We start from the raw sequence: 111,199 nt of genomic DNA on the forward strand, positions 1-111,199 counted from the left end.
GCTGAAATCGCCGCGCTCAAGCTCTTCGTTGAGGATCTTGCGGCCGGTGGGGTTGATCCGCTCTCCGATGACGCAGAAGGGCTCATCAAAGCCGATGATCGCGGTCTTGGTTCTGGATTCGATAACGGTGCGGGTCATGTGGGACTCTCTTCAGACGTGTGACGCAGGAACGGCAGAGGCTCCGCCGTGTTCGATGGCCCAATTGGCGTTGGCCGTGATGCCGCCAAGGGGGAAGAAGTGGACGCGTTCGATGTTGCTGTCCGGGGTCGCGGCCTTGTGGGCGGCCAGCTCGGTCAGCACCTCGGTCGGCTCGAACGGAAGCAACAGCTTGGTCACATCCCGCGCGCGCTTTTGCAACACCTTGAGGGACGGACCCACGCCGCAGGCGACGGCGAACTTGATCATGGTCTGCAACTTGGCGGGCCCCGCGATGCCGATGTGGATCGGCAGGGTGATGCCCGCAGCCTTGAGGCTGTCGGCCCATTCGATGAGGGGGCGGGCTTCGAAGGCGAATTGGGTGGCCAGCGCCATCTGCGCATCCGTGGTTTCGGAGAATTTCTGCTTCCAGCGCAGGGCCGCATCGACGTTGAGCGTCCCGCCCGAGGGGTCGATGTCGCGGTTGCCTTCGGGGTGACCAGCGACGTGCAACCGGGTGAAGCCCGCGCGGTCAAAGGCACCGGTCTCAAGCAGGGCGATGGAGCTGTCGAAATCGCCGTGGGGCTGGGCGACGCCGCCGGCCAGCAGCAGCGCCTGATCGACGCCCGCCTCGCCCTGATACATGGCGATCCAGTTCTCGAGCGTGGCTTGGTCCTTGATGATGCGGGCGGGGAAATGCGGCATCACCGGATAGCCGTCGCGGGCCAGATGGGCGGCGGTGGCGACCATGTCCTCGATCGGGGTGCCTTCGATATGGGCGATATAGACGCGGGTGCCGGTGGGCAGCAGGTCTTTGAAATCGGGAACCTTTTCCGCCGTCCGGGGCATCACCTCGATCGAGTAGCCCTGCAGGAAGGCTTCAAGATAGGGGTTCACCCCGGCGGGCTGGACGGTGTCCTTCTTGCGGAAATTCAAAAGGGCCATGGCGGCCTCCCTCAGGTTGGACAGACCGCTCACGCACGGCCGTGGTTGTTGATCAGGGCAATCAGGCGATCCTTGTCGTAGTCCGCTTCGATCCGGGCGGCTTCGGCTTCTGCGGCTTCGGTATCGCTGCCCTCGACCGTATAGGCGGGGGCCTTGCGCCACTCAGCGAGGTATTCGTCGGTCTGGGCGGCACCGGATTTCATCGCGGCGCGGTCGATGGCCTGCTCGAAGCGTTCCGAAAGCGGGCGTTTCACCCCCCGGCGGCCCTTGCCGACGATGACCTGTGCGGGGATGTCCCGCCAATATACCACAACAACCTCAGCCATAGCGTTCTGCGCCTCCCATTGCGTTCCTCGACACCTAAACCGGTGCAGCCATTCAACGAGGCCCATTTTCGACCTTGGGGACGCCTTTGGCGACCCGTAAAGCCCCGCGAGGACCCCCAAAGTCTTCACGTTGTTCATGAAGTTCACCACAAGACTTGCGCGACGCCGCCTGCCCGCTTACGTTCAGGACAACACGAAAATTGGAGGGCGTGACCATGGCGCCCAAGCGTCCCACAGGTGCGGGCGCGTTCCCGATACCGGTTGAGCACACCGTGCCGAAACCGCCCGATCCTGCTGAGCTTTATGCCGCGCTGGATCTGGGCACCAACAGTTGCCGCATGCTGATTGCCCAACCCAAGGGCAGCCAGTTTCATGTGGTCGACAGCTTCTCCAAATCCGTCCAGCTTGGGCAGGGTCTGGAGCAGACTGGAAAGTTGTCCCGCGCCTCGATGGCGCGGACCGTTAATGCTATGCGCGTGTGCCGGCAAAAGCTGCAACGCCACAAGGTGCGCAACATGCGACTGGTGGCGACCGAGGCCTGCCGCCGCGCGCGCAATTCGGAATATTTCATCAATCAGGTCAAGCGCGAGACCGGGCTGCAACTCGAGATTATCCAGCCCGAGGAAGAGGCGCGCCTTGCGGTGATTTCCTGTGCGCCGCTGGTCAGCACCAAGACCGAGCAGTTGCTGGTGGTGGACATCGGCGGCGGCTCGACCGAGTTGGTCTGGATCGACCTGCGCAACGTGCCCATGCGCGAACGCCCCCGGGCGATCATGCGGCTGCACGCGGGCTTCCGGCAGGACGCGGGCCCCTTTGCCGCCGCCAAGGTGGTGGACTGGATCTCGGTCCCGCTGGGCGTGGCGACCCTGCGCGATCAATTCGCGGACGTAGAGGATGACAGCGCGCGCTTTGCGCTGATGTCGTGGTTTTTCGAAGAGAACCTCGAGAAATTCGCCCCCTCGACCGAGGTTCAGGCGCGGGAGAATTTCCAGATCGTCGGCACCTCGGGCACGGTCACCACGGTTGCGGCCAGCCATCTGGGCCTGCGGCGGTACGACCGGACCAAAGTGGACGGCTTGCGCATGACCACCGACCAGATCGACGCGGTAATTCAGGATTACCTGCGCCTTGGCGAAGCCGGACGGCGCTCAGATCCGCGGATCGGCAAGGACCGGCAGGCGCTGATCATGTCCGGCGCGGCAATCCTGCAGGCGCTGATGCGGCTCTGGCCCACGGACCGGCTGTCGGTGGCGGACCGGGGTCTGCGCGAAGGCTTGCTCTATCAGCAGATGTCGGCGCAGGGCGTGCTTGAGGATACGCCCTTTTAGGGCGCGTCGTTTTTCGGGGCCTGCGCGGCCAACGCGCGGAAGGCCCGCGCGATCAGAATCGAGTCGCCACCCAGCCCCAGAAACGTCACCCCCTGCGCCACTTGCGGGGCGAAGGCGGCTTCATCGAACATGATCGTGCCGATGATCTTGCCCGCCGCCTTGGTGCGCGCATAGACGTGGGCGATCGCCTCTTGAACCGGGGCCGCGTCCGGGGCGCCGACGAAGCCCATGTCGGCGCTCAGGTCTGCGGGGCCGACGAAGATGCCGTCCACCCCCGGAGTCGCGGCGATGGCGTCGATCTGGCGCACGGCCTCGGCGCTTTCGACCTGCACGAACAGGCAGATTTCGTCGTTGGCGCTGCTGACGTAGTCGACGATCTCGCCATAGCGCGTTGCGCGCGACAGCACCGCCCCCATGCCGCGCACCCCTTGGCCCGGATAGCGCACCGCCGCGGCGACCTGTGCGGCCTGCTCGGCAGTGTTGACCATGGGCACGACGACAGTCTGCACCCCGAGGTCAAGCACCTGTTTGAGGACCCAATCCTCACCCACCGGGACGCGCACGACGGGCTGCGCGGGGGTGCCCGCCAGCGCCTGCAGCTGCGCACGGATGGTGGTGAGCGTGTTGGGCCCGTGTTCGGCGTCGATCAGGCACCAGTCAAAGCCCGACTGTCCGGCGATTTCCGCGACCGTGGCGCTGGCCTGCGCGAGCCAGAGGCCCGATTGCACCTCACCGCGCAACAGGGCGGCTTTCAGCTGGTTTGTCGGGGCGGGCATGGGCGGGCCTTTCAGTTGGAGCGCGGCAGACGGGCGAGCACCGCGCGGGCGGCGCGCAGACCGGGGGCATCGCCCCCCTGCCCCAGCCGGGTCATGGTCAGATCAAGCGCGTCGAGTTGCCGTTGCGGGTGGGCGGCGACCTCGGCCAGCGCGGGGCCGATGGCCTCGGGGCGGCAGGCGTCGCCGATGAATTCGGGCACCACGCGGGTCTCGCTCACGAGGTTGACGAGGGTGACGGTGTCGGTGCGCAGCATGCGGCTGATGATCTGCCGCGACATCCAGTTCATGTCGTAGGCCACGACCATGGGCGTGCGCGCGGCGGCGAGTTCGAGCGAGACCGTGCCCGAGGCGGCAAGCGCCACATCGGCCCGCGCCATGGCCACGAAACGCGCCCGCGCGGCGCTGGCGGCATCAGGGCTGTCCAGCCCGATCAGCGTGGGCGAGACGGCGGCGAAAAGCGAGGCGACCCGCTCGGCCAGATGCGGCAGCGTCGGGATCACCACCCGGTGCGGCAGGGCCGAGGCGCGGATCGCGGCGACGAAGGTCTGCGACAGACGCTCGACCTCGGACCGGCGCGACCCGGGCAGGACGACCAGCACCGGACCGGACAGCCCCAGCGCGTCAAGCTCGGCTTGGGTGGCCGGGGGTTCGGTGGCGATCGGGTGGCCCACGAAATCGCAATCCATGCCGGCGGCTTCCATATAGGGTGGCTCGAACGGGAACAGCGCCAGCACGTGGTCGATGTGGCGCGCCATTTTCGCAGCCCGCCCCGGACGCCACGCCCAGACCGTGGGGGCCACGTAATGCACCGTGCGCACGGTGCTGGCCGCCTTGACCAGCCGCGCCACGCGCAGGCAGAAGTCGGGGCTGTCGATGGTAATCAAAACATCCGGCTGCGCGGCGATCACCGCCTGCGCGGTCTGCCGGATGCGACGTTTCAGGTGGCGGTATTTCGGCAGGATCTCGGCGATCCCCATGAGCGAGAGTTCGTCCATGGCAAACAGGCTGTCGATCCCCTGCGCCTGCATCAGCGGCCCGCCGACGCCGGCGAAGGTGATGCCCGGCACCTCGTGGCGCAGACCGGCCATCAGCGCGGCGCCCAGCTTGTCGCCCGAAGGCTCGCCCGCAATCAGGAAGACCTTCATGGCGCGGGCCTTTCACGCACCCAGAGGAACAGGCCCCGCGCGGCCATTTCGCGCTCGACCTCGGCGCGGTGCAAGACCATGACGCCCTCTGCTTCGATGACGATGCCGCAAAGCCCCGCCGCGTCCGCGCCCAGCACCGTGCGGGGGCCGATCACCGGCAGATCGGCGCGGCGGTCCTGATCGGGCTTCGGCCCCTTGAACAGAAAGCCGCCCCGGGCGGTCCCGGGGGTCAGACCCTCAAGCAAAGCGTCGGTTCCGGCGTCTTGCTCGCGAGCAAGAACCGCACCGCCGCGGATCACGCAGGCCTGCCCTAGATCGGCCTGTCCCATGGCGCGCAGGGCGGTGTCGCCCAGCCGCACGTCGGCGCGGACGGCCTCGGGGACATGGCCCACGGAGACGCCGGCGGGGGGCAGAAGGTCCGGCGCGATCTTGTGGGCCGGACGCACGGCGAAGCCCGCGCCCTCGAAAATCGAGATCACCGCCCGCAAGGCCCCGTCGTCGCCCGCGCGCAGGGCAGAAAGGATCGTCGGCACAAGAGGCGCGGTCTGCGCGTCGATGGCGGCGGGGTCGATGGCCGGACGGCGCACGGCCCCGGCCATGCAGACGGTGCGGACGCCGCGATCTTTGAGCGTGGCAAGCAGGCTGCCCAGATGTTCCAGCCGGAACCGCAGATCGGGCGTCACGGCAGGCTCGAACCCCTCCAGCGCGCAGACAAGGGGGCGCGCGTCCAGCGCCTCTATCAAGGCGGGGGGCAGATCCCCGGTGCCTGCGATCAGGGCGAGCGTCATCGCGGCGTCAGGAAATTGCGGTCGGTGTCGCCCAGAATGAAGGCCATCATCTCGGCGACCTGTTCGCTGTCGGTCTCGTCGCTCATCCGGCGGGCGCGGTCCATGAAGGACCCCTCTCCGTCTTTCAGGGTCTGGAAGGCCACGCGCAGGGCGGTGATGTCGCTGCGGGCCACGCCGCGTCGCTTCAGCCCGACAAGGTTGAGGCCGTCCAGCTCACCCCTTGGGCCCTGCACCAGCCCGTAGGGGATCACGTCATTGGTGACCATGGACAGCGCCCCGATGATCGCGCCGCGGCCGATGCGGACGAACTGGTGGATGCCACAAAGCCCGCCGATGATGACGTCATCCTCGATCACGCAGTGGCCCGCCACGGCGGATTGGTTCACGATGATCACACGGTCGCCCACGGTGGCGTCATGGGCCACGTGGCACCCGGCCAGAAAAAAGCCGTCGTCGCCCACGCGGGTGATGCCGCCGCCGCCGGCGGTGCCGGGGTTCATGGTGACATGTTCGCGGATGCGGTTGCGCTCTCCGATGACAAGCTTCGCTGCCTCGCCCTTGAACTTCACGTCCTGGGGAATCTCGCCGATACAACAGAAAGGAAAGACGCAGGTGTCCGCGCCGATCGTCGTGTCGCCGGTGACGACCACGTGGGACTTCAGCTCAACCCGGTCGCCCAGCACGACCTTGGGGCCGACGATGCAGAACGGCCCGACACTGACATCGGCGCCAAGGCGCGCGCCGTCCTCGATGATCGCGGTGGGGTGGATCGCCATGGGCTAGGCCTGCAGGTCCATCATCGCGGTGAACTCGGCCTCGGCGGCGAGCTCTCCATCCACGGTGGCCACGCCCTTGAACTTCCAGACCTTGCCGCCGGGCTTGCCGCGTGTGGTTTCGACCTTCATTTCAAGCACGTCACCGGGCACCACCTTGCGGCGGAACTTGCAGCCGTCGATGCCCATGAAATAGATCAGCATGTCCTTGTCCATCAGGCCCATCGTCGCCCCCACCATCACCGCAGAGGTCTGCGCCATGGCTTCGATGATCGTGACGCCGGGCATGATCGGGGTGCCGGGGAAATGGCCCTGAAAGTGCGGCTCGTTCATGGTGACGTTCTTGATGCCGGTGGCCGAGCTGGTCCCGTCGATGTCGATCACCTTGTCCACCAGCAAGAAGGGATAGCGGTGCGGAATGATCCGCTGGATCAACTGGATGTCGGCGGTGGTGATCGGGTCGGACATGCGGGGTCTCCGGGGTTTGGGGCGCACCTGAGGTGTCGTTGATTGCGGCTTAACAAGCCTGATCGACCGCGAAAAGGCAAGATCGCGCAGTGCTAATTCTGGCCCTCGGGCGTGCTGCCGTCGCCGATCGCCGCATCGATCAGGGCGATGGCATCGTCGGTCACGTCGATGCGTTCCAGTGACAACAGGACCGAACGGCGGTCGAGAATGGCCGCAGCGTCGCGGTCCGCCATGAGTTGGACGAGAATCGGGCGCGACACCTCAAGGAACTGGGCGCGCCCCTCATCGAGCGTGTCCTCAAGCGCGGCTTCCTTGGCGTCCTGCGCCCGGCGGATGCTTTGCGCCTTCTCGTCAAAGGCGGCGGCTTCGGCCTGAAACACCGCAGGGTCCATCTGCGGGCGCTGCTCGGCCAGCGCGAGCTCTTCCTGGCGCAGAGCCTCGGCGATGCGCCGGTTCTCCGCAGCAAGCGCCGTGCGGCCCTCGGTATAGGTGCGCGCGATCCTCTCGCCAAAGCGGGACTGACCGAACAGTCGGTCGATGTCGACGGTCAGAAGCGTTGCCGCCCCCTGCGGCGCGGCGGCTGCGGAGGGCGTGCGTTCGGGCTGTTGCGCCAGCGCGCCGCCGGCCCCGATCGCCAGACAAAGGCCGACCAGCAGCGCGCGCATCAGAATTCGGTCGAGATCGTCACGTCGAACTGCTTGGTTTCGTCATTCGGCTGCACGTCCAGCGGTTCGGTGAAGTTGAAGCGCAACGGCCCGATGGGGGTTTTCCAGAAAACCGAGACACCGGCAATCGTGCGGGGCGTGAAATCGTTGTAGTCCACGTTGCCGCCGGTGGCGCGACCGATGTCCCAGACCGAGCCGTAATCGAGGAACACACCGCCCGAGATGCCGTATTCCTCCGGCAGGCCGACGGGGAACTCGGCCTCGAACCGGGCCACGGCATAGGCGTTGCCGCCCAAGGCGTCGCCGGTGTTGGAATCGCGTGGGCCGATGCCGCCGGGCTCAAACCCGCGCATGGTGCGGCTGTTGAGGAAATACCGGTCGGTGATGCGCGACTGCCCCTCCCCATAGGAGAGATACCCGCCTTCGAGCGTGGCGCGCAGGGTCACCTCTTCGTTGAGGATCAGCTTTTGCGCGGTCAGCTCGGCGGTGGTTTCGATATATTCGCTGTCATTGTCGCCAAAGCCGAATTCCTGCCCGAACCGGACCAGAACGCCCGCCGTCGGGTCCAGCCCGGTGCGGCGCGTGTCGAAGCTGTAGCTGTAGCCAAGCGCTTGCGTGGCGACCGCGCCCTCGGCCTCATCCGCGACGATGAAGGGCGAGGTGGTCGTCACATCGGTGATGTCGGTGTAATTGTAGGCGTAGTAGAGCGACACGCGGCCATTCTCGCTGACCGGGAAGCCGATGCGCGGGCTGAACCGACCCGAGGTCGTGTCGTACAGCGCGTTCTGGTTGTCGGTGGTGTTGTAGCTGGTGCTGATCCCGAACGAGAGGTCACGGCCCAACAGACGCGGCTCGGTGAAGGAGAAGCTGAACTGGCGGTTGTCCTCGCCCCCTTGCAAGCTGAAGCTGAGCGCTTGGCCCCGGCCGAGGAAGTTGCGCTGGTTGAACTTCGCCATCAGGCCGAAGCCGTTGTCGGTGGAGAAGTTGCCGCCGAAGGAGAGCGAGCCTGTGGGCCCCTCTTCCACGTCGACATCAATCACCACCTGATCGGGGCTTGAGCCTTCACGGGCGTTCACATCGGCATTGGCGAAATAGCCCATGGCGCGGATGCGTTCGGCGCTTTCGCGAATCTCGCGCGGGTTGAAGGGATCGCCCTCAACCACGTTAAAGCGCGAGCGGATCACCCGGTCGAGCGTGGTGTTGTTGCCTTCGATGTCGATGCGTTCGACGAAGATGCGCGGGCCGTTGACCAGCGCGAAATCCACGTCCAGCGTCAGGGTGCGGTCGTTGCGGGTGATGCGCGGCTCGACCCGGACGAAGTTGAGACCCTGGCGCAGGGCCAGACGTTCAAGCCGGGAGATGTCACGCTCGATCACGTCGGGCGAATAGGTGGCACCGGTGCGCACCTTCAGCGCGTCCTGAAAGACCGCGGGATCGGCGCCGGCCACCTCGGAAGAGACAGTGATGTTGCCGAAGTCGAACTTCTGCCCTTCCTGCACGTTGAACGTGATGTAATAGGCATCGCGTTCGCGCGTCAGGCCGACGTCGACGTTCTGCACCTGAAAATCCACGTAGCCACGGGACTGGTAGAAATCGGTGAGCACCTGACGGTCAAAGGCGACCCGGTCGCTGATGTAGGTGTCGCGACTGATGATCGCGCGCAGCAGCCCTGCCTGTTTGGTTTCAAGCACCCGGCGCAGACGGCCTTCGCCGAAGCTGCGGTTGCCGACGAAGCTGATGCGCTCAACCTCGGTCAACCCGCCTTCGAAAATCTCGAACACCAGATCGACGCGGTTGTCCGCGCGCCGGATGATGCGGGGCGAGACGGTCGCGTTGATGCGGCCCTGATCGGCGTAAACTTGTGTGATCGCGGCGGTGTCGGCCTCAGCCTGGGCGGGGCTGTAAACGCGGCGCGGCTCTGAGCGGACGGCGGCGGCGAGCTCGGCATCGCGCACCCGGCTGTTCCCCTCAAAGGTGATCTGGTTGACCGTCGGGAATTCCGTCACCCGGATCACCAGCGTGCCCCCTTGCGGGACGACATCGACGGTTTCGAACAGGCCGGTGGCGCGGATCCTTTGGGCCGCATCGTTGAGGGCCGCAGCGCTTACTGCTTCCCCCCGCGCGAAGCCGAGATAGGTCAGGATCGTCGGAGTCTCGATCCGCTGGTTCCCTTCAACCGTAACGGTCGAGAAGCTGTAGGTCTGCGCCAGCGCCGGTGATGCCACGGCGGTCAGCCCCAGAAGCAGCAGCGCGGCCGCATGGCCCTTTGGGTTCAGTGGTGCCGAACGGCGGGCATTGGCCTGTGTCGCTTTTTTCATTTTGCTGCTCTTTTAGACGTCCCAAGTAGGTCTGGTCTAACGGGCCGTTTGCGCCTTGTCAAAACGAACAAACGCGCCCGAAGGGGCGCGCAGGTTCATGCCATCGAAGGCGGTGAGAGGTCCAGGCTCTACTGGTGCGATCCGACCCATGCGCCAAGGCCCAGGGCCGCGGCAATCGTGCCCAGATACAGCAGGCGATCCCAGTTCAGGTTCACCAGCAGGCTAACGCCCTGATATCCAGCGGTAATAGTTTGCATGATCGGCCCTCCGACTCGGTTCCACTCAGCCGTAGTGTCGCAAAGGATTGTGGCAAGATCGGGGCAGCATCGGGGCGGCGCGGGGGCGTTTGGGGGACGGTCAGGGGCAGAACAACAAGTCGTTGCCGATGGCAAAAAGCATCAGCGTGCCGATCAGCGCCAGACCGATGGCCATGAAAATCCGCAAGGCACCTTCGCTGGGCATCTTTCCGGTCACCGCCTCATAGGCGTGAAACACCAGATGACCGCCGTCCAGCACCGGGATCGGGAACAGGTTCAACAACCCCACCGCAGTCGAGAGCACGGCGATCAGGGTGATAAAGCTCATGGCGCCTTGACTGGCCATGGAGCCTGCGGTCTCGGCGATGCCCACGGGGCCGCTGAGGTTGCAGGTGTTGATGTTGCCGATGATCATCTGTTTGAGGCCGTTGAGCGATTGCACGATGATGAACCAGACCTGCTGCGCGGCCAGCGTCACCGAATCCCACAGGCCCACGGTCCGCGTGGCGGGCGCAAAGAACAGACCGCCATTGCCGATGCCGAGCTTGGGTTCGTCCTTGAGCGAGCCGTCGGGCTGGGGGATCGCGGCAAGGCGCGGGGTCAGCGTGCTGGTGAAAAGCTCACCGTTGCGCCAAACCTCAAGCGCGATGGGGGCCGCGCCGGTGACGGTCACCACGTCGACCATATCGCCGAACTGATAAACCGGGGTGCCGTTCATGCTGACGATCACGTCGCCGATCTTCAGGCCCGCATCATCGGCGGCCGAACGGGGCGTGACCGATTGCACCAGCGCGGGCTGTGGCTGCGGGCCGCGCACGGTCATCCGCTCTCCGTCGCGGCGGATGTCATAAGCGAGCGATGGCTGCGACGGCAGATCGGCCACGGCGGCGCTGAACCCTTCGGGATAGTCGAGCGCCCTGCCCTCAACGGCGAGCACCTGATCGCCGGGCAAAAGCTCTTGCGTGATGGCGGGCGGGAAGCTGGGAACGGTCGACACGGTAAGCGGGGTGATCGGCTGGCCCTGAAACAGCATCAGGCCCGCGAAGACGAAAAACGACAGGATGAAATTGAAGATCGGACCGGCAGCGACCGTGGCCGCCCGCGCCCAAAGCGGCGCGCCCAGCATGGTGTTGCGGCTGTCCAGCGCGCTGACGTAGGCCTGCGCATGGGGCGCGCGTTCGGCGGTCTCCGCCAGATATTCGCTGAACCGCGTGGGCTCGGCCCCGTCGCCCGTGGCTGCGTCACCGCCGACCGAGGCCGCGTTGGCGTCGCCCAAAAACTTGACGTAGCCGCCAAAGGGCAAGGCGGCGATCTGCCAGACCGTGCCGCGCTTGTCCGTCCGGCTCCAAAGCACCTTGCCAAAGCCGATCGAGAACACCTCTGCATGGATGCCCGACCAGCGGCCGACGATGTAATGGCCGTATTCGTGGATGAAGACGATGATCGACAGGGCCACCACGAAAGACACGAGCGTCCATCCCAGGTTGCCGAACGACGCCAGAAGGTTAGTGAGAATATCCAAGGTTCAGCCCTTTGTGTTGGCGCGATCTTCGCAGGTGCGGGCGCGGGCCTCGGCATCGACGTCGCGCACATTGTCCAAGGTGATCGTGGCATTTTGCAGCCGGTGACGGGTCAACATCACGTCAACGGTCCTGTCAACCATCCGCGCCATGTCGGTGAAACGGCACTGCCCCGCGATGAACAGATCCAGCGCCTGTTCCTTGGCGGCATTGAACACAGCACCCGTGAGCCCGCCTTCGTGCATGACACGCGACGCAAGGCCAAGGGCGGGGTAGCGGGCCGGATCGGGGGCGCGGAAGTTCAACTGTCCGATTTTCGCCAGATCCAGCCGCTCGACCGGCAGCGTGCGCCGCTCGGGCCAGTTCAGCGCGAAGCCGATGGCGTGGCGCATGTCCGGCGGGCCCACATGGGCCATAAGCGCGCCGTCGTTGAAGCCCACCAGCGCATGGATCAGGCTTTCGGGATGCACGATGGTTTCGATCCGGTCCGGGCCAACCTCGAAGAACTCTTTCGTTTCAATAAGTTCCATCGCCTTGTTGAACATGGTCGCGCTGTCGATGGTGATCCGCTGGCCCATGTTCCAGTTGGGATGTTGCGAGGCTTCGGCCACCGAGACGTGATCGAGGTCCGACAGGGGCCGATCGCGGAAGGCCCCGCCGCTGGCGGTGATGATGATACGCTCCACGGCGCGGATATCCTCACCGATCAAAGCCTGAAACACGGCGGAATGCTCGGAATCCACGGGCAGGATCGTGGCCCCGTGCTCGCGCGCCGTCTGCATGAGAAGCGGCCCCGCCGTGACCAGCGATTCCTTGTTGGCGAGCGCCAGCGTCGTGCCGTGGCGCAGGGCTTCCAACCCCGGCGCGAGGCCCGCGACGCCGACGATGGCCGACATGACCCAATCCGCAGGCCGGGCGGCGGCCTCGATCAGCGCGGCGTCACCGGCGGCGGCGGCGATGCCCGTGCCCGCCAGCCCGTCGCGCAGCTCGGCCAGCCGCGATGGATCGGACGTCACGGCAACTTCGGCCCGCACGGCTTTGGCGTCTTGGATCAATTGCGCGATGTTGCGCGCGCCGGTCAGGGCTACCACGTGGAAGTCGTCGGGCCGGCGGCGCACCAGATCAAGCGTGCTTTGCCCGATGGAACCGGTGGCCCCGAAAATGCTGATCCGTCGCCGCATCCCGGTCATCAGAAGGCAACGCCGGGCACGTTGAAGGTCTGCGCCACGAAAAGCATGAACAAGGCCGCACCCAGCAGCGCGTCGAAGCGGTCAAACAGCCCGCCGTGGCCGGGGATCAGGGTCGAGCTGTCCTTGACCCCCTGCCGCCGTTTCAGCGCGCTTTCGGCGATGTCGCCCATCTGGCCCGCGAAACTGATGACCACGGAAATCACGATGATCGTCCAGTTGGCATTGGTGAAGGACATGAAAATAGCGCCGACAAGGGCTGCGCCGACCCAGCCGCCAATGGTCCCGCTCCAGGTCTTTTTCGGGCTGACCGCAGGCCAGAATTTCGGCCCGCCAATGGATTTGCCTGCGAAATAACCGGCAATGTCGGTCACCACCACGATGGAGACCAGCCAGATCAGCCAGGTGAAGCCGTAGTCGATGCGGAAATGCACCAGCCCGTAGCCGGCGATCTGCACCGCCAGCGCGAAGATGAAAAAGGTCACCCGTTCCCGTTTGAGCACCAGCGCGCCGATGATCGGCACCACAAGGAACAGCAGCACGAATTCCGTATCCAGCGCCGCGCCGAAGACCTGCGCCGACAGGATCGAAGCCACCGCCGCCGCCAGCAGCATCCCCGACGTCGGAGAGGCCCCGCGGATCATGATCCAGCATTCCCAGACCATCACGGCGGTCACGAATACGGCGAGCATCTGGAACCAGACGCCGCCCAGAATGATCGCGCCCACGCCCACGGCGGCCATCGCCGCGCCCGAGGCCAGACGGACCTTCAAATCGTCCCAGTTGCCGCGTGTCTCAAGGGCCATGCTAGACCGTCACCGCGCCGAACCGGCGATCCCGCGCCTTGAACCCCGCCAGCACACGGCCGAAGACCTCGGCGGTGAAATCGGGCCAGAGCGTGTCGATGAATTCATATTCCGCATAGGCCGATTGCCAGAGCAGGAAGTTCGAAATCCGCGCCTCGCCGCTGGTGCGGATCACCAGATCGGGGTCGGGCAGCAGGCAGGTGTCGAGGTATTTTGGCAAGGTCTCTTCGTTGATGTCCTTGGGCGCCAGCCGCCCCTGCGCCACGTCATAGGCCAGCCGCTTGGTGGCGCGGGCGATTTCGTCCTGACCGCCGTAGTTGAGCGCAATGGTCAGGTGCACCTTGTCGTTGCCAGCGGTCAGAAGCTCAAGCTCGTCCATCAGGTTGACCAGCTTGCCGTCAAGCCGCACGCGGTCGCCGATGAAGCGCACGCGCACGCCGCGCGCCAGCAGGTCGCGGGCCTCGCGCTGGATGTAGCGGCGGAACAGCTTCATCAACCCGGCGACCTCGGTCTGGGTGCGTTTCCAGTTCTCGGTCGAAAAGGCGAAGATTGTCAGATACTTGACGCCCACGTCCGGGCAGGCTTCGACGATCTCGCGCACCCGTTTGGCGCCCGCATGATGCCCGAAAAGCCGTGGCCGCCCGCGCATCTGTGCCCAGCGGCCGTTGCCATCCATGATGATCGCCACGTGTTCCGGCCCTGTTGTCGGCTCTGTGACCTTAGATGTCTTTGTCTTGTCTCTGGCCATACTCCGGCCCCCGCTTCACTCGTTTCAACCGCGCCCCGCCCGACGCGGAGCTTGCGCCCTTTGACCCGCCGAAAAGGTCCACTGGACCTTTTCCAAGTTGGCGGGTTCATCCGGGGCTTCGCCCTTTGACCCGCCGAAAAGGTCCACTGGACCTTTTCAAAGATGGCGGGTTCATCCGGGGCTTCGCCCTTTGACCCGCCGAAAAGGTCCACTGGACCTTTTCAAAGATGGCGGGTCAAACCTGCATGATCTCGGCTTGTTTGGTTTCGAGCTGGTCGTCCACCCGCTTGATGAAAGTATCGGTCAGGTCCTGCACCTCGGTTTCCCAGAACTTCTGGTCGTCCTCGGACATGCCGTCGGCCTTGGCCTTCTTGATCTGGTCCATCCCGTCACGGCGCACGTTGCGGATACTGACGCGGGCGTTCTCGGCATAGGTGCCGGCCACCTTCGTCAGCTCACGCCGCCGCTCTTCGTTGAGCTCGGGAATCGGCAGCATGATGATCGTGCCGTTGAGCTGCGGGTTGATGCCCAGCCCGCTTTCGCGGATGGCTTTTTCGACCTTGCCCACAAGGCTCTTGTCCCAGACGTTGATCGTGACCATGCGCGGCTCGGGGACGTTGACCGTGCCAACCTGGTTGATCGGGGTGAGCGAGCCGTAGGCGTCGACCATCACCGGCTCAAGCATGGAGGCCGAGGCCCGCCCGGTCCGCAAGGAGGCGAACTCGGTCCGCAGGTTGGCGATCGCACCCTCCATACGGCGCTGCAAATCGTCGGTATCTAGAATGAAATCATCTGACATAGTGCTGCTCTTCTTGACTGGTTTGGCCCCATATACCTGCAACGCACCGCGTTTGTATAGAAGCCGTGGCAAATTGTGCCCCGCAGGCTGTCCCGCAGGGCGCACCCACGGGGCGAAGTCGCTGTGTGACGGGCAGCCGGTGCGGCCTAGTCGCGCACCGTGGTCGAGGTGCCCGAGCCGTCGAGGATGCCCTTGAACCCGCCTTCGTCATCAAGGCTGAACACCACGATCGGCAGGGAGTTTTCCCGCGCAAGGGCGATGGCGCTGGCGTCCATCACGCCAAGGTGCTGGGCCAGAACCTCATCATAGGTGATCGTCTCGTAGCGCACGGCGTCGGGGAACTTCGCGGGATCCTTGTCATAGACGCCATCGACCTTGGTGCCCTTGAAGATCGCCTCACACGACATCTCGGAGGCGCGCAGCGTGGCGGCAGTGTCGGTGGTGAAATAGGGGTTGCCGGTGCCCGCAGCGAAGATGCAGATCCGCTTCTTCTCAAGGTGGCGCACGGCGCGGCGGCGGATGTAGGGTTCGGCCACCTCGTTCATGGTGATCGCGGAAATCACCCGCGTGTGGATGTCGAGCCCTTCGAGCGCCGACTGCATCGCCAGCGCGTTCATCACCGTGGCAAGCATGCCCATGTAATCGGCGGTTGTCCGCTCCATCCCCTGCGCCGAGCCCTGTAGCCCGCGAAAGATGTTGCCGCCGCCGATCACCATGCAGATCTCGACGCCCAGCTTGTGCACGCTCTGCACCTCGCGGGCGATGCGTTCGACCGTCGGTGGATGCAGCCCGAACCCCTGATCGCCCATCAAAGCCTCACCCGAAATTTTCAGCATGACCCTTTTATAGGCGACGGATTCGGTCTCTGACATTGTGGGCCCCTAAGCTGCTTTGCGTTCGCCGCAAAATGTCGCAAAAGGGGCCAAGGTGCAATGGGACATGTGATGCTTGACCTCAGGACAATCGACCCCGGCAAACCGGTGCTGATCTTCGGGCCGACCGCCTCGGGCAAGTCGGCGCTGGCGCTGCGGATCGCTGTGGCGCAGGGACGCGCGGTGGTGAACGCCGACGCGCTGCAGGTCTATCGCGGCTGGCCGATCCTGACCGCGCAACCGCCCGAGGAGGACCGCGCGCAGGTGCCGCATCACCTCTATGGGCACCTGCCCGTGGATGCGCCCTATTCCGTGGGCGACTGGCTGCGCGACGTGGCCCCGTTTCTGGGCGCGGGCAATCCGGTGATCGTCGGCGGCACGGGGCTTTATTTCACCGCGCTGACCGAGGGGCTGGCCGAGATCCCGGCGACCCCGCCCGAGGTGCGCACAAGGGCGGATGCGATGCCCCTGCCCGATCTGGTTGCCGCCCTTGACGGCACCACCCGCGGGGCCATTGACCTCAACAACCGCGCCCGGGTGCAGCGCGCGTGGGAGGTGCAGGCCAGCACCGGGCGCAGCATCACCGATTGGCAGGCCGCGACCCCGCCGCCGCTGCTTCCGCTGGAGCGCTGCACCCCGCTGGCGCTGTCGCCGCAGGTGGACTGGCTGAATGCGCGGATCGCGGCGCGGTTCGACCTGATGCTCGCCGCCGGAGCACAGGCCGAGGCCCGTGCGATGGAGCCGACATGGGACCCGGCCGCCCCTGCCTCCAAGGCCATCGGCGCGCGCGAGATGATCGATCTGGTGCGCGGAGAGGCCACGCTCGATTCGGTCCGAGAGGCCGTGATCGTCGCTTCGCGGCAATACGCCAAGCGGCAGCGGACGTGGCTGCGGTCCCGTATGAAGCGGTGGCGGATCGTGCCGCTACCAGATGTGGACGCTGACACATAAACGATTTATTTTCGTTGATTTGCAGCCTCTTGCCCGCAAAACTTGTCCCAATCGAACCTGAACGGGACACGCGCCATGACCTTGGATTCACCCCACCGGCTGACCCTGACACCCATCGCCCAGACCCGAACCCAGAGCCGTTGGCGGTTCGAGGCGATGCGCGCCCACAGCGCCCCGCGGCTGATCTTCATCGCCCGTGGGCAAGGCCGCATCACCGTGGCGGGGCTGACGGCCGGCTATGGCGCCAACAACCTGATTTACGTGCCCGCCCGGGTGATGCACGGCCTTGAGGTCGGCCCGACGGTCTTTGGCCAGATGCTGACCATTCCCGCGGCGATGGCCAGCGACTGGCCGGATGCGCCGGTGCATCTGCGCCTGCGGGACGTGCCCGTGCAAAAGCAGTTGGCCGGGCATCTGGATGCGCTCGAGCGTGAGCTTTCCTCGGACCTGCCGGGCCACGACCGCGCGGCGCTTTATCAACTGGGCTTGCTTTCGATCTTCTTCGACCGCCAGATGCAGGCCCGCCCGGCCGAAGCGGTCGATCGGCGCGCGGACACGGCTGCGGCGCGCCTCGTGGCTGCTTATACGGACCTGATCGAACGGGATTTTCGCAGCGCGCAGGGCGTGGCGGCGTATGCAGCGCAGCTAGGCGTGACACCCACACACCTCACACGCTGTTGCAAGGCGACCTGCGGGAAATCGGCCCTGCGTCTGCTCAATGACCGCGTGCTCCATGAAGCGCGCGTGATGTTGCGCGACAGCAAGACGCCAGTGAACCGCATCGCCGCCGGGCTTGGCTTCGGCTCGGCCGCCTATTTCACCCGTGCCTTCCAGTCGCGCACCGGGCTGACCCCGAGCGCCTTTCGCAGCCGCGAGGGAGGCGCACCCGGTTTTGAGGCCCGAAGTCTCACAAACCCGTAAAGGCGCGGCTTTCCGGTTGCCGCCTGCCAGCGGCCATGCCAACCTTTGCCGCAACGCGCGACTTCGATCTCGCGGCCATTGACGGTTTGCACGACGGGCTACATCCGCTCCACCGGAGGGCCGTCTTTTGGGGGAACAGGAATGAGCATCACAGCGCCCGGCACAGGGCCCTTGCACCCGGCCATCGCCACCTGTCTTGCGGATGCGACCGCGGGCAAGATCTCACGGCGCGAGTTTCTTACCCGGGCGACGGCTTTGGGCGCGAGCAGTCTGGCCGCCTACGGGTTGCTCGGCCTGCCCCGGCCCGCCGCAGCCGCGACCCCGCTTCGGGGCGGCACCCTGCGGATGCAGATGGAGGTGCGCGCCCTGAAAGACCCCCGCGCCTTCGACTGGACGCAGATGGCCTATATCACCGCCGGATGGCTGGAATATCTGGTGGAATACAACTCCGACGGCACCTTTGAGCCGATGCTGCTTTCGGGATGGGAGGTTAACGACAACGCCACCGAATACACGTTGAACGTGCGACAGGGCGTGACCTGGAACAGCGGCGATCCGTTCACCGCCGAGGATGTGGCGCGGGTGCTGAGCGACTGGTGCGACACCCACGCGCCGGGCAATTCCATGGCGGGGCGCTTCGCCGCGCTGATCGACCCCGAAAGCGGCCGCGCCCGCGCCGGTGCCATCGAGGTTGCCGACCGTCACACGGTCATGCTGCACCTGCCCGCCCCCGACATTACGCTGATTGCGGGCATGTCCGACTATCCGGCGGCGATCTATCACAGCTCTATCGACCGCGACGATCCGGCCAGCACCCCCGTCGGCACCGGCCCCTACCTGCCCGAGGCGGTCGAACCGGGCCAGCGTGCGGTGCTGGTGCGCAACGAGGATCACGACTGGTGGGGCTACGACGCTGGCAAGGGCGCCTACCTCGACCGGATCGAATACCTCGATTACGGCACCGATCCGTCCTCATGGATCGCCGCAGCGGCCGCTGACGAGGTCGACATGCTTTATGAGACCGTGGGCGAATTCGTCGAGGTGGCCGAGAGCATCGGGCTGGAAGGCTCGGAAGTGGCCTCGGGGGCGACCATCGTGATCCGCCCCAACCAGACCGCCGAGGTGGATGGAATCCGCCCCTATGCGGACGTGCGCGTGCGCCGGGCCATCGCCATGGCGGTCAGCAATGAGGTCTGCCTTGAGCTGGGCTACGCCGACCGGGGCCGCGTCGCGCGCAACCAGCACGTGGGGCCGATGCATCCCGAATATGCCGATGTGCCGAAGATCGACCATGACCCGGCGGCGGCGCTGGCCCTGCTGGAAGAGGCCGGGATGGCGAGCTTCGAGATGGAGATCACCTCGATCGATGACGACTGGCGCCGGAACACCACCGATGCCGTCGCCGCACAACTGCGCGACGCGGGATTCACCGTCAAACGCACCATCGTTCCCAGTGCGACCTACCGCGCCAACTGGAAGGACTATGCGTTTTCCTCGACCAACTGGAACCACCGCCCGCTGGGCACCCAGATCCTGAGCCTGGCCTATCGCAGCGGCGCGCCCTGGAACGAGTTCGGCTACAGCAACCCCGAGTTCGACGCCCTGCTGGATGAGGCGAACGCCATCGCGGACGCAGACAAGCGGCGCGAGGTCATGGCGAAAATCCAGACAATCCTGACCGAGGACGCAGTCACGCTGCAGCCCTATTGGCGGCTGCTCTACCGGCATGCGAAACCGGGCTTTACCGGCTGGGATATGCACATCGCCTACCTTCCGCAAATCTACAAGATCGGCCGAACGACGCCCCAGGACGCAGGCCGCGACGAATAAGCGGCGCACAGCACCCCCGGCCCCCAATCACCCTTTCCGCCAAAGGCCCGCTGCTGTAACAGGGATCAAATCAAACGCAGGAATCGACAGGAGACGCCACAATGGCAGGTTCACTCAACAAGGTCATGATCATCGGGAACCTGGGGCGCGACCCGGAAGTGCGCAGCTTCCAGAACGGCGGCAAGGTCTGCAACCTGCGGATCGCCACCTCGGAAAGCTGGAAAGACAAGAACACTGGTGAGCGGCGCGAAAAAACCGAATGGCATTCCGTCGCGATTTTTTCCGAGCCCTTGGTGCGCGTAGCCGAGAATTATCTGCGCAAGGGCTCCAAGGTCTATATCGAAGGTCAGCTTGAGACTCGTAAATGGCAAGATCAATCCGGTCAGGACCGCTACTCCACCGAGGTCGTGCTGCGCCCCTTCCGGAGCGAGTTGACCATGCTCGACGGTCGTGACGGCGGCGGTGGCGGCGGCGGCCAGCCCGGCGGCTACGGCGATCAGGGCGGCTACGGTGGTGGCAGCGGCGGCGGCTACGGCGGTGGCGATCAGGGCGGCGGCTACGGCGGCGGGCAAGGTGGCGGCGGTGGCATGGACGACGAAATCCCGTTCTAAGCCACCCATCGACCAACAGTCCAACGGGGTCAGGTCCAGCCTGGCCCCGTTTCCATATCCGCCCACAAGGCACCGAACCACGCCAGCAAGCCTGCCCCGCCCCCCGCTTCTCTGGTTCCCAAATACCTGAAAGCGCGCCGCAGGCGCGCTTGTCGGATGGGCAAGGCCCATCCGATCCGCACCACCCGACCTCAGGCCCCGCGCAAGGCGTCGCGCAGAACCTGCAACACTTGGTCTTGCGGCACATCCGAGGCCACGAACGCCGCGCCAATCCCCCGTGCGAGGATGAACCGGAGCTGCCCATCCACCACCTTCTTGTCCTGCGCCATAAGCGCCAGCAGCGCCTCGGCGTCCGGCAGCTCTCCGGCGATGTCCGTGGGGTCGGTCTTCATCCCCATGGCCGTCAGATGCGCCCGCACGCGGCTCGGCTCTTCCTGACTGCACAGCCCCAGACGCGCGGACAGCTCGAAGGCCAGCGCACAGCCGATGGCGACGCCCTCTCCGTGCAACAGGCGGTCGGAATAGCCGGTCGCGGCCTCGAGCGCGTGACAGAAAGTATGGCCGAGGTTCAGCAGCGCGCGGTCGCCCTGTTCGGTCTCGTCCCGCGCGACGATGTCGGCCTTCATCTGCACCGAACGGCGCACCGCTTCAATGCGCAGATCAACGTCGCCCGCCGCAAGCTGCGGCCCGCGCGCCTCAAGCCATTCGAAGAAATCCGCGTCCCCCAGAAGCCCGTATTTCACCACCTCGCCATAGCCCGACAGAAAATCCCGCGCGGTGAGCGTGCCGAGCAGCGCCACATCGGCCAGCACCAGCGTGGGCTGGTGGAACGCGCCGATCAGGTTCTTGCCCGCCGGAGAGTTGATCCCCGTCTTGCCGCCCACGGAACTGTCCACTTGTGCCAGAAGCGAGGTCGGGATTTGCACGAAACGCACGCCGCGCCGCACGGTGGCGGCGGCGAATCCCACCAGATCGCCGATCACGCCGCCGCCGAAGGCCACGACGACATCGCCGCGTTCAACCTTCTGCGCCAGAAGCCATTCGACGGTCTGTTCCAGATAGCGCCAGCTTTTCGTGGCCTCTCCGGGCGGCAGGACCAGCGCCTCCGAGGCGATGCCCGCCGTCGTCAACCCGGCCTGCAAAGCCTCCAGGTGCAGGCCCGCGACGGTCGCCTCGGTGACGATCACCACCCGCTGGCGGGACAAGAAAGGCGCGATCCGTGCGCCCGCGTCGGCCAGCAACCCGTGGCCGATCTGCACCTCATAGGCGCGGCCGGGCAGGTCCACGGCGACGGTCACGGCGCGGGGCGCCGCGATTCGGGTTTCGGTTCGGCTCATGTCTCAGGCTCCAGCACATCGGGGCGGGTGGCAAGCACCTCAAGCACCGCATCGGTCATCTCGTCAATGGAATAGGCGGGGTCGGCCAGCACGCGCAGCTCGGCCTTGGCATAGATCGGCGCGCGGGCCGTGAAAATCTCGGCCAGCGTTGCGCGCGGGTTGGCCGTGCGCAGCAGCGGGCGGGTGTCCTTGTGGCGCACCCGTTCCCAGAGCAGATCAAGGTCCGCATCCAGCAACACGGCAACGCCGCGCGCGGAAATGACCGCGCGGTTGCGCTCGGCCAGATAGGCCCCGCCGCCAGTGGACAGCACGCAAGGCTCGGATTTGAGCAGACGGGCGATCACCTCGGCCTCGCGGTCGCGAAAGAAAGGCTCACCGTCGCGGGCGAAGATTTCGCCGATGGTGGCATTGGCGGCGGCCTCGATCTCGGCGTCGGAATCGATGTAGGCCACACCAAGCCGCTGCGCCAAACAGCGCCCGATGGCGGTCTTGCCCGATCCCATCATCCCCACCAGCACGACCGTGCGGTGCAGCACATAGCCCGCCGCCCCCTGTTGCCCCTCTGTCCGCTCGGCCATTGCCGCCCCCGTTCCGCCCGTTCTGTCCCGTTTCGCCCCGATTCATCGCGCGGCACCGCTGTGGTATCGGCCACACCCCGCCGAGTGGAAAATTTTCCGCAAGCGGTGGCGTGATCTTGCCTAAAGGGACATATATAACCGATGGACAAGCGGCAATAAGGCCGCGCATCCGTGGCGCGATAAATACAGGCGAAGGTGGGGCAGACGATATGTGGCGGTTGATGAAGTTTCTTTTTGTGGTGGCGGTGCTTGCGGTCATCGGGTTCATCGCGTTCGCCTATGTTGGGCCGATTTTCATGCCCGAGGATTTCGCAGCCCCCGTGCAAGAGGTCGTCAAGCCGGTCACGCTGGGGACAGACTGATGATCCGGTCCGGCGCTGTCGCGTCCTTTCTGATCCTGTGCACTGCTCCGGCTTTCGCCCAGACGGAGGAGGAGCGCCCCCTGTCGGCCATCGACTGGCTGTCGGAAAGCGTTGAGCAGCCCGAGGTTCTGGTCATCAGCCCGCGCGGCGCGACCCAGCCGAACCGCGTCCCCGACGCGGATGAGGCGCCGGTCACCGAGGATGCAACATCGCCCGATGTGGATGTGCGCCCCTTGGGTGGCCCCGCGCCACGGGCGATCGGGTTGCTGGGGTCGGCCACCACCGGCCTGCCCGACGCGCTTTGGGAAAACAGCGAGCCTGAGGTGCTCGCCAATCTGCTTTTGGCACAGGACATCGACACCCTGCCCGCCCTGCAAGAGTTGATCGCCACGCTCGCGCTGGCGCGCGCCAACCCGCCGCGGCTGGCGCCCGAAGCGCAGACTTTCCTGCAGGCGCGGATCGACAAACTGCTGGACCTCGGCGCGCTGGAAGCGGCGCAGGCCCTGCTTGAGGCCGCAGGCCCCGACAGCCCCGAGATGTTCCGCCGCTGGTTCGATGTCTCGCTGCTGACCGGGACCGAGAACGCGGCGTGCCGTGCGCTGTCAGACACGCCCCACATCGCCCCGACCCCTGCGGCGCAGATCTTCTGCCTTGCACGGCGGGGGGATTGGCCGGCGGCGGCGCTGACGCTCAACACCGGTCTGGCGCTGGGCGACATCGACACGGCGACCGGCGATCTGCTGACCCGCTTTCTTGATCCGGACCTGTTCGATGCCGAGGATGCGCTGGTGCAACCGGACCCGATGACGCCGCTGACCTTCCGCATGTTCGAAGCCATCGGAGAGCCCTTGCCGACGCAGGGTTTGCATCGTGCTTTTGCCCATGCGGACCTGCGCCCGAACGTGGGCTGGAAGGCCCAGCTTGAGGCGGCCGAACGGCTCGCCCGCGCCGGGGCCATCGCGCCCAACACGCTTGTGGGGCTTTACACCAAGCGCCAGCCTGCCGCCTCGGGCGGGGTCTGGGAACGCACCCGTGCGGTGGCCGCGCTTGACGGCGCGCTCACCGCCAACCGCGATCCGGCTGATGCCGTCGCCACCCTGTGGGAGGAAGCGACCGACGTGGGCGTGATCGTTCCGCTTGCGCAATACTACGGGCCGCGCGTGCTCGCCGCCGACCCTGCCCCCGATGTGGATGTGTTCCGGCTGCTGCTTCTGTCCGAGAAATACGAGGATGCCGCCCTCGTCGAAGGGTTTGCCGCGCTTGATCCGTTTCTGGCCGGCGTCGCGCGGGGTGATCCCGCGGACGCGCGGGCGACCCGTGCGGGCTATGCGCTGGTGCAGTCGGCCTTCGCCGCCGAGCCGCTGCCCGACATGCTGGACATCGCTCGTGACGGCCGCAGCGGAGAGGCGATCCTGAGGACGCTGGCCACGCTGCAACAGGGGATCGACGGCGACGAACAGGCGTTCCGCGCGGGCTTTGCCACCCTGCGCGCGCTGGGGCTTGAGGATTACGCCCGCCGCATCGCCTTGCAATATCTTCTGCTGACATGAGCGCCGCCGACCAGCCCAACAGCCATTGGATACAGGCCTTTCTTGAGGCGCAGGCCGCCGAGCTGGACGCGGCCACCAACACGCAACTGGCCTATGCCCGTGATCTGGCGGCGTTTTCCGACTGGCTGCACGGGCATTTCAAGGATGTGACCCGGTCGCAGGTGGAACGCTTCCTGATCTATTGCGACGCGCAGGGGCTGGCAAAATCCACCCGCGCGCGGCGGCTCTCGGCGATCAAGCAATTGTTCCGCTTCGCCTTTGAGGAAGGCTGGCGCGAGGACAATCCGGCAATCCAGATTTCCGGCCCTGGACGCGACAAACGCCTGCCCAAGACGCTGAGTCACGAGGAGGTGGACGCCTTACTTGCCGCCGCGCGCAACGCGCCGAAAGAGCCGCTGCGGGCGACCTGCCTGATGGAGCTGCTCTATGCCACCGGCATGCGGGTGAGCGAGCTTGTCTCGCTTCCGGTCTCAGCGGCGCGGGGCGATCCGCGCATGTTGCTGGTGCGCGGCAAGGGCGGCAAGGAACGCATGGTGCCGCTGTCGCCCCCTGCCCGCGCGGCAGTGGCCGACTGGCTGGCGGAACGTGACACCCGAGAAGACGCGGCCGTACAAGCCGGCAAGGCGCGGTCGCTGTTCCTTTTCCCGTCCCGCGGCAAGCTGGGCCATCTGACGCGGCAAGCGTTCTTCAATCTGATCAAGGACCTTGCCGTCGCCGCCGGAGTGCCGCCCGCCAAGGTCACGCCGCACACCCTGCGCCACGCTTTCGCGACCCACCTTCTGGCCGGTGGCGCGGACCTGCGCTCGATCCAGACGCTTCTGGGCCATGCGGATGTGGCGACGACGGAAATCTATACCCATGTGCTGGACGCGCGGCTCAAGGACCTCGTGCTTGAGCATCACCCCCTGGCGCAAAGCGGACCCCGTGACGACTGACCAAGGCTTGATCGCCAGCCAAACCCCCTACATAACCGTGCAATGTTTGTGAACGGCCAATGACCAAAGTGACCCCTGATGCTTGATGCTGTGTTCTGGACCACCGCCGGTGCGATCCTGTTTCTTCTTGTGCTTTCGGGCTTCTTTTCCGGCTCGGAAACCGCGCTGACCGCCGCGTCCCGCGGCAAGCTGCGGGCCAATGCGGACAAGGGCGACAAAGGCGCGCAGCGGGCGGTGGATGTGACCGAGGATCAGGAACGGCTGATCGGATCGGTGCTGCTGGGCAACAACCTTGTCAACATTCTGGCCACATCGCTGGCGACGACGCTGTTCCTGCGCCTGTTCGGAGAAAACGGCGTCGCGCTGGCGACGATCATCATGACCACGCTGGTTCTGATCTTCGCCGAGGTGCTGCCCAAGACCTATGCCATCACCAACCCCGAACGGGCGGCCAGCTTCGCCGCGCGGCCCATTTCGATCATCGTGACGATTTTCGCCCCCGTGGTGTCCTTCGTGCGGGTTCTGGTGCGCGGTGTCTTGCGGCTTGTGGGGGTGCAGACCGACCCTGACAGCAACATTCTTGCCGTGCGCGAAGAGATCGCCGGCGCGTTGCAACTGGGCCATTCCGAGGGCGTGGTCGAGAAAGAGGATCGCGACCGCATCCTTGGCGCCCTTGATCTGGCGGAGCGCACTGTGGAAGAGGTGATGCTGCACCGCACCGAGATCGAGATGATCGACGCCGCCCTGCCCGCGGGCGAAATCCTGCGTCTGTGCCTTGAAAGCAGCCACACGCGCCTGCCGCTCTACCGTGACGAGCCCGAAAACATCGTCGGCGTGCTGCATGCCAAGGACCTGTTGCGGGCCATGCACCGGATGCTGGCCGACGGGCGGATCGAGCCCGAGGAGATGGCGGATTTCGACATCCTCACCGTGACGATGAAACCCTATTTCGTGCCCGAGACCACGACCCTTGACGACCAGATGCGCCGCTTTCTGGCGCGCAACACGCACTTTGCGCTGGTGGTGGATGAATACGGCATCCTGCAGGGTCTGATCACGCTTGAGGACATTCTTGAAGAGATCGTGGGCGAGATCACCGACGAGCACGACACCGACGACGACAACGGGCTCGAGATGGAGGAGGACGGCGGCTACCGCGTCGAAGGCTCGATGACGATCCGCGACCTCAACCGCGCCGCCGATTGGGCCCTGCCCGATGACGAGGCGAACACCGTTGCGGGGCTGGTGATCCACGAAGCGCAGATGATCCCGATGGTCGGTCAGGTGTTCAGCTTCCACGGCTTCCGGTTCGAAGTGCTTGCCAAGGAAGAAAACCGCGTGTCCGAACTGAAGATCACGCCCCTGTCCTAAGGGGCTTTCGGGCCGGTCAGGCAACGCAGCGTTGCCCAAGCCAGCACGATAAGCGCCATTGGCCCCACCAGCAGGACATGGATCGCCGCGGATTCGAGCCGCAGATCCCACATGGACAAAAGATGATAGGTGCCGATTGCCGCCACGGGGATCGCGAACGAGGCAGCGTAGCCCGCGGGCGGCACCCGCACCGCCGAGGCGCGCGCCACCATCGGCGCGCCGCGCGTGCCCTGCCCGTCCCGCCGCATCAGCCAAAGCGCCAGTGCCACCAGGACCGGCAACAGCAGGGACATCGGGAAGACCGGCACGAGGATGCCGACCCCATAGGCCAAGGCCGTGAGCGTGGCGAAGACCCAAAACTCGCCCCGCGCGGGGCGAACGGGATACCGCGCCGCCTGATCCAGCAGCAAGTGCCCGCCCGCGAACATCACCCAGCCCGCGAGCATCTGCCGCGCGACCTCGCCCGTGGGCGTCCAGACCCAAGGGCCACCGCCCTCGCCCAGCGACCACATCTCGACGGCGAAACCGCCCAGATAGGCCCCGAGCGCGGCGCAGGCCAGAAGTCCGGTGCCAAAGCTGCGGGTCGCGGTAATCCAGCGGAACGCCCACAGGCCAAGGGCGACCGAGATCACCGCGTGCCAGCCGATGGAGGTCCAGAAAATCGTGAAGGGCACCGCTTCATAAAGCACCGTTACCGGCACGCCTTCGATCAGGAAGCCGAACAGACAGGCCGCCCAGACCCCGCCCGCCCATGTGGCGATGCCGCAGCGGGCCGCGGCGAGCCATGCGGTATAGGCCAGCGGTCCGTAGAACAGAACCAGCGCCAGACTGTGGCCGGTCAGGGTGACCGGATAGAACCACAGTTCGGACAGCGCCGCGAGCACCGCGCCCAAGCCGCCGATGCGCAGCAACGCGGCCAGAAGCGGCGCCGCGCTCACCGCCCCCGGAACAACCCGCCAAGAATGCCGCGCACGATGCGGCGACCGGTGGTGCCCTTGAGCTCTTTGGTGACGGCCGAGGCCAGCGCGCCGCCCCAGCTCTCCGTGGTCGAGCGGCGGCTGGTGGAGCGGGACACCTTGCGGCCGCTATAGCGCCGGGCTTTGCGGAACTCGCGTTCCTCCTGCTCCAGCCGCTCTTCCTCGGCCTCTGCCTCCGCCGCCGCCTTCGCCGCCTCATCAGCACGTTTCGCCAGCATTTCGGCGGCGGATTCGCGGTCAAGGCGGGCGTCATATTTCCCGGCCATGGGCGAGGCCGCCATGATTGCCGCGCGTTCGTCGACGGTGATCGGACCCAGTTGCGACGACGGCGGGCGGATCAGCGTGCGCTCAACGATCCCCGGCACGCCCTTGTCCAAAAGCATCGACGTCACCGCCTCGCCTGTGCCCACCTCGCGGATGGCCTCTGCCGTGTCGAAGTCGGGGTTGGGCCGGTAGGTCTGCGCCGCCTGTTTCAGGGCCTTCTGATCGTTGGCGGTGAAGGCCCGCAGCGCGTGCTGCACACGGTTGCCCAGCTGGCCCAGCACATCCTCGGGCACGTCTGCCGGATGCTGGGTGATGAAATAGACCCCGACGCCCTTGGAGCGGATCAAACGGGCCACCTGTTCGACCTTGTCCACGAGCGCTTTCGGCGCGTCATCGAACAGCAGGTGCGCCTCATCAAAAAAGAACACTAGCTTGGGCTTATCCGGGTTGCCGACCTCGGGCAGTTCCTCGAACAGCTCCGACAAGAGCCACAACAGGAAGGTCGCATAAAGCTTGGGCGACGCCATGAGCCGGTCGGAAGCGAGGATGTTGATCCGCCCGCGCCCGTCAGCCCCGGTGTGGATCATGTCGTGCAGGTCCAGCGCCGGTTCGCCGAACAGCCCGGCGCCGCCCTGATTTTCCAGCACCAGCAATTGCCGCTGGATCGCGCCCACCGAAGACGTGGCCACGTTGCCGTAGCGCAGAGACAGATCGCGGGCGTTCTGGCCGACCCAGACCAGCAGCGCCTGCAGATCCTCAAGATCCAGCAGCGGCAAACCCTCTTCATCGGCGACCCGGAAGGCCACGTTCAACACCCCCTCTTGCGCCTCGGACAGGCCAAGAAGCGAGGACAGCAGCAGCGGCCCCATCTCGGCCACCGTGGTGCGGATCGGGTGGCCCTGTTCGCCCAGAAGGTCCCAGAAGGTGACCGGAAAACTGTCATAGGTCAGATCGAGCCCGATGGTGTTGGCCCGTTTGGTGAAGGCCTCATGCAGCTTGAAGGTCTCCGAGCCCGCCTTGGCCAGCCCGGACAGGTCCCCCTTCACGTCCGACAGGAACACCGGAACGCCCGCCGCGGAGAACCCTTCGGCGAGGATTTGCAGCGTGACGGTCTTGCCGGTGCCCGTCGCCCCGGCGATCAGCCCGTGCCGGTTGGCATATTGGTATTGCAGGGTTTGCGGGTCCGAATAGCCCGGCCCGCCGCCCCCGATGAAAATCCCGTCGCCCATGTGCTTGCCCCGTCGTGAAATTTTTTCTGCGTTCAAAATACATCCTTAACCCTTTCGGGCCAGTATATTCGTATCGGACCGTGGAATGTCCTCCGGCCGGTTCGATATTTCCTCCCTGTCAGACTTGCCGCGCCCCAGATTCGCTCTGCGGCGCGGTTTTTTTGTCGCCGCGTGGGTAAATTTTTCCTTAATTGTCAATGGGAATGCATTGTTTCCGGTCGCAGGTGCTGCGCCCTGTTGACGCATGGCCGTGCGTTTCGTAGCTTCCCCTTAATAAGTCGGACAAGTCCGATAGGGAGAAGTGGAAGAAGGGCCTTTGCGGGCCCTTTTTCTATGGTGCGCCGGGGATGTGACCACGGGTTTACGCCCGCTGCTGGCCGCGGGCGATCGGCAAGCCGTCGCCGAAGTGCGCTTTCACCCTGACAGACCTGCTCCTCCGTGCTACATCAGCGCCAAAGCGCATTCGCGCATGGCAACCGATTGAAATGGAACACCTTATGACGTCACCGAGCACCCCGTTCACCCTTACCCTGTCGGCGCTGGCCCTGTCCGGCCTGCTGATCACCCCCGCCGTCGCGCAAGAGGCAGGCGAAACCGCCCCCGCCACGGAAGAGACGGCCCCGGCAGCCGAGACAGCCGAGGTCGAAGCCCCGGCGGCTGAAGAGACTGAGACGGACGGCGCAACGACCGACGGAACGGAAGCCGCCGAGACCGACGCCGCCGAACCGGCCGAGGCTGCGGATGAAGCGCCCGCCGAACCCCAGCCCGGTCAGCAATACCTCAAGGCCGTGCACAGCGACTGGGCCGAGCGGTGCCTGAAGGTCGAAGAAGGCGAAGACCCCTGCCAGATGTATCAGCTTCTCAATGATGCCGAGGGCAACTCGGTCGCGGAAATCGCCATCGTGGCCCTGCCCGACGCCGGTCAGGCCGTGGCCGGTGCGACCATCGTGGTGCCGCTGGAAACCCTGTTGACCGAGCAGCTTTCCCTGCGCGTGGACAGCGGTCAGGTGCGTAAGTTCCCGTTCAACTTCTGCAACCCCGGCGGCTGCGTGACCCGTCTGGGCCTGACGCAACAGGACGTGAACCAGTTCCGTCGCGGCAATCAGGCGACGCTGACCATGGTGCCCGCCGCAGCCCCGGACCAGTCGGTGACGGTGACCATGTCACTGTCCGGCTTCACCGCCGCCTATGATGCAATTTCCGAATAATCCTTCGGACGGGATAACCTGACGACGCAAGCGCCGCCCCTTTTCGGGGCGGCGTTTTGCGTTCAGGCGGCGGTGAGTGCGATCACCGCGTTGAGGCCGCCAAAGGCGAAGGCGTTGGACAGGGTGGCCGTGACCGTCGCTTCTCGCGCGGTGTTCGGCACCACGTCCAGCGCACATTCCGGGTCCGGTTCCTCATATCCGATGGTGGGGGCCACGATCCCGTCGCGCAGCGCCATGATGCAGGCCAGAAGCTCGACCGCGCCGGTGCCGCCGATCAGATGCCCGTGCATGGACTTCGTGCTCGACATCATCAGCCGGTCCGCATGGGCACCGAAGACATCGGCCACCGCCGCGCATTCGGTCTTGTCATTGGCCGCCGTGCCCGTGCCATGGGCGTTGATATAGCCCACGTCCGAGGGGGCAAGCCGCGCATCCTTGAGCGCACCCGCGATCGCCCGTGCGGCCCCCTGCTTGCTGGGCATGACGATGTCGCTGGCGTCCGATGACATGGCAAAGCCCGCCACTTCGGCCAAAATCTCCGCGCCGCGTTTGAGCGCATGGTCGCGTTCTTCAAACACGAAGACGCCCGCGCCTTCGCCCTGAACCATGCCATTGCGGGTGGCGGAAAACGGGCGGCAAGCGTCCTTGGACATCACGCGCAGCCCTTCCCAGGCCTTCACGCCGCCGAAACAAAGCATCGATTCCGATCCGCCGGTGACCATCACGTCGGCCATGCCGCTGCGGATCAGGGCAAACGCCTGCCCCATGGCGTGATTGGATGAGGCACAGGCCGTGGCGACGGTGAACGTGGGGCCGCGCAGGTTGTATTGCATCGACACATGCGACGCCGCCGCGTTGTTCATCAGCTTGGGCACGATGAAGGGGTGCACGCGGTTCTTCCCCTCTTCATAGACCGCGCGATAATTCTCGTCCTGCGTGTTCAGCCCCCCGCCCGAGGTGCCCAGCACCACGCCGGAGCGGTCGGCCAGATCGCCGGAAAAGCTCAGCCCCGCCGCGTCGATGGCCTGTTTCGCGGCCAGAAGCGTGAACTGGGTGAAACGGTCGTACAGGCTGATCTGCTGGCGATTGAAATGCGCGGCCTCGTCATATCCTGTAACCTGTCCGCCGATCTTGACCGAGAGCCGGTCGACGTCGCGGATGTCCAGCGGACCGATGCCGCAGACACCGTCCTGCATCGCTTGCAGCGTCGTGGGCACGTTATGGCCCAAAGCATTGATCGTGCCCGCGCCGGTGATGACGACCCGTTTCACTTCTGCTCTTTCACAAGCTGTTCGACGGCATCGACGATGCTGCCGACGGTAGAAATGTCGAATTCGCTGGCCTCAGGCTCGTTCGCGTTGAACGGCACCGAGATATCGAACGCCTCTTCGATGGCGAAAATACTCTCCACCAGCCCCAGACTGTCGACGCCAAGCTCGGCCAGCGTGGCGTCACGGGTCACGTCCGACGGGGCGAGCAAGGCCTGTTCGGCAATGATCTCAATAACCTGACGTTCGATGCTCATCTTTTCGGGTTGTCCTGTTGCCTGTCTTTGGGTCCGATGTAATGCGCCGCGCCGTCTTTTGGAACCGCTATTGTCGGGTCAAGCGACGCAACGCCTTCTGCGCGGCGCGGTGTTCGTGGGTCGGCAAGGCCGGATGGCCCGAGACGAAAATCCCGTCCGGCACGTCGGCAAGGATCACCGCCCCGCCGCCTGCGACCACGTCGCGCCCCAGAGTCAGGTTGTCGCCCACGCCGGCCTTGCCGCCAAGGATCACCCGGGCCCCCAGCACCGAAGAGCCGGCCACCGCCGCCTGCGCGCACAGCAGGCAGTCCGGCCCCAGCACGACGTTGTGGCCCACCTGCACAAGGTTGTCGATCTTCACGCCGTTGCTTACGCGCGTGGCGCGGATGGTGCCTGCGTCGATGGTGGAATTGGCGCCAACCTCAACATCGTCGCCGATCTCGACCCCGCCGAGGGAGTGAATGCGGTGCCAGGTTCCGACCGTAGGCTCAAGCGGCGCGCCCCGGCGCTGCCGTATGGCCCGCTCCACGTTACTCGGCCCTTCGGTTGTGAAAGAGAACCCGTCGCCGCCTATCACCACCCCGGGCTGGGCGATGAAACGGTCGCCGATCCGCACGCGGGGGCCGATTTTCACGCCCGCATGCAGGGTCGCATCGTCGCCGATCACCACCTCCGCGCAGATGCTGACATGGGGGGCGACGCGCGCGCCTGCGCCGATCCGCGTGCCCGCGCCGATCACCACGAACGGCCCGATCTGCGCGCCGAGGCCGATGGTGGCGCTGGGATCGATTACCGCGCTGGGGTGGATGCCGGTTGCATGGGCGAAGGCGGGATCGTCGTCCATGGCGCGGGTCAGCCCGGCCATGGCCAAGCGGCCCCGCGGCGCCACGATGGCCCCCTCAAGCCCCAAGTCTGCCAGATCGGCCCCGGCCCAAACCACCGCCGCCCGCGCGCGCGACGCTTTGAGCTGTTCGGCGAACTTCGGGGCCACGGCCAGTGCAAGGTCATCCGCGCCCGCTTCCAGCGGTTCGGCCAGACGCTGCACCTCAAGCGACGCGTCGCCAAGGGTCTCGGCCCCCAGCGACGCAGCAAGTTCTTTCAGGATATACGGCATAAACCCTCCGCCTTTGGCGTAGATTTACCCCTCGACGGCGCGGATCTCCACCCCTTCACCGGCCAGCGCGTTCCAGATCCGCGCGTCGCGGCCGTAAATGTCACGGCGGAAGTTCAGCTCACCGGTCGTGTTTGTGAAAGCCGTGCGGTAAACCAGATGCACGGGCACATGCTCCTCCAGATTGACGCGGGTTTCATTGCCGGAGCGCAGAATCGATTGAAAGTAGCCCTCGGGATCGCTTTCCTGCTTGGCCAGCAGCGCATAGGCGAAATCGAACGGGTCATTGAGACGCACGCAGCCATGGCTGAAAGCACGCACGTTGCGGCCGAACAGCGACTTGGCGGGCGTGTCGTGCAGATAGATGTTGTAGCGGTTCGGGAACATGAACTTGACCAGCCCCAGCGCGTTGCGGCTGCTGGGGGGCTGTCGCATGGAGAACGGGAAGGTGCGGGCGTTGTATTGACGGAAGTTCACCGCGCCACGGTTCACCGGACGGCCCCGGCTGTCGGTCACAAGGATATGGCTCACCGCGTTGCGGTTGCGTTGCAGCGCCGGCAGATATTCGTTCACGATGATCGAACGGGGGACATACCAGCTCGGGTTGATGACCATATGCTCCATCTCGTCCGAGAACTCGGGCGTTTGCCGGTCACTGCTGGTGGCCCCGATCACCGAACGGGTCTGGAAGGTGACAATGTCGTTGTCGATGATCGCGGCGGAATAATCGGTCATGTTGACCCAGATGTGCCGCTCACCGCGCGGCTGGTTCAGCCAGCGTTCGCGCTCCATGGCGACGATCACATGTTGCAAGCGTGTCGTGACGGGAACGTTGAGCTCGTCCAATGTGCTTTCGCCGGCGATGCCGTCCACTTCGAGGCCGTGCGCCTCTTGAAACGCCTGCACCGCCATCGTGATCGCGCCGTCGTAGGTCTGTGTCGCGCTGCGCTCAAGATAGCCCATGGCCACCAGCCGGTCGCGCAAGGCGACCACGGCAGCGCCGGTGTCGCCCGGCTCGAGCTTGCCGCCGGGCACGGTTGGCCCCCAGCCGCCGACGCTCACCAGCCGCTCAAGCCGCAGCTTTTCGCGCAGAAGGCGGGCATATTCCGGCGCGGTGGGCGCAAGGCTGGCCAGATAGGCGGACGGGTTTCCGGATTCGATCCCCTCAAGGTAGCTCAGCGACGAGCGCAGGGGCACTTCGCGCTTGATAGCAGGAATGACGCGACCGGGGGTCAGGATACCGGTCTGCAAAGCGCGGGCGTAGGACAGATAGAGCTCGGAGATTTCCACATCCATCGCGCCCTTGTCCGCCGCCGTCTGCGCAGACTGGATCCGCGCCACGAGCGCATCGGGGTCATAGGTCGCCTCGGGCAGCGCATGGTTTCCGGCGTTGGCGAAGGCGGTCAGCAGGGCATTGCGGCGCAGGCGGGCCTCGTCGCTGGTGCCGGTCCACAGGCCCGCAAAGTTCCGCGCACGGTAGAAGCTGGCCAGATCCTCATCCCGGGCGACCGATTCGGCGACGGCCTGTTTGAAGGCGGTCGTCTGCGCCTGAACGGGCTGGGGCGCGGCAAAAAGGCCGGATACGAGCAGCGCCAGCGCCATGGCACGGGCGAACGGGTAGTGAATCGGCGTCATGAAATCCCCTCTCGGCAACAAATCGCACGCTTTTCAAAGCGTTATTCTTATATGTGGACAGCACTGCCCCACAGTCTAGTCACAAACGCGCCAAGTGGCGATTTGGTTCAGCCCGCGCGATCACAGGCGCGCCACCCCTGACAAATATGCAACATTAACCGAAATCACATAAATTTGCGCAAACTTTCGCCGATTTTGCGGGTCTAATGGAACCAAAACGGAAACCCCCTTGGTGGCCCAAAAATAATATGGCATAGAACCTACACATCTGGGGATGAGATGGCAGAAATCGTCTGTGTTATCACAGACTTACAGGCAAGCGACGGGACAGCGCTACTATGACGACGACATCAGCTTCGAGCATTTCTCGACGCGGCTTGCTGGGCGCTTTTGCAGCGACCGCACTGACAGCCGCACCCACATACTCAAACGCAGCAGGCTTCCTGCGCGGCGGTGGCGACATTCGCCGGCTGCGCATGTATTCGGGCCGCACCGGTGAAAGCATCGACACGATCTACTGGATCGAAGGCCAGTATATCGGTGAGGCGATCAACGAGATCAATCGCTTCTGCCGGGACTGGCGCAATGGTCAGGTGCTGCAGATCGACACACGCACGATCGACATCGTCGCGGCGACGCAGAACCTTCTGGAAACTGACCAGCCCTACACGCTGATTTCCGGCTACCGGTCGCCGCAGACCAACGCGATGCTGCGGGCGAACTCGTCCGGCGTGGCGCGCAATTCGCTGCACCTGCAGGGGAAAGCCGTCGACCTGCGCATGCAGGGCCGCTCGGTCAACCAGATGGCGCGGGCGGCGGCAGCCTGTCGCGCCGGTGGTGTGGGCCGCTATTCCGGTTCCAACTTCGTGCACATGGATTGCGGTCCCGTCCGCGCCTGGGGCAGCTAAGACCCCACGCTGGCGGTTTAACGACGCATTGATGAAAAGGAAGGCCCGGACGATCGCGTCCGGGCCTTTTTTGTCTCATGCGTTGCGGGTCTGGTCAGGGCGCGCGCACGCCCTGCTCCACCCGTTCGCCCAGCGTCTCATCCACGTTGCGCCAATAGGTGAAGGCCCGTTCCAGAACCTTTTCCGACACACCATCGCGCAAATGTCCGACGATGTTGCTCACCAACCGGTCGCGGGCGGCGTCGTCCATGACATCGCGCACCAGCGTGCGGGCCTGCCCCCAATCGTCATCGTCCGGCCGCAGCGTATAGGCCTGCCGCACCATGTCGCCGTCCGCATACCACTGGCCGGCCGTATCGGTGAGCGACGGGTCCGCCGCGGGTCCGCCATAGGAGTTCGGCGCATAGACCGGATCGGACACATTCTCGACCCGCATCGCGCCATCCTTGCTGTAGCTGTGGACCGGAGACTTGGGCCGGTTCACCGGGATCTGCTTGTAGTTCGCCCCCAGCCGCGCGCGGTGCGCGTCGGAATAGGAGAAACCGCGCCCCAGCAACATCTTGTCCGGGCTCAACCCGATGCCACGCACCACGTTGCTGGGCTCGAACGCCGCCTGTTCGATCTCGGTGTGGAAATCCGTGGGGTTGCGGTCGAGCACCAGCTTGCCCACCTCGATCAGCGGATAATCCCCGTGGGGCCAGACCTTGGTGAGGTCGAAGGGATTGAACCGGTAGGTCTTGGCCTCCTCGAAAGGCATGATCTGCATGTGCAGGGTCCAGCTGGGATAATCGCCGTCGCGGATCGCGTTGAACAGGTCCCGGCGGTGGTAATCGGCGTCGGCCCCGGCGAGGCGGTCGGCCTCGTCCTGCGTCAGGAAATCGTTCCCCTGATCGGTCTTGAAATGGTATTTGACCCAGAACTTCTCGCCCGCGGCATTCACCCACATATAGGTGTGGCTGGAGAATCCGTCCATGTGCCGCCATGTCTTGGGAATGCCGCGATCCCCCATGAGCCATGTGACCTGATGGGCGGATTCGGGCGAGAGCGTCCAGAAATCCCACTGCATGTCGTGATCGCGCAAGCCGCTGTCCGCGCGGCGTTTCTGCGAGCGGATGAAATGCTGGAACTTCATCGGGTCGCGCAAAAAGAAGATCGGCGTGTTGTTGCCCACCATGTCGTAATTGCCTTCGCTGGTGTAGAACTTCAGCGAAAAGCCACGGGGGTCGCGCCATGTGTCAGGGCTGCCTTGCTCACCGGCGACCGTGGAGAACCGGCTCAGCACATCGGTTTTCACACCCGGCTGGAACAGGGCAGCGCTGGTGTATTGGCTGACGTCCTGCGTCACCTGAAAATGGCCGAAGGCGCCGGCGCCCTTGGCGTGGGGCTGGCGCTCGGGAATCCGCTCACGGTTGAATTGCGCCATCTGTTCAATGAGATAGTGATCGTTCAGCACGATGGGCCCGTCCGGCCCCACGGTCAACGAGTGCTCATCACTCGCCACTGGCCGCCCCGCATCCGTGGTGGTCGGCTTCTTGGCGTCGTCGGTCATATTGGGTCCTCCCTTTGCCGTCCGGGATCCTTGTGCCCTGCCCGTCGCGGGTCGGGGCCGGTCCGTGGTTCTGGCACGGTCAAGCTTGGCGCATTCGATCGCTTCTGCCAAGTAGGCGCGGCAGCGGCGGCCTAGGGGATCGCCCCCTCGATCCGCATCACCCCGTCGCGCAACGCGCCGTGAATTCGGAACACGTCACGCATGTTGTCTCGGCTGAGCACCTGCGCGGGCGGGCCGCTGGCGACGGCCTCCCCCTCGCGCATCAGGGTCACCGTTTCGCAGTAGCGCGCCGCAAGGGTCAGGTCGTGAAAGGTGGCGATCACGGTTTTGCCGCGCCGCTTGATCTCATCCAACAGCATGATCTGATAGCATAAATCCAGATGGTTCGCCGGTTCGTCCAGAATATAGAGCTCCGGATCCCGGGCAAGGATCTGGGCGATGTGGGTCTTTTGCCGCTCCCCGCCCGAGACCAGCGCAACCTCGGAATCCGCCAGATCGGTCAGACCGGCAAGGCCAAGGGCCGCGTCGATCCGCGCGGCCTTTTGCGCAGGGCTCAGGGGCAGATCCATCAGGCCGATCTCCACCACGTCGCGGATGCTCAGGCCCTGCAGGTTGCCCCCCTCTTGCACCAGCGCGCCCACGGTGCGGGTCCAGTCGGCCCGCCGCCAGTCCTGCAAGGATCGCCCGCCGATGGCGATGGTCCCGGCGTCGAACCCGCGCGCGCGGTAGAGCGTGCGCAAAACGGTGGTCTTGCCCGCGCCGTTCGGCCCCAGCAGCCCGTGAAACCGGCCGCGCGGCACGGTGAGCGAGAAATCCTTGACGCGGGACCGGCCGCCAAGCGTCACCGAGAGGTTTGCAATCTCGATCATCGGGTCAATAGGCATGGCGCACCCGCCGCAGGATCAGGATGAAGGGCGGTGCTGCGAAGATCGCGAGCAGCACTCCCAGCGGCAACTCCTCCGGCGCGAGGATCACACGGCAGAGAAGGTCGACGATCACCAACACCAGCGCCCCCAGAACAAGGCTCAGCGGGATCAGCGCCCGATGCCGCCCGCCCACCAGAAGCCGCGCCATATGCGGCACGATGAGCCCGATGAAGCCGACGATCCCCACGGTGGCGACAGACAGCCCCGCCAGCAAGGCGACAGCGGCAAAAACGAACAGGCGCAGACGGCGGATCGGAAGGCCAAGCGCCATGGCGCGTTCGTCGCCCAGCAGCACCGCATCAAGGCTCTGTGCCCGCGCCAGCGCATAGGCGGTCACAAGACCCAAGGCGATCAGCGGCAACCACAGGTCCGCCCAGCCGATGCCCGCCGCGGTGCCCATGAGCCAGCCCAAGGCCGAGCGCGTGGCCCGCGGGTCGCCGACATACAAAAAGAAGGCGGTGAGCGACTGGAACATCAGCGACACCGCGACCCCGGCCAGAATGACGACCAAAGGCGACATCATCGTGCCCCGTCGGAACGACAGGCCCAGCGTCATCACGAAGGCGCAGACCGCCCCGGCAAAGGCGATAAGCGGGACGCCAAGGGTCGACGCGACCCAGGACGGCAGCCACAAAATGGCCCCTACCGCCGCCGCCGAGGCCCCCGATGACAGCCCCATGAGGTAGGGGTCCGCCAGGGGGTTGTGCAGCACCGTTTGCATCATCACCCCCGCCAGTGCGAGGCTGGCCCCCACCGTCGCGACGGCCAGCACCCGCGGCAAGCGCCAGTCCCACAGGATCAGCGTCAGGCTGCGCGGCGCATCCTCGGCCCCCGTCAGCGCCGCCCACCGCGCCCCCCAAGAGACATCGGCCGTGCCAAAAAACACGCCCGCCAGCAGCGCCAGGATAAGCGCCAGAGCGGCCACGTTGGTCAGGGCAACGGCGCGGGTCATGGCCTAGTCCAGCGCCTCAAGCTGGGTGGCAAGCGCCTGCACCCCATCGACGAACTGCATTCCCAGAACGGTCTGCGAGAACGGGATGGTGACGAAACGCCCTGCGCGCACCGCGTCCAGTTCGGACAGGACGGGATCGGCCTCAAGATAGGCGCGTTTTTCCGCGGCAGACGACCAAGCAGCGTCGATCAGCACGATCAGATCGGGGTTCTCCTGCACCACGCGTTCCCACGCGAGGTTGACCCAGCGCCCTTTCAGATCCGCCGCGATGTTCGTCAGGCCGACGGTTTCCACCAGCACGCCCGGCCCGCCGCAACAGCCCACAGAATAGGGCGTCTTGTCGCCACTGTCGTAGATGAAGGCCCTGCGCCCCTGCCCCGTGTTGGCCTCGGACGCCGAGTCAAGCCGCGCGCGCGTGTCCGCGATGAGGGTGGCGGCGCGCTCTTCAATGCCGAAGATGTCGCCGATCACCTCGATATCGCGCAGGATCGGCGCGGTGCCGGGGGGCGTGTCCTTGGGGTTGGTCCGGTCGCAAGAGGCATCCACCAGGTAGGTGCCGATGCCCAGATCGTGCCAGTCCGCTTCCGCGCCCAAAGCGTCTTCGGAAAAGGCCGAGCCGAAGCCCGCGAACAGAAAATCCGGATCCGCCATCAGGACCACCTCACGCGCGGGGTATTTCTCGGCCAGCACCGGCACGCGGGCATAGGCGTCCTGCCAGCGGGGAAGGATTGCATCGTCAAGATAGGCGGTGCCAACCATCCGGTCCTCAAGCCCCAAAGCAAGCATGACTTCCGTGGCCTGCTGGTTGAGGGTGATCGCCCGCTCGGGCGGAGTTTCAAACACGAAGGTGCCGCCGCAGCTCTCGACGGTGGCCTCTTGCGCCCAGAGGGCGTTCGGCAGGAAAAGTGCAAGGGCCACGGCCTTAGGCAGGTTCATGGAGATCTCCGGTGTTGAAAGTTTCATAGTCGGGAAGCGGCTGGTTGCGCTGCAGCACGGTCTCGGCAAAGCGGCGCACGGCGGTCGCGTCGGGCAGACGGAACCAGCGGCCGGCCGGATAGACGACCACCGTGGGGCCGGCGTTGCAGGGGAACAGGCAGCCGGTCGCGGTCACAAGACAATCGTCGCCGAGCGACAGGCGGTCGAGTTCGGCTTTCAATAGGCCCAGCAGGTCTGGCGCGTCGCGCAGATGGCAGCGTGGGCCGGTGCAGACAAGAATATGGTGCCGGTGCGCGGGCGGGCGGTCCCACCCTTTGCCGTGGCTGCCCTGCACGCGGGGCACGATCGGCTGGCTGGACACCGGCGCGCACGCGATCCGGGCAAGCACCCCGGCGTCACAGGCGACATCATCTGCCAGATGCAGGCGCATCCCCGCAGCCTCGCCGCGCGTCAGCCACTCGCCCGCGGCACCGGGCAGCCACGCCAAAAGGCTTTGCGAAAACGGCAGGCCGACGGGGCGCAGGGTGATCTCGGTCGCCCCGTCCGAGGCAAGCGCGCTTAACGCCTGCCACAGGCCCGCGCCGTCCCGTTCCAGCCGCACCGCACGGCTTGGCCCGTCGGTGGCGGCGCAAAGCCCGTCCATCAAACCGCGCAAGGTCCGGCCGCTCACATAGGATTGCGATATCAGATAAAGCGTTGCCCGCACCCTATGCTCCCGCAGGGCGGGTCGGGCAAACAGGGCATGGTCTGGACGTGGTCCAACATAGCTGTCTCCTCCGGACACCCCGTCCGAATGTGTTAACACCTGATGGCAGGTCTCCTGACTTGCGGGTCCTTGCGTGGCCGACCTTCCCGGGAGCTGTCCCAGTGGTTTTTCGGCTTTGCTAACCGCTCACAGTTGCGGGGGCAGTCACGGTCTTGGCGCCTCTGGGCTCCTCCTCACCGTATTCCCTTTTCATCCCGGCATCACTTGGAATGCCCGGAACCATCGCCGCCATGGTTTGCAGGTTCGCCCGGAAGATGCAAGGCCCCCGGACAGCAGACCGGCAGTGCCGCCTAAAGATGCCGCGCCATGAACCTGCGCACATCCTCGGGGGCCGGTGCCATCCCGGCGAACATCTCCACATAGTGCTGCACCCGCGCCAGTCGCTCGGGGCGGGATTCCTCCACCTGCATGGAGATATAGCCGATCTGCGTGTAGATCACCGTCAGACTGCGCACCTGCGCCTGCTCCGGCGTGAACCCGTGGCGGGCGAACATCCGCGTCAGGGCTGCGATGCGACGGGCGTCGGCATCGTCCAGCCGGGCTTGCAGGGCGCCGTCCACCCGCGCCCAGTTGCGGATCGCGAGATCAAGGCGCGCATCAAAGAGCGACGGGTCCAGCCAGCAGTCCATGACGTTGAACAGCGCCTCGCAAATGGTCGGCGCCGGGCGGTCGCAGCGGGCCACAAGCGTGCCCGTGTTGCGGCTTTCCCAACGGTCGATCAGGGCAAGATGCAGATCGGACAGGTCCGCAAAGAACCAGTAGAACCCGGTCCGCGAGAGGTTCAGCCGCTTGGCAAGCCCCATGACCTTGACCGCCTCGATGCCGTCGGTGACGAGCGTGTTATAGGCCGCGTCAAGCCAGAGTTCGCGCGAGCCGCGCTGCCGGGGATGCGGGGATGTCATGGCGCTATGGTAGAAAACTTGACAGGTGTGTCAATGGCGATGCAGGCTCATATCAGGGTGTATCCAGTCCGGCCCGCGATCCGCCCTGCCCCCTGAATATGCGAGAGATTTCAATGACGAACGATCCCCTCCTCCAGCCGTATCAGCTCAAACACCTGACATTGAAAAACCGGATCATGACCACCAGTCATGAACCCGCATACCCCGAGGACGGGATGCCCAAGGACCGCTACCGGGCGTACCACGAAGAACGCGCGAAGGCGGGCGTGGCGCTGGCGATGACCGCGGGATCGGCCACGGTGTCGAAAGACAGCCCGCCGGTGTTCAACAACATCCTCGCCTACAAGGACGAAGTGGTGCCGTGGATCCGGAACCTGACGGACGGCTGCCACGAACACGGCTGCGCTGTGATGATCCAGCTTACCCATCTGGGGCGGCGGACGACCTGGAACAAGGGCGACTGGCTGCCGTCGGTCTCCTCCTCCCGCCACCGCGAGCCTGCGCATCGCGCCTTCCCGAAGCTGATCGAGGATTGGGACATCGAGCGTATCATCACCGATTTCGCCGACGCGGCCGAACGGATGCAGGCGGGCGGCATGGACGGGATCGAATTGCAGGTTTACGGGCATCTGCTCGATCAGTTCTGGTCGCCCCTGACCAATGATCTGGTCGGTCCCTATGGCGCCGACACGCTCGAGAACCGGATGCGCTTCCCCCTTGATGTGCTGGCTGCGATCCGCAAGCGCGTGGGCGACGACTTCATCGTCGGGTTCCGCTACACCGCAGATGAGGCGCAAAAGGGCGGGATCACCGCCGAGGACGGGCTGAAGATTTCCAAGCGGCTGGCGGAGACCGGACAGCTCGATTTCCTCAACGTCGTGCGGGGGCGAATCCACACCGATCCGGCGATGACCGATCTGATTCCGATTCAGGGGATGAGGAACGCGCCGCATTTGGATTTTGCCGGAGAGGTGCGGAAACTCACCGGGATGCCCACGTTTCACGCAGCCAAAATTCCCGACGTGGCCACCGCGCGGCACGCGGTGGAAGCGGGGCTGCTCGACATGGTGGGCATGACCCGCGCGCATATGGCCGACCCCCATGTGGTGCGCAAGATCATGGAAGGCCGCGAAGAGGATATCCGCCCCTGTGTCGGGGCCACCTATTGCCTTGATCGCATCTATGAAGCCGGGGATGCCCTGTGCATCCACAACGCGGCGACAGGGCGCGAGTTGACCATGCCCCATACGATCCCGCCCGCGCCGCGCCGCCGCAAAGTGGTGATCGTGGGCGCGGGTCCGGCAGGGCTCGAGGCGGCCCGCGTGGCGGCGGAGCGGGGCCATGACGTGACCGTGTTCGAGGCGCAGCCTGACCCCGGCGGCCAGGTGCGCCTGACCGCGCAAAGCCCCCGCCGCCGCGAAATGATCTCGATCATAGCCTGGCGCATGGCGCAATGTGCGGCCCGCGACGTGACCTTCCATTTCAACACCTGGGCCGAGGCCGAAGACGTGACCGCCCTCTCGCCCGACGTGGTCATCATCGCGACTGGCGGCCTGCCCAACACCGAACTGTTCGAAAGCGACAAGGAGGCGGCGCATGTGGTGACCTCGTGGGACATCATCGCCGGAGATGTGAAACCGGCGCAGACGATCCTAATCTACGACGAAGCGGGCGATCACGCGGCGCTGCAAGCGGCCGAAGTCGCTGCGGCTGCGGGATCAACAGTCGAGATCATGACCCCCGACCGCACCTTTGCCCCCGGCGTCATGGCCATGAACCTGGTGCCATACATGCGCAGCCTGCAAGACAAGGATGTGACCTTCACTGTCACCCAGAGGCTGTTGGAGGTCGCACGCCACGGCAATGCGCTCCGCGCGACAATCGGAACGGATTACAGCGACCTGACACGGCAGCAGGACTACGACCAGGTCGTGGTGAACTACGGCACCATGCCGCTGGACGACCTGTATTTCGATCTCAAGCCGCTGAGCATTAATGGCGGGGAAATCGATCATCGGGCGCTGATTGCCGGGGAACCACAGACGGTGACACGCAACGGGGACGGAACCTTCCAGCTTTTCCGCATCGGCGACGCCGTCTCGGCCCGCAACACCCATGCGGCGATCTATGACGCCCTGCGGCTGGTGAAGGACCTGTGATCGCGCCCTGACCCGGCCCCCGGCCTGTCCCCTGCGGGAGCGCGGCGAAGCTCGCAGCTTTATAGACCAAACCTGCGACGAGCCGCACACCTTGGCATCAGGTCATACGCGTGCCCCGTCGTCGGACGGACTGCCACACGCCCCCGCACCGTGGCCACTTAACGCGCGGGTGGATTAGGTATTTGGGAACCAGAGAACGAGGGAGCTGCGCGCGCCTCACCGTCCAGCCCCCGTGCCAGAGGGTCGCCAGGCGCCGTGGCAACGGGGGCCTTCTCCGGTTACGGCCATCGGCTCCTCAGCCTGTTCCGCAGGGCCAGCCTGCAATGACAAGGTTAAGAAGAGGTTACCGCCCCCGCTTCTCTGGTTCTTAAACACCTATTCCGCCGCCGCGGCCGCCGCTTCGAGCTCGGCGGCTTTCGCTTCGACCTGTTCGACGATGTGATCGATCATTTGGTCATTGCCCAGCTTGTGGGACTGTTGACCGGCCAGATAGACCATACCCGCACCGTTGCCGCCGCCCGTGAAGCCCACGTCGGTCATCAAGGCCTCACCGGGGCCGTTGACCACGCAGCCGATGATGCTGAGGCTCATGGGCGTCTTGATGTGCTCCAGACGTTTTTCAAGGATTTCGACCGTCTTGATCACATCGAACCCCTGACGCGCGCAGCTGGGGCAGGAAATGATGTTGACGCCCCGATGCCGCAGCCCGAGGGATTTTAGGATCTCGTAGCCCACGCGCACCTCTTCCACCGGATCGGCGGACAGGCTGACCCGGATCGTATCGCCGATGCCGGCCCAGAGGAGCGAGCCCATGCCGATGGCCGATTTTATCGTGCCGGACATAAGCCCGCCGGCTTCGGTGATGCCAAGGTGGATCGGCGCGTCGGTCACATCGGCCAGCTGTTGATAGGCCGCCGCCGCCATGAAGACATCGGAGGCTTTGCAGCTGATCTTGAATTCGTGGAAGTCGTTGTCCTGCAGGATCTTGATGTGATCCATGCCGGATTCGACCATCGCATCGGGGCACGGCTCGCCGTATTTCTCCAGCAAGTGCCGCTCAAGCGAGCCTGCGTTGACGCCGATGCGGATCGAGCAGTTGTTGTCGCGGGCGGCCTGGATCACCTCGCGCACGCGGGATACAGAGCCGATGTTGCCGGGGTTAATGCGCAGACAGGCCGCGCCCGCCTCGGCGGCTTCGATGCCGCGTTTGTAGTGAAAGTGGATGTCGGCGACGATGGGCACCGGGCTTCCGGCGCAGATCTCTTTCAGCGCGGCTGAGCTGTCCTCGTCCGGGACCGAGACGCGCACAATGTCGGCGCCTGTGTCGGCGGCGGCGCGAATTTGCGCCAACGTAGCTTTCACGTCAGGGGTCAGCGTGTTGGTCATCGTCTGCACGGTGATCGGCGCATCGCCCCCCACCGGCACGTTGCCGACCATGATCTGACGGCTTTTGCGGCGGTGAATGTTGCGCCAGGGTCGGATGTGGTTCAACGACATGGGGATACCTGTAACTGTGCGTTGGCTGCTATCTAGGACCCGCAGGCCGCAGGGGCAACGGGTCAGCCGCGCGGAAAGCGGGAATTGTCCGGGACGGAACCGCCTAGCGCTCGTTCACCACGGGGGCGTTGGTCTGCATCTCGGCCACGCGCACCACCTGCGCCAGATCGCTGTCCGCTTCGATGTCGGCGACCTGATAGCTGCTGGTCAGGTTTTCCGCCGAAAGCGCGAGGTTCGAGGTCACGGCGCCGTTGCGGCCCACGGGGCCGTAGTGTTCGCCGTTCACCGCAAAATAGACCGCGCCGGATTCGCCGATCCGCAGGGTGGCGGGTTCTTCGGTCTGGGGGACGTCGAAGGTGTCGCCAGCGGTCATCACCGCTTCGTAGATCACCGAGCCATCCGGCGCGCGCACCCGCACCCAGGCATCGCGCACGGCGACCAGTTGCACGCCGGGCCGGGGCGGTTCGGTGACTTGCACGGTCGGGGCCGTGTCCGCCGGCGTCTCAGCGGCCTCAACCAGTTGAATGTCGGAGTCGGCCACGGTGTCCATCGCGCCGCCCAAGCGGGGGTCGGCGTTCCGCGGATCACCGCGCCGGGGATCAAGGCTGGCGATGGGCCCGTCGCGGGGCACCAACACGGGCGCGTCAAGGGCTTGCGGCCGGTAGAGACGGTCCAGCGCCTCGGTCGAGGGGGCGCGGAACCCGGCCACCGTCGTCACGCCGGTATCGGCGGCGGGCAAGCCGCCCCCGGCCAGCGGATCAATGTCAGCCACCACGGTTGGGGGATTCTCGACCGGGGCAAGCTGCACCTTCTGCACCTCTTGCAAAACGGTCCAGCCGCCGAAACCGAGCCCGGCGATCAGCACCACAAGCACCATGAGCGAGCCGACTGCACGGGGCTCCACGGCGGCGAACATCGCGTCGTTGGCGGGAATAAAGGGCGTGGCGGGGGCTGCGAAAATATCTTTCTCGGTGCGCACCGGCGCAGGCTTGGGCTTGGCACCCGAAGCCTGTTCGGACATGCCGTGGGCCGTCGCGAAGCCGCTTTCGCGGCAGAAGGTATCGAACGCCCAATCCGGGTCCATGTTCAGATAGCGGGCATAGGAGCGCACGTAGCCGGCAATAAAGCCCGGCGTGTCAAAGGCCGTGGGGTCGGCGTTTTCGATGGCGGCGATATAGGCGGCTTTGATCTTGAGTTCGCGCTGCACGTCCAACAGGCTTTTGCCCATCGTTGCACGTTCCCCGCGCATCAAGTCACCCAGACGAAGTTCGAAAGCGTCGAAGCCGGCCGAATCCTCGACCGGTTCGTCCTTTGCGCGTCTGAACCCGTTTCGGATCATCCGTTAACCTTATTTTCACTGCCCCACCAAGGGCGACCACGATTCGCAATATGGCCGCTTCCTTAGTCTCTTCTTACCATAGCGCAATTCATTTTGCACTCGCAGAGAGATCAGCCGGCCAGGTCGGCACGATTCAGCGCACAATGCGACCACAGTTCATCTAGGGCGCGCACGAGAGAATCCAACTCTTTCGGGCCATGAACCGGTGACGGCGTGAAGCGGAGCCGTTCGGTCCCGCGGGGGACCGTGGGGAAGTTGATCGGCTGGACGTAGATGCCGTGATCCATCAACAGCATGTCCGACAGCTTTTGCGTATGGACCGGATCGCCGACGATCAGCGGAACGATATGGCTGCCATGGTCGATGATCGGCAGCCCGAGCCCGCGCAAGCGGGTCTTGAGGATCGCGGCCTGGGTTTGCTGCGCGTCCCGCCGGGCCTGATCGGTTTTCAGGTGTGCGACACTGGCGGCGGCGCCAGCGGCGACCGCAGGCGGCAGCGAGGTGGTAAAGATAAAGCCGGGCGCATAGGAGCGCACCGCATCGCACATCTTGGCCGAGGCCGCGATATAGCCGCCCATGACGCCAAAGGCCTTGGCCAGCGTGCCGTTGATGATGTCGATCCGGCCCGACAGCCCGTCACGCTCGGCGATGCCGCCGCCGCAGGGGCCATACATGCCCACGGCGTGAACCTCGTCCAGATAGGTCAGCGCGCCGAACTCTTCCGCCAGATCGCAGATCGCCTCAATCGGGCCGAAATCGCCATCCATGGAATAGACCGATTCGAAGGCGATGAGCTTCGGCGCCGCGGGATCGTCCGCTTCGAGCTTGGCGCGCAGATCATCGAGATCGTTGTGCTTGAAAATGCGCTTTTCGCCACCATTGCGCCGGATGCCTTCGATCATGGAGGCGTGATTCAGTGCGTCGGAATAGATGATCAGCCCGGGAAACAGACGCGGCAGGGTCGAAAGCGTCGCATCGTTGGCAATATAGGCGCTGGTGAACAAGAGCGCCTCTTCCTTGCGGTGCAGGTCGGCCAGCTCCGCCTCAAGCCGCTTGTGATAGACCGTGGTGCCCGAGATGTTGCGCGTCCCGCCGGAGCCCGCGCCGGTGGCGTCAAGGGCTTCGTGCATGGCGGCCAGAACCACCGGATGCTGCCCCATGCCCAGATAGTCATTGCCGCACCAGACGGTGATGTCCCGCTTGTCCCCCTCGGGGGTGGTCCAGACGGCGTGGGGATAGTGTCCCTTCTTGCGCTCGATGTCGATGAACGTGCGATAGCGGCCTTCGTCGTGCAGACGGGTCAGGGCTTCGTCGAGTTTCGCGGTGTAGTCCAATGTCTTATCCCTTGTCGTGCAGCAGCAGGGTCATCCGTTCGCGGGATCAGGCCCCAGATACAGGTCGCCCCCCCACCTTGCAAGGGAGCGCCCCGGGCCTGCGTCAAACTGTACCCGATGGGGCCGTTGTTAGACAAGCCAGGGCCCCGCGCCCTTGATCTGGATCAAGGGTTCGGCGGTTGACCCTGCGCGCCCCTGTGACACTGTGGCGGAAAATCACAAACGGAGCTTTTCCCATGACGATTGAACCCGTTCTCAAACAGATCGACCTTGACCTCGACGCCGCGCTCGAGCGGCTGATGGGGCTCTTGAAGATCCAGTCCGTCTCCACCGATCCGGCTTACAAGGACGAGGTGAGCAAGGCCGCCGACTGGCTCGTCGACGATCTGGCCTCGCTCGGCGTGACGGCCACGAAACACGCCACGCCGATGCATCCGATGGTCGTGGGGCACGTGGGCGACGACAGCGACGCTTCGGTGCCGCATCTGCTGTTCTACGGGCATTATGACGTGCAGCCGGTCGATCCGATCGAGCTTTGGGATCACGACCCGTTCAAGCCCTTCATCGAGGACCGCGACGGCAAGAAGGTGATCCGCGGGCGCGGCACCTCGGACGACAAGGGCCAGCTGATGACCTTTATCGAGGCCTGCCGCGCCTGGAAGACCGTGCATGGCACCCTGCCCTGTCGCATCACCTTCCTGTTCGAGGGCGAAGAAGAAACCGGCTCACCTTCGCTGGTGCCTTTCATGGAGAAGCACGCGGACGAGCTGAAAGCCGACATCGCGCTGATCTGCGACACCGGCATGGTCGCCCCCGGCGTGCCCTCCATCGCCAGCCAGTTGCGCGGTATGCTGAAAGACGAGTTCACGCTTTACGGCCCCAAGATGGACCTGCATTCGGGCCATTACGGCGGACCGGCGGTCAATCCGCTCAAGGAAATCAGCCGCATCGTGGCGTCGTTCCATGACGATGATGGTCGCGTGGCGGTTGAGGGGTTCTATGACGATGTGATCGACATCGGCGACAATCTCAAATCCCAGTGGGAGACCTGCGGCTTTGATGAGGCCGAATACATGGAGAACGCCGGGCTGACCGAATCTGCGGGCGAAAAGGACTATTCCATCCTCGAGCAGCAATGGTCGCGCCCGACGCTTGAGGTGAATGGCCTCTGGGGCGGCTATCAGGGCGCCGGCTCGAAAACCGTGATCCCGGCCGAGGCCCATTGCAAAATCACCTGCCGACTGGTGGGCGATATGGACCCTGACGACATCCGCGTGAAACTGCGCAAACACGTTGAGGACCGTTTGCGGTTCGGAACGACCGTGTCCTGGGACAATGATCTCGAAGGCGCGCCGGCGTCGGTCATGAACACAGACCGTGCGGAGTTCGAACAGGCGCGGCAGGCCCTGTCCGACGAATGGGACCGCGAGGCGGTCTTCGTGGGCATGGGCGGGTCGATCCCGATCGCAGGGCTCTTCAAGACCGTGCTCGACATGGACGCCATGCTGATCGGCTTTGCCGCCGAAGACGACCGCATCCACTCCCCGAACGAGAAATACGATGTGGAGTCGTTCCACAAGGGAATCCGCTCCTGGGCGCGCGTGCTGGCCGCGCTGAGCTGACCCCAAGAACCGCCGGACGCAGCCTCGCGTTGCGTTCGGCCAATCAACACAAACGAGCTACAACAGTCCGCAACCGACTGTTTCAACGCGATATATCTGCTTTTGATGGGGGAAAGTGGCGCGGTTGACGGGGCTCGAACCCGCGACCTCCGGCGTGACAGGCCGGCACTCTAACCAGCTGAGCTACAACCGCGCAATGATCTACCCGATCCGGGGCCTGACCCTCAGGCGGGGGCCCGGTCCTCGGGCGGGGGACAGCGGTGGCGCGGTTGACGGGGCTCGAACCCGCGACCTCCGGCGTGACAGGCCGGCACTCTAACCAACTGAGCTACAACCGCCCACTGTCCGTTGACGTGTATCAACGTGAGGTGCTTCTAGGCAGGCCCGCCCCCCCCGTCAAGCAGGAAGCCGCGCGAAATGCAGCTTTTCTTTCCCACTGCGGAATTTCGTGCTGGCGACCCCGCCCTCACCGCTCCGCAAGCCGTCATTTTGCAATACAAACCAACAACACGAAGCCCCCCCGGACCCCGGCCCGGCCACCCGACCCCGGCCTTCTCTGGTTCAAAAATACCTATAACCCCACGCCCGCCCCAAACGCACCGCCCACGGCAGGACAACGCCGCCATACGCGGCCGGACAAGCTGAATTTTTGCCGAGGAAGTTCGCAGGGAAATGGTGGGTCGTGAGAGGCTCGAACTCCCGACATCTTCGGTGTAAACGAAGCGCTCTACCAACTGAGCTAACGACCCGTTGGGGCAGCATTTAGGGCAAGGCTCGGGGCGTTGCAAGCCTTACGTGAGCAATTCCTGCACCCCGTCTTTCAGGTGATACACTCCGCCCTGCCCGCCATTTGGCGAGGGCGAGTCGAGCACCTGATCGCCGATCACTGTCGCGCGGAGCATCCGGCTGGTGATTCCATGGGTCACAATGACCGCGGGCCCCTGCAACTCGGCCAGAAACGCTTCAACGCGGGCGCGCACGGCGGCGGTGCCCTCGCCCCCCGGCGCCATGTCATATTGCGCCAGATAGGGGTCCGGCCCCTCGCCCGGCGGCAGCTCGTGGCGCAAGCGGCCGGCCCAGTCCCCGACGCCGATCTCGCGCAGGCGGACGTCGGTGTGAATCGCCTCGGCCATGGGACAGGCGAGCCCCGCGGTCTGGATCGCGCGCCCGGCGGGGCTGCACCAGAACGCGAATCCCTCAAGGTCGCGCTCGGCCAGAATCGCGCCCTGACGGCGGGCATGCTCCAGCCCTTTGGGGGTCAGCGGCGAATTGAGCCAGCCCTGCATGCGATCTTCGGCATTCCACAGGGTTTCACCGTGGCGCAGGATATAGAGTTCGGGGAAGGTCATAACGCCCAGGTTTATGAAACAGGCTTAAACAGCGCAGCGGAGCGCCCGTCAGTCTCGAGAAGAGCGGGGAAATGGTGGGTGATAAGAGATTTGAATTCTTGTTAAAGTCATACATTTCAATGACTTACACCTACTTTTGTAACCATGTAACCGCCTATAAAATGGACCAAGTGACGTAGCGTCAGGCAAAGCAATCCCGCCGGTTGATCCCCGGCGGGCATCACTAACAAACTATCGACACCCACGCGCCAACTTCACCCGGTCGATCTCGTTAATTCGGCCCCTCGCTACGCCGATAGCGGCTTCTTTGTCATTGCCTGACATGCTGGATACAGGAAGCCCGATCAGGAAGACGCCGATTGCATCGCTGTTCGCAGCAGACCGTTGCTCAGCTTCAACCCCTGCGAGCTGTTGCGTAATTTGAAGACGTTCTGCTGCTAGTTGCGAGCAAGAATAACTTCCGTAGGGGTTTCCAGATACAGGGATTGCCGCAATATTCTCTGGCTGTTTTGCACAGGCAGCAAGGGTCACGAGAACGGCGGAAGAAAGTAAAAAGCGACGCATAATCTGTCCTTGTTGAAGATGTAGAAAGATCAATGAGCCATTTTCCGCCTATAGCTGCAACCTTTAACTGGCGTTCCGCTACAAGTTGACCGCGATGCGGTGCTCCGGGTGCGCAGTTGGCATCAGAAGCCCATAGCGGAAACAAATATGTATGAGAATACCCGCCGGGGTGATCCGGCGGGTTGCTTTGGTCAGGTCGTCGTGGTCAAGGGTGTTGTGCGGCTTCGCTTAGGTCCAGCTCTTCCACGACAAGCTCAAGCTCAAGCTCTTCGGCCTCGCGGTCGGGCGCTTCATCGGGCGCTGCATCATCCTTGATCCCAAGGGCAGTCTGAAACGCCTCACCGAATGCCTCTGGCCCGCTGCTTCTCAACAAATCTTTGAGTGTATCTACAGCGAAGCTGTCCAGAGATTTGAGGCATTCTTCGACATCTTTGATCCGCTTGCGCTTCGCCGCTTGAAGTTTCGCTCGCTCCGCTTCCCTGCGTTCTTCTTGTTTAGCTAGTTGCTCCGGCGTGGGCTGGTTTTCTTCTGCCTTATCTGCGCGTTCCTGTGCTTTCGCCTTCTTCTTCGCTTCTTTCAGGGCATCAAGGTGCGCTTCAATCTCATTACGAGGCGGTTTTTCTGGGTTCGTGATCATCGCAAGGACTTCATCACGTTCAGAAGTTTCCAGTGCCGCGATCTTGTAAATCAATCGCAACGGCAAATGCGACACGCGTGTCGCATTTGAACCTGCGAGGTTTTCAGCCAACAATCGATAACGCTGTGCTGTTCGTGGGGCCAGACTAATCTCGTTCTCAACCCAGTTAAGGTAGTAGGCGTGTGGCAGCTTTTTTTTGAAGGCGTTCAGAATCGTGCCGATCCCGATCAGACTATCCAACGACTTGACCTGGCATTTCCGAATGGCCGCAACGGCTTCATCGCACTTCGATCGAAGCTCTGGTGAAATTGTGGGCGACTCGTTCTGGTTCGCTTGGGGCATTGTGTCTCTCCTTTCATGGACACTTCTCCTTATAACAAGCCGGCGCTGGCTCTGCGTAAGATCGCTGAAAAAAGTCTGGTAGTGTCAGGCGGCGGTCCCTTCCCTCACCCGCTCAGGCCACACGCCGCCGATCTCTCCCAAGGCTTCGATCAGGGCGCTACGTGGGCAAAGCGACGGTGCCGGATGCAAGATGGCCTGTAGCAACGCTTCATAGTCTGCGTTGGGCAGGTAGTGGGCTTTGGGGTTTGGGGTTTGGTCCGGCATGCGTGGCGCTCCATCAGGTTTTTGCTGCCGGTAGAATCTCGCAATAGAGGCGGCGCGGCAAGCCCCAACGATCAGTTAACCCATTGTTTTTAAGTAAGTAAATACTGACTTATCAGGGGTAACACCAGCTTTCGACGCGGCACTTACTAAGCACGAAAGCTGGTGTGGGAGGGGTGATTGCCGGGGATGTGTCAATTTCGACAAAACCACACCCCCGGCGAGAACAACGCTACCCCTAGCGCATGTTGCATAAATAGCACAGGTGGGCATGGGGTGGCAATCTCTTTCTGTGTCTGAAATGCAGCGAAGTTCGGGTTGTCCTCTTACGGCGCAAGGGCGGGATTACGCTTTTTTTCGCGCTTAGCATGAAGTTCTTTTAGACCAGCTTCGATCTGTTCAGGGGTCCAGCCAGCCAATTTCTTGTTCCGCCTGTATTCCCGGTCTGCGCTAGCGTCTTTTGTTTCTTGGCTGGCATTCTTGGCGCGGTGTCTCGCTTGATACTCAGCATTCTTCTTTCGAGCATTTTCAGCTTGAGCTTCGGGGCTGCGCCGATATTCGCGAATTCCTTCTTCACCCCTCTCAATAGCCATCTCAGCCGCATACTTAGCGCGACGATATTCATTCCATAGCTCAGGGTTGTCGCGCCGATACTGCTCAATCTCTTTACGTGTTCGGCCAGCCATTCCATATCTGTAGTCGTCTGGATGCTTTTTCGGCTTTGCTGCCTGATTGGTCTTAAATTCGGCCTTGCCCTTTTCGCGCTTCGCCTTCTTCTCTGCCTCTAGGTTTTGCCGCCAAGCCTGCATGATCGTGACCGAAAGCTTTAATTCTGCGTTCTGCTGCTCTGCCAACAATATCAGCTTATCAAGATCAGCTAGTTCGTCGGGCGTCATAGGTTCGTCGGCCTTGGCTTGCCCCCCGTGGTTATCGACTAAAGGCTTATCTAAATCGAGGTCGTTCAACAAATTAACCAAATCAGGATCTGAAGCGACAGTTTCGCGTGGCAGTTCACGTTCTCGCGTGCTATAAGTGGACATAGTGTGAATAGACTCCTTGAGGGGTTCGGGGTGACGTTGGCGCGTCACCCCTTTTCAGTTTTAGTTGTCGAATTTCGCTGCTTCGGCGTCGAGAAGGTCGGCAAACTCGTGCGCCAAATCGGGCGCCCAAGTCTTTTTGACGCCGCCCAAGGGAATGGTGATCGTGACGCCGCGCCCTTGTCTTGAAATCTCGTAATCGTGATCAAGATTCATGAACACTTTGGACGTGTGCGAACCATCGGCATAGGTGCGCACCACCTCGGCTAGCTCTTTAGCCGCCGACGGTGCAAAGCCGATCGGAATCTGATCGTCGAAGGCTACTGCGATGCCATCTGTGGCGCGGCGCACTTGCACTTGCGGAATGCCGTGGCTGATCATGCCTTGGTTCTGAGCAAATTTGATGAGATGGCCGATGGCGGCTGACAAAGGCGCGTGCTGCGCAGCGGCAAACTCTTCGAGCTGGATCTTCCGCTCTCCCCCGATGTGTATCTTCGTGGAAGTCAGGGCTGACTTCGTGGGCTTCGTAATCATGGTGTTTCCTTGCATGGGACAATGTGAGCCGGAACGGCCCTTGACAGACAAGGTAATACGGAACTAATGGTTTGTCAACAAGTCATTAAAAATCAATCCGTTATGAAAAGAGGTAACAAGATCGCCCCCCCAAGTGTGCGTAAGGGAATCTTGAGTGCGAAAGGGGAAAATATGCGTAAGGGGTTTTCGATCATCTTTACTTAAACTAAAAACCTTAAGCTCTAAACTTTCTCTTTAAGAGAAGAGCGGTTACGAAAACCCCTTACGCATAAAACAGGCATATCCTCATACTCGCCGCTATCGCGGCTCCCTGCGCGGCCTGTCGGCCTTGCTCCCGAGCTAGCGCTCGGGAACCGGAAGAGACACCCATCCCGGAAGAGGTTTAGAGAATGAACCTGTCTCGGCATGCAAGAAACCCTCTCGGTCATGAAGAAACCCTCTCGGCCCACAAGAACCTGTCTCGGCTCGGTTAAGCGCCCCGGCTCTCGCACCCAAGTGTGCCGGTTGCCACCAGACAGGCCCACACAGACTCACAGAGGCACCGTAGGATTCGAAGTCGCTTCATTTCGGCCTGACCCACCCTGAAACCAAGGCGGCTCTCTACGGGCTTCTCAGCGCCTCTTCTGAATCCTGTCAAATGCGACACGTGTGTCGCATTTGAAGCTACGGACGATCAGAAAGAGAAGTCTTGGCGTAGCTTCGCGGTGAAGGTCTGCGGGGTCTTGGTCGTCGATGACCACTCTTTGCAGGTCCACCGCACGGGCGTGGCGAACCCGTAGGGCTGATAGAGGAACGCCTTGTAGCCACCATGCGCCCGGAAGAACGCTTCGAGTTCTTCGCGCTGTGCTGGCGTGATCCCGTTCCACTTGAGCGCCACCACCTCTCGGATATGGTTCAGGCCAGCCGGTCCAGCCTGCGTGTAGCCGTCGCCAAATTCGGCGGTGCGCAAGTTCACTTGGGGCGTGATCGTTCCGGCTGGTGATGGGGCAATCGAGGGTGCGAAGGTCTGCAAAGCCATTACCGCTTCCCCCGGTTCAGCATGTTACCCGGGCGCATTTGCCGCCCGATCTCGGTAACTACGGTGCGGCGCATGGAGTTCTCCATTTCCTTTGCCATCTTTTTCGCCAGGTCGTCGTTCTGTTCGGGTGTTCCGGCGCTGCCTTCGACGGTCACAGGCGCATTGATCGTGATCGGCCCTGTAGCGGCGCTGGCACCGCCCTTAGAAGCTGTTGCCGCCTTTGCTGCCCCCACGAGGCCACCGGATGCGTAGCCCTTCTGTGCGGCGCTGTGCAGCGCTGCCAGATTATCCGCACCTATGGCGGTAGTGGCCTGCTTGCTGAACACCCATTCGCCGCGATGCACAATCCCAGCCGGTTCGTATTTGCCACCGTTGCCGGTGTAGCCGCCTTGAGCAAATCCACCGCCGATAACCTTGAACACTGTGCCAAGCCATCCGGTTGCCCCTTCGGCGGCTTCCATCATGCGCTTCTGTAAGCTCAGTTTCAGGATTTGCAGGATCAAGCGGCCTACAGCCTGTTCAGCCGTAAGTGCACCAGACGCCATGCCGGTGAACACGTCTGTGATGGACTGTGCGCCGCGCTGTGACGCCTCTTGCACTTCCCTGATCTTATCGGCGGCAAGGTCGGCGGCACTGGACGCAGCAACATACTCTTGCGCCAACTGGTCGATCTGTGTGCGTAATTCTGGCGTATCTGCCATTCCAGACTTCACAGCGGCATTCAACAAGTCTGCTTTCGATCGCGCAAGGTCCATTGCATCCCCACGCCGCGCTTGGGCGTCTGTCACGTTCAACAGCGCTTCGGCTTCCAATCGCAAGGCGGCTGTCTCTTCGGCAATGCTTTCAAGCTCACGGTCCCAATCGGATTGCCGGGCGGATGCACCGCCACCACCACCGCCCGTGCTGCCTGTGCTTGGTGTGCTGATGCTCACTGGCGGCAAACCAAAGTCGATATCGTTTGGGGCAGACCTTGGCCGTGGTGAAGTCTTGGGCGCGTTGGATGGACCACCACTCAGATCATCGTCGGATGGATTGCCAGAACCAAGGGTATCGGCACCGGCACTTGCCATCGGGATATTGTTCACAGCGTCTGCGGCTGCGACGGCCCAACGCGCCACGGTCTCAATGGCAGACGAAACACCACCCAGCCGGTTTACCAGCCCATCAAATGACACACCAGCAACGTCACCAAGGCCACCAGCCGCTTGCGCTGCCATCCCCATCGTTTCATGCAGCGCTTCGGTCATGTCGTCGGCGCTGATTTTCCCATCGCGGAATTCTGCGGTAACACCTGAGACTTCGTTTGCGAAGTCAGAGAAGATCATCGCCGCGCCGGTGCGCCCTTGTTCCAGCAAAGCGGCGCTAATATCCCGCAATTCAGCTTCCAAGAGGTCGCTCTGCGCTGTCAGCGTCGAATAGATTGCTTCTAGCTCTATCGCGCTGCCTTGCAGGTCTTGCAGATTATCAACGCCGTGATCTGGGGAAATATCTGCGGCGCCCAGTTGGCCCAGCCGATCTAGGTTTGCCTCAAGGTCTGCAATCTCACCGTCGATTACACCGAAGTAAGTTGCCGCGCTCACTGTGCCGCGCCGGAACAGGGTCGCTACTTTCGCTTCTACCTGTGCAAACTTCCGATCAAGCTCAGCCGCCTTGGCAACTGCTTCGTCGTCCAGAACCACACCAAGGCGCTGTGCCTCTCCGATGGTGCGCCGGATACCGGCTTCACCTTGGCTCAGTAGCTGCACAAATTGCTCACCCGCGCTGCCGCCGAAAAGCTCGTCTGCGATCCGGATTTGCGCGGCTGTGTCCAAACCCTCCATGCGCCCGATGATCTCAAGCAACATGGCGCTTGGGTCTTCCAGCTTCCGGGCCACGTCATCGGCACTGTAGCCTAGCCGGTCAAAGGCTTCGGCGGCTGGCCCCTTGCCGGTGATTGCAAACTCATCCCCGCGCAGGTTCAGTTCCTTCAAGCCATCAATCATCTGATCAATGCCGACGCGGTTCTGCTGTGCCACATACTTCCATTGTTGAAACGATTGCAGGGACACGCCTGATCGTTTGGCTTCATCGCCAAGCTGCGCAACGGCGCGTGTGGTCTCTCGGATGCTGCGCACTGTCGCTGCACCGGCAATCCCTGCCAGCAACGGGCCCGTCATCTTTGTAAAGCTGGCGGCAACAGATTTACCCATTGTGGCGTAAGTCGCGTTGATCCGGTTGGCAGATTGCTTTGCGCGGCGTTCCATTGTGCCGCTTGCTTTGCGTTGGGCCACGTTGGCTCTGGCAAGGCCGCGTTCCAGTTTGTCGATACGTGCTTCTACATCAACGATCAGGCTTGGAAGTTCAGACATCGGGGTCTCCTTAGAAAATGAAAAGCCCTTCGGCCTCTGGTGTGTTGTATTGGGATTGATTGGTTTCGGCGGCACAGGCACGGGAAACAGCCATTGCCGCTGCAATTGCACCGTCGATCCGGTCAGTTTTCTTGCCTTTGTGCATCCGGATCAGGCCGCTTGTGGCGTTGCGACTGGCGACAACAGAATCAAAGTGCTGGCGAAGGGCCGCGTGTTCCTCGTGCCGGATCAGTTCGCCGTTCACCGTGCGCTCAAGATCACCAGCGGCAACGCCCATGTTTAGGGGCGTCTGGCGATACTCAAAGACGGGCAAGCTGGCGTCGTGCAGGTTCTGCATCAAGCGACGGGCAAGGTGCGGATCAACCGCGATCTCTTCTACCTGATAGGTCGCGCACAGGTCTTTGATCTGGTCTTCGATCACAGCCGGATCAATGATCGGCCCGTCGATCACATGGATCAAACCTTCGTCGCGCCATTGCTCATAGGGCAATCCGTCACGATCTGCGCGGCCCGCTAGATCATCGCCCGGCACAAATAGCCACGGGTGAACCGTGATCTGCCCGTCTTCGTGCCGCCACGCCGCAACCACGGCGGTCAGGTCGCCAGACAGTGACATATCAACGCCAAGGTAACAGGGATGCGCCTCAAGCTCTGCGAGGTCTGTTTCAAACGTGCGGCGATCATAGACCGCCATATCGAACAGCGGATCACGGCTGTTTGCCTGCCACACATTCAGGTTGAATTGCAGAAATGCAGCTTTGTCGGTTGGCCGGTGTTCGGCCTCTTTTGCCAGTGCGCGTAGCCCTTCAAGCGACGGGAACCCTTGCGGCAAGCCGGGATTGGCTTTGTGCCAGACGCCTTCGTCTTGCCAATCGTCTTCGGGTTCTGCTTGGAACAAAATGGGCAGGTAAGCGGGGTTGTCGATCTCACCAGAAGCCACACGTCGTGCATAGTTGTATTGTTCAGCGGCAAGGTTCTCAGCGCCGCGCCCCGCTGTTGTCGCGATCACGGTAAGGCTGTCATCAACCTTGGCTGCACCGGAACGTAAGGCTTCCCAAAGGTCGCGGCCTTTCCAAATGTGGATTTCGTCGATCAGCGTGAACGTGGGGGTAAGGCCATGCGCCGCCCCGCCATCACTGGACAGGGTTTTGAGCGTGACGCTTTCAGCGTTGAACACGATTTGTTTGGGCGCGTTGTAAGCGTCATAGATGCGCGTGGCCGCGACAAGGCGCTTGTCCATCCGAACGATATTAGCGGCTTCACGAAAGCCAATGCCGGCCTGATCCCGATCAGCCGCCGCAAACAGCACTTGGCCGGCAGGTTCACGCTCTGGACCGATGGTGTGCAGCAAGGCGAGTGCAGCGGCCAAGGATGTTTTCCGGTTGCCGCGTGGCATAAGCAAAAACACGTTCTGCACGATCCTGCGGCCATCCTCGTGCCGTGGCCCATAAATCCGGCGCACGATCCGTTCCTGCCAAGGGGCAAGCTCGAAAGCGTTTCTTGGTGCTGTGCTATTTGGGTGCTTCAGCGCCTTCAGGAAACGCACTGCCCTGTCACCATAACCGAAGGGATCGGGGATCTCGGACCCGTCATAAATCCACGCGGGGAACGTGTTCACCTTCTCGGCGGATTCCGTCGGTGGTTTGGGTATGGGCAACAGCGCGTTCACGTGTCACCGGACGTTCAGCGGGTTGTCGTCTTCGGCTTCGTCGTCACCAGCGCCACCAATACGGGCGCGGGAAACAGGGCTTAGGCCATACTCGGCGGCAAGCTGGCGGGCGGTTTGGGCCGCACGGTTCTGGACGCCAAACAGCTTGGGGTCGATATCACCAGAATTGAGGGCGCGGTTGGTCTCAATCTCGCGCACAACACCGCGCATGAGGCAGTATTCCTCCACGCCGCCAAGATCGGCTTTGGTGATAATCCGATCAGCGATCAGGCGCGGCATGATGCGCTTCCACTCAGCCTTTGCATATGGGCTGAAATAGCTTGGCACTGCCGGTGCTTTGGTCAGGGCGTCTTTCGACTTTTGGGCTTGGGGTTTGATCCCGCGTAGGTGCTTGCTCATAGCTGCACCTCATCTACAGCGTTCACACAGTGCAGTTCGATGCACAGCCGGTCGATCGGCAACACCTTGGCGATCCGGTAGGTGTAGCCATCGTGGATCAGGTGCAATTCAGTCGTGATCCAATCACAAGCCCAAAGACGAAACACTTTCCGGTCTTCGGTGCGTTCTACGCCAGAAAGAAACGCCTCGGCGCTCTCCTGCACCAGCTCTGCCCGCATGGTCTGTTCGTGCTGCCAAAGCACTTGCACAGCACCAGACGGCTGCACGGTTTCTGTCTTGCGCTCAAACTTGATCTGTTCGCGCATATTGCCTGCCCTGATCATGCCTGCCACCGGATCACCGCTTCAACGTCAAGAACGCCGTGTGTGTAGGAAAGCTCAGGCTGGGGGTCGCGCAGCCAGACCATGCGCGGCTGGTCCAGTTCGTCAATCTCAAAACCGGCCTGTTCGTCGCTCATGCCGATCAGCGCTTGCGAGACTGCAAACCCGATTGCCTTGGCTGTGTCGGCCCCGTCTTCGATTGCCCAGATATGCAGGTCTAAAGACACGCGCGCCAAATGCTGTGCGCCGGGTGCTTTGCCCAGATATTCTGTTGATGCACCGGCAAGGATTACACAGGGCGCTTTGTCGGGGCGCGTCGAACCACTGCGGATTTGATCAGGCTGCACAAGGGCAGTCACAGCCGGATCAGCGATCAGGGTGCTGCGCAGTGCCGTTTGCAGTGCGATACTTGGTTCGATCATGCCCCGCCTGCCTTCTTGATTGCCTTGCGCACAGCGGCTGCAATACGGCGCTGCACCTTGGTCTTCTTCAGCCGGAACGCAGGGCGCATGAATGGCTGTGCGTCGTGATGGACCGTGCCAAACTCTTGCAGGTGCCCGTGGCGCACGTCTGTGTTGCCCACCGTTACGGCGGCTTGGTTCCGCTTCATGGTCACGTTGCCACCACCAGCCGCATAGGGTGGCGTGGTGCCGTTGGGGCCGGTCACGGTGATGCTGCCCAGCAAGTCGCCATCGGCTTCCGGCACGAGTGTTTCCATTGCGTCTGCAATGTCGTGTGCGCCTTTCAAGAGTGCTGGTCGCAGGTCGTCTAGCACCTCTTGCGGTATTGCGTTCAAACGCGCCTCAAGGCGTTTGGAGCTATTATTGGGCATTGCCGGTCACGCTCTCTTTGTAGGGGGCGATCAAGTCCAGAACGCCGAAGGGAACAGCGGCAAGGCGCATGTCGCTAGCACCCTCACGCTGCACATACCAATACGCCGCAAGCTGCAACGCCGCTTCGGTCAGGGACACAGGCACTGGGTCGGCCAAGGGTGTGCCGGTGTGATTGCCGATCCACTCTTCGGCCACGTCCAGCTTGTGCTGTAACAAAGCGTCGTCAAGATCGTGCCCAAGGGTCAGTTGGGATTTGAGCAAAGTTAATGGTGTGTGGCTCATTGTGTGACTTCCTTCGGAAAACTTAAATTCTGTCTATCTTGTGCGCTGGTCCCCCCGCCGGTCCCCAAAGGTGCCGCAAAGTCTCGAACCACCCCCCGTCCGCTCTTGCCCAAAGGCTCAGCCAATGCGCGTTCTACAGGCCAGCCGCTTTCAAGCCGGTTGATCAAAGCGGCTTTGTTCAAACCGATCTGTTCGGCCCATTCCGCAATGGTCTGTGTGGTGCCTTGGTGGCTCAGTAGCTTTGCACCCTTGCCACGCTTCTTTGCGCCGATCAGCTCTTCGGGGGTTGGTGCTGTCTTGATCTGTGCGGCTACGGCTTCACGCACTGCAATGGGGTCGAGGTCTGCAAGATGGCACACCTGATTGAAGTCGGCGTTGGGCACCGTGAAATATGCACGTGCTTTGTAGGTCTCTTTGATCTTGGTGCGTTGGGCGCCGCTCAAGCGGGGGCCGTGCAGTGCGTCTTGCAAGGCGAGGTAAAGCACTTCGCGCCAGAGGGATGTTGCATCGCTCATTGGCTGCGGTCCTGCTTCTGTTTGTGCCGATCGTGGCAGGTCTTGCACAGCGGCTGCCAGTTGGACCGATCCCAAAACAGTTCCTTGTCGCCCTTGTGTGGAACGACGTGATCGACAAGCTCAGACGGCTTGCCGCAACCGGGCCACGCGCAGCGATTGTAAATAGCAAGGAAGGCTTTGGACGCCTTGCGCCACTCGTAGGTATAGCCGCGCTGTGAGGCTGTCGGGCGCGTCCGGTCATGACGTTTGTTCCGCGCACGGGTGCTGGCGATCTTGCAGGCACAGCGGGTGCCGTGGGGAATGATCTTGCCGCATGTGCAAAGGTGTGGTGGTCGGCTCATTGGTTGGCCGATCTAAGGCTTGCCTTGAGGCTGTTCAGGCGGGATCGGTCGAAGTCGGGATCAAGGCCAGCTTCGATATTGGCTTGGCGCTGTGCTGTGTCTGGTGCGCCGGTATTTGCGTCATGGTCATCAGCCGCCGTGAATGGCCTTCAGCTTGGCTGTGTGGCCTTCGAAGGCTTCTGTGATCTCTGGAATAGTTGCGGCCCAAGCGGTCTCTGGTGGCCAGCCAAGCCAGCCTGTTGCAATCCGGTAGAGGTCATTGAACAGGTCTGCCCATTCAACGGGTTTGGCCGGTGCTGTCGCTTCTGTTGGTTTTTCGGCAATATCGGGATTGGGCGTCAAAATGGCCTGAATGACGGCATATGCGGCTTTGATGGCGGCTTTCTGCACGTTTTTAAGTTTTGCACCTGCCATCGCACTCAGGATGTTGTGGGCGGCTGTGCGGTCTGTCGCGGCGCTGGTGATGATCTCGCGCAGCGTGGCGGTGTCGCCTTCGGCTACCTTCTTCAGCAGATTGGGAAAGCCGGTGTGCAGTTGTTCAAGGTGGGTTGCCGCACGCAAAGACGGGCGCAGGGCTACGGTGTTGCCACCGTAGCTTAGCGTGAACGTGTCATATGCGTGCGGCTTGATCATGGCTTAGGCCGCAACCTTCAACTTGATGAAGCGATCAGGATGCGTGAGGTCAGCACCGACGCGCTTGCGTGCGTGGAAACGAACCTGCCCGTTGGTTGCGAGGCTGTAGGGGTCGCGCAACGTGGTCAGGCCGACGCGATCAATGATGCGATAGCCGGACATATCGCCAAAGAGGATCGGCGAGGTGCCAGCGCCAATGTCGTCCATGTCTGGCATTTCGACAATCGGACGGCCCAACAGGGTTGCCGGTGCGCCTTCGCTGATCGGATCAATCACGAGGTAGCGGCCATTGCCGTCCTTCCATTGGCGCACAATCGAAAGCGTGTTCCGGTTCATCATCCAAACGGCGTTTTGTGCAAACGTGCTGGCGATCTTGTGGAACATCGCGATCAGGACATCAGCCGGGTTGGACGCGGGGAAGTTCGCGGCAACGCCTGTCTTGATCTCTTGAATGCCGGTAGCGGTCATAATGCCGTTTGGCTGGCCCGTGCCGGTGCCTTTGACAAATGACAGACCTTCAGTTTTGGCGAAGCTCTCTGCAAAGTCGGCCAGCAGTTCGCCTTCGAGGTTGTAAACGTTGTCCTCCAGAAGCGCGTTGGACACGTCTGTGAATGTCGCCAGTTCGTGCGGCGTCATGCTGACTTGCTCAAAAGTCATACCGGATGCGGTGCGGTTGCCTGTCTCAGTAACCCACGCGGCCTGTGTGCCGGTGAGCCGCCGGGGATACGTGATCGAGGGCGCTGCGATCTGGATCACTTTGGCGTAATTCCGGATCGGGGAAAACTCACGCAGCAATTTGATCAATTCAGAGCCAAACTGTTCTGGTGCGAGGTAGCCGCCATTGGCGTCTGTGCCGACGGTGAGGGCTTTGATCTCTTCGGGTGCCATACGTTCCACGCCACGGCGCAGGAAGTTGCCGAAGGCTTTGGTTTCGGTGTTGTCTTCGCCCTGGGTGATGTGGACGGCTTGCGGACGTGCGGCCTTGGCTTCGATTGCATCAAGGCGCTTTTGAACAGCTTCGAAAGCCTTAGTGTCGGCTTGGGGCGCGTCGTTTGCCACGCCTGCAACCGCGTCTGCGATCATCTGTTCGATTTCTTCTTTTTCCATGTTGGGTTTCTCCTGTGTCATGGGGGTGCCATCGGATTTGAGGGAAGTGATTTGCGCGTCCGGATGGCACGGAACGGCTACAACTGAGATTTCGTGAAGGGATAGAGCCGTGATATTCCGGCCCTTGGCATTGCGCGTGGCTTTCGTCGTCACGAACCCGATAGACAGGCCGGACACAGCCTTGCTGCGGATCATGGCGCGAACCTCGCGGGCGCGTTCAACGTCTTCGATCAACAGCTTGCCTTTGACGGTCAGGCCGGTGTCGTCTTCGGTGATTTCATCCCATACGCCGATCACTTGGCTTTGGTCGTGACCGAAGAGCATGGGCAAAGTGTCGGGTGTGGTGATTGCACCTTTTTCGATCACGTCACCGACGCGATCAGGCTTGCCGAAGGGCCATGCAATCCCGGTGATTTCGCCGGTATCTGTGACGGACAACGCCGCCTTAATTTCTAGGCGATCGCTCATTCTGTCGTTTCCTTGGTTTCTGGTTCCAGTGTGGGGTTGCCGCTCCATCGGGCATCAAGAATGTCGAGTGCGAGGGGGAACGTCTCTGCCATTGGCCGATCAACCGCGTAGGTGTCGGTTAAGGTCTTGGCCTGTTCTGGGACCATGCCGCCGCCGATCAGGCCAAGCCGGATGGTCTGGACGATATCGGCGTTGGAAAACTGCATGCTGATTGCGCGATTGTAGAGCGCACCAATGCCGACGCCTGCGAGGCGCTCAAGCTCAAGGATCATGGCGTCTGTCAGGGCAAAGGTGTGTTCGGTGTCACCAAAGAAGCCTGTGTGGGTGATATCGCTCATTCCGCGTCACCTTCGGTCTGTGCATCGCTCTGATTGGCCGGTGTGGTGATGTGGGGATTGTCCAAGGTGTTGCCGTCTTCGTGGTCGGGCATATTCAGGCCACGGCGCACCTCATTTCCTGTCATCGCGCCCATGCTGCGATACTGGCCGTAGGCTGTCGCACGGGTTGCATGATCCGTGGACAACAGGTCATCGGTGTTGAATTCGATGTAGGTTTCGGCTCGTTCTTCTGGCGTCAGCAGAACGCGGCTGTAAGCCCATTCCCAGCTTGCCAGCCACGGCTTCAGGCACAGGGAATAGAATTGCCGCATCATCTGTTCTGAGTTGGACCAAGTGCCGCGCGTCAGCTCGAAAAGCATTGTAGGCGGAATGCGGAATACACGGGCAATCTCGCGGATTTGTTCAACGCGGTTATCTGCAAACTGTGCATCGGCAAGGGTCATGGAAAGCTGATCGTAAGTCATGCCTTCATCAAGAATTGCGGTGCCGCCTGCGTTCTGGCCGGAATGGGTATTGAACCAAGAGGCCGCGACTTTCTTCTTGGCCTCTACGTCCATGCTCTTTTCAGATTTGATGATACCGGAAGGCCGCGCACCATTGGCAAACAGGCTGGCAATGTGCTTCTCGAATGCGAGGCTCAGGGCAATCGCTTCACGGCCCAGCGTGATCGGGGAAACGCCGCCAAAGGGCTGAACGTGCAGAATGTCGGTGTAGAGGTGGCGAACCTGTCCACCGTTCTCATAAGAGACAAGATAGACAGGTTCGCCATCGGGTTGCCGCTCTACCTGCACAGCGGCCGGATCAATCCGGTGCAGTTCAAGCGGCGTCCCTGCTGTGTCCCTCGTGAGTAGCGCAAATCCGCTACCCGTCATCAGGGCATCTGTGGTGACTTGTTCGCACAGGTCTTGCGCGCTGGTCCAAGGGTTCGCTTCACCGTGGATCAGACGGAAGGCCGGGTGATCTGCCAAGGCTTCCTTGGTGGTGCGATCATAGACTTTCACCGGCATGGTGCCAACTGTCTCGGCAATCAGACCCACTGCACAGGAAACGGCTGGCACACGCAACGCCGTGTTCGCTGATACTGTGATCCCCGTAGCTGTCGGTGCCACACCGAAAAGCCCGAAGGCTTCGGGATCGGTCAGTGAGACTGATTTTGTGTCAGCGGGTTTTGCGCCGAAGAAGGACTTGAGATTGAAGGCCATGTGATCCACAGGTTGCTAAGATGTGACATTTATATCACACTTTGGGGCGTCTGTGAATCCCTCATTTTTGTCGCCACGCCTATAGCAACGGCCACCGGAACCAGCCTTGCAGTTCAACGCTCAGAACCGTTAGCTTACAACGCGCACCATCTAACATTGGGGTTATTCAGATCATGGAATTAAGATGGCCGATCAATCTGGTTGGGATCGAGACTGACATAGAAGGCGATGTAGTCACCAAGGATGGTGAATACTTGGGACGCTGGCATTTTGATGAGAACGATGAGCCCTACTTCACCCCGGACGGTGAAAGCGACTACCTATTTTTCCACCCGTTTGTCCCGATGCTATGCAAGAAAATATTGGAATGGCATGAGGCCAAAGAACAGCAAAGTTAGCCTATAATGGACGTTAAGCGTTCAGCTTGAAGCTCGGCAACCGCTCGATCGCGTCCCTCTTCGTCTTAAGCGTCACGTCGCCGTAGCTGTCACCGGCTGTCTTACCTGCGTGGCCCTGTATCGCGTCCACTACCCGATCAGAGATTGCCAGTTCGCGGCACGTTGTCTTGAGCCTATGCCGCCAAGCGTGGTTTGGCTGTATCCCTTCCGGCGTCAGCTTGCTCTTGGTCAGCCACGATGCGAGCTGGTTCGAGATACGCACGGCTTTCGTGGCATATTCTGCGGGGTTCTTGCCGCCGTGAAACAACGGTCCAGTCTCAGCGGCCTGCACAAAGTCGGCAAACCCTTCGGCGATGATCTGTGAGTGCAACGGAATGTCACGGTATCCACCAGCTTTGACCGTGCCTGCGTCTGGCGTGATCCGGGCGATCCACATTCCGTCTTCGTGCCGGATATCCTCTTTGCGTAGCTGTGTGATCTCTGACACTCGTGCGCCTGTGAACGCACAGATGATCGGCACCCATCGCTTTGCGGCCACCAGCGCGGGCTTCTCACGCACATAGCCGTTCACGTCTGCATTGGGTTCATAGGACCGAGACGCCTTCAGCACCTTGACCGCTTCAGCATCGGTGTAGCCACGTTCCCGATTGAACACCCTGCGCGGCTTCGGCTGCTTTACGGTAAGCGCGGGGTTCTCTGGTATCTGATCGTTATCGACTGCCCACTGCAACAAGGTCCGGACTGTGGACAGGTAAACGTCGCTGACAGTCTTGGCACTCAGGGTCTTCATCAGGTGATCACGCCACGCCAGAACGTCTTTCTTGGTGATTTTAGCGGCGTTGTCGTGCCGTAAGAATTTGCGCAGGTTCTCAATCGCTGCACCTTGACGCCTACCGCCGTCTTTCATGAAACCGGCGCTCTGGCGCGTGTGCACGTAGTCGGCCCAAAGCTTCTTGATACTGACGTGCTGCGCAGGCTCTTCGGGCGGCTCTGCGTTCACGAGGATCGGCGCGGTGGGCGTGCCGGTGAAGTCACCTTCGTCGCGCTCTAAGACGCGTTCTAGGGCTTCATACTCGGCGCTACACAGCGCACGGGCGGCAATACGCCATTCGTCGCTGCCCTTCTCAGCGTCGAAGTTCCCTGCCCTGCGGAATTTCTCAAGTTCATTGCCAACAAGCGCGTCAAGCTCTTCGGTGCTGGCGCGGCCTGCTATGGCATCCCGAAGGCGCTGCACGAGAACATCATCAATGCCGCCAGATTGCGCCCAGCGTGGATCGTGGCGCAATTCATCGTCGAAGGCTAAGCGCCGGTTGTAGTGCGCCACGGCCATTTGGTCAGCGGCCAAAGGGTAGCGCGGCACGTCTGCCACATTGCCAGATTTGCGTTCAGCTTCCCCGATCTGGATTTGAAGCTGTGCAACAGCACCCGGCAACAGTTTGAGCGCTTGTCGGTAGTCACCGCCTAGCGGGGTCCGAAGTTCAGACTTGCCAACGATTCCACGCAGATCTTTCGGCACCACCAGCCGCGCGTGATATCGTCCAGAACGATTGATCAGGTGTCGGACTTTTCCGGCCATGCTCTTCCCCGTTTGTAACCAAAGTTGTAACCATCAAACGGACGTAGAGCCTTGCTTGCAAGGGTTTTCTTTTATTTCAAGGGGATAGGATGGTGGGTGATAAGAGATTTGAACTCCTGACATCTTCGATGTGAACGAAGCGCTCTACCACTGAGCTAATCACCCATCCGGGGGGTCAAATACCCCTAGTCGGCGGCTTGTGCAAGTGGGTCTTTTTCCGATCCGGCCACAGATTTCGGATGCCGGACCTTGACGGTGATCACCGTGGCGTTCGCCACGTCCTTCACCCGCTTGACCATGACCTTGCCGAGCGGCGGCACGGTAAGCTCTTCGCCCGCCGCAAGGCTGCGCCCCATGACCGCCAACATGGCTTCCACCACAGGTTTGACGTCCTTCTTTTTCAGCCCGGTTTCCGCGACGACGCGGTCGATAAGCTCGGGCTTCTTGATCGGGGCCTGGGCAAGGGTCGGGGTTACGTCCTCGACGACCGTGGTCGCAGGTGCCGAAGGCGCGGAGCGCGGGACGACCTTTGCCGCGGCCGGTTTCGCCGGGGTGGTCGCGGTGGGTGCCGGACTGGCGGCCTTGGGCGCGGTGGTCGATTTCGCGGTGGTCTTTTTCGCGGTTGTCGACTTCGCAGTCGTCGATGTCGCGGTTGTCTTACGGCTCCGGGTTGCCATCGCATCCTCCCATTCGGGCGCTGAATTGTGCGCGTTTGCGAAACAATAGCGGCACAATTGCCGCTTTCCCACGGAAAACTCACAGAAACTTGTAGCCTGATGCATTCGCGCTATGTTTGGCCTTGTCGGAGGAAAAATCATACCTTCGGCATCGAAAATCTGTACTTGACCTGGGGGTTACCTATGAAAAAGACGTCCCTTCTCGCCGCGAGTTTCTTCGCAGTTTCGACCATGACCGCCACGGCAGGCGGCCTGAGCGCGCCGGTCATGGAGCCGGTGGTCATCGTCGAAGAAGTGGAAACCGCATCCGACACCAGTGGGCTTTTGCAGTGGATGATTCTTGCTGCGGTCATCGTTGCTGCCACAGCGAACTGATCCACGACCCATCGACAACGAAAAGGACGCCGAAGTTGCCTTCGGCGTCCTTTCTTGTTTCAGCGACCTGCGGCGCACCGCAGACGGGGGTCAGTGGGTGACGGCCCCTGCCCCATCGTCAGAGCCCTTGCGCAAGGCGGCTTCCGCCGCTGCGGCGTCTTCCGCTTCCTGATCCCATTCGATGGGCTCGGGCTTTTTGGTCAGCGCATGCTCCAGAACCTCCGAGGCATGGGTCACGGGGATGATCTCCAGACCTTCCTTCACGTTGTCGGGAATGTCCGCCAGATCCTTCACGTTCTCCTCGGGGATCAGGACCGTCTTGATCCCGCCCCGCAGCGCGGCGAGCAGCTTTTCCTTCAGCCCGCCGATGGGCATGGCGTTCCCGCGCAGTGAAACCTCACCGGTCATGGCGATGTCCTTGCGCACCGGAATTCCAGTCAGGACCGACACGATGGCCGTGGTCATGGCCAGACCCGCCGAGGGACCATCCTTGGGCGTGGCACCGTCGGGGACGTGCACGTGGATGTCGAGCTTGTCGAACTTCGGCGGCTTCACCCCGATCTCCGGCGCGATGGAGCGCACGTAGCTCGAAGCTGCGTCGATGCTCTCTTTCATCACGTCGCCCAGCTTGCCGGTGGTCTTCATCCGACCCTTGCCCGGCAGGCGCAGCGCTTCGATGTTGAGCAATTCGCCCCCGACCGAGGTATAGGCCAGCCCGGTGACGACACCCACCTGATCCTTTTCTTCGGCCAGTCCGAACCGGTGCTTCTTGACGCCCAGGAAATCCTCGATGTTGTCCTCGGTGACGATGACGGTCTCGGCTTCCTTCTTGACGATCTTGGTCACCGCCTTGCGGGCCACCTTGGCGATTTCACGCTCGAGGTTCCGCACCCCGGCTTCGCGGGTGTAGTAGCGGATGATCGCGGTCAGCGCGCTGTCGTCCAGCGTGAATTCGCTGGCCTTCAAGCCGTGGTTCTTCATCACCTTGCCCAGCAGGTGCTGCTTGGCAATCTCTCGCTTTTCGTCCTCGGTGTAGCCTGACAGCGGGATGATCTCCATCCGGTCCAGAAGCGGGCCGGGCATGTTGTAAGAGTTCGACGTCGTCAGGAACATCACGTTCGACAGATCGTATTCCACCTCAAGGTAGTGATCGACGAAGGTGCCGTTCTGCTCGGGGTCCAGCACTTCGAGCATGGCGGACGCCGGGTCGCCCCGGAAGTCCTGACCCATCTTGTCGATTTCATCGAGCAGGATCAGCGGGTTCGTCGTCTTGGCCTTCTTGAGCGCCTGAATGATCTTGCCGGGCATGGAGCCGATATAGGTCCGGCGGTGGCCGCGAATCTCGCTCTCGTCACGCACCCCACCCAGAGAAATGCGGATGAACTCACGCCCCGTCGCCTCGGCCACGGACTTCCCGAGCGAGGTTTTACCCACACCTGGAGGGCCGACAAGGCACATGATCGGGCCTTTCAGCTTCTTGCTGCGCTGCTGCACGGCAAGGTATTCGACGATGCGTTCCTTGACCTTTTCCAGACCGTAGTGGTCGTTGTCGAGGATCTCTTCCGCGCGGCCAAGGTCCTTTTTGGTGCGCGATTTCTTGCCCCACGGGATCGACAGGATCCAGTCGAGGTAGTTGCGCACGACGGTGGCCTCGGCGGACATGGGCGACATGTTCTTGAGCTTTTTCAGCTCGCCATCGACCTTTTCCTGCGCTTCCTTGCTCAGCTTGGTCTCGGCGATGCGGGCCTCAAGCTCGGCCACTTCGCCTTCGCCCTCTTCGCCGTCGCCCAGCTCCTTCTGAATGGCTTTCATCTGCTCATTCAGATAGTATTCACGCTGGGTGCGCTCCATCTGGGACTTCACGCGGGTCTTGATCTTTTTCTCGACCTGCAGCACCGACATTTCGCCCTGCATCAGGCCATAGACCTTCTCAAGCCGTTCGGAGACGGACAGCGTTTCCAGAAGATCCTGACGCTGGTTGACCTCGATCCCGAGGTGTCCGGCGACCAGATCGGCCAGCTTCGCAGGCTCGTCGGCTTCGGACACGGCGGCCAGAGCCTCTTCGGGGACGTTCTTCTTGACCTTGGCGTAGCGGGTGAACTCGGTGGCGACGGACCGGGTCAGCGCCTCGATCGTCGACATGTCGCCGGGCATCTCGGTCAGATATTCGGCCGAGGCCTCGAAGAACTTGTCGTTCTCGTGGAATTCGGTGATCCGCACACGGGAAATCCCCTCAACCAGCACTTTCACGGTGCCGTCGGGCAGCTTCAGCAGTTGCAGCACATTGGCCAGCACCCCGGCCTTGTAGATGCCGGATTCGTCAGGGTCGTCCACGGCCGGGTCGATCTGGCTTGACAGCAGGATCTGCTTGTCGTCCTGCATCACCTCTTCCAGCGCGCTGACGGATTTTTCACGGCCCACGAACAGCGGCACGATCATGTGGGGGAACACCACGATGTCGCGCAACGGCAGAACGGGGTAGGATGAACTCAGAGGTTCGCGGTTGATGTCAGACATGCTCTTTTCCTTTATTGGCAAGCTGGCGGGTCCCTCTTTGAGGCAACGACACCAGCTCCGGTCTTTCGGTTACTAGATGTGGGGGGTCTTTCGCCCGCTTTCAACCAGTTGTCCGGGATTGACAGTCATGGTGCCTGTGTGGGCCGCCTGCTGCAAGGCAGCATTCTGTCAAATGTGGGGATAACGCGAAAAATGCAACCTGTAACCGCCCATCGCCTGCGGATTTGGCGGCGATGTCACTTGGCACGGGTCAGCAGCGCCGCGCGGGTCACGAATATCAGGCCCCGCTCGCTGGTGATCTTGGTCTCGCCGATCAGAACGATGCGATCGCTGAAATACGGCAGAACGGCCACGATCCCCGAGGTGCTGTCGCCGACCTCGAACATCCCGCCCAGTTGCAGCAGGCGTTCCGGCCCGCAGGGCGTCTCAGAGACCGCATCGGCGATCCAGGGGGCCTCAACCGTGTCGAAGATGTCATCGGCCCGGTCCACATCGTAGAAAACGCCCGTCGATGTCAGGGTCAGGCTGTCGTCCTCAAGCGCGGCGCGCGGTGCTTCCTCCCCGGCCGGGGCTACTGCGGTGGCGATCCGGCCCGTCGCGTCGATGATGACATGGCCCAGGGTTTGCCGCACCTGTGAGAGGGTCTCCCCCTCGGCCGAGACGGCCCCCTCGAGCTGCCAATCGCCCGCAATCGTGCCCAGCACCTGTGATCGGTCCAGAACGCCGCAAAGGCTTTCCGCTTGCGCGGCACTCGCGACGACGATGGCGAAAACCGGCGCGAGGATGCTGCGTGTCGTGATCTGTCCCATCATAGCGGTTCGATATCCCCCTGCGCGCGACCTGCGTGGAACGCGGCCTCCCACTCGGCGAAGGTTCCGGCGGCGATGGCGTCGCGCATGCCCTGCATGATGTCCTGAAAATAGGTCAGATTGTGCCAGGTAAGCAACATGCCCGAGATCATTTCCTGCGCGCGGAAGACGTGGTGCAGATAGGCGCGCGAGTAATTGCGGCAGGCGGGGCAGCGGCAGGCTTCGTCCAGCGGGCGCGGATCGTCGGCGTGGCGGGCGTTCTTGATGTTCACCACCCCCTGGCGGGTGAACAGCTGCCCCGTGCGGCCCGAGCGGCTAGGCAGAACGCAATCCATCATGTCGATCCCGCGTTTCACGGCCCCCACGATGTCATCGGGCTTGCCCACGCCCATCAGGTAGCGCGGCTTGTCCACGGGCAGCTGGTCGGGCGCGAAATCGAGGCAGTCGAACATCGCCTGCTGCCCCTCGCCTACGGCCAGACCGCCCACCGCGTAGCCGTCGAACCCGATGTTTTGCAGCGCCTCGGCGCTTTCAGCGCGCAGGTCCTCTTCGAGGCCGCCCTGCTGGATGCCGAACAGCGCGTGACCGGGCCGGTCGCCAAAAGCCTCACGGCTGCGTTCGGCCCATCGCATGGACATGCGCATCGACTCTTCCAGCCGTGTGCGGTCGGCGGGCAAGGCCGGACATTCGTCAAAACACATGACGATGTCGGAGCCCAGCAGCCGCTGGATCTCCATCGAGGTTTCGGGGCTGAGGAAATGTTTCGACCCGTCGATGTGGCTGCGGAAGGTCACGCCCTTCTCGGTCAGCTTGCGCAGCTCCGACAGGCTCATCACCTGAAAGCCGCCGGAATCGGTCAGGATCGGGCGGTCCCAGTTCATGAAACGGTGCAAGCCCCCCAGGTTGGCAATGCGCTCGGCCCCCGGACGCAGCATCAGGTGATAGGTGTTGCCCAGCAGAATGTCCGCCCCGGTCTCGCGCACGGATTCGGGCATCATCGCCTTGACCGTCGCCGCCGTGCCCACTGGCATGAAGGCCGGCGTGCGTATATCGCCCCGTGGCGTGTGGATGACACCCGTGCGGGCCTTGCCATCTGTGTTTTGCAAATCAAATGAAAACGTGTTTGTCATGAAAGCCTCATACCTTGCGCGTCTTCTAGGCCCAAGGCGGGCACAATAAAAGGGCAGGATATGAGTGAAGACGGAATGATCAGACTGGGGTGGGAAGAATGGCTGGGGCTGCCGGACCTTGGGTTGCCGACCATCAAGGCCAAGGTGGACACTGGCGCGCGGACCTCGGCGCTGCATGCGTTCGATATCGAGACCTTCGGCCCGGCCACCAAGCCCAAGGTGCGCTTTGCAATCCATCCCGTGCCCGGACGCGAGGATCTGACGATCCCCTGCTCAGCGCTTGTGGTCGACCGGCGCGAGGTGACGTCCTCCAACGGCGAGACCGAGATGCGCTATGTGATCGAGACGCTGCTCGACGCGGGGAACGGGCAAAGCTGGCCGATCGAGGTCACGCTCACCGATCGCGGCGGCATGGCCTCGCGCATGTTACTGGGGCGGCAGGGTCTGCGTGAAGACGTGATCGTGCAACCGACCGAACGCTTCCTTCTGCCCGAGCGGTCCTATGACGTCTATTCCGCCAAACGCATCAAGGCCGTCACCCCCAACCGCGCCCTGCGCATCGCGGTTCTGAGCCGTGAGCCCAACAGCTATTCCACCAAACGGCTGGTGCATGAGGGCGAGGAACGCGGCCACAGCGTCGAGATCATCGACACGACGCGCTGTTACATGGCGATCAACGCGCTGGCCCCCGAGGTGCATTACGACGGCAAGCGCCTGCCCCGCTACGACGTCGTGATCCCGCGCATCGGCGCCTCGATCACCGCCTATGGCACCGCGGTCCTGCGCCAGTTCGAGACGCTGGGCACCTATTGCGTGAACGGCAGCGCGGGCATCACCGCCAGCCGCGACAAGCTGCACGCCCATCAGGTGTTGGCGGCGCAGAAGATTGGCATGCCGACCACTGCCTTCGCCGCCTCCCCCAAGGACACCAGCAACCTGATCGGCCTTGTGGGCACCGCGCCGCTGATCGTCAAACTGCTGGAATCAACGCAAGGCAAGGGCGTGGTTCTGGCCGAGACGAAGAAAGCCGCCGAGTCGGTGATCGACGCGTTCCGCGGCCTCAAGGCCAACTTCCTCGTGCAGGACTTCGTCAAGGAAGCCAGCGGCGAGGATATCCGCTGTTTCGTCGTCGCCGGAAAGGTCGTGGCCTCCATGCGGCGCAAATCCTCGGGCGATGATTTCCGCTCGAACCTGCATCGCGGCGGCACGGCCGAGAACGTGAAGATCACCCCGTTGGAGCGGCGCACGGCGGTCAAGGCCGCGAAAGCCTTCAACCTCGGGCTGGCCGGCGTCGATCTGCTGCGCTCGAACGACGGGCCGAAAATCCTTGAGGTGAATTCTTCGCCCGGGTTCGAAGGCATCGAAGCGGCCAGCAAGATGAACCTCGCCGGACAGTTGTTCGACCACATCGAAGAGCAGGTGCGCCCCGCTCCCCTTAAGCCGAAGCGGCGGAAAACCAGCAAATAGGTGGTGCGGTCGGGGTCCAAATCGTCGCACGCGCGGACCTTTACGCCTGTGCGGCTAATCCCTATATGTTCTGTCAGGAATTAAGGAAGCACTGTCATGAATGACCAATCCGCGCCTATGGAAGGCACTCCGATGATCCAGCCGTCAAGCACGGATCACCCGCTTTACGACAATATCGTCGAAGCCTGTCGCACGGTTTACGACCCTGAAATTCCAGTGAATATCCATGATCTGGGATTGATTTACACCATCGACATCAATGAAGAAAGCGACGTCAAGGTTCTGATGTCACTGACCGCCCCGGGCTGTCCGGTCGCCGGTGAGATGCCGGGCTGGGTGGCCGAAGCGATCGAGCCTTTACCGGGGGTGAAGTCCGTTGACGTCGAACTGGTGTGGGAGCCGCAGTGGGGCATGGACATGATGTCCGACGAAGCCCGCCTTGAACTGGGCTTCATGTAGGCAAGCCAGATGACTTGCTTTTGCCGTCTGAAAGCGATATAGCTTGCCTGATAGAGGAGGCAAGATGTCGATCTGCGTGCTCACAGGTGATATCGTCGGATCGACCGACCTGCCCGCTGCGCAACGGCGACAGGTGATGGCGATTCTGGAAGATACATATGGACTGATAGCCCGCGACGGTGCGGGCTTTTTTGACACCTACCGGGGCGACGGCTGGCAGATGGCGTTCGACCGCCCCGCCCTCGCCCTGCGCCTTGCCCTGTTCATCCGGGCCAGCTTGAAAGAGGCTGCCGATACCTTCGAGACCCGCGTGGCCATGGCCACAGGGGACGGAATTATCTCCTCTCTCGATCTGCAGTCCGCGCCGTTCATTGCCTCGGGCCGCGCGTTGGATGCCATGCCGCGCGACGTTCTTTTCGCCCATGCGGACGGCGGTGCGCTCCATGGGGCGGCCCTGCTCGCCGATCACATCAGCCAAGGCTGGACGCAAGCACAGGCCCGCGCGATCCGGCCCTTCCTGCACCCCGCCGCGACCGTAACCCAAAAGGACGTGGCCGAGGCCACCGGCGTCACCCGCCAAGCCATCGGTCAGGCGTTGGAGGCGGCGGGCTATGGTCCGATCTCGAAAGCGCTGTCCGCCATCGAAGAGCAAGCAGAATGACTTTCCAATCCATAATGCAAGCACAAGACCTTGCGAAGGCGCACCCATGATCGAGACCTTCACCGCCCTTCTGTTCGCCCATGTGGTCGCGGATTTCGTGGTACAAACCCGCACGATGGTGCAACAAAAGTCCGGTTTCGCCATGATGGCCCTGCATGCGGCTCTGGCACTGGCCACGGCCCAAGCCGCCACAGGGCACCTGACGGCCCCGGTGCTGCTTGCCGTAACGGCCGCCCACATCGCCATTGACCTGCTCAAGACCCACGGCGGGTTTCGCAGCTTCACCGCTTTCATGATCGATCAGGCGGCCCATGTTGTCACCCTCGGGATCGCCGCGGCCTACGCCCCCGATCTCTGGGCCACGGGGGTCTGGGCCGGCGCGCCTTGGCTGCTGCCGCTGATGGCCCTCGCCTCCGGCCTCATCGTGACCCTGCTGGCCGGACAGCACGCGATCGCCCTGCTCATGCGGCCCCACGGGACACGCATTCGCAACAACGGATTGCGCGACGGCGGGCGGCAGATCGGACTGCTGGAACGCGGCCTCATCTTCCTGTTTCTGCTGACCGGCCACCCCATCGGCGCGGGCGTGTTGATCGGCGCGAAATCGATCCTGCGCTTCGGCACGGCCTCCCGCGACCAGCGCACGGCGGAATACGTGATCATCGGCACGCTGGCGTCTTTTGGCTGGGCCATTGTGGCGGCCTTGCTCACGCAGGCGGCGCTCGGCCTCCTCCCGCCCCTTGAGATCACGCGGCCCGCATCCTAGATAGGCTTCAAAGGAGACCGCATATGTTCGGAATTCCCGGCAAACAGGCTGTGACCATCACCGATAGGGCCGCCAGCCAGATCGCCAAGCTCATGGCCAAGGACAACACGCAAGGTCTGCGGATCGGCGTGAAGAAAGGCGGCTGCGCGGGGATGGAATACACCATGGACTACGTGTCCGAGGTGGACCCCCTTGACGAGGTTGTCGAGCAAAACGGCGCGCGGGTGATGATCGCGCCCATGGCGCAGATGTTCCTGTTCGGCACCGAGATCGACTATGAGGTGAGCCTGCTGGAATCCGGCTTCAAGTTCCGCAACCCCAACGTCACCGAAGCCTGCGGCTGCGGCGAGTCGATCAAGTTCGACGAAAGCCTGGCCTCGAAAGGCTGACGCCCTCCGGTCCCCGCCCCGCATCTGCGGGGCTTTCTAATCCGCAGACAGGTTGCTAAACGGTCCCCGAACCAAAGGGGAGACGGGGACATGCGCAAACTGATTGCCGGCAACTGGAAGATGAACGGAACCGCGGCCGATCTGGGCGAGCTGCGCACTCTGGCCCAGCAGCACCCCGACCCCAGTGTTGATATCGTCATCTGCGGCCCGGCCACCTTGCTCAGCCGGATGGCCGAAACGGGGCTGATGATCGGGGGCGAGGATTGCCACCCCGCCGCGTCTGGCGCCCACACCGGCGACATTTCCGCCCCCATGCTTGCGGATGCGGGGGCAAGCCATGTCATCACCGGCCATTCCGAGCGGCGCAGCGATCACGGAGAGGATGACGCCCTGATCGCCGCCAAGACACAGGCCGCGTGGGCTGCCGACCTGCACGTGATCCTTTGCATCGGTGAGAGTGAGGCCCAGTACCGCGCGGGCAAGACGCTCGACGTGCTGCGCCGCCAGCTCGACCACTCGGTGCCTGACGGCGCCACTGCCGCGACCACCACCATCGCCTATGAGCCGATCTGGGCCATCGGCACCGGCCTCACCCCCACCCCGCAAGAGATTGCAGACGTGCACAGCGCCCTGCGCGCCCATCTGACCGCACGCTTCGGCGAGGACGGCGCGCAAATGCGCCTGCTTTACGGCGGCTCGGTAAAGGCGTCGAACGCGGCTGACATCTTCGCGCTCGACCACGTCGACGGCGCGCTGGTTGGGGGTGCCTCGCTCAAAGCCGCCGACTTCTCGCCCATCATCACCGCGCTGGAACAGGCGCGCTGACCCCCGCTTCTCTGGTTCCCAAATACCTCATCCCACCGGTTACGCCGAGCACCCGGCCCCCGGTATTTTCGCCACCGGTTCCGATTCCGCCCCTTTAATCCGGCCTCAAATCCCGTATGCTGGCCCCATCTTTATTCAGGAGCTTTCCCGCCCGTGTCCATTTCATCGCATACCATCGATTACGGGAACCTGATGCACAAGGCGATGCGCAGCCTGATCCAAGAGGTTCTGACCGACGTCGCGGCAAAGGGTCTTCCGGGCAATCACCACTTCTTCGTGACCTTCGACACGATGCACCCGGACGTCGAGATCGCCGACTGGCTGTCGGACCGCTATCCCGGAGAAATGACGATTGTGATCCAGCACCAGTATGAGGGGCTGGACGTGGGCAATCAGGGCTTTGCGATCACCCTGTCCTTCGGCGACCAGCCGGAACCGCTTTATATCCCCTACGACGCGATCAAGACCTTCGTGGACCCGTCGGTCGAGTTCGGCCTGCGGTTCGAGACGCAGGACGACGACGCTGAGGATGCGCCGGTTGAGGAGGCTCCGATGGAGGAGATGGCCGCGCCCGAGGGCGAGAACCGGCAGGACGCCGAGGTCGTCTCCCTCGACCAGTTCCGCAAGTAACTGCGACGCGCCGGGACACAGCAGCCTTCCAGCCCCGTCACACCGGCCAGTTGAACCTGCAGCGGCAAACCCGCAGCGCCCACCGCAAAATCCAAGCCAAACGATTGTGATGCACAGGCGGTCGCGGTAAGCCGGTGCAACCGCAAGATCTGGAGAGTCCCATGACCGACACCCGCACCGAAACCGACAGTTTTGGCCCTATTGAGGTTCCCTCGGACCGCTATTGGGGCGCGCAGACGCAACGCTCCTTGATGAACTTCCCCATCGGCTGGGAAAAGCAGCCCGTGGCCATCGTGCGCGCGCTTGGCGTGATCAAGAAAGCCTGCGCCATGGCCAACAAGGCCAGCGGCAAGCTGGACGCGAAACTGGCCGACGCGATGATCGAGGCCGCGGGTGAGGTGATCGAGGGCAAGCTCGATGATCATTTCCCGCTGGTGGTCTGGCAGACCGGATCGGGCACCCAGTCGAACATGAACGCCAACGAGGTGATCTCGAACCGTGCGATTGAAATTCTGGGCGGCGAGGTCGGCTCGAAAGACCCGGTTCACCCCAACGATCACTGCAACATGGGCCAGTCGTCCAACGACACTTTCCCCACCGCCATGCACATCGCCGCCGCCATGACCGCGCGCGACGTGATGCTGCCGGGGCTGGAGAAGCTCGCCTCCGAGCTTGAAGCCAAGGCCGAGCAGTTCAAGGACATCATCAAGATCGGCCGCACCCATACGCAGGATGCCACCCCGCTGACCCTGGGGCAGGAGTTCTCCGGCTATGCCACGCAGGTGCGCAACGGCATCGAACGGATCAAACTGGCGCTGCCCGGCATCTACGAGCTGGCCCAGGGCGGCACCGCCGTGGGCACGGGGCTGAACACGGCCAAGGGCTGGGACACCACTGTCGCCGCCCACATGGCCGAGATCACCGGCCTGCCCTTCGTCACCGCGCCCAACAAGTTCGAAGCGCTGGCCGCCCATGACGCCATGGTGTTCATGTCCGGCGCGATCAAGACTGTCGCGATGGCCTGCTACAAGATCGCCAACGACATGCGGTTCCTGGGCTCCGGCCCCCGCTCGGGCCTTGGCGAATTGATTCTGCCCGAGAACGAGCCAGGATCCTCGATCATGCCCGGCAAGGTGAACCCGACGCAGGCCGAAGCCCTGACGCAGGTCTGCGCGCATATCCTTGGCAATGACGCGGCGATCGGCTTTGCGGGCAGCCAGGGGCATTTCGAGCTCAACGTCTACAACCCGATGATGGCCTATAACCTGTTGCAATCCATGCAGCTTCTGGGTGACGCGGCGGACAGTTTCACCCAGCGCATGCTGGCGGACACGCAAGCCAACGAAGAGCGGATCGAGAAGCTGATGAAGGAATCGCTGATGCTGGTGACGGCATTGGCCCCGGAAATCGGCTACGACAATGCCACCAAGGTCGCCAAGACCGCCCACAAGAACGGCACCACCTTGCGCGAGGAGGCGGTGAAACTGGGCTTCGTGGACGAGGAAACCTTCGACCGCGTGGTGCGCCCCGAAGACATGATCGGCCCGAAATGAGCGAGATCGTGAACCTCAACAAGGTGCGCAAGGCCCGTGACCTGACCGCGAAAAAGGCCGAAGCCGACCTCAACGCGGTCAAGTTCGGCCGCACCAAGGCCGAGCGGCTGGCCGAAGCCGCGCTTGAGGCGAAAGCCAAGGCGCGGCTGGATCAGTTGAAGTTCGAGGACGAGTGACGTGGTCGGGTCTGCGCGCCCAGAGAAACACTCTCTGACCCTGCGCGGGCACCGCACGTCGGTCTCGCTCGAGCCCGAGTTCTGGGCTGCGTTCCGAAAAATCGCCGCAGCCCGTGATCAGACGATCAACGGGCTGGCCATCGAGATTGACGAAGCGCGGGGCGATGTCGGGCTGGCTTCGGCCATTCGGGTCTTCGTGCTGAAAACTCTGACCGATCAGGTGCCGTAAAGCGCTGCGCGCACGCGGTCCAGCATTTCGGTATCGTGCTGTTCGACCTCGGTCAGGATCTGCCGGTCCATTTCCTTTTCGCGCAGTCTTTCCCGGCGCAGCTGGTTTTCGGTCTGCGGCACAAGCGGCGGGGCCATGGGGGCCCGTTGCGGTGGCAAGGGCCGGACCTCGGGAAACTCCGGAGAAGAAAACACGGACCGCACCCGACGCAGGACGCTGTCGATCACAGGAAGAGCAAAAAGATTTGGCTTCGCAAATGTCATGTCCACGACCCTCATGAAGCCCCCACAGCGTCAAATTAGCCGATACCGTGGCAGGTAGGAATAGGGCGATATCGACATATTTCCCCCGACGGACTGCTGCCGATGTCGTAACAATTTGATTCTAATCAGCAACTTCCGAAACCCCACGCCACGTTTTCGCCGCGTTTTATAAAACGGACGCGGAGGGGTGTTGAGAGAAGCGGAACAGCCCCGCAAAACGGTCAATATTGTCCCGAAGAGATGAACAATCAGATGATTCGTTCAGGCCCGTTCCGAGACCTTCAACCAGATGCCATCGCGGGCGCGGACGGTCAGGTGGGCGACCGGCACCGGCTCCCGTTCGGTCACCTCGAACCGGAAACGACGCAACAGCATGGCCAGCAGAAGCGGCCCCTCCACCATGGCGAAGCCCGCACCGGGGCACACCCGCGGCCCCGAAGAGAACGGGATATAGGCGTCGCGCTGGCAGGCCTTGCCGTTCTCGGTTGCCCAGCGACCGGGGTCGAAGGCGTCGGGATTGTCCCAAAGGCGACCGTGCCGGTGCAGGTGCCACGGCGACAGCACAATCTGGCTGCCCTTGGACACGTCGCGGGCGCGGAAACATTCAGGCTGCACCGTTTCGCGCACCATCATCGGCACCGGCGGATAAAGCCGCAGCGCCTCACGGAACACATCTCGGGCAGAGCGCAGCTTTGACATGCTTGAGAAGTCCGGCGTCAGCGCCTGTGCCTCGTCGGCGATCTTGTCCTGCCACTCAGGCGAGAGCGCGATGAGATAAAGCGCCCAGGCCAGCGCCGAGGCGCTCGTCTCATGACCGGCGAGAAAGAAGATCGCCACCTGATCGACCATTTCTTCGGTGGTGAAGGTCCGCCCCGAGACCGGGTCGGCAGTGGTCATGATCTTGGTCGCCAGATCGTCGGGCGCCTGCCCTGCGGTAATCTGGCGCATACGCGCTTCGGTGAGTTGTTCGATCAGGGCGCGAATGTCACGCGCGGTGGTCTTGGTGGCGCGGCTGAAAAAGCGCGGCATCCACGCCGGGCCGCGCACGAAAGCGCCAAGGTTCAGGATCGGCTGGCTGCGCTGGTGGTCGCGGAACCTCTCGAAGACGGCGCTGGCGGTCTGATCCTCGATCGGGATCGAGAACAGCGTGCGAAAGATCACGTCGGCGGCGGCGTGGCTCGTCTCGGGTTCGATGTCCAGCGCGCCGGTGCGCGTCGCCAGCCGGGACACCGCAGCCTCGCCCGCGGCATACATCGCGCCATAGGTGTCGCGCAGGCGCCCGCCCTCGAACGCGGGGTCGATGATGCGCCGCTGGCGCTTCCACGTCTCACCGTTCGTCAGGAACACCGAACGGCCCAACAGCGGCCGCAGCCCCGCGCCGATGCGGTCGGACTTGGGGAAGTCGTCTGGGCGGTCCTTCAGGACCGTCTTCACCAGCGCCGGATCATTGGCCAGGTAGCTGCGAAAGAACGGGGTGCGGAATTCGGCCATCCACGCACGATAAAGCTTCGCCGGTTGCGCCGAGAGAATATCCCGGCGGAACAACTGCATATACCGCCAGAGCGAGACTTTGTCAGGGCGGGCGGCGGGCTTGGGGGGCTGGGGGCTCATACCTCCATACTGGTATATTTCGACGCGGGCACGTCAATGCGCGAATTCGAGGGGGCGCGCCCCGCGAAACGCTCGGCCAGCGTCAGCGGCCCGGCCGTGATGCGGAAATAGTCGTAGTCCCCCACCCGGTCGAAGGCACAAAGATACTGGAAATGCAGGCGAAAGAACTTCCAGCGCAGCTCGGCCCAGCGGGCGGGGCTGAGCGTCTGGGTGAACGCGGCCGAGATCACCAGCGGCCATTTCTGCCCCTCGGGCGCGACACCGGACACCGCCACCGGATCGCACAGCGCGAAGGCGCAGCCATCGCCGGGAGCGGTCACGTCCACCCAAGCGAGCTCATCACGGGTCGACAGATAGTGCAGATCGGCCCGCAGGCGGTCGGCGTCGGGCAGGAAGCTGACCATCGGCACCACCTGCCCCAGACTCAGGAACCCCAGCGCCGGACCATCCTTCGGCACGCCCCCCTCGCGGATCAGGTCCGCCAGCACCGACACCGCCAGATGCGCGCCCGAGGAATGGCCGACGACCAGAACCTCGTCCACGTCACTCTCCAGCGCGGCGGCGATGGCGGCGCGAAAGGTGGCCATGCGCGCCTCAAGCTCGGGCGGGTTGGCACCCTTGCTGCGGGCCGAGAAGGCGTAATCGTGCATCAGGTAATAGGCGTAAAGCTTGCCGTCTTTCTTTTTGAACCACCGCAGCACAGACCAGACGATCCAGCCGCCGAAGGCCCAACTCAGCACCGTCCGCGCGGCAAGGAACACCGAGTAATCATAGCGCGGCCCCGCCCCGTCCCCCAGCAGTCCGATCAGGCCACGCGCCCCGAGGGTCATCCCGTAGCCCAGCAAGCGCCCGCCCAGAACGGCCAGCGCGATGGCCACGAGAAGTTGCAGCAAGAGCATCCCCACGGGATAAAGCGCGGCGATCACCGGCCCCTTGCGCAGCCACATCAGCCGTCGCAGCGCGCCGCTGGCGATATAGGTCCAGGCGGTCTGGAGCAGTTGCAGATAGGTGGCGGGGATCGAGGACGCCATGGACGAGCGGACGATGTCCGACCAGACCAGCACCTCGATCTCGGCGTCGGTGGACGTCTGGTCCATCCGCGCTTCGACGCGCCAGCCGTAGTGATCCCCCGTTTTCGGAGCGATCCCGATCTCATAGCCCGAAATCTGCGCCTGTTCCTGCGACTCCCGGCGATAAAGTTCACGGTAGCGGCGCGGGTGGATCGGATCATAGCCGGGGATGTAGAACACGCGCCGACGGCGGACCCGCCGAGGCTTTGCCTGTTCCTGATCTGTCATTGCCGGATCGTGATCCACTGCCCGCGCCCTTTCCTGCCTTTCCCTGGCCCTGCCTAGCAGGGGAACAGGGCAAAATTAAGAAAATGATGCGCGCGCGGGCGGGTCAGCCGAAGGCGGCAAGGAACGGCAGGGCTTCCAGCAGCCAGAAGGCGAAGACGGTCAGATAGCCCGTGGCCATGGCCAGCCCGACGACGACCAGCAACACGCCGGAGGTTTTCTCGATCACCCCCATGTTGCGTTTCATCCAGGCCATCGGGCGCTTCATCTGCGGGAAGAACGCGGCCACCAGAAGGAACGGAACCCCCAGCCCGAGCGCGTAGATCCCCAACAGGAAAATGCCCTTGCCGATTTCCGCCTGACTTCCCGCAAGGCTGAGGATCGCGCTCAGGATCGGGCCGAGACAGGGCGTCCAACCGAAAGCGAAGGCCAGCCCAAGAAAGTAAGCGCCAAAGGCCGAGCCCCCCTGATCGCCCGCTTCCACGCGCACTTCACGGTCCAGAAAGCCAATCCGGAACAGGCCGAGGAAATGCAGACCGAAGATCACCACGACGATGCCCGCCGCAGTCTCAAGATAGGGCCGATAGGAGGCGAACGCCCGCCCCAAAGCCGAGGCCCCGGCCCCGAGGATCAGGAACACGGTGCTCAGCCCCAGCACGAAGAACACCGCCGCCAGCACCGCCCGCCGCCGTGCCGCGCGGTCGCCCTCCATCTCGGTGACGCTCACCCCGCCCATATAGGCCAGATAGGGCGGCACGATGGGCAGAACGCAGGGGCTCAGAAAGGACAGGATCCCGGCGGAAAAGGCGATCATCAGGGCGGGCAACATGGCCGCGGCGAGGAAGGTTTCAGTCTCGAACATGGCCTCCTCATATCGGGGGTTCGGGGCGGCGTCACGGCACAGATTGTCACATCCTTGTTGAATGCTGTTTCATTCCCGCGCGGGGTGCGGCAAATCTGGTGTCATGGATGTGATCGACGCCCGAGGATTGATGTGCCCCCTGCCCGTTTTGCGGCTTGGCAAAGCGCTGCGCGCGGTGGCGCCGGGGACGCGGGTGACGCTCTGGGCCGACGATCCGGTGGCCGTGCTGGACATTCCGCATTTCTGCGCCGAAGCCGGACACACGCTTCTGTCGCAAAGCGACGAAGGCCCGCATCAGATCTATGTTATCGAACGTCACTAACGCCTGACGATCTTGAAGCCAGCTCAACGAAAAGCCGCCCTGCTTTCACAAGGCGGCCTTGTTTTCAATGTCTTACCAAGTGATCCTAAGGCTTCACTTTAATCTGCAGACTAGCGTCCGAGCGACCACCAGCCACGTTTCTTCGGCTTGTCGTCTTCGGCGGTCTCAGCCGGTTGCGGAGCGGGGTCCGCTTCGACCTGAGGCTTCGACGTGGTCTTGCGCCGCCGCTTGGGCTTTTCCGCCGGGGCGTCCTCCGGCTTGGCTTCGGACTCCTCCGTAGTGACCACCGGAACCTCGGTCGTCTCGGCGGCAACCTCGGCCTTGTCGCTGGCCTCCTCCGGAGAGGCTGCGGCGGGCTTTTTACGGCTGCGGCTGCGCTTGGGCTTCTCCGCGACCTCCTCCGCCTTGGCTGCTGCCGGCGCTTCTTCGGTCACGGGTGCAGCCTCGGCTGGCGTCTCCGTCGCCTCTGGCGCGGCATCTGCAACCGGCTCATCGGCCTTCTTGCGGCGGGTCCGGGTGCGCTTGGGCTTCTCGGCCGGAGTCTCGGAAGCCTCAGGCTCTGCTGCTGTCTCGGTCTTGGCGTCCCCATCGGACGCCGCAGCAGGTGCGTCTTCCGCAGTCCCCTCGGAGGCCGTGTCGGCTTTCTTGCGACGGGTGCGGGTGCGCTTCGGCTTCGGCGCATCCTCGGTCGATGCGTCCGCAGCCTCGGCCTGGGCGTCGGGCGTGCTGTCCGGTGTCGGCGCAGCCTCGGGCGTGTCGTCCGAGGACTGATCGCCGTTCGCAGCGCGGTCTTCACCGTTCTGCTGCGCCTCGGCCCCGTTCTCGCCGTTGCCGTTGCGACGACGACGACGACGGCGACGGCGCTTTTTGGTCGGAGCCTCGCCTTCGGTCGCCTCGGGCGCAGGCGCGGAAGCCTCTTGCGTCTCGGCTTCTTCCACCGTCTCCTCGACGTTGGCCATCACCGCCATATCCGACGAAATCACGTCCGACGTGTCGACCTCGGCCACCAAACGGGTCGCGGTCTTGAACTTCTCGATGGCGTAATCGGGCGAGACCATCGAAGGGTCGCCTTCGATCCGCACGCTCAACCCATAGCGCGCTTCGATCTGGGCCACGTGCTCACGCTTCTGGTTCATCATGAAGTTGGCGATGGCGATGGGTGCCTTGACCAGAACTTCCTTGCAGCGTCCGCGCACACCCTCTTCATCGAGCTGGCGCAGGATGCCCAAGGCCACGTTGTCGTCCGAGCGCAACAGCCCCGTGCCGTGACAATGCGGGCACATCTGCGTGGTGGATTCCAGCATCCCCGGACGCAAACGCTGACGCGACATTTCCATCAGCCCGAAGCCGGAAATCCGGCCCACCTGAATGCGCGCGCGGTCGGTCTTGAGCTTGTCCTTCATGCGCTTCTCGACGGCGGCGTTGTTCTTGCGCTCGTCCATGTCGATGAAGTCGATGACGATCAGGCCCGCAAGGTCGCGCAGGCGCAACTGCCGCGCCACTTCTTCCGCAGCCTCAAGGTTGGTCTTGAGCGCGGTCTGCTCAATCGAGCCTTCCTTGGTGGCCCGACCGGAGTTCACGTCAATCGCGACCAAGGCTTCCGTCACGCCGATCACGATATAGCCGCCCGAGGGCAGTTGCACCGTCGGGTTGAACATGCCGTTGAGGTAGCTTTCCACCTGATGACGGGCATAAAGCGGCATGGGGTCGGTGTAGCGCTTCACGTTCTTGGCGTGCGACGGCATGATCATCTTCATGAAGTCCTTGGCCGTGCGATAGCCCGTTTCCCCCTCGACGATCACCTCGTCGATTTCCTTGCTGTAGAGATCGCGGATCGACCGTTTGATGAGGTTACCCTCTTCATAGATCTGGCTTGGCGCGGTCGATTTCAGCGTCAGCTCGCGGATCTGCTCCCACAGGCGCTGCAGGTATTCATAGTCGCGCTTGATCTCGGTCTTGGTGCGCTGGCTTCCGGCGGTGCGGATGATCAGGCCCGCGCCTTCGGGCACGGTCAGATCGTTGGCAATCGCCTTGAGCTTCTTGCGGTCGGCGGCGTTGGTGATCTTGCGAGAGATGCCACCACCGCGCGCGGTGTTCGGCATCAGCACGCAGTAGCGCCCGGCGAGCGACAGATAGGTCGTCAGTGCAGCGCCCTTGTTGCCGCGTTCCTCTTTCACGACCTGAATCAGCAGAATCTGGCGAACCTTGATGACTTCCTGAATCTTGTAGCGCTTGGGACGCGGCTTGCGGCGTGGGCGCAGATCGGCGGTCTCATCCTCGTCGGCGACGCTTTCGATCGTGTCGTCCTTCTCGGAGGCTTTCGAGTGTTCGATCGGCGCGGAGTCGTCGTCGTCATCGGAGCCGTTCTGCCCGTCGCCATTCTGGTCGTCGCCTTTCTGGTCGTCGTTGGTCTGGTTGTCGTCGCTGTTCGCGTTCGCATCACCTTCCACGTCCGCCGCCGTGTCGTCGGCGTCGTCGTTAGTCGGCGTGTCGACCGGCGTCTCACCCACGGTCTCCATGGGCGAGGATCCTTCCTCACCGTCGATGTCGATCGTCTCCATCCCGGCGATGTCGGCGCTTGTCTCGGCAGAGCCTTTCGCGCCCTCATCCGTGTCGCTGCCGGCGTCAACCTCGGCCGTGGTGACCGGATCCTGCGACTCCGTCGTGGCCGCTTTGGTTTTGCGGCGCGAACGGCTGCGCTTGGGCTTTTCGGCTTCAGCCTCGGCTTCGGCCTTCATCGCTTCGGCGTAGGCCTTCTCTTCGGCGATCAGCGCTTCGCGGTCGGCGACGGGAATCTGGTAGTAATCGGGGTGGATTTCGTTGAACGCCAGAAATCCGTGGCGGTTGCCGCCATAGTCGACGAACGCCGCCTGCAGCGACGGTTCAACCCGTGTTACCTTTGCAAGATAGATGTTGCCCGCAAGCTGGCGGCGCGATTGGGTTTCGAAGTCGAATTCCTCGACCTTGTTTCCGTCAACCACCACAACGCGGGTTTCTTCCGCATGGGTGGCGTCGATAAGCATTTTCTTAGCCATATTGTCCTGTTGCACGACAAAGGGTTGGCCCCATCAGGTGGAACCGCCAACGGTCTGTCATGTCCAATAAAAGCGTGGCGCCCAACAGCGGAACGGGCGGACATGTCATGCCCCCCTGTTCGCATCGTTGTATCTGTTGCGCGATCCATCGCGTTGATCTCCGACCACGTCGAAACGTGGCCCGTTCAAGGCCCCAGCGATCAAGGGTGTCCATCACCGCCGAGGGCTGTTCATCTGGCCCCGCATGGGGGACCACATCCTTCGGTCTGCGATGGGGATGACGGGGTCCGATGGACCGTGCGTCACTGCGACCAACCGCAGAAAAACTCACCGGGATTTTGCGCATAGCGTCATGGCAACCGCCCGTAACCCCTACATAGGGGAGGATGGGTGCAATTTACAACGTCAAAGTGCGTCGAAGTGCAAATAGCGGTGGTATGCGGGAAAGCTTGTGGGGCCGCTCAGACCTCAAGGATCAGCGGGCGGTGATCGGACACCACGGGATCGGCGGGGCAGTCGAAGCGTTTCACCTCGATGCTGCGCGACACCAGCATGTAGCTGCCGTGCCGCTGGGGCTTGCCGTAAAGCGAGGTTCGGGTGGCCTTGTCGCCTACAAGATCCCGCAGGCCCCAGTCTTGCAGGACGCGCAGGGTCTCGCTGTTCGGGCGCACGTTGAAATCGCCGGACAGCACGACGTCGTCGCCGGAGGTTGCGATCTGGTCGAGCAGCGAGAGCGCCTGTCGCGCCTGCTGCGCGCGGGCGGGCGTGTCTGCCATGTCATCCGCGCCCTCGCCGTCCTGCAATCCATGGAAATGCGCCACCGTGATCGGTCGGGCGCGGCCCGCCAGACGCAGGCGGCTGGCCTGAAAGCCGCAGGGCAGCGGCGCGTCCCCCCAGCCATCGGCGCGAAAGGCCCCGTGCACGAAACCGTCAAGCCGGGTTTCGACCGTCAGCCCGGGCGCGATCCACTGGGCAAGACCATAAGCAGACGGGTAGCTGCGCCCGCCATTGTCACTCATCGGGCCTTCGCAGGCCGCGTGAAACTGCGCCGTGTAGCCGGGCAGCCGTCCGGAAATATCGGCCACGAGGTTCGAGCGCTGGTTGAGACTGCGAAAAGCGTCGCGATAGTTCAACCACGGCGGACTGGGCACCTTGGGCTGGGTGACGCCTTGCAAGGACAGAACGTCAGCCCGCACCAACCCGGCCCAGCCCCCCAGCGCGGGCCACACCTGCCCGCCGGACGCATTCAGACTAACAATACGCATGGGATCAGAGGTAATCGGACCGTTGCAGGCCGTATTTCGCCATCTTCTCGTTCAGGGTGCGCCGTGGCAGGCACAGCTCCTCCATGACGTTGACGATAGAGCCCTTGTGCCGGCGCATGGTGTTGTCGATCAGCATCCGCTCAAAGGCTTCCACGAATTCCTTCAGCGGCTTGCCTTCGGTCGTCATGGCGGGCTGGCTGTCGTCATCCTCGGTCATCAGCAGCGAGGCGATGGTACCCGAGCCGCGCCGGTTCTGCAGCACCGCCCGTTCGGCCACATTGTAAAGCTGGCGCACGTTTCCGGGCCAAGGGGCCTGCAGCAGTTGCGCGGCTTCCTGGGCGCTGACCTCGGGCGCATCGCAGCCGTATTCTTCGGCAAATTGCTCGCTCAGACGCGTAAACAGGGTCAGGATATCTTCCCCCCGGTTGCGCAGCGGTGGCACGGTCATGCGCAGGGCGGCCAAGCGGTAGAACAGATCGTTGCGCAACACGCTTTCGCAGGTCTTGCCCTCATCCTGCAGGTTGCAGATCGCCACGATGCGGGTCTCGGCCGGGGTGCCCTGCTCATTGATCGCGGTCAGAAGCCGCGCCTGATTGGTCTCGGAGAGGGCTTCGATATCCTCAAGCACCAGCGTGCCGCCCCGCGCCTCTTCGATGGCGGGGATCGGATCGTCCTGATCCGCGGGCCCGAACAGCCGCTTGGACAGCGCCTCATCCTCATAGGCGGAACAGGAGATCAGCACGAATTTCTTGTTGGCCCGGGCCCCCACCGCATGCAGCGCGTGGGCGACCAGCGTCTTGCCGGTCCCGGTCTCACCCTCGATCAAAACGTGGCCGTCGGCCTGCCCCAAATCAAGAATATCCTCTTTCAGGCGCTCCATCACCGGCGACGCGCCGATGAGCTTTTTCATCAGCGCCCCGCCGTCAGAGAGCTCGCGCCGCAGCTCGCGGCTATCAAGCGTCATCCGCCGCGCGAGCGTGGCTTTCTTGGCAAGCTCGGTCATGCGGTCGGGGTTGAACGGCTTTTCAAGGAAATCAAAGGCCCCGATCCGCATCGCCTCAACCGCCATGGGCACATCGCCGTGACCGGTGATCATGATCACCGGCAATGAGGAATCGACGCCCTTGAGCTTCTTAAGAAACTGCATCCCGTCCATGCCGGGCATCTTGATGTCGCTCACGACGATGCCGGGATAATCCTGGCCCAACCCCTTGAGCGCCTCTTCCGCGCTGGGAAAGGTCTCGGTGTCGTAGCCGCTCAGCGCCAGCCACTGGCTGATCGACTGTCGCATGTCCTGTTCGTCATCAACGATGGCGATTTTCATTGCCTGAGCCATTGCGTGTTACTCCGCTGCTTCTGTGTCTGCGTTCAATATGGGCAGTTCGACCTCGAATACAGCCCCGCCCCCAACCGCATTACGTCCGGTGAGCCGTCCGCCGAAGTCGTTTACGATCCCCGACGAGATGGCAAGCCCCAAGCCGGTGCCGTCGCCGGGCTGCTTGGTGGTGTAGAACGGCTCAAACAGTTCATCGAGTTCATCGATGCCGGTGCCGTTGTCGCGCACGGTCAGACGCACCACGTTGCCCTGTGCGAGAAGTATATCAATCCGCGGGTCCGTTGTCATCTTGGTGGCGTCCAGCGCGTTGCGCAGCAGGTTGATGATCACCTGCTCAAGCCGCATCCGGTCGCCGAAGATCATCACCGGCCGATCCGGCAAGGTGCGCGAAATCGCGACCTGACGTTGGCGCAATTGCGGCTCCATCATCGACAGTGAAGAGAGCACCGCCTCTTTGACATCAACGGGTTCAAGGCTGTCGGCGCCTTTGCGCGCGTAGGATTTGAGCTGCTTGGTGATTGCGCCCATCCGCTCGATCAGCCCGTCGATCCGCGCCACGGCGACCACCGCTTCGTCCGGCCGCTCGCGGCTGATGAGAAGCCGCGCGCCGGCCAGATAGGTCTTCATCGCGGCCAGCGGCTGGTTCAATTCATGGCTGACGGCCGCTGACATTTCGCCTAAAGCGGCAAGCTTGCTGGTCTGCGCCACGGTCTGCTCGGCCACCTCGAGGTCCTTTTCTACCTTCTGGCGCTCGGCGATTTCCCGCTGTAGGCGGTTGTTCAACTGGCGAAGCTCTGCCGATTCCCGCTGGAACATGCGTGCCGCCAGATTGGACCGGCGCGACAGGAACCAGAACAGACCTGCCAACAGGATCGCGAATCCCATGATTTCGAGCGCAAGGATCGAATTGACCCGTTCGCGCACAGACTGGAAGGTGGTGAAACTGACGACGCGCCAGCCCTGAAACGGCACGCGCACCTCCTGCCGCATCACCCCGTCGCCACGCAGGTAAGCATCGATAGGCAGCGCCGACCAGTCGGGCGTGCCGCGCAGGGCGCGCTCGATGGCCGACTGCGGCTCCAGCAGGGCCACGGCTTCTTCCTCGGTCCGGCCCCGCCAGCGCGGCTCGGTCGCAAGGATCGCGCGGCCGGTGCTGTCCAGCACCATCACCGCATCGGAAATCCCAGCCCAGGACCGTTCGAGCTTCGCCAGATCCACGCCCACAGAGACCACGCCGATCCCCAGACCCCCGTCCTCAATCCGGCGCGAATAGGTGAAGTCGAAGCCGCCCTCGTTGCGGTCGTCCACCGTGAAGGTCGTGATATTGGAGCGCAGCGCCTCGACAAAGGAGCGCTGATGCCGCCGGTTTTCCCCCAGTCGTTCCCGGTCGGTCGCGGCCACCACGCGCCCATCGGTGTCCATCAGCAATAAGGACGCCGCGCCGATCTCATCGACAAAGGACAAAAGCCGCGCGGTCGACTGGGTGAAATCGCCCGAATTGAGCGCACCGATCAGCGCCGGATCCCGCGCCAGCAGTTGCGGCACGATAGAGTTGCGCTGCAATTCGCTGAGCAGGTTGGCGGAATAGAGCGCCAGACGCACCTCGGCTCCGCCCCGCGTGCGCTCGGTGAAGCGCTCGGTCAACAAGGCGTTAGAGCTATAGACGACCACACAGGCGAGCAGAACCAGCGCACCCACAAGGATGCGCGTCCACCAGACGACGGAAATGCGCGCTGCGTTCAAAAATAACCCCCAAGGTTGCTGCGCTGTAATCTAGCGCGCAACCCCGGCGGCGTCCATCGACAGGCGCTAGGCGGTGGCGAGCTGCCCCACCAGACCGGCGAAAAGACGCTGACCATCAGTTGAGCCATGGGCCTCGTCCACGGCGCGCTCGGGATGGGGCATCATGCCCAGTACCCGCCCGTTGGCCGAAAGGATCCCGGCGATGTCGTTGCGGCTGCCGTTGAGGTGTTCAGCATAGCTGAAGGCGATCCGCCCCGTGTCCTGCAACCGCGCGAGCGTGGCGTCGTCGGCAAAGTAATTCCCGTCATGGTGCGCGACGGGCACCGACAGGATATCGCCTTGGACATAGGTGTCGGTAAAGGCGCTCTGCGTGGTTTCGACCCGCAGGGGCACGGTCTTGCAGACGAACTTCAGCCCCGCGTTGCGCAGCAGCGCACCGGGCAACAGCCCCGTCTCGGTCAGCACCTGAAAGCCGTTGCAGACGCCCAACACATAGCCGCCACGCTCTGCATGGGCGACGATGGCGCGGCAGATCGGCGAATTGGCGGCAATCGCGCCGCAGCGCAGATAATCCCCGAAGGAGAACCCGCCCGGAATGGCAACAAGATCGACGTCGCCGGGCAGCGCATCGTCCTTGTGCCAGATCACATCGACATCCGCGCCCGCTTGCCGCAGGGCGACCGCCATGTCCCGGTCGCAGTTGGACCCGGGAAACTGGATCACCGCGGCCTTCATGGCATCTCGATCCGGTAGCTTTCGATCACCGTATTGGCGAGCAGCTTTTCGCACATCTCGCCCACCTGCGCCTCGGTCGTCCCGTCGGCCAGATCCAGCTCGATCACCTTGCCCTGACGGACCCCTTCGACCCCGTCAAACCCCAGCGCCCCCAGCGCGTGTTTCACGGCCGCCCCCTGGGGGTCCAGAACGCCGTCCTTCAACATCACGTGCACACGGGCTTTCATATCGCTGTTCCTGTCTTCATCTGACCAAATAAACTCAATTCCGACGGCTCAGTTGATAAGCGTCGGCTTCTGCATGGGGGCCGCGTTCTGCGGCATGACCCCAAGACGTTTGGCCACCTCGGTATAGGCATCGGCCAGATCACCCAGATCGCGCCGGAACACATCCTTGTCCAGCTTGCGCCCGGTCTCCATGTCCCACAGGCGGCAGCTGTCGGGGCTGATCTCGTCGGCGACGATCAGACGCATGAACTCGTTGTCCCAGACGCGGCCGATCTCGATCTTGAAATCCACCAGCTGGATGCCAACCCCGTGCATCACGCCGGACATGAAATCGTTCACCCGCAGAGCCAGCGCCACCATGTCGTCAAGGTCCTGCTGGCTCGCCCAACCGAAGGCGATGATGTATTCTTCGGGCACCAGCGGGTCGCCCAGACTGTCATCCTTGTAGCTGAATTCGACGATGGGGCGCGGCAGCGGCGTGCCCTCCTCCATGCCCAGCCGTTTCGCCATCGAGCCGGCCGCAAAGTTGCGCACGATCACCTCAAGCGGGATGATCTCGACTTGGCGGATCAACTGTTCGCGCATGTTCAGCCGTTTGATGAAATGGGTCGGCACGCCGATCCGCATCAGACCGTTCATGAAAAACTCGGACAGGCGGTTGTTCAACACGCCCTTGCCGTCGATCACGTCCTTCTTCTCTGCGTTGAACGCGGTGGCGTCATCCTTGAAATACTGGATCAGGGTGCCCGGTTCGGTGCCTTCATACAGGATTTTCGCCTTGCCTTCATAGACCAGTTTGCGACGTGCCATGCTGTCTCCTTTGCGGGCGCTGCGCCTTGGACGTCAAAGCCACCATCGCCCCGCTTGCGCGCGTCATAAGCCAAGCCCCCCTTGCGGGCAAGCGCAACGAGGGGCATATCTGGACCGGAACAGCCACGAACCTGCAAGGAACAGCCCGATGTCCACTTTTGACGACCGCGAACACGCTTTTGAGGCGAAATTCGCCCATGACGCAGAGATGCAGTTTCGCGCCGAAGCGCGGCGCAACAAGCTTCTGGGCCTCTGGGCGGCCGATCTGCTGGACAAGTCCGGCGCCGAGGCCGAAGCCTATGCGCAAGAGGTCGTAAAAGCGGACTTCGAGGAAGCGGGGGACGAGGATGTCTATCGCAAGCTGTCCGGCGACATCGGCCACCTCAAGAGCGAGGCAGAGATCCGCACCAAGATGGCCGAACTGATGAAGCAGGCCAAGGCGCAACTGCTCGACGAAGCCTGAGACGGCGTCGAACGGACCGGAACTTCGAAAAAATTCTAGACATCTATGAAGGCCGGGGCGGCAAAATCGCCCCGGCCTTTACATTTGCAGAACCCTTGAACGCTAGGACACCCCCGCGGGCATTGGCCCGCTACGGGAGGTGGACAGCCAAATGACAACACAAGCCCCAGTCGCGATACCGCGCCCGCACGATCTGCGCCCTGCCCGCCTTGGGCGGCTGATCCCGCCGCTTGCGCTGCTTGTGTTCGGCGCGCTGTTCCTGCGCTCCGTGGCCGATCTGGGCCCGGCCGAGGTTCTTGAGGCGATCACGGGGATCACCCCCGGACAATGGGCGCTGGCGCTGATCTGCACCGCTTTGAGTTTCTGCGCCGTGGGGCAATATGACCTATCGGTGCATCGCGCCCTGGGCACCGGGCAGGACACAGGCCGGGCGCGGGCCGCCGGGGTGCGGGCCATCGCGCTGTCGCAGGCTCTGGGCTTCGGGGTCGTGACCGGCGCGCTCGTCCGCTGGCGTTGCCTGCCCGATCTTAGCGTCGCAAGCGCCCTGCGCCTGTCTTGCGCGGTCAGCCTGTCGTTTCTGGCGGCACTTGCGGTTTTGACCGCTCTGGTTTTGCTCTGGGTCGACCTACCGGCGCTTGACGACGCGCTCACGCCCATGACCGGGCTGGCGCTGGGTGGCCTCGCGCTCGGCGTGTCGGTTTTGATCGCCAAAGGGGCCAAACGGTTCGGGCTGGCCGCCGTCGCGGTCACGCCACGGCGGGTTGGTGCTCTGATGATCGCCTGCGCGCTCGACACCGGGTTTGCGGCGGGCGCGCTCTGGGTGCTTTGGCCCGGGGCTGTGGGCTTTGACGCGCTGTTTGCCGCCTACCTGCTGGCCCTCGGGGCGGGGCTTGTCTCGAACTCCCCCGGAGGCATGGGCGCTTTCGATCTGACCTTGCTGGCCCTCCTGCCCGCCTCTGACGGCCCCGCAGCGCTCGCCGCCCTGCTGGCGTTCCGTATTGTTTACTATGCAGCTCCGGCGACGCTCTCGCTCGTCACTCTGCTGCACCCGTCGCCCCGCGCCAAGCCCGCAGCGGCAACGGTTCCCGACCACCCCGAAGCCGCATTGCGCCATCAGGACGCCCGGGTGATCCCCCATCCAGCCGCCCCCCTGCTGACCCTGCCGTGTTGGGGCGCGGGGGCCGTGCTGGGCGACCTGCCCGCCGGACTGGAGCTTTCCGATTTGGGCCGCGCCCGCCCCGTCGCACTTTACAAATGCGGGCCCGAACAGGCGGCACAGGCCCGCCGCGCGGGCTGGGCCGTGCTGCGCATCGCGCAAGAGGCGACCCTGACCCCCGCCACCTGGAGCGCCGAGCGTCCGGCCTGCCGCCAGTTGCGCCGCGCCTTGCGCCAGTTCGCACACTCCGGCTTGCATATCGCGGAATGCACCGACCCCGAAACCCTGCGCCCGGTCGCGGCAGATTGGGCGGCGGCCCACGGGGGCGAACGCGGGCTGTCCATGGGGCGCTATTGTCCCGACTATCTGCGCCGCCAGCGGGTCTTCGCGGCCTATGATGGCCAGACGCCCTGCGCCTTCGTGAGCTTTCATTGCGGGCGGGTCTGGACCCTTGACCTTATGCGGCACCGGAGCGACCTGCCCCATGGCACGATGCAGGCGCTTGTCTGCGCCGCGATCGCAGCCGCCCGCGCCGACGGGGCCTGTCGTCTGTCCCTTGCCGCGGTGCCGGATGTCGACCCTGCGGCCCCCTTTGCGCAGCGTGTCACGGCCTCGGGTCAGGGATTGCGGCGCTTCAAGGCCGCTTTCGGCCCCGTTTGGCAGCCGCGCTATCTTTGCGCGCCGGGCAAAGTCCGCCTTGCCCTGACGGCTGCAACTCTGGCCCACCGCATCCGCGCGCGCGCCCGCCAAGCCCCCGTCTTCCGGCAAGATCGCGACGTTCACAGGTTTGTTGAAGATTATTCATTTGCACCCGAGCCGACCCCGTGCGAAGCGCACTCAACCGAAACCGGAGCCCTACGCCATGACAAACGCCCTTACCGAACTGCTGAAAACGCGCGATTGGTTGCTCGCCGATGGGGCGACCGGCACGACCCTGTTCAACATGGGGCTGCAGTCCGGCGACGCGCCTGAGTTCTGGAACTTCGAACACCGCGACCGCATCACCGCGCTGTATCAAGGCGCGGTCGACGCAGGGTCGGACATTTTTCTGACCAATTCCTTTGGCGGCAATGCCTCACGCCTCAAGCTGCACGGCGGGCAGGACCGCGTGCACGAGATCAACAAGGCCGCTGCCGAGATCGCCCGCGAAGTGGCCGACAAGGCCCCGCGTAAGGTCGTGGTCGCCGGATCGGTCGGCCCCACCGGCGACATCATGGTGCCGATGGGCTCGCTCACCCACGAAAACGCGGTCGAAATGTTCCACGAACAGGCCGAAGGGCTGAAGGCCGGGGGCGCTGACATCCTTTGGGTGGAAACCATCAGCGCCGGTGAGGAATTCCGCGCCGCGGCCGAGGCCTTTGCGCTGGCCGACATGCCCTGGTGCGGCACCATGAGCTTCGACACCGCCGGGCGCACGATGATGGGCCTGACCAGCGCCGATCTGGTCAAGCTGGTGGGCAAGTTGCAGCACGCGCCGCTAGCCTTCGGGGCGAACTGCGGCGTGGGCGCATCGGACCTGCTGCGCACGATCCTTGGCTTCAAGGCCGCGGGCCCCGATCAGCCGGTGATTGCCAAGGGCAACGCGGGCATTCCCAAATACGTTGATGGCCACATCCACTATGACGGCACGCCAGAGCTGATGGCCGAATATGCCTGCCTGGCCCGCGACAGCGGCGCCACGATCATCGGCGGGTGCTGCGGCACCACGCCCGAGCACCTGCGTTCCATGCGCGAAGCCCTTGAGACACGCCCCAAAGGCACGCCGCCCACGCTCGACAACATCACCGAAGCCCTTGGCGGGTTCTCGTCCGCGTCGGACGGCACCGGCGACGATGGCCCCAAGCGCAGCCCGCGTCGGGGCCGCCGGCGCGCCTGATCCGGGCGGGCCGCTAGAACAGGCTCAGTTGATCCCCCACCCGCGGCGGCGGGCGGAACAGATCGCAGCGCAGCGGCGGCAGCCTATCCGCCAGACCAAGCCGTTTGCGCGCGATCCGCAACCGCGCCTGCATCTGCTGCGCCCAGACCCCCTGCCCGGTCATCCGCGTTCCGAAGTCAGCCTCATAAAGCTTGCCGCCATGCAGCTCGCGCACACGGTTGAGGACGCGTTCGGCCCGGTCGGGAAAATGTACATGCAGCCATTCCTGAAACAGGGGCGCGACCTCGGCCGGAAGGCGCAGCATCAAGGACGTGGCCGCCCGCGCGCCCGCATCCCGCCCGGCTTGCAGAATCCCCTCAAGCTCGTGATCGGTCAGCGCGGGCACCAGCGGCGAGGCCATGATCCGCACCGGAACACCGGCCGCCGCCAACCGTTCGATCACCTGCAGCCGCCGCGCCGGAGACGGCACCCGCGGCTCCATCAGGCGCGACACCTTCGGATCAAGCGTGGTGACCGAAATCCCGACCGTCGCCAGATTGTCCTTCGCCATCGCCGCCAGAATATCGATGTCCCGTTCGATCAAGGTGCCCTTTGTGACAATACTCACCGGATGCCGGAAGTCCTGCAACACCCCCAGCAAGCGGCGCATGATCTCGTGCTCTTTTTCGATGGGCTGGTAGGGATCGGTATAGGTGCCGATGGCCAGTGTCGCAGGCCGGTAGTGGCGTTTGCGCAACTCTTCCGCAAGCACCTGCGGCGCGGTGGGCCGCGCAACCAGACGGCTTTCGAAATCCTGACCGGGCGACAGGCCCAACCAGGCGTGGCCCGGGCGCGCGAAACAATAGACGCAGCCATGCTCACACCCGCGGTAGGGATTGACCGACCGGTCAAAAGGCACATCGGGCGAGGTATTGCGCGAGATCACCTTGCGCGGCGCCTCCACCGCAACCTCGGTGCGCAACATCCCCTCAACCGGCGCCTCCCAGCCGTCATCGACCGCCACCCGCGCATAGGGCTCGAACCGGCTGACCGCATTGCTCACCGCGCCGCGGCCCCGCGCCTCTCCCCGCCGAAGATCATGAAGTTCGGACATGGCATCCTGTATAGAACAAATAGGGAACAAGTGAACCCCCTTCACGATCTTTCAGCGAAGTATTCATTTGCATACGGGTCGCTCGACAGGCACTCAGTGTCGCAATCGGTCCAGACCCCGTGCGACAAACGGGCGCTAATGGACGAAAGACCAGAGAAGGGTTGGCGCCATGTCCGACGAAGAAGACGACATCATCCTGAGTGAGCTGAACGACGAAGACCTTGTCGCCCAGATGTTCGACGACCTTTACGACGGCCTCAAGGAGGAGATCGAGGAAGGCGTCAACATCCTGCTTGAACGCGGGTGGGAGCCTTACGACATTCTCACCAAGGCGCTGGTGGGGGGCATGACCATCGTCGGCCACGACTTCCGCGACGGGATCTTGTTCGTGCCGGAAGTGCTGCTGGCGGCCAATGCGATGAAGGGCGGCATGGCGATCCTCAAGCCGCTGCTGGCCGAAACCGGCGCCCCGCGCGTGGGCAAGATGGTGATCGGCACGGTCAAGGGCGACATCCACGACATCGGCAAGAACCTCGTCTCGATGATGATGGAGGGCGCGGGCTTCGAAGTGGTCGATCTGGGCATCAACAACGCGGTTGAATCCTACCTTGAAGCGCTCAAGACCGAAGAGCCCGACATTCTGGGCATGTCCGCGCTGCTCACCACCACGATGCCCTATATGAAGGTCGTGATCGACACGATGATCGAACAGGGCGTGCGCGACGATTACACCGTTCTGGTGGGCGGTGCCCCGCTGAACGAGGAGTTCGGCAAGGCGATCGGCGCGGACGCCTATTGCCGCGATGCCGCCGTGGCGGTGGAAACCGCAAAATCGTTCATGGCCCGCAAGCACAACCAGGGTGCGACCGCTTAAGACCCCGACCGGTCGCATCCCCAGCCCGGACAATATCATGGAAACGGATGATCGAACCCTGACCGAAAAGGGCCTCGCCCCCAAGGGTCAGGGTCGCATCCTGCTGCTGGCCTGCGGGGCGCTCGCGCGGGAAATTTTGGACCTGATCAAGGCCAACGGCTGGAGCCACATGGACCTGCACTGCCTGCCCGCGATCCTGCACGTGCGCCCCGAACGGATCCCCGATGCAGTCGAGGCGGCGATCCTAAGACACCGGGCCGATTATGACGAGATCTTCGTCGTCTATGCCGATTGCGGCACCGGGGGCCGGCTGGCGGCCCTGTGCGCGCGGCTCGGGGTGGAAATGGTTGCAGGCCCCCATTGCTATTCCTTTTTCGAAGGTAACGCCGCCTTCGCGGAAAAAGATGAGGTCGATTGCTTCTACCTGACCGATTTCCTCGTCCGGCAGTTCGAGTCCTTCATCGTCAAACCGCTGGGCCTCGACCGCCATCCGGACCTGCTCGAGATGTACTTCGGCAATTACAGAACGCTGGTCTATCAGGCGCAGACCGACGACCCGGCGCTCACGGAAAAAGCCAAGGCCCATGCGGCCTATCTGGGCCTTGCGTTTGAGCGTCGTCTGACCGGCTACGGTGAGCTTGCCACCACGCTCGAAACCCTGCGCTAGACCGGCCCTTCTCTGGTTCACTAATACCTGAAATCCGACGCCGCGACGGGCGCTCAGGCGGCGGAGGCCTGAATCCGTTCCACCATGGCGCGCAACCCGTTGGAGCGCTGCGACGACAGATGATCGTTCAAGCCCAGACGCTCAAGCTCGTGGCGTGCGTCGACCGCGGGCACCTCGGCCACCGGTAGCCCGTTGTAGAGCGCCTGCAGGATTGCAATCAACCCGCTGACGATCATCGCATCGCTCGCGCCCTTGAAGGTGAACACGCCGTTGTCGATCTGGGGTAGCAGCCAGACCTGCGACGCGCAGCCCTCCACCTTGGTCGCGGGCACGCGGGCGGCTTCGTCCAGAGGCTCCATGTCGCGCCCCAGCTCGATCACATGGGCGTAGCGATCTTCCCAGTCGTCGAGGAATTCAAAGGTTTCTACAATCTCTTCAAAGGCTTCCGTGGCCATCTTCACCCTCTCCGCTCAACTGATTTCGAATGTGACGACCTTTTCGCCCTTCACAGCAAGGCCGATTTGACCGTCGCACAGGCGCAGGGCATCGGCGCCGAACACCTCTTTGCGCCAGCCGCGCAGCGCGGGCACGTCCCGCATCCCGCCGGCCAATGCATCAAGGTCCGAGCTTGTGGCGATCAGCTTCTGTGCCACGTTTTTCTCATCCGCCTTGGCCTTCAACAGAACCCGCAAAAGGTCCGCCAGTGCCGGATTGACCTGCAACTTCTCGCGGCGCGGGTCGGTCTTGGGCTGGTCCTCCGGCGCCACCTCCTGCCCGGCTTTCACGGCCGCCAGAATGCCCTGTGCGATGTCGCCCTTGCGGGCCTCACGCAGCAGCAGACGCGAGCGACCCAGATCCTTCTCGCTCGCCGGTTTGGTCGAGGCGATCTCGATCATCGCGTCGTCCTTGAACACGCGGTTGCGCGGGATGTTGCGGGCTTGCGCATAGGCTTCGCGAAAGCGCGCCAACTCGCGCACGATCGACAGGAACTTGCCCGAGCTTGTGCGTGTCTTGACCCGTTTCCAGGCGTCCGCCGGATCGGTCTGATAGGTCGCTGGATCGTTCAGCACGGCCATTTCCTCGGCCACCCATTTTTTACGTCCGGTCTTTTCCAGCTGTGCTGCGAGGTATTCGTAAATCACCCGCAGATGGGTCACATCGGCCAGCGCATAGGCCTTTTGCGCATCGGACAGGGGGCGGCGCGACCAGTCGGTGAAGCGCGACGACTTGTCCACGCTGGCCTTGGCGATCTTGCGCACAAGCGTCTCATACCCCGCCTGCTCGCCGAACCCGCAGACCATGGCGGCGACCTGGGTGTCGAACAGCGGCGCGGGGATGATGCCCCGGTCCACGTAGAAAATCTCAAGATCCTGACGGGCGGCGTGGAACACCTTGACGACGCCCGCATCCTCGAACAGCGCATAAAGCGGATCAAGGTCCAGCCCCTCTGCCAAGGGATCGACCAGAACCGCATCATCGTTCCCGTCCCCGTTATACGCGAGCTGGATCAAACACAGCTTGGAATAATAGGTCCGTTCCCGCAGGAATTCGGTGTCGACGGTCACATAGGGATGTTTGGCGGCTTCGGCGCAGAACGCCGCGAGGTCTGGGGTCGTTGTAATTGTTTTCATAACGTCTCTTGTCTGGGGAAGCACGTTGCCCGGGCGCGGGCGGGCCCTCTTTCGGTTCTGTCTAAGCCAGCGCGAAGCGGATGGAAAGCACCCCTACGGGATCAGAACCGGCGTCCGGTCGCCGCGGGCGAAGCGGCGCAACACCGCTGGATAAAGTGCGTGTTCCAGCGGAAGGAGCCGCGCGGCCAGCGTGTCTGCCGTATCCTCGGGCCCGATGTCCAACCGCGCCTGACCAAGGATCGGGCCATCGTCCAGCGCGGCCGTCACCTCATGCACGGTGCAGCCGTGGACGGCGTCGCCCGCGTCCAGCGCGCGGCGATGGGTGTGCAGCCCTTTGTATTTCGGCAACAACGACGGGTGAATGTTCAGCATCCGCCCCTCAAAGCGCTGCACGAAACCGGCGCTTAGCACCCGCATGAAGCCCGCAAGGCAGATGATGTCGGGCTGCGCCGCTTCAAGTATCGCGAGAAGTTCACCCTCGAACCCCTTGCGATCATTTGGAAATTCCTTGTGATCGACCGCCGCGACCGCAAGACCCATGTCGCGCGCGCGCGCCAAGCCGCCCGCCTTCGGGTCGTTGGACAAGACCAGCACCGGTCGTGCCGGATGATCGCCGGTCATGCTCTGGGCCAGCGCCACCATGTTCGACCCGCCACCCGAAATCAGGATGGCGACCCGTTTCACAACAGCGCCCCGGTGTAGCGCACGCCGCTGCCATTGGTGACGGTGCCGATCTGTGTCACATCGTGGCCCGCGTCGGTAAAGGCCGCGCGCACGGCGTCCACCTCGCCCGGAGCAACGACAGCGACCATGCCCAGACCGCAGTTGAAGGTTTTGAGCATTTCCGCCTGATCCAACCCGCCCTCAGCCGCGAGCCAGCCGAACACCGGGGGCAGCGCCCAGGAAGACAGGTCGATCTGCGCGCCCAGCCCTTCGGGCAACACGCGGGGCAGATTTTCGGTCAAGCCGCCGCCGGTGATATGCGCCAGACCGTGCACGGCTCCGGGAATCGCGACCGCCGCCACGGCGCCTTTGACATAAAGCGTGGTCGGGGCGAGCAACGCCTCGCCTAATGTACCTGCACCGAAGGGCGACGGGGCATCCCAGCCCAAGCCCGAGCGCTCGACGATCTTGCGGACCAGCGAATAACCGTTGGAGTGAACACCACTCGACGCCAGCCCAAGCAACACGTCACCCTCGGCCACGTTCGCGGGCAGCTCTCCACCGCGTTCCATCGCGCCCACGCTGAAGCCCGCAAGGTCGAAATCACCCTCGGGATACATGCCCGGCATCTCCGCCGTCTCGCCGCCGATCAGCGCACAGCCCGAAAGCTCGCAGCCTTTCGCGATGCCGTTGATGATCCGCGTGGCCACGTCGAGCTCAAGCTTGCCGGTGGCGAAATAATCCAGAAAGAACAACGGCTCGGCCCCTTGGCAGACCAGATCGTTGACGCACATGGCGACCAGATCGATGCCCACCTCGTCCACCAGCCCGGTGTCGATGGCGATCCGCAGCTTGGTTCCCACGCCATCGGTCGCCGCCACGAGGATCGGATCGTCGTATCCCGCGCCCTTGAGGTCGAATAAGGCGCCGAAGCCGCCCAACCCGGCCATCACGCCGGGGCGGCGCGTGCGTTTCGCGGCCGGTTTGATCCGTTCGACCAGACTGTTGCCCGCGTCGATATCGACGCCCGCATCCGCATAGGTCAAACCCGTTCTTTCTGAAGTGGTCATCGGCTGTATCCCCGCACTGTCCCGTGCCCGCGCGATACCCCATCGCCCGCGACGCATCAACCGAAGCTTGACAGCAGGTGACGCAAAATCCCACCCTTTCCGGGCAATGGAGCAGGTCCTTAAAATTCTGTCGCGCGGGCTGGGCTTTGAAGACATCCTAGCGGCGTCATGATCTATCCCCTTTTCCTCCAGCAGGCGCTGCCAGCCTGGCACGGATCGCGTTATTTCCCGACATCTTCCCCGACACCACTTGACCAGACCGGTACCTCTGCTACCAAACGCGCGGGGGGCCTGTAGCTCAATTGGTTAGAGCAGAGCGCTCATAACGCTTTGGTTGCGGGTTCAAGTCCTGCCGGGCCTACCAGACAACAAGGGTATTGGAGCCACTCAACGGGAAGGGCTCAGGTTCAGTGAAGCTGAAGTACTGCTGGTCACGCGTTGCACCCTAATTAGGCAAATTAAGAGCTCAGCCATTAGTGCCGCAATAGACGGGAGGCGAAAGTGGCTCTGCAGCCTGTCGCGCTTGAACGACCCACCAAATCCGGTCTTTTGAAAACCGTCGTCCTAAGTCACTCGGAGCGCCAAGTCTATGGATCAGATAGACTATAGCAGGCTTTCATGGTCTTCCAAATTCCGCCGTCAGCCATTGCACTGCAAACATTCGCCAAGGCTATTACCGCCCAGTTCATTGCTCAAACACTTCCTGACCAGTCGCCGGCTTTTAGGGTTTATCTTTCTGGCTATTGGTTAAAAACTCTCCATACCCCGGTCGGGAATGCGGAAAATAGTATTTATTCAAAAGGACGCAAATGGGTTTTCTTCCAGATTTAACTGAGTCCAACTTTGCAGCAGTTTCGCTTAGTGAGCTTGTGAATTGGCGAAAACATGAGGGGCCAGGCGTGTTGCGTTTGCCGCCGATCCAACGCTCTCTGGTGTGGCGCAACGAACAGATCGTGCGGTACTGGGACAGCTTGCTTCGTGGGTATCCCGCCGGGCAGTTTCTGGCTCACCGCGTCAGCGACGCGGGCCGAGACAACACAGCAGGTCGGAGTGGCAGCGATGCCGAGGGTCACTTGGAAATAGCGCATCCCGATGACTGGCAGCTATTCGACGGACAGCAAAGAATGTCGGCGCTGCTTTTGGGGCGCGCAGAAGGCCAACTCCACGAGGCCTTGCGCCTCTGGATCGATTTCGGAACCGATCCCACGCCGGGCAGCGACTTGCGTTTTGCGCTGCGGATCAGCAGCCGTGGGCAGCCCTTTGGCTATCGAGCGGATGCGCCGAACTCGAAGTTCGAAGTCAGCAAACGGTCAAAAATGTGGGCTGAATTCGATGAGGAAAGCCGCGACACGATGTTCGATGGGGACGTCGAGTTGATCGACGCTGTTGCGGCGATCCCTATGGCCAAGGTCTGGGCTGCTTGCGTGGGTGGAGCCGGCGAATGGACCAAACTGCGCGAGGAACTGCGGAAATCGGCGCCCGAGGAGGCGCAGCCTGCAATTGATAAAAGGTTCAAGGTCATTCTTGATGCGTTTGGCGCGGCTCTATCCGGGAATGCGCTGGTCTCAAGGCTGCCAACGAAAATCGTCGAGTCGCCCGACGAGTATCTCCGCTTCTTCGGCCGGGTTGGACAAGGCGGCACAGCCCTGACGAATGACGAGTTGACCTATTCCATCCTGAAGCAGCAATTCCCGCATCTATGCGACCGTATGGCCAATTTGCGGGATCTACGGTTTGCCTCTGACGTGGATCTTGTGCTCGCGACGTTGCGCGTGGCCCGTCTCAGGGTTGAACGTGGCAACAGCGAAACCGCCCGGATCGCTCGTCCGACGCCCGAATACGTGAGAGAGATGAACGACGAGGTCCGCGAGGCCTTTTTGCAGCTTCTCCCGGATAGGCCCGGCGAGGACTTCGCGATCCGACAGGATTTGAACTTTATCAAGGAAGCGCTCCGCAAAAGAGGCATGCACAGCATGTTGACCGCGCGCTTGCCCCGGGAAGCGATCGATATCCTGCTCTTGCTTGCTGAGATCATGAGGGGCGCGGACGCGAGTGATCCAGACAAAGACTTTGGTGATCTCCTGCTTCGGGTGACACTGTTCTGTCTCCTTGGCACCGATGATCCCGACAAGGCCGCCAACGCGCTTTTCGAGATGGCCAGCGGATCGGAATTCTCCGTTGCGAACGGCGGTTTGTCCGACTGGCGTCGTCGGCTTGAGGACGAAGGTCGCGCCTATAACCTTCCAACGAATGATGATTTTAAAGCTTGGAAAGCAGCCCTTTCAGAGTTGGAGCAGGATCCGGGAAAGGCTGCGCAACTGCCCGGATGTGCGGAACGCTATATCGGTTGCGATACCGACACCCGTCGGCCCGGGGACTGGATGCGGCGGCTTACAAGCAGTCGGGAATTGACGAAGCGGGCCCTGATGTGGGCCCAACGCGACTATTTAAAGGTCACCGCCCCCACCTTTGATCCGCTGAGTGCCCGAGACGACGACCTGCCGCTGGACCTCGACCACATCGTTCCCCGCAATGATTTCAAATTTCACTGGAGCGAAAAAGAGCGGCGGGCCAAACAGATCGAAGATGTCTACAAGGACAGCTTCCATCGTCACCGTGGCAATATCGGCGATGGGCTTGGAAATTTCCGCTGGCTTTGCGCCCGCGAGAACCGCAAGCGTCAGGACGGACCGATTGCTCCAAGCGAAAAGCTGGATATCCATCACATCATCGACGATTACGATGCATGGAACGCGCTGGTCGGTAACAGCTGCCTGCCATGGCCCGAGCAGCGTATCGCCAATTTCCGGACCATGACCGAGCGCCGTGCGATCCGCGTGGCGCAGAGGCTTGCCGAAGACATGGACTTCTGATCGGGCCGATCGACGGCGCTTTGTCGTTTGCGGACGTTATCGAGCTACATGCGCAAAAGAGCGGGATGGCGCATAATGGCCATCCCGCCACGCGTGCCAGCGCTTTTTCGCGAATGGCGTGAACCTCACTTGGAGCCATCAACTTGTTTTCCGTGGTGGCACAACAAAGTCTTGAGGCGAAATTAGGATCGCGCCATCCGAACTCACCCCGCGGCCCCCTATCGGCCCAGCACGACGTCGGCCTTCAGCCCGCCCAGATCCGCGCTTTCGCCCAGTCGCAAGAGCCCACCGTGGGCGCGGGCGATGTCCTCGACGATGGCCAGCCCCAGACCGACGCCGCTGCCGCGATCCTGATTGCGCGCGGGGTCGAGGCGGGTGAAAGGACGGGTGGCATCCTCGCGCTGGTCGGGCGGGATGCCCGGCCCGTCATCCTCGACCGTGAAAACGACCGTTTTGGGCGAGACAGTCACGCTCAGCCGCGCCGCTTGCCCGTAGCGCAGGGCATTGCCGACAAGGTTCTCGAGCGCCCGCCGCACGGCGAAGGGCCGCATGGGCACCTCGACGCCGCCCTCGATGACACCGGCCTGCACCGCCTGCCCGGTCCGGGCGGCGTTGGTCAGAACCTGTTGCGCAAGCTTGGCGGGGTCCGTGGCACTCGTCTCATCCTCGGCGTCGCCGCGGGCAAAATCCAGAAACGCATCCAGCAAGCGCTCCATGTCGTCCACATCGCGCACCAGCGGTTCAACGTCCTCATCGTCCAGCAAACCCAGCCCGAGGCGCAATCGCGTGAGCGGCGTGCGCAGGTCGTGGCTCACCCCGCTGAGCATCAGGGTGCGCGTCTGGCTTTGCCGCTCGATCCGGTTGCGCATGTCGAGAAACGCATGACCCGCCGTGCGGACCTCATTGGCGCCGGCGGGGTGATAAGGCACGACCCGCCCGCGCCCATAGGCGGTGGCCGCATGGGCCAGCCGGGTGATCGGGCGAAGCTGGTTGCGCAAGTAGATATAGGCGATCAGCGTCATCAATGCGCCCAGCACCACCATCCAGACCAGCAGTTGGTGCGGGTTCGAGGCCGAAACGCGCGACCGGCGGAACTCGACCTCCATCGGGCCGAAATCGGTGTCGATATAGGTCTGGACGATGCGGTGATTGTCCAGCACCACCGGCCCCACGCCCGCCATCCCCGCGTGCAGGCTGCGCTCGACCACGATGCCCGACAGGTCATACCAGAGCCGCGTGCTCTGCGCGGGCACCCGGGGGGCTGGCAGCGCAAATTTCAACGCCAAAGGGTCGGCGATCCCCTGCCCTGCCCTTCGCGCGGCCTCAACCGACTCGGCTTCGTTGATCGTGTCGACCAGAAACTGCAGGTCCAGAATGATCGACGCGGTCATCTGTTCGGTCACCCGTTCGAAATGCCGCTGGATAAACCCGACCGAGATGGCAAGCTGCAAGGTGATCACCGGCAGAATCAGGATCAGCGCCGCGCGGCCATAAAGACTGCGCGGCATATAGTCTTTCAGCCATTTGAACGACATGCGATAGGCCATGGGCCATAGCTACTGGGAAACGACCGACAAGGGAATGTGCCATGCAAGAGCAGCCGCCACGCGCCGGTGAGGTGCAAAAGCTGGAAGAGGGGCTGGCCTGTGTGCTGGCGCCCAATGCCTCGCCCATGACCCATTGGGGCACGAACAGCTATATTCTGGGCGGCGACCGCGTCGCGGTGATCGATCCGGGCCCGGCGAGCGACGCACATTTTGCCGCGCTGCTGCAGGCCATCGGCGGACGGACCGTCAGCCATATCCTCATCACCCACAGCCACGTGGACCATTCGCCCCTCGCCCGCCCGCTAGCACGGGCCACCGGCGCGCCCGTGCTGGCCTTCGGCGACAGTCAGGCGGGCCGATCCGAGGTCATGCAGGCGCTGGCGGCACAAGGTGAGCTGACGGGTATCTAGGGGGTGGACGCGGACTTCACGCCGGACATCTGCCTTGCCGATGGCGATACCATCACCGGCGACGGCTGGACCCTGCGCGCCCTGCACACCCCCGGACACCTCGGAAATCACATGTGTTTTCTATGGGATAAGTTGGTCTTTACCGGCGATCATGTCATGGGATGGGCGACATCTGTCGTCTCCCCTCCGGATGGGGATCTGACCGATTACATGGCCTCCTGCCGCAGGCTTGGGGCGACGCAGGCCGCGCGCGCCTACGCCGGCCACGGCGCACCGATTCCGGACCTGCAGGACCGGATCGCCCGGATCATCGCCCATCGCCACACGCGCGAAGCTGAAATCCTCGCCGCCCTGCACCACGGCCCCGCCACCCCCCAGCAGTTGACGACGGCGATCAATCACGACGTGCCAAAGGCTCTTTTGCCCATGGCCCAACGCAACGTTCTGGCCCATCTGATCGACCTGACAAGCCGCGGCGTGACCGGCCCCGAGGGCCCCGCGGGAACGCCAATCGACCCCGACGTAGCCTTCTCGATCATTTAGGCAAAAAAACCTGCAAAAGCCCCTAGACGCCCGCAGTCGTCATGGCTATACGGTCCAAGGTTTTCCGGCGTAGCTCAGCGGTAGAGCAGTTGACTGTTAATCAATTGGTCGTAGGTTCGATCCCTACCGCCGGAGCCAAGACTACTTCAAGGTATTGGTAACAAACGAAAAAGCGCTCCCTTGGGAGCGCTTTTCGCGTTTTGGACACCGGTTTTGACACACCGCCTTACACAATCCGGTCACACCGGAGTCACAAGGAGTCGGACACGATGTCCAATACGCGCGGTAACCATAAACGAATCCCCCATCTTGAACTGCGACCACAAGGATACGTCTGGCGACGTCGCCTGCCGAAAAGCCTGTGCGAAATTGTAGAGGCTGTGGAGTTTCGATCACGTCGATCTACAAATACGAACGATTTCTGCGCTTTGCGCAGATTTCAAATTGGTTTGAATCCTCAAGTTTGCTTTTCCCTGAGAACTCGTGCTTTTCCGATCGCCGAAGGGCTTGCACGCAGGCTCTCCAACCTGAGTGACAAAATTTTCCTGTATGCGATCACCACGATGAGCCATTTGCCAACTACAACGCAGCGACTGTTGAACGAGCTTGTTCTCTTCGAGATCGAGGCCGCAGACTATGCGCACGCAGTCGCGGGACCACGGTCCCTCGAGGCCGCCTTGGCTGAGCAAAAGCGCGAACAAGCCTACCACGCAACACTGCAGCAGGCCTATTTCTTGCGCGATCACTCGGCGGCGGAGCATCCACTGCGCGTAGTCGCGGAAAGACTAGGAATCGCTCTTCCAGATGCATCAACGCCGGCCGCGAGGGTTCTAGCTCAACAGGCGATGCGTGTTCTGATGAACGTTAGTGAAGAACGACTTCGCCGCGGCCGCGGCGAGTTCAGCCAGCCCAGTCCTTATTTCGCCCGCGCCGTTTCGCGCGAAGCTATGGGCGAAGTAGAGCTGCGCCCCTCGGATCGACAAAATATTCACTTAAAATTCCACTGTAATAGAGACAGACGTGAAGGGGCAAAACCAACTTCTATTTCAACCTGCGACCGCGTTGAACAGCCAGCGCTGTCTCATCCCCCGTTGGAGGCTCATACTCCTTCCGCAGAAGCTCATACGCCTCCTGTAAAAACACAAGCGTCGCCTGTCGAAGATACGCCGATGCAAAAGTTGCGAACGACACTTAAAGAGCGAAACCTGCTCAACATTTGCAGCCCCAAATTGCTGGCAGCACTCAGCAAGTTCGATGCGATAGAAGCCCACGAAGCATTCGATGCCTTTATAGAATTAAAGTCAGCTGGCTGTGCGGACGATTGGGAGAAGCCACAAAAACCCGATGCGGAAGTGGGCAAACAATGGAAGAACAGCACAGGTGGAACGCTCAACACATCAAAGAAGATGTGGTGTAATCTTCTGCCAGCCGGGCCCTTGATAGCGTTGCAGCATGACACTGTCGGCGAAGTTATCAACACCATCCGCAGAATTCCCAAGCTCCATGGAAAAGGTAAGAAATACGACTCGACCTGCTATCGCGCATTGATCGAACAGGTCGATGTCAGATCTGCTAAAGCCATGGATGCTGTCGAACGAACGATGCGACGAGCCGGATGCACAAACGAAGTTGCGATTGAAGACGCCCGTCGGGAGAAAGCAGAACCGCGACTACGGGTCGGAACGTTCATCAGTCGGGTGCGGAAGGCAAATCAGGTTGGGCGTATGTTGGTTGGACTGGGCATATTGCCACGAAATCCATTTGCGCTATGCACCTTTTCGAACAAAGAGGAGGCGAGGCTCAGGAAGACCGAGGAGCGTGTTACGCGACAACCCTGGGATGACCGGTTCTATGAATTCACTGCGACTCCTGTGTTCCAAGGGGAGGCATCAACCGAGGCTGACCCACTCTTCTGGCTGCCCCTTATTGCGTATACAATGGGTCCCCGTTGCGAAGAAATCGCACAAGCACGGGCGGGTGACGTTCAGAAGGACAAAGACATCTGGTATCTACAAATCAAACAAGCGGACGGGGACCATCTGAAGTCCGAAAGGGCGACAAGAAAAATCCCAATCCATCCGGCTTTGATTGAACTCGGCTTTCTGGAACTGGCGCGACAGGCTCCCACGCCAACCTCACGCCTCTTTCCGACGCTCACCCGCGGCGCCACCAAAGGCAAATTTGCTGAGAATTTTACCAAAGCCTTTCACTATTACCGCGAAAAGCATGAGGTATACTGGCATGGTCTCGATTTTCATGCGTTGCGGACCAGCTTCCATCACCACCTTCAAGACGTGAGCACCCCCGGCTCTCATCGCCGTATGCTGATGGGACACGAGCCTCTTGACGAGGGCGAGCGGGCTTACGCGCAGAAAGGCATTAGCATTCGATCATTGTATGGCTGGCTCCGGCAAGTTCCTTTCGATGCGAGTCAAGTCACTTCTCCTATTGCCTCGGTCGAGGCTTCTCGTGTCAAGAATAATAACATGCTGCGAGTAGTGGCGTCCTAAGCCAATCTTCAGAAGGACTGCTTTCCACCTGAATAGCTTTGCCGAGGTCGCGGTCCCGGCGAGACCGGTCCCGGACACGGATCGGCGTATGTCAGCGCGCGAGATCGGCGCGGCCATGACCTCGGTCTCGATCCGTTCAGTGACCGGCTCGGGCACCTGGATGACCCAGTCGCACCAGTCCAGAAGCGTGCTGCCGGGCCAGTCCGCACCCATCCAGGCGTAGATCTCGATGAGGCGATAGTGCGGCACACAATCATCGAACTTCCGAGCATAAACCAAATCCCACTGGCAGGATAACGGCCCCTCAATCCGGCGACCATTGGCCCTTCTTCTTCATATCGCGC

111 protein-coding genes, 6 tRNA genes, 1 pseudogene and 1 riboswitch (1 of these 119 only partly in view) are annotated in these 111,199 nt (G+C 63.0%); of the genes and pseudogenes, 38 read left to right on the top strand and 80 right to left on the bottom strand.

Going from position 1 to position 111,199, the window contains the following annotated elements; all coding sequences use genetic code 11:
• The 3 genes in view from DC363_RS12145 to DC363_RS12155 are tightly spaced (at most 29 nt apart) and all read right to left on the bottom strand, a layout consistent with a single transcriptional unit that may run on beyond the window.
• Positions 1–138: the start of a methyltetrahydrofolate cobalamin methyltransferase gene (locus tag DC363_RS12145; RefSeq protein ID WP_108641430.1), read on the bottom strand. Its footprint begins 948 nt before the window's first position; 138 of the gene's 1,086 nt are visible here — the first part of the coding sequence; its start codon is at positions 136–138; the stop codon falls past the left edge of the window.
• Positions 139–150: 12 nt separating this feature from the next.
• On the bottom strand, positions 151–1,080 hold the full coding sequence (locus DC363_RS12150; protein ID WP_108641431.1) for a methylenetetrahydrofolate reductase: 930 nt from the start codon (positions 1,078–1,080) through the stop codon (positions 151–153).
• A 29-nt stretch (positions 1,081–1,109) separates the two neighbouring features.
• The gene (locus DC363_RS12155; protein WP_108641432.1) at positions 1,110–1,406 is read right to left on the bottom strand and encodes a virulence factor; all 297 of its coding nucleotides are present in this window, start codon (positions 1,404–1,406) and stop codon (positions 1,110–1,112) included.
• Positions 1,407–1,621: 215 nt separating this feature from the next.
• Here DC363_RS12155 and DC363_RS12160 point away from each other — a divergent pair, with 215 nt between their 5' ends.
• On the top strand, positions 1,622–2,734 hold the full coding sequence (locus DC363_RS12160) for a Ppx/GppA phosphatase family protein (RefSeq protein ID WP_108641540.1): 1,113 nt from the start codon (positions 1,622–1,624) through the stop codon (positions 2,732–2,734).
• Here the strand turns inward: DC363_RS12160 and DC363_RS12165 are convergent.
• The 14 genes from DC363_RS12165 to pyrH all read right to left on the bottom strand — a co-directional run bounded on the left by DC363_RS12165 (position 2,731) and on the right by pyrH (position 15,856).
• A complete protein-coding gene (locus DC363_RS12165; protein ID WP_108641433.1) occupies positions 2,731–3,510 on the bottom strand; it encodes an HpcH/HpaI aldolase family protein in 780 nt (259 codons plus the stop codon). The genes DC363_RS12160 and DC363_RS12165 overlap by 4 nt on opposite strands.
• A gap of 11 nt (positions 3,511–3,521) precedes the next feature.
• Positions 3,522–4,655 (bottom strand): lipid-A-disaccharide synthase, encoded by a 1,134-nt coding sequence (gene lpxB, locus DC363_RS12170; protein WP_108641434.1) that lies wholly within the window; start codon positions 4,653–4,655, stop codon positions 3,522–3,524.
• Positions 4,652–5,443 (bottom strand): LpxI family protein, encoded by a 792-nt coding sequence (locus tag DC363_RS12175; RefSeq protein WP_108641435.1) that lies wholly within the window; start codon positions 5,441–5,443, stop codon positions 4,652–4,654. The genes lpxB and DC363_RS12175 overlap by 4 nt, the downstream gene beginning before the upstream one ends.
• A complete protein-coding gene (lpxA, locus tag DC363_RS12180; RefSeq protein ID WP_108641436.1) occupies positions 5,440–6,219 on the bottom strand; it encodes an acyl-ACP--UDP-N-acetylglucosamine O-acyltransferase in 780 nt (259 codons plus the stop codon). The genes DC363_RS12175 and lpxA overlap by 4 nt, the downstream gene beginning before the upstream one ends.
• A gap of 3 nt (positions 6,220–6,222) precedes the next feature.
• Positions 6,223–6,684 (bottom strand): 3-hydroxyacyl-ACP dehydratase FabZ, encoded by a 462-nt coding sequence (gene fabZ / locus DC363_RS12185; protein WP_108641437.1) that lies wholly within the window; start codon positions 6,682–6,684, stop codon positions 6,223–6,225.
• Between the two features lie 92 nt (positions 6,685–6,776).
• Positions 6,777–7,349: an OmpH/Skp family outer membrane protein gene (locus DC363_RS12190; RefSeq protein WP_108641438.1), complete on the bottom strand. Its 573-nt coding sequence runs from the start codon at positions 7,347–7,349 to the stop codon at positions 6,777–6,779.
• Positions 7,349–9,667 (bottom strand): outer membrane protein assembly factor BamA, encoded by a 2,319-nt coding sequence (gene bamA / locus DC363_RS12195; RefSeq protein WP_108641439.1) that lies wholly within the window; start codon positions 9,665–9,667, stop codon positions 7,349–7,351. Before bamA ends, DC363_RS12190 begins: the two co-directional genes overlap by 1 nt.
• Before the next feature lie 128 nt (positions 9,668–9,795).
• A complete protein-coding gene (locus DC363_RS17290; protein WP_277871182.1) occupies positions 9,796–9,924 on the bottom strand; it encodes a hypothetical protein in 129 nt (42 codons plus the stop codon).
• A 100-nt stretch (positions 9,925–10,024) separates the two neighbouring features.
• Positions 10,025–11,446, bottom strand: coding sequence for an RIP metalloprotease RseP (gene rseP / locus DC363_RS12200; protein WP_108641440.1), 1,422 nt, complete (start codon positions 11,444–11,446; stop codon positions 10,025–10,027).
• A 3-nt stretch (positions 11,447–11,449) separates the two neighbouring features.
• Positions 11,450–12,625, bottom strand: a complete 1,176-nt coding sequence (gene dxr, locus DC363_RS12205; RefSeq protein WP_108641541.1) for a 1-deoxy-D-xylulose-5-phosphate reductoisomerase — start codon at positions 12,623–12,625, stop codon at positions 11,450–11,452.
• Positions 12,626–12,633: 8 nt separating this feature from the next.
• Positions 12,634–13,437, bottom strand: coding sequence for a phosphatidate cytidylyltransferase (locus DC363_RS12210; RefSeq protein ID WP_108641441.1), 804 nt, complete (start codon positions 13,435–13,437; stop codon positions 12,634–12,636).
• A 1-nt stretch (position 13,438) separates the two neighbouring features.
• Positions 13,439–14,185: a polyprenyl diphosphate synthase gene (uppS, locus tag DC363_RS12215; RefSeq protein WP_108641442.1), complete on the bottom strand. Its 747-nt coding sequence runs from the start codon at positions 14,183–14,185 to the stop codon at positions 13,439–13,441.
• A 235-nt stretch (positions 14,186–14,420) separates the two neighbouring features.
• Positions 14,421–14,984 carry a ribosome recycling factor gene (gene frr, locus DC363_RS12220; protein WP_108641443.1) on the bottom strand — a complete coding sequence of 188 codons (564 nt, stop codon included), beginning with the start codon at positions 14,982–14,984 and terminating at the stop codon, positions 14,421–14,423.
• A gap of 146 nt (positions 14,985–15,130) precedes the next feature.
• Complete coding sequence (gene pyrH, locus DC363_RS12225; RefSeq protein WP_108641444.1) at positions 15,131–15,856, bottom strand: UMP kinase; 726 nt, start codon at positions 15,854–15,856, stop codon at positions 15,131–15,133.
• 60 nt (positions 15,857–15,916) lie between these two features.
• Here pyrH and miaA point away from each other — a divergent pair, with 60 nt between their 5' ends.
• The 4 genes from miaA to ssb all read left to right on the top strand — a co-directional run bounded on the left by miaA (position 15,917) and on the right by ssb (position 20,169).
• The gene (gene miaA / locus DC363_RS12230) at positions 15,917–16,807 is read left to right on the top strand and encodes a tRNA (adenosine(37)-N6)-dimethylallyltransferase MiaA (protein ID WP_241962993.1); all 891 of its coding nucleotides are present in this window, start codon (positions 15,917–15,919) and stop codon (positions 16,805–16,807) included.
• A 75-nt stretch (positions 16,808–16,882) separates the two neighbouring features.
• A complete protein-coding gene (locus tag DC363_RS12235; protein WP_108641445.1) occupies positions 16,883–17,728 on the top strand; it encodes a helix-turn-helix transcriptional regulator in 846 nt (281 codons plus the stop codon).
• A gap of 141 nt (positions 17,729–17,869) precedes the next feature.
• Positions 17,870–19,558, top strand: coding sequence for an ABC transporter substrate-binding protein (locus DC363_RS12240; protein WP_108641446.1), 1,689 nt, complete (start codon positions 17,870–17,872; stop codon positions 19,556–19,558).
• 101 nt (positions 19,559–19,659) lie between these two features.
• The gene (gene ssb / locus DC363_RS12245) at positions 19,660–20,169 is read left to right on the top strand and encodes a single-stranded DNA-binding protein (RefSeq protein ID WP_108641447.1); all 510 of its coding nucleotides are present in this window, start codon (positions 19,660–19,662) and stop codon (positions 20,167–20,169) included.
• 191 nt (positions 20,170–20,360) lie between these two features.
• On the opposite strand, the gene aroB is transcribed toward ssb, so the two are convergent.
• Together aroB and DC363_RS12255 are read right to left on the bottom strand one after the other, a co-directional pair.
• Positions 20,361–21,506 (bottom strand): 3-dehydroquinate synthase, encoded by a 1,146-nt coding sequence (gene aroB, locus DC363_RS12250; protein WP_108641448.1) that lies wholly within the window; start codon positions 21,504–21,506, stop codon positions 20,361–20,363.
• Positions 21,503–22,084 carry a shikimate kinase gene (locus tag DC363_RS12255; RefSeq protein ID WP_108641449.1) on the bottom strand — a complete coding sequence of 194 codons (582 nt, stop codon included), beginning with the start codon at positions 22,082–22,084 and terminating at the stop codon, positions 21,503–21,505. The genes aroB and DC363_RS12255 overlap by 4 nt, the downstream gene beginning before the upstream one ends.
• A 221-nt stretch (positions 22,085–22,305) precedes the next feature.
• Between DC363_RS12255 and DC363_RS16975 the strand changes: the two genes are divergently transcribed.
• The 4 genes from DC363_RS16975 to DC363_RS12270 all read left to right on the top strand — a co-directional run bounded on the left by DC363_RS16975 (position 22,306) and on the right by DC363_RS12270 (position 26,302).
• A complete protein-coding gene (locus tag DC363_RS16975; protein WP_196778422.1) occupies positions 22,306–22,446 on the top strand; it encodes a hypothetical protein in 141 nt (46 codons plus the stop codon).
• On the top strand, positions 22,446–23,996 hold the full coding sequence (locus DC363_RS12260; protein WP_108641450.1) for a hypothetical protein: 1,551 nt from the start codon (positions 22,446–22,448) through the stop codon (positions 23,994–23,996). Before DC363_RS16975 ends, DC363_RS12260 begins: the two co-directional genes overlap by 1 nt.
• The gene (locus DC363_RS12265) at positions 23,993–24,931 is read left to right on the top strand and encodes a site-specific tyrosine recombinase XerD (RefSeq protein ID WP_108641451.1); all 939 of its coding nucleotides are present in this window, start codon (positions 23,993–23,995) and stop codon (positions 24,929–24,931) included. The genes DC363_RS12260 and DC363_RS12265 overlap by 4 nt, the downstream gene beginning before the upstream one ends.
• Before the next feature lie 78 nt (positions 24,932–25,009).
• Positions 25,010–26,302 carry an HlyC/CorC family transporter gene (locus DC363_RS12270; protein WP_108641452.1) on the top strand — a complete coding sequence of 431 codons (1,293 nt, stop codon included), beginning with the start codon at positions 25,010–25,012 and terminating at the stop codon, positions 26,300–26,302.
• Here DC363_RS12270 and DC363_RS12275 read toward each other — a convergent pair.
• Positions 26,299–27,240 (bottom strand): hypothetical protein, encoded by a 942-nt coding sequence (locus tag DC363_RS12275; protein ID WP_108641453.1) that lies wholly within the window; start codon positions 27,238–27,240, stop codon positions 26,299–26,301. The genes DC363_RS12270 and DC363_RS12275 overlap by 4 nt on opposite strands.
• Entirely contained in the window at positions 27,237–28,772 is a 1,536-nt protein-coding gene (locus DC363_RS12280) for a helicase HerA-like domain-containing protein (protein WP_108641454.1), read from the bottom strand. Before DC363_RS12280 ends, DC363_RS12275 begins: the two co-directional genes overlap by 4 nt.
• 497 nt (positions 28,773–29,269) lie before the next feature.
• Between DC363_RS12280 and DC363_RS12285 the strand changes: the two genes are divergently transcribed.
• Positions 29,270–29,980 carry an invasion associated locus B family protein gene (locus DC363_RS12285; protein WP_108641455.1) on the top strand — a complete coding sequence of 237 codons (711 nt, stop codon included), beginning with the start codon at positions 29,270–29,272 and terminating at the stop codon, positions 29,978–29,980.
• 62 nt (positions 29,981–30,042) lie between these two features.
• On the opposite strand, the gene DC363_RS12290 is transcribed toward DC363_RS12285, so the two are convergent.
• From DC363_RS12290 to DC363_RS12305, 4 genes are all read right to left on the bottom strand, one after another.
• Positions 30,043–31,251, bottom strand: coding sequence for a beta-ketoacyl-[acyl-carrier-protein] synthase family protein (locus tag DC363_RS12290; RefSeq protein ID WP_108641456.1), 1,209 nt, complete (start codon positions 31,249–31,251; stop codon positions 30,043–30,045).
• Positions 31,248–31,505: an acyl carrier protein gene (locus DC363_RS12295; protein WP_108641457.1), complete on the bottom strand. Its 258-nt coding sequence runs from the start codon at positions 31,503–31,505 to the stop codon at positions 31,248–31,250. The genes DC363_RS12290 and DC363_RS12295 overlap by 4 nt, the downstream gene beginning before the upstream one ends.
• Before the next feature lie 67 nt (positions 31,506–31,572).
• A complete protein-coding gene (locus tag DC363_RS12300) occupies positions 31,573–32,619 on the bottom strand; it encodes a UDP-3-O-(3-hydroxymyristoyl)glucosamine N-acyltransferase (protein WP_108641458.1) in 1,047 nt (348 codons plus the stop codon).
• Positions 32,620–32,643: 24 nt separating this feature from the next.
• The gene (locus DC363_RS12305; RefSeq protein ID WP_108641459.1) at positions 32,644–34,251 is read right to left on the bottom strand and encodes a L,D-transpeptidase family protein; all 1,608 of its coding nucleotides are present in this window, start codon (positions 34,249–34,251) and stop codon (positions 32,644–32,646) included.
• Between the two features lie 338 nt (positions 34,252–34,589).
• Between DC363_RS12305 and mepK the strand changes: the two genes are divergently transcribed.
• The gene (mepK, locus tag DC363_RS12310) at positions 34,590–35,159 is read left to right on the top strand and encodes a peptidoglycan L,D-endopeptidase MepK (RefSeq protein WP_108641460.1); all 570 of its coding nucleotides are present in this window, start codon (positions 34,590–34,592) and stop codon (positions 35,157–35,159) included.
• Between the two features lie 94 nt (positions 35,160–35,253).
• Here mepK and DC363_RS12315 read toward each other — a convergent pair whose 3' ends face one another.
• The 6 genes from DC363_RS12315 to DC363_RS12340 form a co-directional block, all read right to left on the bottom strand.
• A complete protein-coding gene (locus tag DC363_RS12315) occupies positions 35,254–36,708 on the bottom strand; it encodes a catalase (protein WP_108641461.1) in 1,455 nt (484 codons plus the stop codon).
• A gap of 131 nt (positions 36,709–36,839) precedes the next feature.
• On the bottom strand, positions 36,840–37,592 hold the full coding sequence (locus tag DC363_RS12320; protein WP_108641462.1) for an ABC transporter ATP-binding protein: 753 nt from the start codon (positions 37,590–37,592) through the stop codon (positions 36,840–36,842).
• Positions 37,582–38,586, bottom strand: coding sequence for a FecCD family ABC transporter permease (locus tag DC363_RS12325; protein WP_108641463.1), 1,005 nt, complete (start codon positions 38,584–38,586; stop codon positions 37,582–37,584). Before DC363_RS12325 ends, DC363_RS12320 begins: the two co-directional genes overlap by 11 nt.
• 3 nt (positions 38,587–38,589) lie before the next feature.
• A complete protein-coding gene (locus DC363_RS12330; protein ID WP_108641464.1) occupies positions 38,590–39,522 on the bottom strand; it encodes an ABC transporter substrate-binding protein in 933 nt (310 codons plus the stop codon).
• The gene (locus DC363_RS12335; protein WP_196778419.1) at positions 39,509–40,228 is read right to left on the bottom strand and encodes a (2Fe-2S) ferredoxin domain-containing protein; all 720 of its coding nucleotides are present in this window, start codon (positions 40,226–40,228) and stop codon (positions 39,509–39,511) included. Before DC363_RS12335 ends, DC363_RS12330 begins: the two co-directional genes overlap by 14 nt.
• Positions 40,229–40,315: 87 nt before the next feature.
• A riboswitch (cobalamin riboswitch) is annotated at positions 40,316–40,526 on the bottom strand.
• A gap of 52 nt (positions 40,527–40,578) precedes the next feature.
• Entirely contained in the window at positions 40,579–41,190 is a 612-nt protein-coding gene (locus tag DC363_RS12340) for a TetR/AcrR family transcriptional regulator (protein ID WP_108641465.1), read from the bottom strand.
• 113 nt (positions 41,191–41,303) lie between these two features.
• On the opposite strand from DC363_RS12340, the gene DC363_RS12345 reads away from it, so the two are divergent.
• Complete coding sequence (locus DC363_RS12345; RefSeq protein WP_108641466.1) at positions 41,304–43,349, top strand: NADH:flavin oxidoreductase; 2,046 nt, start codon at positions 41,304–41,306, stop codon at positions 43,347–43,349.
• A 375-nt stretch (positions 43,350–43,724) separates the two neighbouring features.
• Here DC363_RS12345 and ispG read toward each other — a convergent pair whose 3' ends face one another.
• From ispG to hemA, 3 genes are all read right to left on the bottom strand, one after another.
• Positions 43,725–44,846, bottom strand: coding sequence for a flavodoxin-dependent (E)-4-hydroxy-3-methylbut-2-enyl-diphosphate synthase (gene ispG, locus DC363_RS12350; RefSeq protein ID WP_108641467.1), 1,122 nt, complete (start codon positions 44,844–44,846; stop codon positions 43,725–43,727).
• 103 nt (positions 44,847–44,949) lie between these two features.
• Positions 44,950–46,185: a helix-turn-helix domain-containing protein gene (locus DC363_RS12355; protein WP_108641468.1), complete on the bottom strand. Its 1,236-nt coding sequence runs from the start codon at positions 46,183–46,185 to the stop codon at positions 44,950–44,952.
• Between the two features lie 110 nt (positions 46,186–46,295).
• On the bottom strand, positions 46,296–47,519 hold the full coding sequence (gene hemA / locus DC363_RS12360) for a 5-aminolevulinate synthase (protein WP_108641469.1): 1,224 nt from the start codon (positions 47,517–47,519) through the stop codon (positions 46,296–46,298).
• A gap of 236 nt (positions 47,520–47,755) precedes the next feature.
• Between hemA and DC363_RS12365 the strand changes: the two genes are divergently transcribed.
• Positions 47,756–49,141 (top strand): dipeptidase, encoded by a 1,386-nt coding sequence (locus tag DC363_RS12365; RefSeq protein ID WP_108641470.1) that lies wholly within the window; start codon positions 47,756–47,758, stop codon positions 49,139–49,141.
• A gap of 116 nt (positions 49,142–49,257) precedes the next feature.
• Here the strand turns inward: DC363_RS12365 and DC363_RS12370 are convergent.
• From DC363_RS12370 to DC363_RS12475, 22 genes are all read right to left on the bottom strand, one after another.
• Positions 49,258–49,334, bottom strand: a tRNA-Asp gene (locus DC363_RS12370).
• Positions 49,335–49,402: 68 nt separating this feature from the next.
• Positions 49,403–49,479: transfer RNA gene (locus DC363_RS12375), tRNA-Asp, on the bottom strand.
• Between the two features lie 335 nt (positions 49,480–49,814).
• Positions 49,815–49,890: transfer RNA gene (locus DC363_RS12380), tRNA-Val, on the bottom strand.
• Positions 49,891–49,932: 42 nt separating this feature from the next.
• Complete coding sequence (locus tag DC363_RS12385) at positions 49,933–50,490, bottom strand: histidine phosphatase family protein (protein WP_108641471.1); 558 nt, start codon at positions 50,488–50,490, stop codon at positions 49,933–49,935.
• A 231-nt stretch (positions 50,491–50,721) separates the two neighbouring features.
• The gene (locus DC363_RS12390) at positions 50,722–51,054 is read right to left on the bottom strand and encodes a hypothetical protein (protein WP_108641472.1); all 333 of its coding nucleotides are present in this window, start codon (positions 51,052–51,054) and stop codon (positions 50,722–50,724) included.
• Between the two features lie 205 nt (positions 51,055–51,259).
• Positions 51,260–52,033 (bottom strand): hypothetical protein, encoded by a 774-nt coding sequence (locus DC363_RS12395; RefSeq protein ID WP_108641473.1) that lies wholly within the window; start codon positions 52,031–52,033, stop codon positions 51,260–51,262.
• A gap of 587 nt (positions 52,034–52,620) precedes the next feature.
• Complete coding sequence (locus DC363_RS12400) at positions 52,621–53,334, bottom strand: hypothetical protein (protein WP_108641474.1); 714 nt, start codon at positions 53,332–53,334, stop codon at positions 52,621–52,623.
• A 60-nt stretch (positions 53,335–53,394) separates the two neighbouring features.
• Entirely contained in the window at positions 53,395–53,865 is a 471-nt protein-coding gene (locus DC363_RS12405; RefSeq protein WP_108641475.1) for a hypothetical protein, read from the bottom strand.
• 673 nt (positions 53,866–54,538) lie between these two features.
• Positions 54,539–54,883 carry a phage tail protein gene (locus DC363_RS12410; RefSeq protein ID WP_108641476.1) on the bottom strand — a complete coding sequence of 115 codons (345 nt, stop codon included), beginning with the start codon at positions 54,881–54,883 and terminating at the stop codon, positions 54,539–54,541.
• The gene (locus tag DC363_RS12415; protein WP_108641477.1) at positions 54,883–57,231 is read right to left on the bottom strand and encodes a hypothetical protein; all 2,349 of its coding nucleotides are present in this window, start codon (positions 57,229–57,231) and stop codon (positions 54,883–54,885) included. Before DC363_RS12415 ends, DC363_RS12410 begins: the two co-directional genes overlap by 1 nt.
• A gap of 10 nt (positions 57,232–57,241) precedes the next feature.
• Positions 57,242–58,900 (bottom strand): terminase large subunit, encoded by a 1,659-nt coding sequence (locus tag DC363_RS12420; RefSeq protein ID WP_241962994.1) that lies wholly within the window; start codon positions 58,898–58,900, stop codon positions 57,242–57,244.
• A gap of 3 nt (positions 58,901–58,903) precedes the next feature.
• The gene (locus DC363_RS12425) at positions 58,904–59,299 is read right to left on the bottom strand and encodes a P27 family phage terminase small subunit (protein ID WP_108641478.1); all 396 of its coding nucleotides are present in this window, start codon (positions 59,297–59,299) and stop codon (positions 58,904–58,906) included.
• Positions 59,296–59,622 (bottom strand): phage head completion protein, encoded by a 327-nt coding sequence (locus tag DC363_RS12430; protein ID WP_108641479.1) that lies wholly within the window; start codon positions 59,620–59,622, stop codon positions 59,296–59,298. The genes DC363_RS12425 and DC363_RS12430 overlap by 4 nt, the downstream gene beginning before the upstream one ends.
• Positions 59,619–60,041, bottom strand: coding sequence for a DUF3168 domain-containing protein (locus DC363_RS12435; protein ID WP_108641480.1), 423 nt, complete (start codon positions 60,039–60,041; stop codon positions 59,619–59,621). Before DC363_RS12435 ends, DC363_RS12430 begins: the two co-directional genes overlap by 4 nt.
• Positions 60,038–60,451: an HK97-gp10 family putative phage morphogenesis protein gene (locus DC363_RS12440; protein ID WP_108641481.1), complete on the bottom strand. Its 414-nt coding sequence runs from the start codon at positions 60,449–60,451 to the stop codon at positions 60,038–60,040. The genes DC363_RS12435 and DC363_RS12440 overlap by 4 nt, the downstream gene beginning before the upstream one ends.
• The gene (locus DC363_RS12445; protein WP_108641482.1) at positions 60,441–60,734 is read right to left on the bottom strand and encodes a head-tail connector protein; all 294 of its coding nucleotides are present in this window, start codon (positions 60,732–60,734) and stop codon (positions 60,441–60,443) included. The genes DC363_RS12440 and DC363_RS12445 overlap by 11 nt, the downstream gene beginning before the upstream one ends.
• Positions 60,731–61,249, bottom strand: coding sequence for a hypothetical protein (locus DC363_RS12450; RefSeq protein ID WP_108641483.1), 519 nt, complete (start codon positions 61,247–61,249; stop codon positions 60,731–60,733). Before DC363_RS12450 ends, DC363_RS12445 begins: the two co-directional genes overlap by 4 nt.
• Positions 61,246–61,590 carry an HNH endonuclease signature motif containing protein gene (locus DC363_RS12455; RefSeq protein WP_108641484.1) on the bottom strand — a complete coding sequence of 115 codons (345 nt, stop codon included), beginning with the start codon at positions 61,588–61,590 and terminating at the stop codon, positions 61,246–61,248. Before DC363_RS12455 ends, DC363_RS12450 begins: the two co-directional genes overlap by 4 nt.
• A gap of 129 nt (positions 61,591–61,719) precedes the next feature.
• Positions 61,720–62,223, bottom strand: a complete 504-nt coding sequence (locus DC363_RS12460) for a hypothetical protein (protein ID WP_108641485.1) — start codon at positions 62,221–62,223, stop codon at positions 61,720–61,722.
• Positions 62,224–62,226: 3 nt separating this feature from the next.
• Positions 62,227–63,798, bottom strand: coding sequence for a phage major capsid protein (locus DC363_RS12465; RefSeq protein ID WP_108641486.1), 1,572 nt, complete (start codon positions 63,796–63,798; stop codon positions 62,227–62,229).
• Complete coding sequence (locus tag DC363_RS12470) at positions 63,795–64,136, bottom strand: gene transfer agent family protein (protein WP_108641487.1); 342 nt, start codon at positions 64,134–64,136, stop codon at positions 63,795–63,797. Before DC363_RS12470 ends, DC363_RS12465 begins: the two co-directional genes overlap by 4 nt.
• Positions 64,133–65,338, bottom strand: coding sequence for a phage portal protein (locus DC363_RS12475; RefSeq protein ID WP_108641488.1), 1,206 nt, complete (start codon positions 65,336–65,338; stop codon positions 64,133–64,135). Before DC363_RS12475 ends, DC363_RS12470 begins: the two co-directional genes overlap by 4 nt.
• Before the next feature lie 173 nt (positions 65,339–65,511).
• On the opposite strand from DC363_RS12475, the gene DC363_RS12480 reads away from it, so the two are divergent.
• On the top strand, positions 65,512–65,736 hold the full coding sequence (locus DC363_RS12480) for a hypothetical protein (RefSeq protein WP_108641489.1): 225 nt from the start codon (positions 65,512–65,514) through the stop codon (positions 65,734–65,736).
• Between the two features lie 13 nt (positions 65,737–65,749).
• On the opposite strand, the gene DC363_RS12485 is transcribed toward DC363_RS12480, so the two are convergent.
• The 3 genes from DC363_RS12485 to DC363_RS12495 all read right to left on the bottom strand — a co-directional run bounded on the left by DC363_RS12485 (position 65,750) and on the right by DC363_RS12495 (position 67,989).
• Entirely contained in the window at positions 65,750–67,312 is a 1,563-nt protein-coding gene (locus DC363_RS12485) for a DUF6538 domain-containing protein (protein ID WP_241962995.1), read from the bottom strand.
• 90 nt (positions 67,313–67,402) lie between these two features.
• Positions 67,403–67,477 (bottom strand) — tRNA-Val (locus DC363_RS12490).
• Positions 67,478–67,497: 20 nt separating this feature from the next.
• Positions 67,498–67,989 (bottom strand): HU family DNA-binding protein, encoded by a 492-nt coding sequence (locus DC363_RS12495; protein ID WP_108641490.1) that lies wholly within the window; start codon positions 67,987–67,989, stop codon positions 67,498–67,500.
• Between the two features lie 183 nt (positions 67,990–68,172).
• On the opposite strand from DC363_RS12495, the gene DC363_RS12500 reads away from it, so the two are divergent.
• Positions 68,173–68,364: a hypothetical protein gene (locus DC363_RS12500; protein WP_108641491.1), complete on the top strand. Its 192-nt coding sequence runs from the start codon at positions 68,173–68,175 to the stop codon at positions 68,362–68,364.
• 90 nt (positions 68,365–68,454) lie between these two features.
• On the opposite strand, the gene lon is transcribed toward DC363_RS12500, so the two are convergent.
• The 3 genes from lon to tgt form a co-directional block, all read right to left on the bottom strand.
• A complete protein-coding gene (gene lon / locus DC363_RS12505) occupies positions 68,455–70,881 on the bottom strand; it encodes an endopeptidase La (RefSeq protein WP_108641492.1) in 2,427 nt (808 codons plus the stop codon).
• A gap of 236 nt (positions 70,882–71,117) precedes the next feature.
• Positions 71,118–71,693 (bottom strand): hypothetical protein, encoded by a 576-nt coding sequence (locus DC363_RS12510; RefSeq protein WP_108641493.1) that lies wholly within the window; start codon positions 71,691–71,693, stop codon positions 71,118–71,120.
• Entirely contained in the window at positions 71,690–72,820 is a 1,131-nt protein-coding gene (gene tgt / locus DC363_RS12515) for a tRNA guanosine(34) transglycosylase Tgt (protein ID WP_108641494.1), read from the bottom strand. The genes DC363_RS12510 and tgt overlap by 4 nt, the downstream gene beginning before the upstream one ends.
• Before the next feature lie 60 nt (positions 72,821–72,880).
• Here tgt and rimK point away from each other — a divergent pair, with 60 nt between their 5' ends.
• The 10 genes from rimK (at position 72,881) to DC363_RS12565 (ending at position 79,975) form a co-directional block, all read left to right on the top strand.
• Entirely contained in the window at positions 72,881–74,287 is a 1,407-nt protein-coding gene (gene rimK, locus DC363_RS12520) for a 30S ribosomal protein S6--L-glutamate ligase (RefSeq protein ID WP_108641495.1), read from the top strand.
• Between the two features lie 96 nt (positions 74,288–74,383).
• A complete protein-coding gene (locus DC363_RS12525; RefSeq protein ID WP_108641496.1) occupies positions 74,384–74,746 on the top strand; it encodes an SUF system Fe-S cluster assembly protein in 363 nt (120 codons plus the stop codon).
• A 43-nt stretch (positions 74,747–74,789) separates the two neighbouring features.
• Entirely contained in the window at positions 74,790–75,407 is a 618-nt protein-coding gene (locus DC363_RS12530) for a MarR family transcriptional regulator (protein WP_241962996.1), read from the top strand.
• Positions 75,408–75,453: 46 nt separating this feature from the next.
• On the top strand, positions 75,454–76,173 hold the full coding sequence (locus DC363_RS12535) for a DUF3307 domain-containing protein (protein WP_108641498.1): 720 nt from the start codon (positions 75,454–75,456) through the stop codon (positions 76,171–76,173).
• 23 nt (positions 76,174–76,196) lie between these two features.
• Positions 76,197–76,562 (top strand): HesB/IscA family protein, encoded by a 366-nt coding sequence (locus DC363_RS12540; protein ID WP_108641499.1) that lies wholly within the window; start codon positions 76,197–76,199, stop codon positions 76,560–76,562.
• A gap of 90 nt (positions 76,563–76,652) precedes the next feature.
• On the top strand, positions 76,653–77,387 hold the full coding sequence (gene tpiA / locus DC363_RS12545; protein ID WP_108641500.1) for a triose-phosphate isomerase: 735 nt from the start codon (positions 76,653–76,655) through the stop codon (positions 77,385–77,387).
• A 192-nt stretch (positions 77,388–77,579) separates the two neighbouring features.
• Positions 77,580–78,017 carry an SspB family protein gene (locus DC363_RS12550; protein WP_108641546.1) on the top strand — a complete coding sequence of 146 codons (438 nt, stop codon included), beginning with the start codon at positions 77,580–77,582 and terminating at the stop codon, positions 78,015–78,017.
• Positions 78,018–78,178: 161 nt separating this feature from the next.
• The gene (gene fumC / locus DC363_RS12555; RefSeq protein ID WP_108641501.1) at positions 78,179–79,570 is read left to right on the top strand and encodes a class II fumarate hydratase; all 1,392 of its coding nucleotides are present in this window, start codon (positions 78,179–78,181) and stop codon (positions 79,568–79,570) included.
• The gene (locus tag DC363_RS12560; RefSeq protein WP_108641502.1) at positions 79,567–79,746 is read left to right on the top strand and encodes a DUF4169 family protein; all 180 of its coding nucleotides are present in this window, start codon (positions 79,567–79,569) and stop codon (positions 79,744–79,746) included. Before fumC ends, DC363_RS12560 begins: the two co-directional genes overlap by 4 nt.
• A 1-nt stretch (position 79,747) precedes the next feature.
• On the top strand, positions 79,748–79,975 hold the full coding sequence (locus tag DC363_RS12565; protein WP_108641503.1) for a ribbon-helix-helix domain-containing protein: 228 nt from the start codon (positions 79,748–79,750) through the stop codon (positions 79,973–79,975).
• On the opposite strand, the gene DC363_RS16865 is transcribed toward DC363_RS12565, so the two are convergent.
• The 4 genes from DC363_RS16865 to DC363_RS12580 form a co-directional block, all read right to left on the bottom strand.
• On the bottom strand, positions 79,963–80,238 hold the full coding sequence (locus DC363_RS16865) for a hypothetical protein (protein ID WP_158270873.1): 276 nt from the start codon (positions 80,236–80,238) through the stop codon (positions 79,963–79,965). The genes DC363_RS12565 and DC363_RS16865 overlap by 13 nt on opposite strands.
• A 261-nt stretch (positions 80,239–80,499) precedes the next feature.
• A complete protein-coding gene (locus tag DC363_RS12570; protein WP_108641504.1) occupies positions 80,500–81,849 on the bottom strand; it encodes a cytochrome P450 in 1,350 nt (449 codons plus the stop codon).
• Positions 81,846–83,147, bottom strand: coding sequence for an alpha/beta hydrolase family protein (locus DC363_RS12575; RefSeq protein ID WP_108641547.1), 1,302 nt, complete (start codon positions 83,145–83,147; stop codon positions 81,846–81,848). The genes DC363_RS12570 and DC363_RS12575 overlap by 4 nt, the downstream gene beginning before the upstream one ends.
• Before the next feature lie 103 nt (positions 83,148–83,250).
• Complete coding sequence (locus DC363_RS12580) at positions 83,251–84,006, bottom strand: cytochrome c biogenesis CcdA family protein (RefSeq protein ID WP_108641505.1); 756 nt, start codon at positions 84,004–84,006, stop codon at positions 83,251–83,253.
• Between the two features lie 103 nt (positions 84,007–84,109).
• Between DC363_RS12580 and DC363_RS12585 the strand changes: the two genes are divergently transcribed.
• Entirely contained in the window at positions 84,110–84,328 is a 219-nt protein-coding gene (locus tag DC363_RS12585; protein ID WP_108641548.1) for a sulfurtransferase TusA family protein, read from the top strand.
• A gap of 110 nt (positions 84,329–84,438) precedes the next feature.
• Here the strand turns inward: DC363_RS12585 and DC363_RS12590 are convergent, their stop codons facing one another.
• From DC363_RS12590 to purC, 7 genes are all read right to left on the bottom strand, one after another.
• Positions 84,439–87,363, bottom strand: coding sequence for a ribonuclease E/G (locus DC363_RS12590; protein WP_108641506.1), 2,925 nt, complete (start codon positions 87,361–87,363; stop codon positions 84,439–84,441).
• A 461-nt stretch (positions 87,364–87,824) separates the two neighbouring features.
• Entirely contained in the window at positions 87,825–88,628 is an 804-nt protein-coding gene (locus tag DC363_RS12595) for an endonuclease/exonuclease/phosphatase family protein (RefSeq protein WP_146180785.1), read from the bottom strand.
• A gap of 4 nt (positions 88,629–88,632) precedes the next feature.
• Complete coding sequence (locus tag DC363_RS12600; protein WP_108641508.1) at positions 88,633–89,964, bottom strand: sigma-54-dependent transcriptional regulator; 1,332 nt, start codon at positions 89,962–89,964, stop codon at positions 88,633–88,635.
• Between the two features lie 6 nt (positions 89,965–89,970).
• Positions 89,971–91,707 carry an ATP-binding protein gene (locus tag DC363_RS12605; protein WP_241962997.1) on the bottom strand — a complete coding sequence of 579 codons (1,737 nt, stop codon included), beginning with the start codon at positions 91,705–91,707 and terminating at the stop codon, positions 89,971–89,973.
• Between the two features lie 66 nt (positions 91,708–91,773).
• Complete coding sequence (gene purQ, locus DC363_RS12610; protein ID WP_108641509.1) at positions 91,774–92,442, bottom strand: phosphoribosylformylglycinamidine synthase subunit PurQ; 669 nt, start codon at positions 92,440–92,442, stop codon at positions 91,774–91,776.
• Positions 92,439–92,669 carry a phosphoribosylformylglycinamidine synthase subunit PurS gene (gene purS, locus DC363_RS12615; RefSeq protein ID WP_108641510.1) on the bottom strand — a complete coding sequence of 77 codons (231 nt, stop codon included), beginning with the start codon at positions 92,667–92,669 and terminating at the stop codon, positions 92,439–92,441. The genes purQ and purS overlap by 4 nt, the downstream gene beginning before the upstream one ends.
• A gap of 48 nt (positions 92,670–92,717) precedes the next feature.
• Positions 92,718–93,479, bottom strand: coding sequence for a phosphoribosylaminoimidazolesuccinocarboxamide synthase (purC, locus tag DC363_RS12620; RefSeq protein ID WP_108641511.1), 762 nt, complete (start codon positions 93,477–93,479; stop codon positions 92,718–92,720).
• 148 nt (positions 93,480–93,627) lie between these two features.
• Between purC and DC363_RS12625 the strand changes: the two genes are divergently transcribed.
• The 3 genes from DC363_RS12625 to bmt all read left to right on the top strand — a co-directional run bounded on the left by DC363_RS12625 (position 93,628) and on the right by bmt (position 96,974).
• The gene (locus tag DC363_RS12625) at positions 93,628–93,942 is read left to right on the top strand and encodes a DUF1476 domain-containing protein (protein WP_108641512.1); all 315 of its coding nucleotides are present in this window, start codon (positions 93,628–93,630) and stop codon (positions 93,940–93,942) included.
• Positions 93,943–94,093: 151 nt separating this feature from the next.
• Complete coding sequence (locus tag DC363_RS12630) at positions 94,094–96,070, top strand: phosphatidylglycerol lysyltransferase domain-containing protein (RefSeq protein WP_108641513.1); 1,977 nt, start codon at positions 94,094–94,096, stop codon at positions 96,068–96,070.
• Positions 95,961–96,974 carry a betaine--homocysteine S-methyltransferase gene (gene bmt, locus DC363_RS12635; protein WP_108641514.1) on the top strand — a complete coding sequence of 338 codons (1,014 nt, stop codon included), beginning with the start codon at positions 95,961–95,963 and terminating at the stop codon, positions 96,972–96,974. The genes DC363_RS12630 and bmt overlap by 110 nt, the downstream gene beginning before the upstream one ends.
• 13 nt (positions 96,975–96,987) lie before the next feature.
• Here the strand turns inward: bmt and DC363_RS12640 are convergent, their stop codons facing one another.
• Positions 96,988–98,067, bottom strand: a complete 1,080-nt coding sequence (locus DC363_RS12640) for a PA0069 family radical SAM protein (RefSeq protein WP_108641515.1) — start codon at positions 98,065–98,067, stop codon at positions 96,988–96,990.
• Positions 98,068–98,236: 169 nt separating this feature from the next.
• Here DC363_RS12640 and DC363_RS12645 point away from each other — a divergent pair, with 169 nt between their 5' ends.
• Positions 98,237–98,941 (top strand): corrinoid protein, encoded by a 705-nt coding sequence (locus tag DC363_RS12645; protein ID WP_108641516.1) that lies wholly within the window; start codon positions 98,237–98,239, stop codon positions 98,939–98,941.
• Positions 98,942–98,978: 37 nt separating this feature from the next.
• Entirely contained in the window at positions 98,979–99,608 is a 630-nt protein-coding gene (locus tag DC363_RS12650) for a DUF1638 domain-containing protein (RefSeq protein ID WP_108641517.1), read from the top strand.
• Between the two features lie 53 nt (positions 99,609–99,661).
• Here DC363_RS12650 and DC363_RS12655 read toward each other — a convergent pair whose 3' ends face one another.
• From DC363_RS12655 to purM, 4 genes are all read right to left on the bottom strand, one after another.
• On the bottom strand, positions 99,662–100,063 hold the full coding sequence (locus DC363_RS12655) for a SufE family protein (RefSeq protein ID WP_108641518.1): 402 nt from the start codon (positions 100,061–100,063) through the stop codon (positions 99,662–99,664).
• A 15-nt stretch (positions 100,064–100,078) separates the two neighbouring features.
• The gene (gene rnd / locus DC363_RS12660; protein WP_108641519.1) at positions 100,079–101,239 is read right to left on the bottom strand and encodes a ribonuclease D; all 1,161 of its coding nucleotides are present in this window, start codon (positions 101,237–101,239) and stop codon (positions 100,079–100,081) included.
• Between the two features lie 93 nt (positions 101,240–101,332).
• Positions 101,333–101,923: a phosphoribosylglycinamide formyltransferase gene (purN, locus tag DC363_RS12665; protein ID WP_108641520.1), complete on the bottom strand. Its 591-nt coding sequence runs from the start codon at positions 101,921–101,923 to the stop codon at positions 101,333–101,335.
• On the bottom strand, positions 101,920–102,972 hold the full coding sequence (gene purM, locus DC363_RS12670; RefSeq protein WP_108641521.1) for a phosphoribosylformylglycinamidine cyclo-ligase: 1,053 nt from the start codon (positions 102,970–102,972) through the stop codon (positions 101,920–101,922). The genes purN and purM overlap by 4 nt, the downstream gene beginning before the upstream one ends.
• A 287-nt stretch (positions 102,973–103,259) precedes the next feature.
• On the opposite strand from purM, the gene DC363_RS12675 reads away from it, so the two are divergent.
• The 3 genes from DC363_RS12675 (at position 103,260) to DC363_RS12680 (ending at position 105,845) form a co-directional block, all read left to right on the top strand.
• Positions 103,260–103,336 (top strand) — tRNA-Ile (locus DC363_RS12675).
• A gap of 254 nt (positions 103,337–103,590) precedes the next feature.
• Positions 103,591–103,803 (top strand): hypothetical protein, encoded by a 213-nt coding sequence (locus tag DC363_RS16705; protein ID WP_146180786.1) that lies wholly within the window; start codon positions 103,591–103,593, stop codon positions 103,801–103,803.
• Complete coding sequence (locus DC363_RS12680) at positions 103,782–105,845, top strand: DUF262 domain-containing protein (protein ID WP_108641522.1); 2,064 nt, start codon at positions 103,782–103,784, stop codon at positions 105,843–105,845. The genes DC363_RS16705 and DC363_RS12680 overlap by 22 nt, the downstream gene beginning before the upstream one ends.
• Before the next feature lie 218 nt (positions 105,846–106,063).
• Here DC363_RS12680 and DC363_RS12685 read toward each other — a convergent pair whose 3' ends face one another.
• Entirely contained in the window at positions 106,064–107,392 is a 1,329-nt protein-coding gene (locus DC363_RS12685) for an ATP-binding protein (RefSeq protein ID WP_241962998.1), read from the bottom strand.
• A 125-nt stretch (positions 107,393–107,517) separates the two neighbouring features.
• Between DC363_RS12685 and DC363_RS17310 the strand changes: the two are divergent.
• The 4 genes and pseudogenes from DC363_RS17310 to DC363_RS16710 form a co-directional block, all read left to right on the top strand.
• A pseudogene (locus tag DC363_RS17310) lies at positions 107,518–108,057 on the top strand (MBL fold metallo-hydrolase); the annotation flags it as partial.
• A 126-nt stretch (positions 108,058–108,183) separates the two neighbouring features.
• On the top strand, positions 108,184–108,345 hold the full coding sequence (locus tag DC363_RS17315) for a hypothetical protein (protein ID WP_338418935.1): 162 nt from the start codon (positions 108,184–108,186) through the stop codon (positions 108,343–108,345).
• A 63-nt stretch (positions 108,346–108,408) separates the two neighbouring features.
• A tRNA-Asn gene (locus DC363_RS12695) sits at positions 108,409–108,483 on the top strand.
• Positions 108,484–108,614: 131 nt separating this feature from the next.
• Positions 108,615–110,855, top strand: a complete 2,241-nt coding sequence (locus DC363_RS16710) for a site-specific integrase (RefSeq protein WP_146180787.1) — start codon at positions 108,615–108,617, stop codon at positions 110,853–110,855.
• Here DC363_RS16710 and DC363_RS17355 read toward each other — a convergent pair.
• Positions 110,736–111,068: a hypothetical protein gene (locus DC363_RS17355; protein ID WP_422396412.1), complete on the bottom strand. Its 333-nt coding sequence runs from the start codon at positions 111,066–111,068 to the stop codon at positions 110,736–110,738. The genes DC363_RS16710 and DC363_RS17355 overlap by 120 nt on opposite strands.
• Positions 111,069–111,199: the final 131 nt, after the last annotated feature.

Source organism: Thalassorhabdomicrobium marinisediminis, from assembly GCF_003072065.1.
GTDB classification, from domain to species: Bacteria; Pseudomonadota; Alphaproteobacteria; order Rhodobacterales; family Rhodobacteraceae; genus Octadecabacter; species Octadecabacter marinisediminis.

Coding starts and splice junctions, on each gene's coding strand:
- DC363_RS12175 (WP_108641435.1), bottom strand. CDS start 5,443: ATGACGCTCGCCCTGATCGCAGGCACCGGGGATCTGCCCCCCGCCTTG.
- DC363_RS12465 (WP_108641486.1), bottom strand. CDS start 63,798: ATGAGCGATCGCCTAGAAATTAAGGCGGCGTTGTCCGTCACAGATACC.
- tgt (WP_108641494.1), bottom strand. CDS start 72,820: ATGACAAACACGTTTTCATTTGATTTGCAAAACACAGATGGCAAGGCC.
- DC363_RS12580 (WP_108641505.1), bottom strand. CDS start 84,006: ATGTTCGAGACTGAAACCTTCCTCGCCGCGGCCATGTTGCCCGCCCTG.
- DC363_RS12470 (WP_108641487.1), bottom strand. CDS start 64,136: ATGAGCGATATCACCCACACAGGCTTCTTTGGTGACACCGAACACACC.
- purS (WP_108641510.1), bottom strand. CDS start 92,669: ATGAAAGCCCGTGTGCACGTGATGTTGAAGGACGGCGTTCTGGACCCC.
- DC363_RS12255 (WP_108641449.1), bottom strand. CDS start 22,084: ATGGCCGAGCGGACAGAGGGGCAACAGGGGGCGGCGGGCTATGTGCTG.
- DC363_RS12410 (WP_108641476.1), bottom strand. CDS start 54,883: ATGGCTTTGCAGACCTTCGCACCCTCGATTGCCCCATCACCAGCCGGA.
- DC363_RS12155 (WP_108641432.1), bottom strand. CDS start 1,406: ATGGCTGAGGTTGTTGTGGTATATTGGCGGGACATCCCCGCACAGGTC.
- DC363_RS12415 (WP_108641477.1), bottom strand. CDS start 57,231: ATGTCTGAACTTCCAAGCCTGATCGTTGATGTAGAAGCACGTATCGAC.
- DC363_RS12320 (WP_108641462.1), bottom strand. CDS start 37,592: ATGCCTATTGACCCGATGATCGAGATTGCAAACCTCTCGGTGACGCTT.
- DC363_RS12485 (WP_241962995.1), bottom strand. CDS start 67,312: ATGGCCGGAAAAGTCCGACACCTGATCAATCGTTCTGGACGATATCAC.
- DC363_RS12645 (WP_108641516.1), top strand. CDS start 98,237: ATGTCCGACGAAGAAGACGACATCATCCTGAGTGAGCTGAACGACGAA.
- aroB (WP_108641448.1), bottom strand. CDS start 21,506: ATGAGCCGAACCGAAACCCGAATCGCGGCGCCCCGCGCCGTGACCGTC.
- miaA (WP_241962993.1), top strand. CDS start 15,917: ATGGGACATGTGATGCTTGACCTCAGGACAATCGACCCCGGCAAACCG.
- DC363_RS12640 (WP_108641515.1), bottom strand. CDS start 98,067: ATGTCCGAACTTCATGATCTTCGGCGGGGAGAGGCGCGGGGCCGCGGC.
- DC363_RS12150 (WP_108641431.1), bottom strand. CDS start 1,080: ATGGCCCTTTTGAATTTCCGCAAGAAGGACACCGTCCAGCCCGCCGGG.
- DC363_RS12525 (WP_108641496.1), top strand. CDS start 74,384: ATGAATGACCAATCCGCGCCTATGGAAGGCACTCCGATGATCCAGCCG.
- DC363_RS12550 (WP_108641546.1), top strand. CDS start 77,580: ATGCACAAGGCGATGCGCAGCCTGATCCAAGAGGTTCTGACCGACGTC.
- DC363_RS17355 (WP_422396412.1), bottom strand. CDS start 111,068: ATGGGTGCGGACTGGCCCGGCAGCACGCTTCTGGACTGGTGCGACTGG.
- DC363_RS12445 (WP_108641482.1), bottom strand. CDS start 60,734: ATGAGCCACACACCATTAACTTTGCTCAAATCCCAACTGACCCTTGGG.
- DC363_RS12650 (WP_108641517.1), top strand. CDS start 98,979: ATGGAAACGGATGATCGAACCCTGACCGAAAAGGGCCTCGCCCCCAAG.
- DC363_RS12435 (WP_108641480.1), bottom strand. CDS start 60,041: ATGATCGAACCAAGTATCGCACTGCAAACGGCACTGCGCAGCACCCTG.
- rnd (WP_108641519.1), bottom strand. CDS start 101,239: ATGAAAACAATTACAACGACCCCAGACCTCGCGGCGTTCTGCGCCGAA.
- DC363_RS12210 (WP_108641441.1), bottom strand. CDS start 13,437: ATGGCCCTTGAGACACGCGGCAACTGGGACGATTTGAAGGTCCGTCTG.
- DC363_RS12240 (WP_108641446.1), top strand. CDS start 17,870: ATGAGCATCACAGCGCCCGGCACAGGGCCCTTGCACCCGGCCATCGCC.
- DC363_RS12425 (WP_108641478.1), bottom strand. CDS start 59,299: ATGAGCAAGCACCTACGCGGGATCAAACCCCAAGCCCAAAAGTCGAAA.
- DC363_RS12365 (WP_108641470.1), top strand. CDS start 47,756: ATGACGATTGAACCCGTTCTCAAACAGATCGACCTTGACCTCGACGCC.
- DC363_RS12625 (WP_108641512.1), top strand. CDS start 93,628: ATGTCCACTTTTGACGACCGCGAACACGCTTTTGAGGCGAAATTCGCC.
- purC (WP_108641511.1), bottom strand. CDS start 93,479: ATGGCACGTCGCAAACTGGTCTATGAAGGCAAGGCGAAAATCCTGTAT.
- DC363_RS12475 (WP_108641488.1), bottom strand. CDS start 65,338: ATGGCCTTCAATCTCAAGTCCTTCTTCGGCGCAAAACCCGCTGACACA.
- DC363_RS12260 (WP_108641450.1), top strand. CDS start 22,446: ATGATCCGGTCCGGCGCTGTCGCGTCCTTTCTGATCCTGTGCACTGCT.
- DC363_RS12535 (WP_108641498.1), top strand. CDS start 75,454: ATGATCGAGACCTTCACCGCCCTTCTGTTCGCCCATGTGGTCGCGGAT.
- DC363_RS12405 (WP_108641475.1), bottom strand. CDS start 53,865: ATGATTACGAAGCCCACGAAGTCAGCCCTGACTTCCACGAAGATACAC.
- DC363_RS12385 (WP_108641471.1), bottom strand. CDS start 50,490: ATGACCTTCCCCGAACTCTATATCCTGCGCCACGGTGAAACCCTGTGG.
- bmt (WP_108641514.1), top strand. CDS start 95,961: ATGACAAACGCCCTTACCGAACTGCTGAAAACGCGCGATTGGTTGCTC.
- DC363_RS12265 (WP_108641451.1), top strand. CDS start 23,993: ATGAGCGCCGCCGACCAGCCCAACAGCCATTGGATACAGGCCTTTCTT.
- DC363_RS12355 (WP_108641468.1), bottom strand. CDS start 46,185: ATGATCCGAAACGGGTTCAGACGCGCAAAGGACGAACCGGTCGAGGAT.
- DC363_RS12295 (WP_108641457.1), bottom strand. CDS start 31,505: ATGAGCATCGAACGTCAGGTTATTGAGATCATTGCCGAACAGGCCTTG.
- DC363_RS12430 (WP_108641479.1), bottom strand. CDS start 59,622: ATGATCAGGGCAGGCAATATGCGCGAACAGATCAAGTTTGAGCGCAAG.
- DC363_RS12655 (WP_108641518.1), bottom strand. CDS start 100,063: ATGGCCACGGAAGCCTTTGAAGAGATTGTAGAAACCTTTGAATTCCTC.
- rimK (WP_108641495.1), top strand. CDS start 72,881: ATGAGTGAAGACGGAATGATCAGACTGGGGTGGGAAGAATGGCTGGGG.
- DC363_RS12235 (WP_108641445.1), top strand. CDS start 16,883: ATGACCTTGGATTCACCCCACCGGCTGACCCTGACACCCATCGCCCAG.
- DC363_RS12540 (WP_108641499.1), top strand. CDS start 76,197: ATGTTCGGAATTCCCGGCAAACAGGCTGTGACCATCACCGATAGGGCC.
- dxr (WP_108641541.1), bottom strand. CDS start 12,625: ATGCGGCGACGGATCAGCATTTTCGGGGCCACCGGTTCCATCGGGCAA.
- DC363_RS12630 (WP_108641513.1), top strand. CDS start 94,094: ATGACAACACAAGCCCCAGTCGCGATACCGCGCCCGCACGATCTGCGC.
- DC363_RS12340 (WP_108641465.1), bottom strand. CDS start 41,190: ATGACATCCCCGCATCCCCGGCAGCGCGGCTCGCGCGAACTCTGGCTT.
- ssb (WP_108641447.1), top strand. CDS start 19,660: ATGGCAGGTTCACTCAACAAGGTCATGATCATCGGGAACCTGGGGCGC.
- DC363_RS12345 (WP_108641466.1), top strand. CDS start 41,304: ATGACGAACGATCCCCTCCTCCAGCCGTATCAGCTCAAACACCTGACA.
- DC363_RS12460 (WP_108641485.1), bottom strand. CDS start 62,223: ATGATCAAGCCGCACGCATATGACACGTTCACGCTAAGCTACGGTGGC.
- DC363_RS12595 (WP_146180785.1), bottom strand. CDS start 88,628: ATGCGTATTGTTAGTCTGAATGCGTCCGGCGGGCAGGTGTGGCCCGCG.
- DC363_RS16975 (WP_196778422.1), top strand. CDS start 22,306: ATGAAGTTTCTTTTTGTGGTGGCGGTGCTTGCGGTCATCGGGTTCATC.
- DC363_RS12300 (WP_108641458.1), bottom strand. CDS start 32,619: ATGCCGTATATCCTGAAAGAACTTGCTGCGTCGCTGGGGGCCGAGACC.
- DC363_RS12165 (WP_108641433.1), bottom strand. CDS start 3,510: ATGCCCGCCCCGACAAACCAGCTGAAAGCCGCCCTGTTGCGCGGTGAG.
- DC363_RS12450 (WP_108641483.1), bottom strand. CDS start 61,249: ATGAGCGATGCAACATCCCTCTGGCGCGAAGTGCTTTACCTCGCCTTG.
- DC363_RS12600 (WP_108641508.1), bottom strand. CDS start 89,964: ATGGCTCAGGCAATGAAAATCGCCATCGTTGATGACGAACAGGACATG.
- DC363_RS12160 (WP_108641540.1), top strand. CDS start 1,622: ATGGCGCCCAAGCGTCCCACAGGTGCGGGCGCGTTCCCGATACCGGTT.
- DC363_RS12500 (WP_108641491.1), top strand. CDS start 68,173: ATGAAAAAGACGTCCCTTCTCGCCGCGAGTTTCTTCGCAGTTTCGACC.
- DC363_RS12680 (WP_108641522.1), top strand. CDS start 103,782: ATGGGTTTTCTTCCAGATTTAACTGAGTCCAACTTTGCAGCAGTTTCG.
- DC363_RS12395 (WP_108641473.1), bottom strand. CDS start 52,033: ATGCCCCAAGCGAACCAGAACGAGTCGCCCACAATTTCACCAGAGCTT.
- DC363_RS12280 (WP_108641454.1), bottom strand. CDS start 28,772: ATGGGCGACGGGATTTTCATCGGGGGCGGCGGGCCGGGCTATTCGGAC.
- mepK (WP_108641460.1), top strand. CDS start 34,590: ATGACGACGACATCAGCTTCGAGCATTTCTCGACGCGGCTTGCTGGGC.
- purQ (WP_108641509.1), bottom strand. CDS start 92,442: ATGAAGGCCGCGGTGATCCAGTTTCCCGGGTCCAACTGCGACCGGGAC.
- DC363_RS12325 (WP_108641463.1), bottom strand. CDS start 38,586: ATGACCCGCGCCGTTGCCCTGACCAACGTGGCCGCTCTGGCGCTTATC.
- DC363_RS12455 (WP_108641484.1), bottom strand. CDS start 61,590: ATGAGCCGACCACCACACCTTTGCACATGCGGCAAGATCATTCCCCAC.
- DC363_RS12440 (WP_108641481.1), bottom strand. CDS start 60,451: ATGCCCAATAATAGCTCCAAACGCCTTGAGGCGCGTTTGAACGCAATA.
- lpxA (WP_108641436.1), bottom strand. CDS start 6,219: ATGGCGATCCACCCCACCGCGATCATCGAGGACGGCGCGCGCCTTGGC.
- DC363_RS12570 (WP_108641504.1), bottom strand. CDS start 81,849: ATGAGCCCCCAGCCCCCCAAGCCCGCCGCCCGCCCTGACAAAGTCTCG.
- DC363_RS16710 (WP_146180787.1), top strand. CDS start 108,615: ATGTCCAATACGCGCGGTAACCATAAACGAATCCCCCATCTTGAACTG.
- ispG (WP_108641467.1), bottom strand. CDS start 44,846: ATGTCGTTGAACCACATCCGACCCTGGCGCAACATTCACCGCCGCAAA.
- DC363_RS12495 (WP_108641490.1), bottom strand. CDS start 67,989: ATGGCAACCCGGAGCCGTAAGACAACCGCGACATCGACGACTGCGAAG.
- DC363_RS12510 (WP_108641493.1), bottom strand. CDS start 71,693: ATGATGGGACAGATCACGACACGCAGCATCCTCGCGCCGGTTTTCGCC.
- fabZ (WP_108641437.1), bottom strand. CDS start 6,684: ATGTCCGACCCGATCACCACCGCCGACATCCAGTTGATCCAGCGGATC.
- fumC (WP_108641501.1), top strand. CDS start 78,179: ATGACCGACACCCGCACCGAAACCGACAGTTTTGGCCCTATTGAGGTT.
- uppS (WP_108641442.1), bottom strand. CDS start 14,185: ATGGCCAGAGACAAGACAAAGACATCTAAGGTCACAGAGCCGACAACA.
- DC363_RS12315 (WP_108641461.1), bottom strand. CDS start 36,708: ATGACCGACGACGCCAAGAAGCCGACCACCACGGATGCGGGGCGGCCA.
- purM (WP_108641521.1), bottom strand. CDS start 102,972: ATGACCACTTCAGAAAGAACGGGTTTGACCTATGCGGATGCGGGCGTC.
- DC363_RS12400 (WP_108641474.1), bottom strand. CDS start 53,334: ATGTCCACTTATAGCACGCGAGAACGTGAACTGCCACGCGAAACTGTC.
- DC363_RS12190 (WP_108641438.1), bottom strand. CDS start 7,349: ATGCGCGCGCTGCTGGTCGGCCTTTGTCTGGCGATCGGGGCCGGCGGC.
- DC363_RS12330 (WP_108641464.1), bottom strand. CDS start 39,522: ATGAACCTGCCTAAGGCCGTGGCCCTTGCACTTTTCCTGCCGAACGCC.
- lpxB (WP_108641434.1), bottom strand. CDS start 4,655: ATGAAGGTCTTCCTGATTGCGGGCGAGCCTTCGGGCGACAAGCTGGGC.
- DC363_RS12390 (WP_108641472.1), bottom strand. CDS start 51,054: ATGCGTCGCTTTTTACTTTCTTCCGCCGTTCTCGTGACCCTTGCTGCC.
- DC363_RS17290 (WP_277871182.1), bottom strand. CDS start 9,924: ATGCAAACTATTACCGCTGGATATCAGGGCGTTAGCCTGCTGGTGAAC.
- DC363_RS12685 (WP_241962998.1), bottom strand. CDS start 107,392: ATGGCCTATCGCATGTCGTTCAAATGGCTGAAAGACTATATGCCGCGC.
- DC363_RS16705 (WP_146180786.1), top strand. CDS start 103,591: ATGGTCTTCCAAATTCCGCCGTCAGCCATTGCACTGCAAACATTCGCC.
- pyrH (WP_108641444.1), bottom strand. CDS start 15,856: ATGTCAGAGACCGAATCCGTCGCCTATAAAAGGGTCATGCTGAAAATT.
- frr (WP_108641443.1), bottom strand. CDS start 14,984: ATGTCAGATGATTTCATTCTAGATACCGACGATTTGCAGCGCCGTATG.
- DC363_RS12560 (WP_108641502.1), top strand. CDS start 79,567: ATGAGCGAGATCGTGAACCTCAACAAGGTGCGCAAGGCCCGTGACCTG.
- tpiA (WP_108641500.1), top strand. CDS start 76,653: ATGCGCAAACTGATTGCCGGCAACTGGAAGATGAACGGAACCGCGGCC.
- DC363_RS12585 (WP_108641548.1), top strand. CDS start 84,110: ATGGATGTGATCGACGCCCGAGGATTGATGTGCCCCCTGCCCGTTTTG.
- DC363_RS12285 (WP_108641455.1), top strand. CDS start 29,270: ATGACGTCACCGAGCACCCCGTTCACCCTTACCCTGTCGGCGCTGGCC.
- bamA (WP_108641439.1), bottom strand. CDS start 9,667: ATGAAAAAAGCGACACAGGCCAATGCCCGCCGTTCGGCACCACTGAAC.
- DC363_RS16865 (WP_158270873.1), bottom strand. CDS start 80,238: ATGACATTTGCGAAGCCAAATCTTTTTGCTCTTCCTGTGATCGACAGC.
- DC363_RS12480 (WP_108641489.1), top strand. CDS start 65,512: ATGGAATTAAGATGGCCGATCAATCTGGTTGGGATCGAGACTGACATA.
- DC363_RS12575 (WP_108641547.1), bottom strand. CDS start 83,147: ATGACAGATCAGGAACAGGCAAAGCCTCGGCGGGTCCGCCGTCGGCGC.
- DC363_RS12270 (WP_108641452.1), top strand. CDS start 25,010: ATGCTTGATGCTGTGTTCTGGACCACCGCCGGTGCGATCCTGTTTCTT.
- DC363_RS12305 (WP_108641459.1), bottom strand. CDS start 34,251: ATGACGCCGATTCACTACCCGTTCGCCCGTGCCATGGCGCTGGCGCTG.
- DC363_RS12590 (WP_108641506.1), bottom strand. CDS start 87,363: ATGGCTAAGAAAATGCTTATCGACGCCACCCATGCGGAAGAAACCCGC.
- lon (WP_108641492.1), bottom strand. CDS start 70,881: ATGTCTGACATCAACCGCGAACCTCTGAGTTCATCCTACCCCGTTCTG.